The organism is Amycolatopsis sp. NPDC051758 (assembly GCF_044453095.1).
In the GTDB taxonomy this organism is placed as follows: domain Bacteria; phylum Actinomycetota; class Actinomycetes; order Mycobacteriales; family Pseudonocardiaceae; genus Amycolatopsis.
On sequence record NZ_JBITCJ010000004.1, the window covers coordinates 187,023 to 299,166 of the forward strand.

At 71.1% G+C, this 112,144-nt stretch carries 108 protein-coding genes (1 of these 108 running past the window's edge); 52 read left to right on the forward strand and 56 right to left on the reverse strand.

The features are described from left to right. Window positions 1-115 precede the first annotated feature (115 nt). Window positions 116-301, forward strand: a complete 186-nt coding sequence (locus tag ACIA5G_RS20350) for a hypothetical protein (protein ID WP_360683721.1) — start codon at window positions 116-118, stop codon at window positions 299-301. Between the two features lie 3 nt (window positions 302-304). Here ACIA5G_RS20350 and ACIA5G_RS20355 read toward each other — a convergent pair whose 3' ends face one another. Beyond that, on the reverse strand, window positions 305-940 hold the full coding sequence (locus ACIA5G_RS20355) for a DsbA family oxidoreductase (RefSeq protein ID WP_395925310.1): 636 nt from the start codon (window positions 938-940) through the stop codon (window positions 305-307). Between the two features lie 65 nt (window positions 941-1,005). Here ACIA5G_RS20355 and ACIA5G_RS20360 point away from each other — a divergent pair, with 65 nt between their 5' ends. Continuing rightward, a complete protein-coding gene (locus ACIA5G_RS20360) occupies window positions 1,006-1,605 on the forward strand; it encodes a QsdR family transcriptional regulator (RefSeq protein ID WP_395925312.1) in 600 nt (199 codons plus the stop codon). Window positions 1,606-1,823: 218 nt separating this feature from the next. Continuing rightward, window positions 1,824-2,753, forward strand: coding sequence for an alpha/beta hydrolase family protein (locus ACIA5G_RS20365; RefSeq protein ID WP_395925314.1), 930 nt, complete (start codon window positions 1,824-1,826; stop codon window positions 2,751-2,753). A gap of 36 nt (window positions 2,754-2,789) precedes the next feature. Here the strand turns inward: ACIA5G_RS20365 and ACIA5G_RS20370 are convergent, their stop codons facing one another. Continuing rightward, complete coding sequence (locus ACIA5G_RS20370; RefSeq protein WP_395925316.1) at window positions 2,790-3,767, reverse strand: NAD(P)-dependent alcohol dehydrogenase; 978 nt, start codon at window positions 3,765-3,767, stop codon at window positions 2,790-2,792. 96 nt (window positions 3,768-3,863) lie between these two features. On the opposite strand from ACIA5G_RS20370, the gene ACIA5G_RS20375 reads away from it, so the two are divergent. Beyond that, entirely contained in the window at window positions 3,864-4,526 is a 663-nt protein-coding gene (locus ACIA5G_RS20375; RefSeq protein WP_395925318.1) for a TetR/AcrR family transcriptional regulator C-terminal domain-containing protein, read from the forward strand. A gap of 61 nt (window positions 4,527-4,587) precedes the next feature. Beyond that, window positions 4,588-5,595, forward strand: a complete 1,008-nt coding sequence (locus ACIA5G_RS20380) for an LLM class flavin-dependent oxidoreductase (RefSeq protein ID WP_395925320.1) — start codon at window positions 4,588-4,590, stop codon at window positions 5,593-5,595. Between the two features lies 1 nt (window position 5,596). Here ACIA5G_RS20380 and ACIA5G_RS20385 read toward each other — a convergent pair whose 3' ends face one another. From ACIA5G_RS20385 to ACIA5G_RS20405, 5 genes are all read right to left on the reverse strand, one after another. After that, window positions 5,597-6,268: a fasciclin domain-containing protein gene (locus ACIA5G_RS20385; protein ID WP_395925322.1), complete on the reverse strand. Its 672-nt coding sequence runs from the start codon at window positions 6,266-6,268 to the stop codon at window positions 5,597-5,599. Between the two features lie 104 nt (window positions 6,269-6,372). Further along, window positions 6,373-7,917, reverse strand: a complete 1,545-nt coding sequence (locus ACIA5G_RS20390; RefSeq protein ID WP_395925324.1) for a molybdopterin-dependent oxidoreductase — start codon at window positions 7,915-7,917, stop codon at window positions 6,373-6,375. Between the two features lie 36 nt (window positions 7,918-7,953). Continuing rightward, window positions 7,954-8,664, reverse strand: a complete 711-nt coding sequence (locus tag ACIA5G_RS20395; RefSeq protein ID WP_395925326.1) for an anti-sigma factor domain-containing protein — start codon at window positions 8,662-8,664, stop codon at window positions 7,954-7,956. Further along, window positions 8,661-9,257 carry an ECF RNA polymerase sigma factor SigK gene (gene sigK, locus ACIA5G_RS20400; protein WP_395925328.1) on the reverse strand — a complete coding sequence of 199 codons (597 nt, stop codon included), beginning with the start codon at window positions 9,255-9,257 and terminating at the stop codon, window positions 8,661-8,663. Before sigK ends, ACIA5G_RS20395 begins: the two co-directional genes overlap by 4 nt. 187 nt (window positions 9,258-9,444) lie before the next feature. Next, the gene (locus ACIA5G_RS20405; protein ID WP_395925330.1) at window positions 9,445-11,292 is read right to left on the reverse strand and encodes a P-loop NTPase fold protein; all 1,848 of its coding nucleotides are present in this window, start codon (window positions 11,290-11,292) and stop codon (window positions 9,445-9,447) included. A 208-nt stretch (window positions 11,293-11,500) separates the two neighbouring features. Between ACIA5G_RS20405 and ACIA5G_RS20410 the strand changes: the two genes are divergently transcribed. Together ACIA5G_RS20410 and ACIA5G_RS20415 are read left to right on the forward strand one after the other, a co-directional pair. Continuing rightward, window positions 11,501-11,914: an SsgA family sporulation/cell division regulator gene (locus tag ACIA5G_RS20410; RefSeq protein WP_395925332.1), complete on the forward strand. Its 414-nt coding sequence runs from the start codon at window positions 11,501-11,503 to the stop codon at window positions 11,912-11,914. Window positions 11,915-11,928: 14 nt separating this feature from the next. Next, window positions 11,929-13,302 (forward strand): class I adenylate-forming enzyme family protein, encoded by a 1,374-nt coding sequence (locus ACIA5G_RS20415; RefSeq protein WP_395925334.1) that lies wholly within the window; start codon window positions 11,929-11,931, stop codon window positions 13,300-13,302. On the opposite strand, the gene ilvD is transcribed toward ACIA5G_RS20415, so the two are convergent. Continuing rightward, the gene (ilvD, locus tag ACIA5G_RS20420) at window positions 13,292-14,983 is read right to left on the reverse strand and encodes a dihydroxy-acid dehydratase (RefSeq protein WP_395925336.1); all 1,692 of its coding nucleotides are present in this window, start codon (window positions 14,981-14,983) and stop codon (window positions 13,292-13,294) included. The two genes, ACIA5G_RS20415 and ilvD, sit on opposite strands and share 11 nt — an antisense overlap. A 117-nt stretch (window positions 14,984-15,100) precedes the next feature. Here ilvD and ACIA5G_RS20425 point away from each other — a divergent pair, with 117 nt between their 5' ends. Both ACIA5G_RS20425 and ACIA5G_RS20430 read left to right on the forward strand, forming a co-directional pair. Beyond that, window positions 15,101-16,177, forward strand: a complete 1,077-nt coding sequence (locus tag ACIA5G_RS20425; RefSeq protein ID WP_395925338.1) for a dihydrodipicolinate reductase — start codon at window positions 15,101-15,103, stop codon at window positions 16,175-16,177. After that, window positions 16,174-16,659: a carboxymuconolactone decarboxylase family protein gene (locus ACIA5G_RS20430; protein ID WP_395925340.1), complete on the forward strand. Its 486-nt coding sequence runs from the start codon at window positions 16,174-16,176 to the stop codon at window positions 16,657-16,659. Before ACIA5G_RS20425 ends, ACIA5G_RS20430 begins: the two co-directional genes overlap by 4 nt. A 31-nt stretch (window positions 16,660-16,690) precedes the next feature. On the opposite strand, the gene ACIA5G_RS20435 is transcribed toward ACIA5G_RS20430, so the two are convergent. Further along, on the reverse strand, window positions 16,691-18,250 hold the full coding sequence (locus ACIA5G_RS20435; protein ID WP_395925342.1) for a GMC oxidoreductase: 1,560 nt from the start codon (window positions 18,248-18,250) through the stop codon (window positions 16,691-16,693). A gap of 208 nt (window positions 18,251-18,458) precedes the next feature. Between ACIA5G_RS20435 and ACIA5G_RS20440 the strand changes: the two genes are divergently transcribed. The 4 genes from ACIA5G_RS20440 to ACIA5G_RS20455 all read left to right on the forward strand — a co-directional run bounded on the left by ACIA5G_RS20440 (window position 18,459) and on the right by ACIA5G_RS20455 (window position 20,726). Continuing rightward, window positions 18,459-18,824: an RNA-binding S4 domain-containing protein gene (locus tag ACIA5G_RS20440; RefSeq protein WP_395925344.1), complete on the forward strand. Its 366-nt coding sequence runs from the start codon at window positions 18,459-18,461 to the stop codon at window positions 18,822-18,824. Between the two features lie 205 nt (window positions 18,825-19,029). After that, complete coding sequence (locus ACIA5G_RS20445) at window positions 19,030-19,746, forward strand: SDR family oxidoreductase (protein WP_395925346.1); 717 nt, start codon at window positions 19,030-19,032, stop codon at window positions 19,744-19,746. Window positions 19,747-19,919: 173 nt separating this feature from the next. Further along, on the forward strand, window positions 19,920-20,414 hold the full coding sequence (locus tag ACIA5G_RS20450) for a sigma-70 family RNA polymerase sigma factor (RefSeq protein WP_395925348.1): 495 nt from the start codon (window positions 19,920-19,922) through the stop codon (window positions 20,412-20,414). Window positions 20,415-20,423: 9 nt separating this feature from the next. Continuing rightward, complete coding sequence (locus ACIA5G_RS20455) at window positions 20,424-20,726, forward strand: cupin domain-containing protein (protein WP_395925350.1); 303 nt, start codon at window positions 20,424-20,426, stop codon at window positions 20,724-20,726. Between the two features lie 94 nt (window positions 20,727-20,820). On the opposite strand, the gene ACIA5G_RS20460 is transcribed toward ACIA5G_RS20455, so the two are convergent. Together ACIA5G_RS20460 and shbA are read right to left on the reverse strand one after the other, a co-directional pair. Next, the gene (locus ACIA5G_RS20460; RefSeq protein WP_395925352.1) at window positions 20,821-21,699 is read right to left on the reverse strand and encodes a 1-aminocyclopropane-1-carboxylate deaminase/D-cysteine desulfhydrase; all 879 of its coding nucleotides are present in this window, start codon (window positions 21,697-21,699) and stop codon (window positions 20,821-20,823) included. A 52-nt stretch (window positions 21,700-21,751) separates the two neighbouring features. Beyond that, window positions 21,752-22,396, reverse strand: coding sequence for an RNA polymerase sigma factor ShbA (shbA, locus tag ACIA5G_RS20465; protein ID WP_395925354.1), 645 nt, complete (start codon window positions 22,394-22,396; stop codon window positions 21,752-21,754). 315 nt (window positions 22,397-22,711) lie between these two features. On the opposite strand from shbA, the gene ACIA5G_RS20470 reads away from it, so the two are divergent. Next, window positions 22,712-25,048: an AAA family ATPase gene (locus tag ACIA5G_RS20470; RefSeq protein ID WP_395925356.1), complete on the forward strand. Its 2,337-nt coding sequence runs from the start codon at window positions 22,712-22,714 to the stop codon at window positions 25,046-25,048. Window positions 25,049-25,051: 3 nt separating this feature from the next. Here ACIA5G_RS20470 and ACIA5G_RS20475 read toward each other — a convergent pair whose 3' ends face one another. Further along, on the reverse strand, window positions 25,052-25,849 hold the full coding sequence (locus ACIA5G_RS20475) for a hypothetical protein (protein WP_395925358.1): 798 nt from the start codon (window positions 25,847-25,849) through the stop codon (window positions 25,052-25,054). 435 nt (window positions 25,850-26,284) lie between these two features. Here ACIA5G_RS20475 and ACIA5G_RS20480 point away from each other — a divergent pair, with 435 nt between their 5' ends. After that, window positions 26,285-26,446, forward strand: coding sequence for a hypothetical protein (locus tag ACIA5G_RS20480; protein WP_395925360.1), 162 nt, complete (start codon window positions 26,285-26,287; stop codon window positions 26,444-26,446). Between the two features lie 160 nt (window positions 26,447-26,606). Then, the gene (locus ACIA5G_RS20485) at window positions 26,607-26,774 is read left to right on the forward strand and encodes a hypothetical protein (RefSeq protein ID WP_395925362.1); all 168 of its coding nucleotides are present in this window, start codon (window positions 26,607-26,609) and stop codon (window positions 26,772-26,774) included. 26 nt (window positions 26,775-26,800) lie between these two features. On the opposite strand, the gene sigJ is transcribed toward ACIA5G_RS20485, so the two are convergent. Beyond that, window positions 26,801-27,682, reverse strand: a complete 882-nt coding sequence (sigJ, locus tag ACIA5G_RS20490) for an RNA polymerase sigma factor SigJ (protein ID WP_395925364.1) — start codon at window positions 27,680-27,682, stop codon at window positions 26,801-26,803. Between the two features lie 87 nt (window positions 27,683-27,769). Then, entirely contained in the window at window positions 27,770-28,819 is a 1,050-nt protein-coding gene (locus ACIA5G_RS20495) for an amidohydrolase family protein (protein ID WP_395925366.1), read from the reverse strand. Window positions 28,820-28,931: 112 nt separating this feature from the next. Here ACIA5G_RS20495 and ACIA5G_RS20500 point away from each other — a divergent pair, with 112 nt between their 5' ends. The 4 genes from ACIA5G_RS20500 to ACIA5G_RS20515 all read left to right on the forward strand — a co-directional run bounded on the left by ACIA5G_RS20500 (window position 28,932) and on the right by ACIA5G_RS20515 (window position 33,496). Beyond that, a complete protein-coding gene (locus ACIA5G_RS20500; protein ID WP_395925368.1) occupies window positions 28,932-29,474 on the forward strand; it encodes a hypothetical protein in 543 nt (180 codons plus the stop codon). Beyond that, entirely contained in the window at window positions 29,383-30,276 is an 894-nt protein-coding gene (locus ACIA5G_RS20505; RefSeq protein ID WP_395925370.1) for an ABC transporter ATP-binding protein, read from the forward strand. The genes ACIA5G_RS20500 and ACIA5G_RS20505 overlap by 92 nt, the downstream gene beginning before the upstream one ends. Beyond that, complete coding sequence (locus ACIA5G_RS20510; RefSeq protein ID WP_395925372.1) at window positions 30,266-31,084, forward strand: ABC transporter permease; 819 nt, start codon at window positions 30,266-30,268, stop codon at window positions 31,082-31,084. The genes ACIA5G_RS20505 and ACIA5G_RS20510 overlap by 11 nt, the downstream gene beginning before the upstream one ends. A 99-nt stretch (window positions 31,085-31,183) precedes the next feature. Next, window positions 31,184-33,496: a putative bifunctional diguanylate cyclase/phosphodiesterase gene (locus tag ACIA5G_RS20515; protein ID WP_395925374.1), complete on the forward strand. Its 2,313-nt coding sequence runs from the start codon at window positions 31,184-31,186 to the stop codon at window positions 33,494-33,496. A 107-nt stretch (window positions 33,497-33,603) separates the two neighbouring features. On the opposite strand, the gene ACIA5G_RS20520 is transcribed toward ACIA5G_RS20515, so the two are convergent. After that, window positions 33,604-34,428, reverse strand: coding sequence for a cyclase family protein (locus ACIA5G_RS20520; protein ID WP_395925376.1), 825 nt, complete (start codon window positions 34,426-34,428; stop codon window positions 33,604-33,606). 100 nt (window positions 34,429-34,528) lie between these two features. Between ACIA5G_RS20520 and ACIA5G_RS20525 the strand changes: the two genes are divergently transcribed. Next, entirely contained in the window at window positions 34,529-34,951 is a 423-nt protein-coding gene (locus tag ACIA5G_RS20525; protein WP_395925378.1) for a DUF5709 domain-containing protein, read from the forward strand. Window positions 34,952-35,122: 171 nt separating this feature from the next. Next, window positions 35,123-36,079, forward strand: a complete 957-nt coding sequence (locus ACIA5G_RS20530; protein ID WP_395925380.1) for a LuxR C-terminal-related transcriptional regulator — start codon at window positions 35,123-35,125, stop codon at window positions 36,077-36,079. Window positions 36,080-36,473: 394 nt separating this feature from the next. Here the strand turns inward: ACIA5G_RS20530 and ACIA5G_RS20535 are convergent, their stop codons facing one another. After that, entirely contained in the window at window positions 36,474-36,644 is a 171-nt protein-coding gene (locus tag ACIA5G_RS20535) for a hypothetical protein (protein ID WP_395925383.1), read from the reverse strand. Between the two features lie 174 nt (window positions 36,645-36,818). On the opposite strand from ACIA5G_RS20535, the gene ACIA5G_RS20540 reads away from it, so the two are divergent. Next, complete coding sequence (locus tag ACIA5G_RS20540) at window positions 36,819-36,959, forward strand: hypothetical protein (protein WP_395925385.1); 141 nt, start codon at window positions 36,819-36,821, stop codon at window positions 36,957-36,959. Here ACIA5G_RS20540 and ACIA5G_RS20545 read toward each other — a convergent pair. After that, window positions 36,956-37,324: a MerR family transcriptional regulator gene (locus tag ACIA5G_RS20545; RefSeq protein ID WP_395925387.1), complete on the reverse strand. Its 369-nt coding sequence runs from the start codon at window positions 37,322-37,324 to the stop codon at window positions 36,956-36,958. The two genes, ACIA5G_RS20540 and ACIA5G_RS20545, sit on opposite strands and share 4 nt — an antisense overlap. A 64-nt stretch (window positions 37,325-37,388) precedes the next feature. Here ACIA5G_RS20545 and ACIA5G_RS20550 point away from each other — a divergent pair, with 64 nt between their 5' ends. Beyond that, window positions 37,389-38,543, forward strand: coding sequence for an MFS transporter (locus ACIA5G_RS20550; RefSeq protein ID WP_395925389.1), 1,155 nt, complete (start codon window positions 37,389-37,391; stop codon window positions 38,541-38,543). A 45-nt stretch (window positions 38,544-38,588) separates the two neighbouring features. On the opposite strand, the gene ACIA5G_RS20555 is transcribed toward ACIA5G_RS20550, so the two are convergent. Beyond that, window positions 38,589-39,818 carry a glycoside hydrolase family 18 protein gene (locus tag ACIA5G_RS20555; protein ID WP_395925391.1) on the reverse strand — a complete coding sequence of 410 codons (1,230 nt, stop codon included), beginning with the start codon at window positions 39,816-39,818 and terminating at the stop codon, window positions 38,589-38,591. Window positions 39,819-39,966: 148 nt separating this feature from the next. On the opposite strand from ACIA5G_RS20555, the gene ACIA5G_RS20560 reads away from it, so the two are divergent. Further along, entirely contained in the window at window positions 39,967-40,359 is a 393-nt protein-coding gene (locus ACIA5G_RS20560) for a hypothetical protein (RefSeq protein ID WP_395925393.1), read from the forward strand. On the opposite strand, the gene ACIA5G_RS20565 is transcribed toward ACIA5G_RS20560, so the two are convergent. Together ACIA5G_RS20565 and ACIA5G_RS20570 are read right to left on the reverse strand one after the other, a co-directional pair. Further along, window positions 40,353-41,705, reverse strand: a complete 1,353-nt coding sequence (locus tag ACIA5G_RS20565; RefSeq protein ID WP_395926472.1) for a pyridoxal phosphate-dependent decarboxylase family protein — start codon at window positions 41,703-41,705, stop codon at window positions 40,353-40,355. The two genes, ACIA5G_RS20560 and ACIA5G_RS20565, sit on opposite strands and share 7 nt — an antisense overlap. A 153-nt stretch (window positions 41,706-41,858) precedes the next feature. Continuing rightward, entirely contained in the window at window positions 41,859-42,440 is a 582-nt protein-coding gene (locus ACIA5G_RS20570; RefSeq protein WP_395925395.1) for a YdeI family protein, read from the reverse strand. 85 nt (window positions 42,441-42,525) lie between these two features. Between ACIA5G_RS20570 and ACIA5G_RS20575 the strand changes: the two genes are divergently transcribed. After that, entirely contained in the window at window positions 42,526-43,059 is a 534-nt protein-coding gene (locus ACIA5G_RS20575) for a GNAT family N-acetyltransferase (protein ID WP_395925397.1), read from the forward strand. On the opposite strand, the gene ACIA5G_RS20580 is transcribed toward ACIA5G_RS20575, so the two are convergent. Next, a complete protein-coding gene (locus tag ACIA5G_RS20580; protein WP_395925399.1) occupies window positions 43,049-43,525 on the reverse strand; it encodes a nitroreductase family deazaflavin-dependent oxidoreductase in 477 nt (158 codons plus the stop codon). The two genes, ACIA5G_RS20575 and ACIA5G_RS20580, sit on opposite strands and share 11 nt — an antisense overlap. A 20-nt stretch (window positions 43,526-43,545) precedes the next feature. Then, a complete protein-coding gene (locus ACIA5G_RS20585; protein ID WP_395925401.1) occupies window positions 43,546-45,525 on the reverse strand; it encodes a glycosyl hydrolase family 28-related protein in 1,980 nt (659 codons plus the stop codon). Window positions 45,526-45,677: 152 nt separating this feature from the next. Here ACIA5G_RS20585 and ACIA5G_RS20590 point away from each other — a divergent pair, with 152 nt between their 5' ends. From ACIA5G_RS20590 to ACIA5G_RS20605, 4 genes are all read left to right on the forward strand, one after another. After that, window positions 45,678-46,307 (forward strand): class I SAM-dependent methyltransferase, encoded by a 630-nt coding sequence (locus ACIA5G_RS20590; RefSeq protein WP_395925403.1) that lies wholly within the window; start codon window positions 45,678-45,680, stop codon window positions 46,305-46,307. A 104-nt stretch (window positions 46,308-46,411) separates the two neighbouring features. Further along, window positions 46,412-47,584, forward strand: a complete 1,173-nt coding sequence (locus ACIA5G_RS20595; protein WP_395925405.1) for a PucR family transcriptional regulator — start codon at window positions 46,412-46,414, stop codon at window positions 47,582-47,584. A 50-nt stretch (window positions 47,585-47,634) separates the two neighbouring features. Then, the gene (locus ACIA5G_RS20600; RefSeq protein WP_395925407.1) at window positions 47,635-48,114 is read left to right on the forward strand and encodes a DUF2975 domain-containing protein; all 480 of its coding nucleotides are present in this window, start codon (window positions 47,635-47,637) and stop codon (window positions 48,112-48,114) included. Further along, entirely contained in the window at window positions 48,114-48,320 is a 207-nt protein-coding gene (locus ACIA5G_RS20605) for a helix-turn-helix domain-containing protein (RefSeq protein WP_395925409.1), read from the forward strand. The genes ACIA5G_RS20600 and ACIA5G_RS20605 overlap by 1 nt, the downstream gene beginning before the upstream one ends. Here the strand turns inward: ACIA5G_RS20605 and ACIA5G_RS20610 are convergent. Beyond that, window positions 48,317-48,784: a MarR family winged helix-turn-helix transcriptional regulator gene (locus ACIA5G_RS20610; RefSeq protein WP_395925411.1), complete on the reverse strand. Its 468-nt coding sequence runs from the start codon at window positions 48,782-48,784 to the stop codon at window positions 48,317-48,319. The genes ACIA5G_RS20605 and ACIA5G_RS20610 overlap by 4 nt on opposite strands. Window positions 48,785-48,875: 91 nt before the next feature. Here ACIA5G_RS20610 and ACIA5G_RS20615 point away from each other — a divergent pair, with 91 nt between their 5' ends. After that, complete coding sequence (locus ACIA5G_RS20615; protein ID WP_395926474.1) at window positions 48,876-49,289, forward strand: RidA family protein; 414 nt, start codon at window positions 48,876-48,878, stop codon at window positions 49,287-49,289. Here ACIA5G_RS20615 and ACIA5G_RS20620 read toward each other — a convergent pair. Then, a complete protein-coding gene (locus ACIA5G_RS20620; RefSeq protein WP_395925413.1) occupies window positions 49,286-49,783 on the reverse strand; it encodes a hypothetical protein in 498 nt (165 codons plus the stop codon). The two genes, ACIA5G_RS20615 and ACIA5G_RS20620, sit on opposite strands and share 4 nt — an antisense overlap. Before the next feature lie 272 nt (window positions 49,784-50,055). Between ACIA5G_RS20620 and ACIA5G_RS20625 the strand changes: the two genes are divergently transcribed. Continuing rightward, the gene (locus tag ACIA5G_RS20625; protein ID WP_395925415.1) at window positions 50,056-51,117 is read left to right on the forward strand and encodes a DUF3068 domain-containing protein; all 1,062 of its coding nucleotides are present in this window, start codon (window positions 50,056-50,058) and stop codon (window positions 51,115-51,117) included. On the opposite strand, the gene ACIA5G_RS20630 is transcribed toward ACIA5G_RS20625, so the two are convergent. Continuing rightward, window positions 51,118-51,813 carry a class I SAM-dependent methyltransferase gene (locus tag ACIA5G_RS20630; protein WP_395925417.1) on the reverse strand — a complete coding sequence of 232 codons (696 nt, stop codon included), beginning with the start codon at window positions 51,811-51,813 and terminating at the stop codon, window positions 51,118-51,120. Between the two features lie 160 nt (window positions 51,814-51,973). Between ACIA5G_RS20630 and ACIA5G_RS20635 the strand changes: the two genes are divergently transcribed. Beyond that, window positions 51,974-53,110: a glycosyltransferase family 4 protein gene (locus ACIA5G_RS20635; protein WP_395926476.1), complete on the forward strand. Its 1,137-nt coding sequence runs from the start codon at window positions 51,974-51,976 to the stop codon at window positions 53,108-53,110. 22 nt (window positions 53,111-53,132) lie between these two features. Here the strand turns inward: ACIA5G_RS20635 and ACIA5G_RS20640 are convergent, their stop codons facing one another. Genes ACIA5G_RS20640 through ACIA5G_RS20650 form a run of 3 tightly spaced genes read right to left on the reverse strand, consistent with a single transcriptional unit; the run spans window position 53,133 to window position 56,073 of the window. Then, complete coding sequence (locus ACIA5G_RS20640) at window positions 53,133-54,200, reverse strand: hypothetical protein (protein WP_395925419.1); 1,068 nt, start codon at window positions 54,198-54,200, stop codon at window positions 53,133-53,135. A 4-nt stretch (window positions 54,201-54,204) separates the two neighbouring features. Further along, on the reverse strand, window positions 54,205-54,387 hold the full coding sequence (locus ACIA5G_RS20645) for a hypothetical protein (protein WP_395925421.1): 183 nt from the start codon (window positions 54,385-54,387) through the stop codon (window positions 54,205-54,207). Between the two features lie 3 nt (window positions 54,388-54,390). Next, entirely contained in the window at window positions 54,391-56,073 is a 1,683-nt protein-coding gene (locus ACIA5G_RS20650) for a hypothetical protein (RefSeq protein WP_395925423.1), read from the reverse strand. A gap of 70 nt (window positions 56,074-56,143) precedes the next feature. On the opposite strand from ACIA5G_RS20650, the gene ACIA5G_RS20655 reads away from it, so the two are divergent. Beyond that, window positions 56,144-57,373: a lipopolysaccharide biosynthesis protein gene (locus tag ACIA5G_RS20655; RefSeq protein ID WP_395925425.1), complete on the forward strand. Its 1,230-nt coding sequence runs from the start codon at window positions 56,144-56,146 to the stop codon at window positions 57,371-57,373. Here ACIA5G_RS20655 and ACIA5G_RS20660 read toward each other — a convergent pair. Beyond that, on the reverse strand, window positions 57,345-61,346 hold the full coding sequence (locus tag ACIA5G_RS20660) for an alpha-(1->3)-arabinofuranosyltransferase family protein (protein ID WP_395925427.1): 4,002 nt from the start codon (window positions 61,344-61,346) through the stop codon (window positions 57,345-57,347). The genes ACIA5G_RS20655 and ACIA5G_RS20660 overlap by 29 nt on opposite strands. 103 nt (window positions 61,347-61,449) lie before the next feature. Here ACIA5G_RS20660 and ACIA5G_RS20665 point away from each other — a divergent pair, with 103 nt between their 5' ends. Then, complete coding sequence (locus tag ACIA5G_RS20665) at window positions 61,450-62,124, forward strand: class I SAM-dependent methyltransferase (protein WP_395925429.1); 675 nt, start codon at window positions 61,450-61,452, stop codon at window positions 62,122-62,124. A gap of 4 nt (window positions 62,125-62,128) precedes the next feature. On the opposite strand, the gene ACIA5G_RS20670 is transcribed toward ACIA5G_RS20665, so the two are convergent. Together ACIA5G_RS20670 and ACIA5G_RS20675 are read right to left on the reverse strand one after the other, a co-directional pair. After that, window positions 62,129-63,871 (reverse strand): hypothetical protein, encoded by a 1,743-nt coding sequence (locus ACIA5G_RS20670; protein ID WP_395926478.1) that lies wholly within the window; start codon window positions 63,869-63,871, stop codon window positions 62,129-62,131. Window positions 63,872-63,882: 11 nt separating this feature from the next. Continuing rightward, complete coding sequence (locus ACIA5G_RS20675; RefSeq protein WP_395925431.1) at window positions 63,883-65,463, reverse strand: substrate-binding domain-containing protein; 1,581 nt, start codon at window positions 65,461-65,463, stop codon at window positions 63,883-63,885. 262 nt (window positions 65,464-65,725) lie between these two features. Here ACIA5G_RS20675 and ACIA5G_RS20680 point away from each other — a divergent pair, with 262 nt between their 5' ends. Then, window positions 65,726-66,526, forward strand: coding sequence for a hypothetical protein (locus ACIA5G_RS20680; RefSeq protein WP_395925433.1), 801 nt, complete (start codon window positions 65,726-65,728; stop codon window positions 66,524-66,526). A gap of 86 nt (window positions 66,527-66,612) precedes the next feature. Here ACIA5G_RS20680 and ACIA5G_RS20685 read toward each other — a convergent pair whose 3' ends face one another. Continuing rightward, window positions 66,613-68,013 carry a PLP-dependent aminotransferase family protein gene (locus ACIA5G_RS20685; RefSeq protein ID WP_395925435.1) on the reverse strand — a complete coding sequence of 467 codons (1,401 nt, stop codon included), beginning with the start codon at window positions 68,011-68,013 and terminating at the stop codon, window positions 66,613-66,615. A gap of 47 nt (window positions 68,014-68,060) precedes the next feature. Here ACIA5G_RS20685 and ACIA5G_RS20690 point away from each other — a divergent pair, with 47 nt between their 5' ends. Continuing rightward, on the forward strand, window positions 68,061-68,516 hold the full coding sequence (locus ACIA5G_RS20690) for a carboxymuconolactone decarboxylase family protein (RefSeq protein WP_395925437.1): 456 nt from the start codon (window positions 68,061-68,063) through the stop codon (window positions 68,514-68,516). Beyond that, a complete protein-coding gene (locus ACIA5G_RS20695; RefSeq protein ID WP_395925439.1) occupies window positions 68,513-69,913 on the forward strand; it encodes an MFS transporter in 1,401 nt (466 codons plus the stop codon). The genes ACIA5G_RS20690 and ACIA5G_RS20695 overlap by 4 nt, the downstream gene beginning before the upstream one ends. 90 nt (window positions 69,914-70,003) lie before the next feature. Here the strand turns inward: ACIA5G_RS20695 and ACIA5G_RS20700 are convergent, their stop codons facing one another. Continuing rightward, window positions 70,004-71,470, reverse strand: a complete 1,467-nt coding sequence (locus ACIA5G_RS20700; protein WP_395925441.1) for an MFS transporter — start codon at window positions 71,468-71,470, stop codon at window positions 70,004-70,006. 86 nt (window positions 71,471-71,556) lie between these two features. On the opposite strand from ACIA5G_RS20700, the gene ACIA5G_RS20705 reads away from it, so the two are divergent. Next, window positions 71,557-71,931, forward strand: coding sequence for a MarR family winged helix-turn-helix transcriptional regulator (locus ACIA5G_RS20705; protein WP_395925444.1), 375 nt, complete (start codon window positions 71,557-71,559; stop codon window positions 71,929-71,931). Between the two features lie 4 nt (window positions 71,932-71,935). Here ACIA5G_RS20705 and ACIA5G_RS20710 read toward each other — a convergent pair whose 3' ends face one another. The 9 genes from ACIA5G_RS20710 to glyA all read right to left on the reverse strand — a co-directional run bounded on the left by ACIA5G_RS20710 (window position 71,936) and on the right by glyA (window position 83,125). Continuing rightward, window positions 71,936-73,330 carry a trypsin-like peptidase domain-containing protein gene (locus ACIA5G_RS20710; RefSeq protein WP_395925446.1) on the reverse strand — a complete coding sequence of 465 codons (1,395 nt, stop codon included), beginning with the start codon at window positions 73,328-73,330 and terminating at the stop codon, window positions 71,936-71,938. A gap of 163 nt (window positions 73,331-73,493) precedes the next feature. Then, the gene (locus ACIA5G_RS20715; protein WP_395925449.1) at window positions 73,494-74,051 is read right to left on the reverse strand and encodes a cyclodeaminase/cyclohydrolase family protein; all 558 of its coding nucleotides are present in this window, start codon (window positions 74,049-74,051) and stop codon (window positions 73,494-73,496) included. Window positions 74,052-74,069: 18 nt separating this feature from the next. Beyond that, entirely contained in the window at window positions 74,070-76,505 is a 2,436-nt protein-coding gene (locus ACIA5G_RS20720) for an FAD-dependent oxidoreductase (protein ID WP_395925451.1), read from the reverse strand. 10 nt (window positions 76,506-76,515) lie between these two features. Continuing rightward, a complete protein-coding gene (gene purU / locus ACIA5G_RS20725) occupies window positions 76,516-77,358 on the reverse strand; it encodes a formyltetrahydrofolate deformylase (protein WP_395925453.1) in 843 nt (280 codons plus the stop codon). Then, window positions 77,355-77,831 carry a sarcosine oxidase subunit gamma gene (locus ACIA5G_RS20730; protein WP_395925455.1) on the reverse strand — a complete coding sequence of 159 codons (477 nt, stop codon included), beginning with the start codon at window positions 77,829-77,831 and terminating at the stop codon, window positions 77,355-77,357. Before ACIA5G_RS20730 ends, purU begins: the two co-directional genes overlap by 4 nt. Beyond that, a complete protein-coding gene (locus tag ACIA5G_RS20735) occupies window positions 77,821-80,358 on the reverse strand; it encodes a 2Fe-2S iron-sulfur cluster-binding protein (RefSeq protein WP_395925457.1) in 2,538 nt (845 codons plus the stop codon). Before ACIA5G_RS20735 ends, ACIA5G_RS20730 begins: the two co-directional genes overlap by 11 nt. Further along, the gene (locus ACIA5G_RS20740; protein WP_392759275.1) at window positions 80,355-80,633 is read right to left on the reverse strand and encodes a sarcosine oxidase subunit delta; all 279 of its coding nucleotides are present in this window, start codon (window positions 80,631-80,633) and stop codon (window positions 80,355-80,357) included. The genes ACIA5G_RS20735 and ACIA5G_RS20740 overlap by 4 nt, the downstream gene beginning before the upstream one ends. 9 nt (window positions 80,634-80,642) lie before the next feature. Next, the gene (locus tag ACIA5G_RS20745) at window positions 80,643-81,857 is read right to left on the reverse strand and encodes a sarcosine oxidase subunit beta family protein (protein ID WP_395925460.1); all 1,215 of its coding nucleotides are present in this window, start codon (window positions 81,855-81,857) and stop codon (window positions 80,643-80,645) included. Further along, on the reverse strand, window positions 81,854-83,125 hold the full coding sequence (glyA, locus tag ACIA5G_RS20750) for a serine hydroxymethyltransferase (protein WP_395925462.1): 1,272 nt from the start codon (window positions 83,123-83,125) through the stop codon (window positions 81,854-81,856). Before glyA ends, ACIA5G_RS20745 begins: the two co-directional genes overlap by 4 nt. 57 nt (window positions 83,126-83,182) lie before the next feature. Between glyA and ACIA5G_RS20755 the strand changes: the two genes are divergently transcribed. Further along, window positions 83,183-83,830: a GntR family transcriptional regulator gene (locus ACIA5G_RS20755; protein WP_395925464.1), complete on the forward strand. Its 648-nt coding sequence runs from the start codon at window positions 83,183-83,185 to the stop codon at window positions 83,828-83,830. Here ACIA5G_RS20755 and ACIA5G_RS20760 read toward each other — a convergent pair. Both ACIA5G_RS20760 and ACIA5G_RS20765 read right to left on the reverse strand, forming a co-directional pair. Then, window positions 83,827-84,948 carry an aromatic ring-hydroxylating dioxygenase subunit alpha gene (locus ACIA5G_RS20760; RefSeq protein ID WP_395925466.1) on the reverse strand — a complete coding sequence of 374 codons (1,122 nt, stop codon included), beginning with the start codon at window positions 84,946-84,948 and terminating at the stop codon, window positions 83,827-83,829. The genes ACIA5G_RS20755 and ACIA5G_RS20760 overlap by 4 nt on opposite strands. Before the next feature lie 272 nt (window positions 84,949-85,220). Further along, on the reverse strand, window positions 85,221-85,799 hold the full coding sequence (locus ACIA5G_RS20765; RefSeq protein WP_395925468.1) for a TetR/AcrR family transcriptional regulator: 579 nt from the start codon (window positions 85,797-85,799) through the stop codon (window positions 85,221-85,223). A 92-nt stretch (window positions 85,800-85,891) separates the two neighbouring features. On the opposite strand from ACIA5G_RS20765, the gene ACIA5G_RS20770 reads away from it, so the two are divergent. The 6 genes from ACIA5G_RS20770 (at window position 85,892) to ACIA5G_RS20795 (ending at window position 92,796) form a co-directional block, all read left to right on the forward strand. Then, window positions 85,892-87,352: an aldehyde dehydrogenase family protein gene (locus ACIA5G_RS20770; RefSeq protein ID WP_395925470.1), complete on the forward strand. Its 1,461-nt coding sequence runs from the start codon at window positions 85,892-85,894 to the stop codon at window positions 87,350-87,352. Between the two features lie 27 nt (window positions 87,353-87,379). Further along, on the forward strand, window positions 87,380-88,948 hold the full coding sequence (locus ACIA5G_RS20775; RefSeq protein ID WP_395925472.1) for an amino acid permease: 1,569 nt from the start codon (window positions 87,380-87,382) through the stop codon (window positions 88,946-88,948). Window positions 88,949-88,957: 9 nt separating this feature from the next. Beyond that, window positions 88,958-90,616, forward strand: a complete 1,659-nt coding sequence (gene betA, locus ACIA5G_RS20780; RefSeq protein WP_395925474.1) for a choline dehydrogenase — start codon at window positions 88,958-88,960, stop codon at window positions 90,614-90,616. Window positions 90,617-90,798: 182 nt separating this feature from the next. Then, on the forward strand, window positions 90,799-91,119 hold the full coding sequence (locus ACIA5G_RS20785) for a bifunctional 3-phenylpropionate/cinnamic acid dioxygenase ferredoxin subunit (protein ID WP_395925476.1): 321 nt from the start codon (window positions 90,799-90,801) through the stop codon (window positions 91,117-91,119). Next, a complete protein-coding gene (locus ACIA5G_RS20790) occupies window positions 91,116-92,258 on the forward strand; it encodes an NAD(P)/FAD-dependent oxidoreductase (RefSeq protein ID WP_395925479.1) in 1,143 nt (380 codons plus the stop codon). The genes ACIA5G_RS20785 and ACIA5G_RS20790 overlap by 4 nt, the downstream gene beginning before the upstream one ends. Before the next feature lie 37 nt (window positions 92,259-92,295). Next, window positions 92,296-92,796, forward strand: a complete 501-nt coding sequence (locus ACIA5G_RS20795) for a putative immunity protein (RefSeq protein WP_395925481.1) — start codon at window positions 92,296-92,298, stop codon at window positions 92,794-92,796. A 5-nt stretch (window positions 92,797-92,801) separates the two neighbouring features. Here the strand turns inward: ACIA5G_RS20795 and ACIA5G_RS20800 are convergent, their stop codons facing one another. From ACIA5G_RS20800 to pdhA, 6 genes are read right to left on the reverse strand one after another with little or no spacing between them, the layout of a single operon-like run. Then, on the reverse strand, window positions 92,802-93,842 hold the full coding sequence (locus ACIA5G_RS20800; protein ID WP_395925483.1) for a class I SAM-dependent methyltransferase: 1,041 nt from the start codon (window positions 93,840-93,842) through the stop codon (window positions 92,802-92,804). Between the two features lie 45 nt (window positions 93,843-93,887). Next, window positions 93,888-94,892, reverse strand: a complete 1,005-nt coding sequence (locus tag ACIA5G_RS20805) for a hypothetical protein (protein WP_395925485.1) — start codon at window positions 94,890-94,892, stop codon at window positions 93,888-93,890. After that, complete coding sequence (locus ACIA5G_RS20810; protein ID WP_395925487.1) at window positions 94,889-95,437, reverse strand: hypothetical protein; 549 nt, start codon at window positions 95,435-95,437, stop codon at window positions 94,889-94,891. The genes ACIA5G_RS20805 and ACIA5G_RS20810 overlap by 4 nt, the downstream gene beginning before the upstream one ends. A 55-nt stretch (window positions 95,438-95,492) precedes the next feature. Next, a complete protein-coding gene (locus ACIA5G_RS20815) occupies window positions 95,493-96,677 on the reverse strand; it encodes a dihydrolipoamide acetyltransferase family protein (RefSeq protein ID WP_395925488.1) in 1,185 nt (394 codons plus the stop codon). Continuing rightward, window positions 96,670-97,665, reverse strand: coding sequence for an alpha-ketoacid dehydrogenase subunit beta (locus ACIA5G_RS20820; protein ID WP_395925489.1), 996 nt, complete (start codon window positions 97,663-97,665; stop codon window positions 96,670-96,672). Before ACIA5G_RS20820 ends, ACIA5G_RS20815 begins: the two co-directional genes overlap by 8 nt. After that, the gene (gene pdhA, locus ACIA5G_RS20825) at window positions 97,665-98,741 is read right to left on the reverse strand and encodes a pyruvate dehydrogenase (acetyl-transferring) E1 component subunit alpha (protein ID WP_395925491.1); all 1,077 of its coding nucleotides are present in this window, start codon (window positions 98,739-98,741) and stop codon (window positions 97,665-97,667) included. The genes ACIA5G_RS20820 and pdhA overlap by 1 nt, the downstream gene beginning before the upstream one ends. 77 nt (window positions 98,742-98,818) lie before the next feature. Between pdhA and ACIA5G_RS20830 the strand changes: the two genes are divergently transcribed. Further along, window positions 98,819-99,352, forward strand: a complete 534-nt coding sequence (locus tag ACIA5G_RS20830) for an Lrp/AsnC family transcriptional regulator (RefSeq protein ID WP_395925493.1) — start codon at window positions 98,819-98,821, stop codon at window positions 99,350-99,352. 342 nt (window positions 99,353-99,694) lie between these two features. Here the strand turns inward: ACIA5G_RS20830 and ACIA5G_RS20835 are convergent, their stop codons facing one another. Then, a complete protein-coding gene (locus ACIA5G_RS20835) occupies window positions 99,695-100,009 on the reverse strand; it encodes a GNAT family N-acetyltransferase (protein WP_395925496.1) in 315 nt (104 codons plus the stop codon). A gap of 362 nt (window positions 100,010-100,371) precedes the next feature. On the opposite strand from ACIA5G_RS20835, the gene ACIA5G_RS20840 reads away from it, so the two are divergent. Next, window positions 100,372-102,969: a glycoside hydrolase family 3 protein gene (locus ACIA5G_RS20840; RefSeq protein WP_395926480.1), complete on the forward strand. Its 2,598-nt coding sequence runs from the start codon at window positions 100,372-100,374 to the stop codon at window positions 102,967-102,969. Window positions 102,970-103,058: 89 nt separating this feature from the next. Here ACIA5G_RS20840 and ACIA5G_RS20845 read toward each other — a convergent pair whose 3' ends face one another. The 5 genes from ACIA5G_RS20845 to ACIA5G_RS20865 form a co-directional block, all read right to left on the reverse strand. Next, complete coding sequence (locus ACIA5G_RS20845) at window positions 103,059-103,601, reverse strand: hypothetical protein (RefSeq protein WP_395925498.1); 543 nt, start codon at window positions 103,599-103,601, stop codon at window positions 103,059-103,061. Between the two features lie 52 nt (window positions 103,602-103,653). Further along, the gene (locus tag ACIA5G_RS20850) at window positions 103,654-103,905 is read right to left on the reverse strand and encodes a hypothetical protein (protein WP_395925500.1); all 252 of its coding nucleotides are present in this window, start codon (window positions 103,903-103,905) and stop codon (window positions 103,654-103,656) included. A gap of 494 nt (window positions 103,906-104,399) precedes the next feature. Continuing rightward, a complete protein-coding gene (locus ACIA5G_RS20855) occupies window positions 104,400-105,842 on the reverse strand; it encodes a sugar ABC transporter ATP-binding protein (RefSeq protein WP_395925503.1) in 1,443 nt (480 codons plus the stop codon). A gap of 1 nt (window position 105,843) precedes the next feature. Then, window positions 105,844-106,887, reverse strand: a complete 1,044-nt coding sequence (locus ACIA5G_RS20860; protein ID WP_395925505.1) for a sugar ABC transporter substrate-binding protein — start codon at window positions 106,885-106,887, stop codon at window positions 105,844-105,846. Beyond that, a complete protein-coding gene (locus tag ACIA5G_RS20865; RefSeq protein WP_395925507.1) occupies window positions 106,829-107,905 on the reverse strand; it encodes an ABC transporter permease in 1,077 nt (358 codons plus the stop codon). Before ACIA5G_RS20865 ends, ACIA5G_RS20860 begins: the two co-directional genes overlap by 59 nt. A gap of 105 nt (window positions 107,906-108,010) precedes the next feature. On the opposite strand from ACIA5G_RS20865, the gene ACIA5G_RS20870 reads away from it, so the two are divergent. The 4 genes in view from ACIA5G_RS20870 to ACIA5G_RS20885 are tightly spaced (at most 53 nt apart) and all read left to right on the forward strand, a layout consistent with a single transcriptional unit that may run on beyond the window. Continuing rightward, window positions 108,011-108,754: an SDR family NAD(P)-dependent oxidoreductase gene (locus tag ACIA5G_RS20870; protein WP_395925509.1), complete on the forward strand. Its 744-nt coding sequence runs from the start codon at window positions 108,011-108,013 to the stop codon at window positions 108,752-108,754. 12 nt (window positions 108,755-108,766) lie between these two features. Further along, window positions 108,767-110,272, forward strand: a complete 1,506-nt coding sequence (locus tag ACIA5G_RS20875) for a GMC oxidoreductase (protein ID WP_395925511.1) — start codon at window positions 108,767-108,769, stop codon at window positions 110,270-110,272. A gap of 53 nt (window positions 110,273-110,325) precedes the next feature. Continuing rightward, a complete protein-coding gene (locus ACIA5G_RS20880) occupies window positions 110,326-111,096 on the forward strand; it encodes an IclR family transcriptional regulator (RefSeq protein WP_395925513.1) in 771 nt (256 codons plus the stop codon). 21 nt (window positions 111,097-111,117) lie between these two features. Beyond that, a protein-coding gene (locus ACIA5G_RS20885) for a DUF885 domain-containing protein (protein ID WP_395925515.1) crosses the window boundary here: on the forward strand, window positions 111,118-112,144 show its 5' portion. 602 nt of this gene lie beyond the right edge of the window; 1,027 of the gene's 1,629 nt are visible here — the first part of the coding sequence; the start codon lies at window positions 111,118-111,120; its stop codon lies beyond the right edge, outside the window.

The window sequence follows — 112,144 nt, forward strand, 5'->3', positions numbered from 1 at the left end:
CTCGTTTGACTGCGCGGGACCGGGGGAATTACTGGCCACCGAGCCGGATCCCCCGGTATCGCGAATGTCGCAGTGGTGTGGACCATTCGGCCCACCGCTGCAGAAACGAGGCGTCATGCTCGCCATCCTCGCCGCCGTGCTCTTCGGGCTGGCCCTGATCATGGAGCTGGCCGGGTTCGGGCTCGGCCCGGTCATCACGACCGGGACGCTGACCACGGCCGGGCTGCTGTGCGTCGCCCTGCACCTGGCCGGCGTCGCCACCGACCGGTCGCGGTTCTCCCGGAGCCGCCGCCGGCGCTGAGCCTCAGCCCGCCGCGGGCTCCAGCGCGCGGCGGAGCACCTGGGTGAACACCTCGGGCGTCTGGGCGCCGGCGACACCGAACCTGCTGTCGATCACGAAGAACGGCACACCGGTGGCGCCGAGCGCCCGCGCCTGTTCGCCGTCCGCCGTCACCTCGGCTTCGTAGGCGTCCGACTCGAGGACTTCGCGCGCCTCCGCGGCGTCGAGCCCGGCTTCGGCGGCCAGCTCCACGAGCGAGTCACGGTCGAACAGCGACCGCCGCTCGGTGAAGTGCGCGCGGTAGAACCGGTCGACGACGGCGTCGGCCAGCCCGCGGTCGGCGGCGAGGTGGACCAGGCGGTGGCCGTCCACGGTGTTGCCCATGTGGACACCGCCGAGGTGGTACTCGAGGCCGTCGGCGGCGGCGCGCTGTTCCATCTGCGCCTCCATCTCGTCGGCTTCTTCGAGCGTCCGGCCGTACTTCTCGGAGAGGATCTCGCGGGTCGGCCGGGACTCCCCGCGCGGGAACGCCGGGTCGAGCTGGAACGAGTGGTGCACCACCTCGACGTCGACACCGAGCTCGGCGACCGCCCGCTCGAAGCGACGCTTGCCGAGATAGCACCAGGGACAGACGAGATCGGACCAGATGTCTACGCGCACCACACCACGTTAACCCCGGTGGTGGCACGCACTTCAAGGTAACCGGCCCGGACTAGGGTGGGCCGGTGACCGTCTCGACCGACGACATCGTCCGGCACGCGGCGCGGCTGCTGTTCGCCGGGACGCGCCTCGACCTCGGCCGGATGGCGACCGAACTGGGGATCTCGCGCACGACGTTCTTCCGCCGCGTCGGCAACCGTGACGACCTGATGGGCGCCGGGCTGAGCCTGCTGTCCGTGCGGACCTGGCAGCGCGCGCTGGACCACTGGCGCGCGGAGTACGGCGAGGCGCCGCGAACCCCGGAGGGCCGGCTGCGGTCCTTGTGGGTCATGGAGGAGTACCGCCGCGAGGTCGCCGGCAGCGAGGGCATGCGCAAGCTGATCGAGGCGGAGTCGACGGTGGCGCTGCGGGTGCTGACCGACCCGCGCGGCGCGGTCCAGCCCACCCTGGTCGACGCGCACGTCGACCTGTTCCGCGCCGACGCCGAAGCGGCCGGGCTGACCCCGCTGGTCGGCCTGCCGGACCTGGCGTTCGCCGTGGTCCGGCTCGGCGAGTCGTTCCTCTACGCCGACGTCCTGGCCGCGCGCACGGTGGACCTGGCGGTCGCGACCACGTTGCTCGACACCCTGGTCCAGGGCGCTTTGGAGCCGGTCGCCGTCCACTGAACCGCGCGTCGCGGGTCACTGAACAAGCGCACAGTCGGTCAACCACTCACCCGTTCGGCCGTTGTGGAACATTTCGGCGAAGTGTTTCATAAGGCGACGGGAAAGCGGTTACCCCGCGTCCCGTCCGCGGCATGCACTTTGTTGCCGTGCAAGGCTTTTATCGGTCCGCCCGTCCGTATCCGGGCTGCTTCCACCTGCCCGGGGAAAGAGAGCGATCCATGTCCGTACTCACCAGCCCGCCGACGTCGTCTGGCCCGGGTGAGAAAATTTCCCGCCGCCGGGGGTGGCGCGCCAAGGCCGCCGGTGTTGTCCTGACCGCACTGGCGGTGACGGCCGGAGTCGCGTCGCCGGCGCCGGCCGCCGACAACCCCTACGAGCGGGGCCCCGCCCCGAGCAACTCCAGCATCGAAGCCAGCCGGGGCTCCTTCGCGACCAGCACCACCACCGTCTCGCGGCTGTCCGTCTCCGGTTTCGGTGGTGGCACCATCTACTACCCGACGTCGACGACCGCCGGCACGTTCGGCGCGGTCTCGATCGCGCCCGGCTTCACCGCCACGCAGTCGAGCATGGCCTGGCTGGGCCCGAGGCTCGCGTCGCAGGGCTTCGTGGTCTTCACCATCGACACGATCACCACGAGCGACCAGCCCGACAGCCGGGGCCGGCAGCTGCTGGCCTCGCTGGACTACCTGACGCAGCAGAGCTCGGTGCGGTCGCGGATCGACAGCAGCCGGCTCGGTGTCGTCGGGCACTCGATGGGCGGCGGCGGCACACTGGAGGCGGCGCGCTCGCGGCCGTCCCTGCAGGCCGCGGTCCCGTTGACCGGCTGGAACCTGACGAAGAGCTGGTCGACGGTGCGGGTGCCGACCCTGGTCGTCGGCGCGCAGTCGGACACCGTCGCGCCGGTGGCTTCGCACTCGATCCCGTTCTACACCAGCCTGCCGTCCTCTTTGGACAAGGCGTACCTCGAACTGCGCGGCGCCAGCCACTTCGCCCCGAACTCGTCCAACACGACGATCGCGAAGTACACACTGTCCTGGCTCAAGCGGTTCATCGACAACGACACCCGGTACGAACAGTTCCTGTGCCCGATCCCGAGCACGAGCTTGTCGATCTCCGACTACCGGGGCAACTGCCCGCACAACGGCTGACCGGGTCCCGGGAGGCGCCGTGCGCGCCTCCCGGGTTCACACCGTGACTGCCACTTTTCCCTTGGCGTGCCCGGCTTCCTGGTACGTGAACGCCGCGCGGAGGTCGTCGAACGGGTAAGTCCGGTCGACGACCGGCGTGAGCGCGCCACGCTCGGCGAGCTCGGTGAGCACCAGCAGGTTCCGCTTCTTCTCCCGGCACCCGACCACGTCCGGCAGCCGCACCCGCCGGCGCACGAACGGCCCGGCGGCCGCCGCGGCGAAGACGTGCCCGGCGGGCTGGAGCCAGCGTCCGGCCTTGCCGCCGACCGCGACGAACACCCCGTCCTTCGCCAGCACCCGGCGGCACGCGACCAGTGAGCGGCTGCCGGCGATGTCGAGCACCACGTCGTAGCGCCGCCCGCTGCGCGTGAAGTCCGCTTCGCGGTAGTCGACGACGTGCTCCGCGCCGAGCGAACGAGCCAGGTCCGCGTTGGCCGCGCTGCACACGGCGTCCACCTGCGCACCGAGCGCCTTGGCCAGCTGGACGGCGAAGGTGCCGACGCCGCCGGAGGCGCCGTTCACGAGCACCCGCTGCCCGGCCCGGACGCCCCCGGCGTCCCGCAGCGCGATCAGCGCGGTGAGCGCGGCCATCGGCAGGGTCGCGGCCTGTTCGTAGGACAGGTTGGCCGGTTTCGGCGCCAGCAGCTCCTCCGGAACGCAGACGTATTCGGCGTGACCACCCCGCGGCAGCAGCGCGTAGACGTCGTCACCCGGGCCGAAGACCTTGCCCGCCGTCTCGACCCGGCCCGCCATGTCGCAGCCGAGGATGCCGATCTCCGGGCGGCGCAGGCCGAAGCCGCCGGGCATCAGCCGGGCGAGGTACGGCTCGCCTCTCAGGTAGTGCCAGTCGTACGGGTTGACGGACGTGGCGCGCACCCGGACCAGCACTTCGCCGGCGGCGGGCACGGGATCGGGGACGTCCTCGAAGGTGAGGTTTTCCGGTGGGCCGTACGCACGCTGGACCAGGGCTTTCATGTCGCCTCCGCGATTCTTACGTCGTAAGTCGTACAACGTAAGGTACGCCGTGCACGGCAAGGCGGTCAACCGGCCTTACCTTGTACGATCTTGGGCGTGACCACGGAAGCGCGGATCCCCCTCAGCCGCGAGCGCGTGCTGCGCGCGGCGGTGGAGCTGGCCGACGAGCACGGACTGCGGGCGCTGACGATGCGGCGGCTCGCCGAGGAGCTCGGCGCCGAGGCGATGTCGCTCTACTACCACGTGGCCAAGAAGGAAGACGTGCTCGACGGGATCGTCGACGTCGTGGCCCAGGAGATCAACAACGCGGTCGCCCGGCTTTCCCCGGGCCCGGACTGGAAACAGGCCGTGCGGAGCCGGATCCTCACGGCGCGCGAGGTGTTCCTCCGCCACCGCTGGGCGCCGGAGCTGTTCGAGACGAGGTCGTCGAAGAGCCTGGCGGTCCTGCACTACTACGACGCGCTGGTCGGCCGGCTGCACGACGGCGGGTTCTCCTACGACCTGATCCACCACGCACTGCACGCCCTCGGCAGCCGCGCGCTCGGGTTCAGCCAGGAGCTGTTCGACCCGGCCGCCGGCGACTCCACGGACGTGCCGGCCGAGCTGGCCGCCCAGCTGCCGAACCTGGTGGGCATGTTGAGCGAAATCGCCCACGACGACCCGGCGTCGACACTGGGCTGGTGCGACGACCAGACGGAGTTCGAGTTCGGCCTGGACGTCATCCTCGACGGCCTGGACCGGCTGCGCGACCAGTCCTGAAGCGTCGCCCAGTAGGTGGAACACCCGCGGCCGACACCCCCGCCCCAGGCAGAATCGGGTTGTGTCCCGACCACTGCGGAAGCTCGGCTTCCTGACCATCGGCCTCTTCGACGCGGCCGACCCGCGGCGCGGGCACGAGTCGACGCTGGAGATCATCGAACTCGGGGAACAGCTCGGGTTCGACAGCGCCTGGGTGCGGCACCGGCACCTGCAGTACGGCATCTCGTCGCCGGTCGCGGTGCTGGCCGCCGCGTCGCAGCGGACCAGCCGGATCCACCTCGGGACCGCCGTGATCCCGCTGGGCTGGGAGAACCCGCTGCGGCTCGCCGAGGACCTCGCCACCGTCGACCTGCTCTCGGGCGGACGGCTCAACCCTGGGCTCAGCGTCGGGCCGCCGATGCGCTACGACGAGGTCAAGGACGCGCTCTACCCGGACACCGCGGAGGCCGAGGACTTCAGCTACGACCGCGTCCGCCGGCTGCTGGACTTCGTTCGCGGTGAACCCGCAACGGGCTTCAGCGGCACTCAAGGTTTCGAGGTGTTCTCCGACCGGGTGCAGCCGCAGGCGCCGGGACTCGGTGAGCGCCTCTGGTACGGCGGGGCGAGCCTGCGCTCGGCCGAGTGGGCGGGCAAGCACTCGATGAACTTCCTGACCAGCAGTGTGGTCAAGGCCGAAGGTGAGAGCACGGACTTCGCCGAGATCCAGCTGTCCCACATCCGGGCGTTCCGCACCGCCCACCCCGACGGTGAGAACGCGCGGGTCTCGCAGGGGCTGGTCGTCGTCCCGACCGACAGCGCCACGCCGGAGCAGCGCGCCAAGTACCAGGCGTACGCGGAGAAACGGCTGCCGCGCACCGCCGAGCCGCAGGGCCCGGCGCGGATGCTGTTCTCCCCCGACTTCGTCGGCACGTCGGCGGAGATCGCCGAACGGCTGCACGGACACGCCGGATTCCGCGAGGTCGATGAGGTGGCTTTCGCCCTGCCGTTCACCTTCGAACACGAAGACTACGTGCAGATCCTCACCGACATCGCGGAGCGGCTGGGTCCGGAACTCGGCCGGAGTTCCTGAATTACTTGTTGGTGCCCGGCGTCATGACCTTGTCGATCACGAAGACGGTGGCGTTCTTGGTGGGGATGTTGCCGCACAGGATCTTCGCGCCGTTGACGGTCATGTTCTCACCCGAGCCCTCGATCTTCAGCGGGCCACCGGCGGTGTTCAGCGACTCCAGCGTGCCGGCCGACTCGAGGCCCTTGGCGTCGTAGCGCTTGCCGACGACGTGGTACTGCAGGATCGGCGCCAGCTCGGCCGGCTTGCCCGCCAGCTCGTTGAACTTCGCGTCGCCCAGGGCGGCGAACGCCGGGTCGGCCGGCGCGAACACGGTGATCGCGGGCTGGCTGTTGAGGGTGTCGACCAGGTTGGTGGCCTTGACCGCCGCCACCAGCTTGGTCAGCAGCGGGTTGGTGGACGCGGCCGAGGCGACCGGCTGCGGGCCCATCGAGTCCAGCGAACCGGGCGCGGAGCCCTGCGGCAGCTGCGAGCAGGCCGGGCCGAAGACGTCGGCGTTGGTGGTCATGCCGTTCGAGGCGCCCGAGTCGGCGCTGGACGACGGCGCGGCCATCGAGCTGGACGGAGCCGGGGCGCTGGAGCTGCCCGAGGAAGCGGTGTCGCTGCCGCTGCACGCGGTCAGCGACAGGGCGGCGACGGCGGCAACGCCAATTCCTGCGACACGAAGCTTGGTCACGAAAATCACTCCAATAAGCGGCTTGGACAGTTCAGTGAACTGTTTCTTGTCGGGTATTCGGGGCTGCGCGGTAAACGGATTGGCACCCATTCGAGTGATCCGGGTCACTGCGCCGTGAAATTGATGTTGTGCCACCCGGTCGCGCCGTCGGGAACGGTGCCGGCGCGCTGGTCGGTCTGGGTGTAGCCGCTCCGGTCGGTCGCCCGGCAGACGACCTGGTGGCCGCCGGGCCCGGCGTCGAACTCGATCCACCACATGCGCCAGGTGTTCAGGTTGACCTCTTGGGAGAGCATGGCTTCGCGCCACGGGCCCTCGTCGATGCGCACCTCGACCTTGGTGATGCCGGTGTGCTGCGCCCACGCGATCCCGGCGACCCGCACCTTCCCCGAAGGGACGGTTTCGAAACCTCTCGGTGTGTCGATCCGCGATTCCGTCTTGATCGGCGCTTCCCGGCCCCAGCCGCGTTTCAGCCAATAGGCCTGCCGCGCCTGCCAGGTGGTCACTTCGAGGTCGGTCACCCATTTTGTGGCCGACACGTACCCGTACAACCCGGGAATCACGAGCCGCGCCGGAAAACCGTGCTCGATCGGCAGCGGTTCGCCGTTCATGCCGATGGCGAGCATGGCGCCGCGTGCGCGGTCCGCGGCCGCGGCGACCGGGCTGCCGGACGTCCAACCGTCCACGCTGGTCGAGTAGAGCTGCTCGGCACCCGGCCGCACGCCGGCTTCTTCGAGCAGGTCCGCCAGGTCGACGCCGACGAAGTTCGCGGTGGACACGTAAGTGCCGCCGACTTCGTTGGAGACGCAGGTCATCGTGATGGTGCGCTCGACGAGCGGCCGGTTGCGGATGTCGCCGTAGCTGTACCGCACTTCGCGGTCCACCATGCCGTGCAGCCGCAGGCTCCAGTCCTCGGTCCGCACCTGCGGCACCGACAACGCGGTGTCCACGCGGTAGAAGTCGGCGTTGCGGGTGACGAACGCCGGCGTCCCGAGCTTCGCGAAGTCGGCGTCCGCGGGGATCATCGGCGCGGTCCGGGCCGGGACCAGCCGCCCGACCGCGGCCCGCGACGAAGCCGCGTCCCGGCTGCCGGCGAGCAGCTGTCCCCCGGCGCCGGCGAGCCCGGCCCCGACGACCACGCCGGCCCCGGCCAGCAGCACCGTCCGGCGGGAAGAGCCTTCCGCCACCTCGGGATCCGCCTGGCGGGAAGCGAGCCGGTGCAGCACCGCGAACGTCGCGACCCCGGCGACCAGGCTCGCCAGCGGAGCGAGCAGCGCGAGGGTGTCGAGGTCCGGCCGGGCGTACACCGCGACCAGCCCGACCAGGCCGAAGCCGGTGATCACGACCAGGCCCGGCCACGGCGTGCGGCGGGAGGCCAGTCCCGCCACCGCCGAGACGAGCACCAGCACCACGGCCATCCCGGACAGCAGCACGAGCTTGTCGTAGGTGCCGAAGGTGCGGACCGCGAAGTCCTTGAGCTGCACGGGGGTCAGGTCGATGGCGCCGTTGCCGACCGCCAGGTACGGCGACGCGTTGACACCGACCAACCCGGCGACGAGGTGGCCCGCCGCCAGGGCCGCGCCGAGCGCCAGGACGCCCAGCAGCGCGGCCACCCAGCGGCGAAGCCGGGGATCGGTCGTTGACGTGCTCATCGCACTCCTGTCACAAAGACGTCGGATTTCTGGTGGTCAGGCAAGGGAAATCATGTTGACCGACGGCGTCGTCGGGCCGCGGGAACCGCCCGCGGGCTCGACGGTGATGCCGATCCGGTCGGTGCCCGCCGGGACCTGGGCCAGCATCGGCCGCATCTGGTGCGAGGCCTCCGGCTGCATCAGCCCGGCCGACCGCGCGCCGTCCCGGCCGATGAGCCAGACCTGGTAGACGTGCGCCGCGTCGAGGTCCGGCAGATCGGACGCCAGCAGGACGGCCTGGTTGCGGCTGCGGGAAACCACGAGCGTCGCGGAACCCTTGCCGACGCCCTGGATCGTCGAAGCGTCCGGCGCGGCCAGCACCGAGTCGACCCCTTGCTGCGGGATCGCCTGCTGCGGGGCGGTCGCCGTGGTGACGCCGACGGCCACCGCCACCACGGCCGCCGCGGCGGCGCCGAAGAGCGCGATGCGCAGCTGCCACGTCTTGGCCCGGCTGAGCTTGCGGACCACCGGCACCTTCGGCGGCAGCTGGCGGGTGGCGGCCACGCCGGCCAGCACGGCCGCCCGCAGCCGCGGCGGCGGGTCCACCGCGGCGGCCAGGGCCAGCCGGGCCCCGGTCGCCCGCAGCTCGGCCACCTCCTGCCGGCAGGCGGCGCACTCCCCGAGGTGCCGTTCGAATTCGGCACGCTCCACATCGGACACCGAGTCCAGGGCGTAGGCCCCGGTCAGCGTGTGCAGCTCGGCAGTCATCGGTCCACCCCCAAGCAGTCACGCAGCCGGATCAGGCCGTCGCGGATCCGGGTCTTCACGGTGCCGGGCGCCACTTTCAGCACCTCGGCGACCTCGGGATAGGTGTAGCCGTTGTAGTAGGCGAGCACGATCGACTCGCGCTGCAGGTCGGTGAGCTCGGCCAGGCACTGCCGCACCCGTTGCTGGTCGAGAGTGGCCAAAGTGGACTCGGTGACCTCGTCGAACGGCCGCCGCACGTCCATCCGGCCCGCCCGGTCCTCGCGGTCGAGCACGGCCTGGTGCGAGCGCACGCGGTCGACGGCCCGGCGGTGTGCGATCGTCAGCACCCACGACAGCGCGCTGCCGCGCTCCGGGACGAACCTCGTGGCCTTGCGCCACACCTCCACCAGAACCTCCTGAGCCACTTCCTCGGCCTGGGCGTGGTTGCGCAGCACGCGCGTCGCCAGGCCCAGCACCGGACCGGCGACGAGGTCGTACAGCGCCGCGAACGCCGGTTCGTCGCCGGCCGCCACGCGCCGCAGCAGTTCCTCGGCGCTCGGCACGGTCGCCGGTGTCTCGTCCGCATGCAGCCGTAGCCGCCCACGCTCTCCCATTGCCCGGCACCCTCCACCTCACCCACACGCCTTTCGGCCTGTACGAGGGGTTCGCGGCCGGACCGCGGGCCGGACTGGTTTGCGCGGTGATGAGGTGGCGGGTCCCACTCGGACGGGGCAACTCGAGCCGAAGGACCCATCCGCGACGGCCGCAGCTCCGAAGCAGGTCCGTAGGGAACCGCGGCGATCAGAAGGCGGGCGGCTGGACGTCCCGGCCCGGTTCGTCGCGCTTCTTCCTCGTCGCGACCTGCTCCAGCCAGCGGACGACGTCGTTCTCGTTGTTCGTCGGGCCGTCCGCGCCGAGCTCCCGGATCCGCTCCTGCAGGGCGAGTTCGGGGATCCGCCCGGAGAAGAACAGGACCGGACCGTCGTGGTGGCCGCCCTCCCGGAAGAACGCGAGGTCGTTGAGCCCGGCGTCGTCGTCCTGGCCGCGGCGGAAGTCCGAGAGCACGGCGTCCGGGGCGGACCGCGCGAGCGCCGTGACGGCTTCTCCCCGGCCGGTCACCACGTCCAGCCGCACCCCGCTGGCATCGAGGTAGCCGGCCAGCTCGGTGTTGTTCCCCGGGTGGTCGTCGATCCACAGCACGCGCAGGTCGCGCAGCGCCGGCCACGGCGCGACCCCCGGCGGGAGGGAGACGCGCAGGGCGCGCCGGCTCCGGACCGGCCGCGGCGCCGACACCTCGGGCCGCGAGGCCGGCGCCGGCGGCTCGACGGTGGCCAGCGGACGGCGGCGCAGCTGTTCCACGAGCCGGCGGCTGGGCCCGTCGACGCTGTGCAGCAGGGCCACGAAGTCACGGTCCGCGGCGAGGGCCGGGAACTCCGCGGGCAGCTCGCCCTCCAGCTCGAGGAGCGACTCCGCGCCGCTCGGCGGGCGCAGCCCCTTCGAGCCGAACAACCCCGCCCAGCGGTCCGGGTCCGGCTCGTCACCCTGCTTCACCGCCCCGCGGTACCGCTGGTAGTCGAGGAACTCGCTGATCAGGTCGTCGTGGCGCGGGTTGGCGAGCAGGCGGTAGAAGCCCGGGTAGAAGTGCTGGAGCAGGATCACCTTCACCAGGTTCTCCAGGCCGACCTCGTCCCACGACCGGTTGAGGTGGTACTCCAGCACGAAGCTGTTGATCAGCCGCTTGATCCGCCGCGGGTTCCGGCCGGACCGCGCGATGATCACGTCCTTCAGCGACTCCCCGAACAGCCCGCTGGTGTGCGAGCGCGCCAGGTACCCGTCCACCAGGCGCGTCGCCTGTTCCGCCGACGGCGCCGGGATGCGGTAGCTGATCTGGACGATCTTCTCCAGGTACTCGACCGCGGCGGCCGGCTCGGCGACCCCGGCGGACTCGCGCACGGCCCGCCACAGCGCGCTCTGGTCGCAGGCGAGCACGAACACGATGCCCGGCACGTCCAGGTAGAGCTTGATCGCCTCGCAGACCTCGACGATGCGTTCACTCGCGCACCGGTCCAGGTCGTCGACGAACACGACCAGCAGCCGCCGGTCGCCGGCCTCGCCGCCCTTCGCCAGCCACGCGCCGAACGCGTCCCGCAGCACACCCTTGATCTCGTTGCGCGCCTGGGCGTCCAGCGACATCCGCTGCCACATCTCGTCCACGACCCGGCCGGCGCCGAAGAAGCTGGCGAGCGCGAGGACCGCGCCGCGCATCGCGCCGAGCAGGTGGGCCCGCTGCGACATCGACCGCAGCGCCCGGCGCAGGACGTTGCGGTCGAAGCGCAGGAGCACCGACTTGATCAGGCCCTCCAGCGCGCTGGCGCGGCCGGACGTCCACGCGTTGAACCAGACCGCGGACACCGCGGGTTCGGCCGACAGGGTCGCCTCCAGGCGGTGCAGGAGGCTGCTCTTGCCCATGCCCCACGCGCCGTCGACGGCGAGGGTGAACGGCGCGGTGGCCCGGGAGGCGACGATCAGGTCCGCGAGACCGCGGGCCACCTGGTCGACCTCGAGCAGGTCGTCCTCGGCGCCGTCGCCGACCGGGGCGTCGTTGAGCACGACGAACCGCCGCGTGCCCCCGCCCCCGGCCGTGTCCACGGACCCTTTCTAACAGCGTTTCAGCGCGCCGAGCGGGCTCTTCACCCGCTGTCACCGAACGGACACATCGCCGCCACCAACGGTGACCTCGCCCACTTCTTGATCACCCCAGAGTGTGAAAGTTTTTCGGAAGGCTGGGCGTTGAACTCACCATGGGTTATCCCTGGAACAAGACGAAGTTAACCGACGAGTAGCAAAGGCAGCCCCCATGGCCGACCCGCACAGCGTGACCAGCGCCAGCATCGACTTCGCCCTGCGCACCTTCGGGGCGGCGCCGCGGCCGGTGCCGGCCGAGCTGGAGTACGACACCCGTGACCCGTACGCGGTCGCCGTCGTGCTGCACGCCGGCCCAGCCGCCGTCCGCTGGCTCTTCGGGCGTGACCTGCTCGCCGACGGCCTGCTCGCCCGCTGCGGCGACGGTGACGTGCGGATCGGCCCCGGTGGTGATCCCGCGCTGGTCGTCGTGGAGCTGAACTCGCCCGACGGCGCCGCCGTGCTCGAGGCGCCCGCGAAGGAGATCGCGGCCTTCCTCGACCGGACCTACGACAGCATCCCGGCCGGGAGCGAAGGCGACTGGTTCGACTTCGACGAGGAACTCGCGAAGCTCGCTTACCTGGACTGAGTACCGTCCCGCGGGTGAGCTTCTTCCTGACGACCGTGCTCGCCGCGCTCGACGACGGTGGTGACCGGGCGCTGTTCCACTCCGGTGCCGCCACAACGACGTACCACCAGGCCCGCGACCGCCTGCGCCGCTTGCACGCCGGGCTCGGCGACGTCGACGTCGTCGCGGTCGACCTGCGCAACCGGCCGGAGACGGTCCTCGTCCAGCTCGCCGCCCTCCTGCGGGGCGCGACCGTGCTGCTGGTCGCCACCTCGGCCCCCGAGCCGGACCGGCTGGCCGCGGCCGCCGCCGCGAAGGTCACCACGATCGTCACCGACCGCCCGCAGGCCTGGCCCGCGGGTGACGTCCGCACCCTCGACAACCTCGACGGCGAGCCCGGACCGCTGAGCCTGCCGGACGCCGTCCACCTCCTCTTCCCCACCGGCGGCACCACCGGCACCCCGAAGCTCATCCGCCACAGCGGCATCTACGACGGCATGGCGCACATCTTCGCGCCGTCGCCGGACGGCCCGGGGCGCACGCTGCTCGTCGCGCCGATGACCCACATGACCGGCAACGCCACCGTGCTCGGCACCCTGCTGCGGCGCGACACCCTGGTGGTGCAGGACGGCTTCGACGCGGGCGCGGTCCTCGCCGCCATCGAGGAGCACCGGATCGACACGCTCTCGCTCACCCCGCCGCGGCTGGCCGCGGTGCTCGACCACCCGGCACGCGAAAAGACCGACGTCAGCAGCGTCCGGTCGCTCTCGCTCGGCGCCGCGCCGCTGCCCCCGCACCGGCTCGCCCAGGCCCTCGACGTCTTCGGCCCGGTGGTCGGCCAGGGTTACGGCCTCACCGAGGCCCCGATGATCGCGAGCATCGCCGCCGCCGAGCTCATCGGGCACCCGGAGCGGCTCGGCTCCGTCGGCCGGATCGTGCCCGGCATGGAGGCGCGGATCACCGACGGCGAGGTCGAGGTGCGTGGACTGTCCATGATGGACGGTTACCTCGGCGGCCCGGAGGTCGGCGCCGGCTGGCTGCGCACCGGCGACCTCGGCCGTTTCGACGACGAGGGTTACCTCTACCTGCTCGACCGCGCGGACGACGTCGTGGTGGTCGGCGAGCACGGCACGAAGGTGCCTTCGACCGTCGTCGAGCACGCTCTCGCGACCCATCCGGGCGTCCGGAGCGCGGCCGTCTTCGGTGTCCCGGGCCTGGACGGCCAGCTGCTGCACGCCGTGGTGGTCGCCTCCGGCGACGTCACCGCCGACGAAGTCCGCGCGCACGCGAGAACGGCGTTCGGCCAGGAGCACTACGTCCCGGCGGGCGTGGACTTCGTCGACGCGCTGCCGCTCACCGGCGTCGGCAAGGTCGACAAGCGCGCGCTGCGGGCCGCGTTCAGCTCGTGACGGCGCCGTAGGACGACGACCGGACCAGCTTCGCGTACTTGCCGAGCACCCCTTCCGGGAACTTGTTCGGCAGCGGCTCCCAGCCTTCCCGGCGCCGCGCCAGCTCGGCGGCGTCGACCAGCAGGTCGATGCTGCGGCCCTTGATGTCGACGGCGATCCGGTCACCGGTCCGGACGAACCCGATCGGCCCGCCGTCGACGGCTTCGGGCGCGACGTGGCCGATGCACAGGCCGGTGGTGCCGCCGGAGAACCGGCCGTCGGTCAGCAGCAGGACGTCCTTGCCCAGCCCGGCGCCCTTGATCGCCGCGGTGATCGCCAGCATCTCGCGCATGCCCGGCCCGCCCTTGGGACCTTCGTAGCGGATGACGACCACGTCGCCGGCCTTGATCTGGCCCTCGTTGAGCGCGGCCATCGCCTCCTGCTCGCGTTCGAACACGCGCGCCGGGCCTTCGAAGTTGGACGTGTCGAAGCCCGCGGACTTCACGACCGCGCCTTCGGGCGCGAGCGAGCCGCGCAGGATGGTGATGCCGCCGGTCGGGTGCAGCGGGTTGTCCAGCTTGCGCAGCACCTCGCCGTCGATCGGCTCGGGGTCCAGCTCGGCCAGGTTCTCGGCCACGGTCTTGCCGGTCACCGTGAGCGCGTCACCGTGGATCAGGCCTTCGTCGAGCAGCGCCTTCATCAGCACCGGGATGCCGCCGTGGCGGTCGATGTCGTTCATGACGTACTTGCCGAACGGCTTCAGGTCGCCCAGGTGCGGGACGCGGTCGCCGACGCGGTTGAAGTCGTCCAGGTTCAGGTCGACCTTCGCCTCGTGCGCGATGGCCAGCAGGTGCAGCACGGCGTTGGTCGAGCCGCCGAGGGCCATCACCACCGTGATCGCGTTCTCGAACGCTTCCCGCGTCAAGATGTCGCGCGCGGTGATGCCCTTCTCGAGCAGCCCGACCACGGCTTCGCCCGAGAGGTGCGCGTAGTTGTCCCGGCGGCGGTCCGCGGACGGCGGCGCGGCCGACCCCGGCATGCTCATCCCCATCGCCTCGGCCGCCGACGCCATCGTGTTCGCCGTGTACATCCCGCCGCAGGCGCCTTCACCGGGGCAGATGGCACGTTCGATGCGGTCCAGGTCGGCGTTCTTCATCCGCCCCGCCCGGCACGCGCCGACCGCCTCGAAGGCGTCGATGAGCGTGACGTCCTTCTCGGTGCCGTCGGTGAGCTTCACCCAGCCGGGGGCGATCGAGCCGGCGTAGAGGAACACCGACGCCAGGTCCAGCCGCGCCGCGGCCATCAGCATCCCGGGCAGCGACTTGTCGCAGCCGGCCAGCAGGATCGAGCCGTCGAGGCGTTCGGCCTGCATCACCGTCTCGACCGAGTCGGCGATGACCTCGCGGGAAACCAGCGAGAAGTGCATGCCGTCGTGGCCCATGGAGATGCCGTCGGACACCGAGATGGTGCCGAACTGCAGCGGGTAACCGCCGGCCGCGTGCACGCCTTCCTTCGACGCCTGCGCCAGCCGGTCGAGGGACAGGTTGCACGGCGTGATCTCGTTCCACGAGCTGGCGACGCCGATGATCGGCTTGCGCCAGTCGCCGTCCCCCATGCCGACGGCGCGGAGCATACCGCGCGCGGGCGCGGCCTCGATCCCGTCGGTCACCGTGCGGCTGCGGGGCTTCGGGTCGATGGTCATCTCAGTGGGCCTCCGATACGACGTTCGGACGCACTGCATGCTACCCGGGTCCGCGCGGTCCGCTGACCGGAACGATTCGCTTCCCGGGTCCGGGCGAACCGGCGAAAACTCGGCAAAATGATCGCCACAGTGGTGTGGGGCACGGGCAACGTCGGCCGTGCGGCAATCCGGGCCGTCGACGCCCACCCGGCGCTGAAGCTCACCGCCGTGCTGGTCCACGACCCGGCGAAGGTCGGCAAGGACGCGGGCTCGCTCGCCGGCGTCGGTGACCTGGGGGTCGCCGCCACCGACAACATCGACACCGTGCTGGCCGCGAGCCCGGGAGCCGTGGTCTACGCCGCTTCGGGTGACGTCCGGTTCGACGACGCGCTCGCCGACATCGTGCGCGCGGTCCGGGCGGGCGCGGTGGTCGTGACGCCCGCGCTGTACCCGCTCTACGACCAGCGCAACGCGCCCCCGGAGCTGCGGGACCCGGTGCTGGCCGCGATCGAGGACGGCGGCGGCTCGCTGTTCGTCTCCGGTGTCGACCCCGGCTGGGGCAACGACGTGCTGCCGCTGCTGATCAGCGGGCTCGGCACCGACGTCGACGTCATCCGCTGCCAGGAGATCTTCGACTACTCGACCTACGAGCAGCCCGACTCCGTCCGGTACCTGGTCGGCATGGGCCAGCCGATGGACTACGACCCGCCGATGCTGATGACGGGGGTGCCGTCGATCGTCTGGGGCGGTCAGGTCCGGCTGATCGCGCGCGGCCTCGGCGTCGAGGTGTCCGAGCTGCGCGAAACGCTCGACCGGCGGCCGCTCGAGGAAACCGTCTCCACCAGGACCATGGGCGACTTCGAAAAGGGCACCCAAGGCGCGGTGCGGTTCGAGGTGCAGGGCATCGTCGACGGTGCACCGCGGATCGTCATCGAGCACGTCACGCGCATCCACCCGTCGTGCGCCCCGGACTGGCCGACACCGCCGAGCGGCGACGGCGCGCACCGCGTGATCATCGAAGGCCGGCCCCGCATCGAAGTCAGCATCGAGGCGAGTGACGAGGGCGAAAACCGGTCCGCGGGCGGTAATGCCACCGCGGTCGGCCGGCTCGTCGGCGCGATCGACTGGCTGGCCGCCGCGGAACCCGGTCTCTACGACGCACTCGACGTCCCGCTGCGCCCGGCAGCCGGCAAGCTCGGAAGGAGGCGCCCGTGAACATCGACATCCCCGAGGGCAAGGACCCGATCGGGTACGTGTGGGGCGAGATGGTGCCCGGCATCGGGATCGCCGCTTCGCAGTTCTCGCTGGCGGTCTACGCGCACACGACGCTGGGGCTGCGGGAGTTCGAGGCCGCGCGGCTGCGGATCGCGCAGCTCAACGGCTGTGTCTTCTGCCTGGACTGGCGGACCGAACGCGACGGCGTCAAGGTCGAGGCGGAGTTCGCCGACGCCGTGCTGGAGTGGCGCACCACCGACCGCTTCGACGAGCGGACGCGCCTGGCCGCCGAGTACGCCGAGCGGTACACAGTGGACCACCACAACCTCGACGACGAGTTCTGGAAGCGGATGGCCGAGCACTACAGCCAGCAGGAGATCGTCGAGCTGAGCATGAGCCTCGGCGCCTGGCTGGCGTTCGGCCGGCTCAACCACGTCCTCGGTCTCGACGTCGTCTGCGTGCTGCCGTCCCACCAGCTGTGAGGGGCGGGCGGCCCGCCCCTCACAGCCGGGGTCAGAAGTCCGTCGCGATGATCTTCTCGATGTTCCGTTCGGCCAGCGCCGTGATGGTGACGAACGGGTTGACACTCGTGTTGCCCGGGATCAGGGAGCCGTCGATCGCGTACAGGCCCGGGTAACCCGCCAGCCTGCCGTAGTTGTCGGTCGCCTTGCCGAGCACCGCGCCGCCGAGCGGGTGGTAGGTGAGATGGTCACCCCAGATCTTGTACACGCCGAAGAGGTCGGTCCGGTAGATCGTCCCCTCCTTCGAGTTGATCTTGTCGAAGATGGACTTCGCCATGTCGATCGACGGCTGCTTCCACGCCGTCTGCCAGTTCAGGTCCACGCTCTGCGTCGACGGGTTCCACGAGAACTGGGCGCGGTTCGGGTTCTTCGTGATGGACAGGTAGAACGACGCCCACGTCTCGATCCCGGTCGGCAGCGGCGCGACCTCCGCGAACGCGCCGCCCGCGGCCCAGTTGTCGATGCCACCGCAGGGGATGGACGACTGGAGGCTGCCGGTCGGGTCCCAGATGTGGTTGGCACGCCCGCACATCACGTTCCCGTTGTCACCCCAGTTCTTCCCGACCTCGCCGTTGAGGTTGGGCAGCGCGCCGGTGGCCTTGAGCTTCACCAGCAGCTTGCTGGTGCCGACACTGCCGGCGGCGAAGAACACCTTGTCCGCCGTCACCACCTTGGTCGCCGTCACCGCGCCCGAGGTGTTCAGCTGCTCGATGGTGACCGTGTAACCGCCACCCGACGCCGGTGTCACCGACGCCACCCGGTGCAGCGGCGAGATGGTGACGCGGCCGGTCGCCTTGATCAGCGGCAGGTAGGTCTTCTGCAGGGACTTCTTGCCGTAGTTGTTGCCGTACAGGATTTCCCCGGCCAGCGCCGAGCGCGGCACGGTGTTGGCCTGCTCCTGCTTCATGTAGTTCCAGTCGTACACGTCCGGCACGAAGACGAACGGGAACCCGGACCGCTGCGCCTGCTTCCGGCCGACCCGCGCGTACTGGTAGCACTCGGCGGTGTCGAACCAGGCCGGGTCGATGAGGCTCACCCCGAGCCCGGAGTTCGCGCGCGGGTAGTAGGTGTTGTACATCTCGTCGGCGTTGACCGTCGGGAGGATCGCGCCGAAGTTCTCCCGCTTCGGCGTGACGGCCATGCCGCCGTTGACCAGCGAGCCGCCGCCGACCCCGCGGCCCTGGTACACGGTGATCCCGCTGAACTCCTCGGCGTCGAGGATGCCGGTGTACTTCGGGATGTCCTTGTCGATGGGGAACCCGAGGAAGTTGGACAGCGGCTGCTTCGTGCGGGTGCGCAGCCAGAACGAGCGCTGGTCGGGTGTGGTCGTGTTGGCGAAGATCTTGCCGTCGGAGCCGGGCGTGTCCCAGGCCATGCCCATTTCGATCAGCTGGACGTCGACACCCGCCTGGGCGAGCCGCAGCGCGGTCACCTGGCCGCCGTACCCGGAGCCGATCACCAGCGCGGGCACGCGGGCGGCGTCCGCGATGGTGGCGCCGGCCGTCCGCGGCGCTGCGGCGGCGGCTCGGCCGGCCAGCGCGGCGCCCGCCAAGATAGAACCAGTTCCAGCAATGAAGAGACGACGGGAAACAGCGCCAGAAGTTGTTCTCCACACGGGTTCGTCGCTCATGTGATGTCCTCACCGTTGAGGTATATTAGAACAAGTTATAACCCCATTGGTGCAGACAAGTCGACATATACCCATGAGTAACCTGCGGGGACGGCGCACCATTGATGCGAATGGGCCATGATGGACGACTGTGGAGTCGACCCGAGTGGACCGCTGGCTCTGGGCGGTCCGGCTGACGAAGACCCGCCCGGACGCCGCCGCCGCGTGCCGGGGCGGTCACGTGCGCGTCAACAACAAGCCGGCCAAGCCCGCGACGACCGTGGTGCCGGGTGACGAAGTGCGCCTGCGCGTCGCCGGGACGACCAGGATCCTCGACGTGGTACGGGTGATCCAGAAACGAGTCGGCGCACCGGACGCGGCGACCTGCTTCATCGACCGGACGCCGAAGCCGCCCCCGGACGCGGTGATCCCGGTCGCCCGGCGCGATCGCGGCGCGGGCCGGCCGACCAAAAGGGAACGCCGCGTGCTGGATGCGTTCCGGTCGCCGGACTCCTGAGCCGAACTCCGCTTCGCGCTTCCTCATTCCCGTCGCCGAAGGCCAGGAATGAGCCATTCACCGTGTCCTGGTCGAGCGACCCCGGAAATGGGTCGTTCGTGACACATCCCACCGAGCGGTAATGCTGCACGCTGGCCAAGTGGACAAGTGTCCGCTATCGTCGGAAGGGCAAGCGGACACATGTCCATTTAACGAGGAGCTTCCCATGATCAAGGACAAGGTGGTTGTCATCACCGGCGCCAGCAGCGGGATCGGCGCGGCGACCGCAACCCTGCTGGCCGAGCGCGGCGCGAAGGTCGTGCTGGGCGCGCGGCGCAAGGACCGGCTGGACGAGCTGGCCACGAAGCTCGGCGCGGTCAGCCTGCCGACCGACGTCCGGCACCCCGAGGACGTCGCGAACCTCGTCCGGCTGGCCCGCGAGCAGCACGGCCGGGTCGACGTCCTGGTCGGCAACGCCGGCATCGCGCCGCTTTCGCGGTTCGACGACCTGCGAAGCGACGACTGGAACGCGATGTTCGACGTGAACGTCAAGGGGGTGCTCAACGGGATCGCGGCCGCCCTGCCGGTGTTCCGCGCACAGGGGGCCGGCCAGTTCGTGCACACGGCGTCGACCGCGGCGTACCGGACCGTGCCGGCCATGGCGGTCTACGCGGCCACCAAAACCGCCGTCCGCACGATTTCCGAAGGCCTGCGCCAGGAAGCCGGGCCGAGCCTGCGCGTCTCGCTCGTCTCCCCCGGCATCATCGCGACGGACTTCGTCGACGGCATCGCCGACCCGGCGGAGAAAGCCCGGCTGACCAGCGCGCGGGACGCCCTGGCCATCCCGCCGGAGTCGATCGCCCGGGCCATCGCGTTCGCCATCGAGCAGCCGGCCGACGTCGACGTGAACGAGATCGTCGTGCGGCCGACCGCGCAGGCCTGACCGCCCGAGAGGTTGACCCCGGGACCGCGCGGTTGCCGCCATGGGGTGATGACCTCCGAATCGACGTCCCGGAGGCGGATCTGCCCCGGAAACCGGGGAATCCGCGCGGCCGGTGACTGGGCCGGCGGGAAACGGGTAGTTCCGTCCCGGACATCCGCGCTGGGGAGGAAGTCATGACCGCTCAGGAAGCTCCGGACCGCCTGCTCGCCGCGGCGCGGCCGCTGGTGGTGCGCTACTGCCGGGCCCGCCTCGGCGCGAACACGGCCGACGACGTCGCGCAGGACGTCTGCGTCGAGCTGCTGAAGGCCCTGCCCGGCCGGCCGCCCGAACGGCCGTTCCCGGCCTTCGTCTGCGGCATCACCCGCGACCGGGTCGTGGCCGCGCGCAGGGCCGCCGCGCGCCAGCGGGCCGAGCCGGTGGCCGAGCTGCCGGACGAGGTCGACGCTTCGCCGGACCCCGAGCACCACGCGCTGCGGCGTGAGCTGGGCGAACGCATGGCGCGGCTGCTGCAGGTCCTGCCGGCGAAGCAGCGCGAGATCGTGGTCCTGCGCGTGGTGGTCGGGTTGACCGCGGAGGAAACGGCGGCGGCGGTCGGCTCGACACCGGGTGCGGTCCGCGTCGCCCAGCACCGGGCGCTGTGCCGGCTGCGGCGGGTCGTTTCGGGCTAGCCTGGCCAGGTGAGCGACAGCGAGAACTTCGAAGGACGCGACGTCGGGTCCGGAATCTCCGTCATCCGCGAAAGCACCGACGTCATCGGCTCCGGCCCGCGCCTCCACCGGCACCCGTACACCGAAACGTTCGTCATCATCCAGGGCCGCGCCCGCTTCACCATCGGCGACGACCAACGCGACGGCGGCGCGGGCGACGTCCTGGTCGTCCCGGCCGGCACGCCGCACAAGTTCGCGGTGCTCGGCCCCGGCGTTTACGAGGCCGTGCACATCCACGAAAGCGACCACTTCATCACCGAATGGCTGGAGTGACACGTCAGCCGGTGGGTCATGTCGGCCTCTCCCACCGCTGCCGATCCGGTGCCGGTCGGTGACGAGCCCGGCACCAGGCTGTCCGGCATGAGGGCTAGCCCAGCACCGCGACAACACGAGTTCCCGGCGCGAAAGCTCCGGCCTCGGCCCGTTCGAAGATCCCGTAAAGCATCTTCGCCTCGTACACCCAATCGAGCGTGACGCCGTGCCGATCGTCGAAATCGACGATGAACGCGTCAAGCGCGGTGCTGCGCTTGGCGTAGCCGCCGAAGTGGAAGTCGAGGTCGACCGCCCAGTTCGTGGTGACCTGCCCATCCGCATCCTGCTGAAGTCGGCGGACTTCGTCTTCCAGGAATCGAGCACCCTTGAGGACGGCAAAACCGAGCGCACGCCGTGGACCGGTCAGGCCGGCGGCGACACCAGCCGGCGTGCCGCCGGTTCCGGTCGCGCAGCAGATGACGTCGAAATCCGTCGTGATCTCAGCAACCAGTTCGGCGGTCCCCCGTACGGCGAGGCCGTTGCTGCCACCCTCGGGAAGGACGTAGCACGGGCCGAACCGGCGGGTCAGCGCGGTGAGGACGGCCGGTTCCGTCTTGCGGCGATAGGTCTCACGGTCCAGGTAGGTCAGTGTCATCCCGCGTTCGACGGCGTAGGCGAGGGACTCGTTGAGCGAATCGTGCTCGTCACCCCGGATGACGCCGACCGTCTCCAGCCCCAGGTGGTGGCCGGCGGCGGCGGTGGCGCGGATGTGGTTCGAGTACGCGCCACCGAAGGTCAAGAGCCTGGTGAAGCCCTGATCCCGGGCCGCCTGCAGGTTGTGGCGGAGCTTGCGCCACTTGTTGCCCGGGATCTCCGGGTTGATCAGGTCGTCCCGCTTGAGCTGCAGGTGGACACCGTGCCGCTCGATCCTGTCGTCGCGCAGCTCCACGAGCGGCGAAGGCAAGCGTGCGAGATCGGCCAGGTCAGAACCCACGATGGGCAGCTTAGTCCGGCCAGGCGCCCTGCCCGACCGGACCGGACACCGCTCAAAGCTCGCCGTCGCCGATCATGCCGCGCAGCTTGGTCAACGCGCGGTACTGGGTGATGCGGACATTGCCCGCCGAGATGCCCAGGGCCTCCGCCACTTCGTTCGCCGACAGGCCGGCGATGATGCGCAGGGACAGGATCTCGCGGTGCAGCGGGGGCAGCAGCGCCACCAGGCGGCCCAGGCGGACGCCGAGGTCCTGCTCCAGCACGCGGTTCTCCGGCTCGTTGCCGCCCAGGGGGCGGTCCGGCAGCTCCGAGACCGGCTTCGACCGGTCCCGCGCGATCGAGCGGAACGCGTCCGCGACCTTGTTCGCCGCGATCGCGCGCACCAGGTACAGGAACGAGCCGCCGCGGTCCTGGTAGTTGGGCAGCACCTTCAGCACCGCCAGGCAGACCTCCTGCGCGACGTCGTCGGCGGAGAGGTAGGACAGGTCCCGGCCGCCGATCCGGGCGCGGCAGTAGCGCACGACCGTCGGCTTGATGAGCCGCAGCAGCGCCTGGACGGCGTCCGGGTCGCCGGTGCGCGCCGCCGCCACCACCGGGTCGAGCTGCTCCTTGGTCAGCTTGCCGTCCGGCCGCGGCAGTTCCTCGAGTACGACATATCCGTCGACCGGGGCCGGCGTCTCCAAGGTCGTGGTGTCCACGGTTCCCTCCTCGCTCCGTCCACCGGACCCGCCGTCCACAATGGACCACAATGGTCCTTGGACGATCCGCGATCCGACATACGGAGTAATCGAGGCACTGACCAGCAACGTTGCAAGAGCGAACTTCTTGTCCAGCTATTGTCCGTTAACGAGAAACGACCCATTCGGCCTACCGGCCGGTCACCCGCGGCACACGGGTCAAATAGTGGACAGTTCCTGTCCACCCGGCGGAAAACGGTAGCAAAACCCCGTCCCGGGCCGATCCACCGCGGGTGACGGCAGCCGATCACCAGGGACCGAACTCATGATCACCCATTGAACGCCACCGCGGACCGCTTCGACGTGGTCCTCCGCGCCACCGGCGAAACAGCCGACCGGCTCGAAAAGGCCCTCCGGTCCGGCGGGTTGCGCGTGTTCCGCGACGTCCGTTTCGACGAATTCGACACACTCACCGCCGAACTCGTGGACGCGGCCGCCGGGGCCCGGGTATTGCTGGCCCATCGTCAACACGGCCCGGCCGAAAACTACCGTTTCTTCACCGATGCGGAAACGCTGCAGGACTTCGTCGAACGAATCCGCCGCAAAGTCGCGGCGGACCGGAGACCGGCTTTTGTCGGCCGGCATCCGATGCTCCGGGCCGTCCACCAAGCGCTGGGCTCACGGCCGGTGGTCGTGCTCCGCGGCCTGCCCGGCACCGGCAAGACCACACTGGCCGAGCAGTACGCCCGCCTCTTCCCCGGCCAGGTGCTGCGGACCGGCCCGTTCGGCCACCTCGACCCGGACGACTTCCTCCCCGGTTTCCACCTCGCGCTGGCGCGGGCCGCCGCGGACCGGCTGGACGCGGACGTCGCCGGCCTGGACCTCGACCGCCTGCGCGGGCTGCTCGCCGACCGGATCGGCGCGGCGCCCGGCCGGGTGCTGGTGCTCGTCGACGACGTCCCGGCCGGGCTGCCACCCGCCGTCCTCGACCGGCTGCTGGTGCCGGCCGAGCGAGTGCGCACCCTGGTGACCAGCCGGTTCACGCCGTCACCCTGGGCCGCGGAGACGGTGGACCTGCCCGGCCTCACCCCGGACGAAAGCCTGCGGCTGGTCACGGCGGTCCGGCCGCTCGCGGACGACGCCGAGCGCGAAGCGGTGCTGCGGTTCGCCGCCCGCTGCGACGGCCACCCGATGACCCTGCACACCACCGCGGCCGTGCCCGGCCCGATCACCGGGGCCGAGCCGGACTCGGCGCCCGAAGCCGTCCGGAACCTGCTGCGCGAGCTCGGCCCGCTGCCCCGCGACCTGCTGCGGCTGGGCGCGGTGCTCGCGCCGGCGCCGCTTCCGCCGGAGGTCGCCCGGGCGGCGCTCGGCTCCCCCGGCGCCGCGGAGTTCGACACGGCCGTCGAGGAGCTCGTCACCCACGGGTTCGCCACGCGGGACGGCGACGACCTGCGGCTCCAGGCGCTCGCCGTCGAGGTCGCCCAGGGCGAGTTCGGCGAGCTGCTCGGCCAGGCGCCCGAAGCCGTCCTCGACGGCGGCCTGCTCCAGCACGCGCGGGTGCTCGCCGACCACGCGCCGGCCCACCGGGTCCGGCTGCTGCGCCCGGTCGCGGTGGCGTTCGAGGACCACGGCGACCCGGCGACGGCGGGTGAAATCCACGCGGCGATCCTCTCGACCGGCGAAGCGACCTCGGCGGATCTCACCGCGGCGGCCCGCGTCGAAATCGCCTGCGGCCTGCACGCGGAGGCCGTCGAACACGCGCGTGCGGCACTGGCGCTGGCCGTCGACGAACCCGGGCGGCTCGCCGCCGGCTTGATCGCGGCGCAGGCCCTCGACGGTCAGGGCGACTACGCCGAAGCCGATCGGCTGTTCTGGCAGGCCGAGCCGCTGCCCGCCGCGGCGCAGGCCGCCGCGGCCCGGGCCCGGCGGCTCCGCGGCCGCCCACGGGACGCCGTCACACTCCTCGAATCGGCGGAGCCGGACGACGACCTCGACCTCGAGCGCGCGCGGAGCCTCCTGCAGGCCGGGGATCCGCGACGGGCGCGGGACGTCGCCGCCGAGGTTGTCGCGCGCCACCAGGCGGCGGGCCGCGAACGGCATCCCCGGTTCGCCGAAGCACAGCTGGTGCACGCCGATGCCGTGCTGGCGCTCGGTCCGGCCGACCGCAAGACGGACTACGCGCGGCAGTACGGCCCCGAGCACCCGCTGGCCCTTGCTGCTTCGGTGCTCGCCGACCGTGCGCGGCTGGCCCGCCACCCCGATGCGGCACTGAAGTCGCTGGCCGCGACCGAGCAGGTGGTCCTGCGGGTGTTCGGCGACAACAACCCGCTGCACCTGCGGATCCGCCACGGAATGGGCCTGGCGCACGCGCGGCTCCGCGAGTTCGACCGGCAGGCCGACCTCCTCGAAGGGGTGGTCGGGCCGCAGATCCGGCTGCTCGGCCGGAGTCACCCGGAGACCGTCGAAAGCCGCCTCGACCTCGGGCTCGCGCTCGCCCTGAGCGGCCGGGGCCCCCGCGAACGCGCGACCACCCTGGTCGACGACGCCGCCCGCGAAGCCGTCGGCAGCTTGGCGGCGAAGGCCCGCGCCGCGCGCCAGCTCGTGCGGATCCCGCAGCCGTTCATGACCGCGCTGTTCACCTTCGAACGGCTCGTCTGGCCGGGTGACTGACGCTCAGCCGGTGCCCGCGGGCTGCCACCGGATCCCGTACGCGAAGCCGGGCGCCAGGTGCCGGAACCGGACGTGCACCTCACCGGCGTCGTCGGTCTCGAGCACCGCGCCGCGCGGGGTGCGGTCGCGCGTGTCGACCTGGAAAGCCTTTTCCAGCCGGACGATCCGCTGCGGAACGTCTTCGCCGAATCGGACGTGCAGGTCGAAAAGATCACACGGGTGCCGCGGCACGCACACGTAGTGCGGCTCGCGCATCCGCGCCCGGAATCGCAGGCCGATCTCGTGCCGTTCGCCGCGGCGCAACGGTTCCGGCAGCCGCAACGACAACCCGACCCGGTCACTCGACTCCATCACGCGCCCGGCCAGCACACCGCCGTGGAACACGTCGACCTCGAGATCCGAGTCCCGCACCGATTCGGCGGATTCGCCGATCGCGGTCAGCGTCAACGCCAGGTCCAGTTCGGCGATTTCGTCCGCGTCGGCGACCACCCGCCGGAATTCGAACGCCTCCGCCACCGGCTGATCGAGCGCCAGTGACACGCGCAGTTCTTCGGTGTGCCAACTGCGGCTCGGATAGCGTGGCCCCGGGTCCGGCGCGCCCGCCGCCACGGCCATTGCCGCGACCTGCTCGATTCCCTCGTCGATCCGCCGCCGCACGGTGCGGTCGTCGCGGTCGATCGTGATCGCCGCCCAGTGCACCCGTTCCTGGTAGAAGGGTTTGCGCGCCCGCTCGTCCAGCGCGAACGCGGCGAGCAGGGCGATCTTCAGGTCGTCCGGCAACGACTCCACGAGCGGCCGCAAACGACCCGAAAGCTTACGCCGCATCTCCACTGTGTCGTCATCTTCCAAAATGCCGCACACGGCACGCAAAGCGGGACCGACGCGGTCCGCCAGTGGTGTGGTGAAAATTCCCCTCCCTTTGCGCAGGACCTTCAGTTCACCGACCACGTCCGCCGGGCTGAAGTCCACCGTTACTCCCCTCGCCGTCCACGCACGGGGATCAATATTCGTCAGTGCAACCGCTGCTGTCCAGTCGATCATGGGACGCCTTGCGGATCGTTATCCCGCGGTTTCCTGTCCCACCGGCACGGGAAACGGGAAACGCCTTGCCGCGCCGTTCCCGGCGGCCGCATTCTTGGTGGGCCGCATCGATTCCGCGGCGAAAACCCACAAGACCACCGGGTGTTCCCGGGTGGCTCGCCGCCGCCCTCGTGCGCTCGTGTCGAAGGAGTCGAAATGAAGGTCGTCTGTTCGTTTTCGCTGCTCCTGCGGCTGGCTTTCTGGCTGACGGCGGTGGCCCTCGTGGCCGGCGTCGCACTGGGGCAGCCCGGGGACACGGCACCGCCCACACCGGACACCACCCCCGTGGTCGTCGCGCACGGAGAGGAGGTGCGGTAGCGATGCAGACCCACGCCATCGGGCTCGTCCTGGCCCTGCTGACCGGCTTCTTCGGTTGAGCGCGCGGCTGTGGTGACGTTCCCCTGGGAGCCGTCACCACGGCCGGGTGATCGTGGCCCGGCCCGGTTCACGGCCGGCGCCGAGGGGGTACTTGTTGATCATGAACCCGAAGTTGTGGCGCCTGCTGATCTCGGGAACGCTGCGGCTCTTCCTGATCAGCGCCGTGCCGGCCGCGGCGCACCTCTCGTTGCTCGCCGGGCTCCTGGCGACCGTGATCGCGTTTGTCGTCCCGGCGCCCCGGACCCCGCACGAGCGGCTCGGCGGTTAGCGGGCCCGCTAACCGCCGTGCCGGATTCAGTCGATCGGGCACCCGGCCAGCCACGGGCGGAGCTTCTCGGGGTTGCGGACCGCCCAGATCCGCTTGATCCGCTCGCCGGTGAGCTCGAACGCCAGCACCGTCACCACCACCCCGGCACGCTCCATGACCAGGCCCGGCCGGCCGTTGACCGTCCGCTCCAGGAGGGTCGACGCCGGGAACCGGGACGTGAGCTCGACCGTGCGCCGCGCGATCAGCTCGCCGCCGGTCACCGGGTGCAGCACCGCGCTCACCAGGCCGCCGCCGTCCGCCGTCACGGTCGCCTGCGGGTCCAGCAACCGCACGAGCCCGTTGATGTCCTTCGCCTCCCAGGCCAGCTTGAACTCCCGCACGATCGCCGCGCTGCGGGCCCGGGACGGCTCCGGCTCCCGGGCGGCGCGGACCCGGCGGCGGGCCGACGACGCCAGCTGCCGGCACGCCGCCGGTGTCCGGCCGAGGACCCCGGCCACCTCACCGAACGGGTAGCCGAACACGTCGTGCAGGACGAACGCCACCCGCTCGGCCGGCGTCATCGCCTCCAGCACGACCAGGAACGCCATCGTGACCGACTCGTCGAGCGTGACGCGGTCGGCGGGGTCGGCGTCGCTCCCCTGCTCCGGCAGCGGCTCGGGCAGCCACTCGCCGACGTACCGCTCCCGCCGCACGCGCGCCGAACCGAGCACGTCCAGGCAGATGCGGCCGGCCACGGTCGTCAGCCAGGCGCCGGGCGACTCGATGGCCGCGCGCTGCGGTTCCGACAACGCGAACCAGCGCCCGTAGGCGTCCTGGACGACGTCCTCGGCGTCACTCAGCGAACCGAGGAGCCGGTAGGCGATGCCGATCAGCCGCGGCCGCTCGGTCAAGACGGTTGAGGTGCTCATACCGCTTCGACGAACCGGAGCGGCCGGCTGTGACAGCCGGGATCCGGCACAACCGCGAAGCACCGCCGGACGGGAGGTCCCGCGACCCTACGCGCGGCTCCGCACACAACGCCCCCGCAGCACCACCGCGACCGGGTCGGCGAGCTGGTCCAGATCCAGCCGCGGATCACGGTCGTAGACCACCGCGTCGGCCGGGGCACCGGGCTCCAGACCGCGTAGCCCCAAGTACTCACGCGCGCTCCACGACGCCGCCGCCAGCGCCGCTTCGGGCCGCATCCCGGCGGCCACCATCGCGCGGATTTCGGCGTGGATTCCGCCGTGCGGCAAGGAGTCCGTGCCCGCCAGCACCCGCACCCCGGCTTCCGCCGCGGCCGCCGTCAACGCGCCGTGTGCGCCCGCCCCGCGCAGGAACCAGGTCCGTTTGGGACTGTCCGGCGCCTTCTCCGCGTTCGGCAGGCCCGCGATCAGCGTCGACAACGTCGGTGTCAGCGCCGTTCCCTGCGAAGCCATGCGCGCCAGCAGATCCGGATCCAGGCACATCCCGTGTTCCAGGGAATCCACGCCCGCCGCGACCGCCGCCGCCCCGCCTTCCGGGTGCTGGCTGTGCACCGCGACGCGTCCGCCGGCCGCGTGCACCGCGCGCACCACGGCCCGCAGCACGTCCACCGGCACCGAGGAATCCCCGATGCGCCAGTCCGCGATGATCTTCGCCCAGCCCGTGCGGGCGGCCTGCGACGCCGCCAGCGCCGGCAGCTCGTCGTGGTCCGCGCGGCGGCCCCAGCCGTCGAAGAACTGACCGTGCTGCGCCAGCCACGGACCCGCGTGCCGGGCGCGCGGCACGTCCGGGTCCTCGCCGAACCACGGCGGCGGCTCGCCCGGCAGGCCCGGCGAGCGGATCAGCGTGACCCCGGCGTCGACGTGCTGGTGCAGCTGTTCCCGCAGCAGGTCCGCGTCCATCGGCCGGCCGACCTCGACCGCGCCCGGGTGGGTGTGCGCGTCGACCAGCCCCGGCAGCAGCCAGCCCTCGCCGACCAGCGACGCGCCGGGCACCGGGTCGGTGGTCCAGCGGTCCCCGTCGGCATACAGATCGACGTACTCGCCGCTCGGCAGCGCGTACCCCCGGATGCGAACGATCACCACACCGAACGTACCCGCGTACGCGCTCCGGCGTAGCCGCAAGAGCCGTCCGCCGCCGGACGACCGGAAGCCGCCGGAGCAAGACGATGAGAGGCGTCGAAAAGGAGACGTCATGAAGCTGAAGACCCGGGCGCGGAAGTGGTGGCTGGTGGGCCACATCGTGTCGGCCGGCGCGTGGATCGGCATCGACGCGGTGCTCGGCATCCTCGTCTGCACCGCGCTGCTCACCGACAACGCCGCCGTCCGCGCCACCAGCCTGCAGGCGCTCGGGCTGTTCGCCGTGTGGCCGATGCTGGCCGCCGCGCTGCTCGCGCTCGTCACCGGCGCCGTGCTCGGCCTCGGGTCGAAGTACGGCCTGGTCCGCTATTGGTGGGTCGCCGTGAAACTCGCGATCAACGTCCTGATGGTCGTGCTGATCCTCGTCGCGCTGCGACCCGGGATCGCCGAAGCCACCACGAACCCCGAAGGCCTGCTCTACCCCGTGGTCGTCGCCCCCGGTCTGTTGCTGTTCGCCAGCGTCCTCTCGGTCTTCAAGCCGTGGGGCCGCCTCCGGAAGGAATCCCATGACCCTGCCCGTCCACACAACGGCACTGACCAAGCGCTACGGAACGGCCGCCGCGGTCGAGGACCTGAACCTGTCGGTGCACGCCGGTGAGATCTACGGCTTCCTCGGCCCCAACGGCGCGGGCAAGACGACGACGCTGCGGATGCTGCTCGGCCTGATCCGGCCGACGTCCGGGCACGTCCGGCTGCTCGGCGCCGAACCGGGACCGGGCAGCCTCGCCCGGGTCGGCGCGCTCATCGAGGGACCCGCGTTCTACCCGTACCTCTCGGGCCGGGCCAACCTGCGGATCCTCGCCGACCACGCCGGCGTCCGCCGCACCCGGGTCGACGCCGTGCTCGACGTCGTCAGCCTCACCGACCGCGCGAAGGACCGGTACGCGACGTACTCGCTCGGCATGAAGCAGCGCCTCGGCCTCGCCGCGGCTCTGCTGAAGGAACCCGAGCTGGTGGTGCTCGACGAGCCCACCAACGGCCTCGACCCGGCGGGCATGGCCGACATGCGCGTCACCCTCCGCAAGCTCGCCGCGGACGGCTGCACCGTGCTGCTGTCGAGCCACCTGCTGGCCGAGGTCGAGCAGATCTGCGACCGCGTCGGGGTGCTCGACCACGGCCGGCTCGTTTCCGAGACGACCGTCGAGGACCTGCGGGCGGGCGGCGCGCTGCGGGTGGTCGCCGACCCGCTCGACCGGGCCCGCGACCACCTGCGACAGCTCTACAACGGTGTCCGCGTCGAGGGGAACGCCCTGGAGCTCGACGTCGACCCGGGTGAAGCCGGGCGCGTCAACGCCGAGCTGGTCGGCGCCGGGATGACCGTCACCGAGCTGCGCTGGCACGAACCCGACCTGGAACAGACCTTCCTCGCCCTGACCGGAGGTACCTCCGATGCTGCGTGACATCCGAGCCGAGCTCACCAAGCAGGCCCGCCGCCCGGCGAGCTGGCTGCTGCTGGCCGTCGCCGTCGTGCTGTCGCTGACGTTCGGCTACGCCATCCCCTACGCCGGCCTGAGCGGGGCGACGTCCGGGCCACCGGGCTCCGGCCGCGGGCTGGCGGCGATGCTGCCCGACGCGTTCGTCGGCAGTGCGCTGGGCGGGCTGCCGATCTTCGTCGGCGCGCTGGCGCTGATCTTCGGCGTGCTGGTCGCGGGCAGTGAATACGGCTACGGCACCTGGAAGACGATCCTGGTGCAGCACCCGTCGCGCGTCGCGGTCTACGGCGCGAAGCTGGTCACCGTCGCGATCGCCGCGCTGGCCGTGGTGCTCGCGCTGTTCGCCGCCACCGCCGGCGCGAGCGCACTCGTCGCGTCACTCGAAGGGCAGGCGCTGGTCTGGCCGTCGCTCACCGACGTCCTGCGCGGCCTCGGCGCCGGCTGGCTCGTCACGACGATGTGGGGCTCGCTCGGTGTGCTGCTGGCGATCGGCCTGCGCTCGGTCGCGCTGCCGATCGGGCTCGGCCTGGTCTGGCTGCTGGCGGTGCAGAACCTCCTGGCGTCGATCGCCGCGCCGCTGCTCGACTGGGTCGCGCAGCTGCAGAAGGTGCTGCCCGGGCCGAACGCCGGGGCGCTGGCCGCCGCGTTCGGGGCGAACGCGCCCGGCGTCGACCAGGTCGTCGGATCCGGGCAGGCCATGGCCGTGCTGGCGGGCTACCTGGTGGTGTTCGGCGTGCTCGGCGGGTGGCTGCTGCACCGCCGTGACATCGCCTGATGTGGGGGTGCCGGCCACCGGTGCGGTGCGCCGGCACCACCGTGCGCGCGGTGTAGTGTTTGCCGGTCCGACCGGCGGATGAACCCCACGTGAGGTGCCATGACAGTGCGGCGGTACCCGGTGGCGGTCCTGCTCGTCCTCGTCACGGTGGCCCTGGTCGTGGTGAACGGTTTTGCGTTCTGGGGCGACACCTTCGCGCTGTGGGTCGACGACGTGATGCAGCTGAGCGCCGGGGTCGGCGCGGTCGTCTGCGGTGTCCTGGTGGCCCGCCGGGTCCGCGGCCACCAGCGCTGGTGGCGGGTGCTCGTCGCGACCGGCATGGCCGGCTGGTCGCTCGGCCAGTGCGTCTGGTCCTGGTACCAGCTGGTCGACGGGCGCGGGCTGCCGTCGCCGTCATTGGCCGACGTCGGGTACCTGAGCTTCCCGGTGTTCGCGCTCGCCGCCCTGTTCGTGCTCGCCCGGGCACGGGTGCGGCCCGACCGCGAGCGCTTCCGGCCCGCGCAGTGGACGGCGCACTTCGGCGTCGCGGTGGTGCTCGACGGCCTGATCGTCACCGGCTCGCTGTTCATCCTCACCTGGACCGCGGCGCTCGGGCAGCTGGTCCGAGCCACCGCGCCGGACCAGGGGACCTGGGCCGTCGCCATCTCCTACCCGCTGTCCGACCTGGTGATCGTGGTCGTGGCGGTGCTGCTGGTGGTGTTCGACCGGGTGGACCGGCCCTACCGCACGAACCTGCTGCTGGCCGCGGTCGGGATCGTCGCGCTCGCCGCCTCCGACAGCGTGTTCGCCTACCTGGTCAGCATCGGCGCGGAGAGCATGAAGCCGTGGTCGGACGGCGGGTTCGTGCTCGGGCCGCTGTTCATCGCGTTCGCGCTGCTGGTGACGCCGGGCGCCCGGCGGTGGGACGACGCCGGCTCGCCGGGCGGGGTCGACTGGTGGCAGCTGGCGCTGCCGTACGTCCCGGTCACGGCGGTGGCGCTGCTGATCACCGTGCAGCTGATCGCCGGCGCCGGGCCGGACGCCGTCGAGATCTTCGTCGGCGTGCTGGTGGTGTTCCTGGTGCTCGCCCGGCAGCTGCTTTCGTTGCTGGACAACAGGTTGCTGCTGCGCCGGGTGTACGAGGGCCAGCAGCAGCTGACCCACCAGGCCTACCACGACCCGCTGACCGGGCTGGCCAACCGCGCGCTGTTCGCCGACCGGCTCGACCGGGCCGTCGAGCAGGGCTCCGAAGCCGCCGGCCGGCCGCTGGTGCTGCTCTTCGTCGACCTCGACGACTTCAAGGAGGTCAACGACCGGTTCGGGCACGCCGGCGGCGACGTCCTGCTGCACGCCGTCGCCCAGCGGCTGCTGAGCTGCGTGCGCTCGACCGACACCGTCGCACGCCTCGGCGGCGACGAGTTCGCGATCCTCCTGGAAGGCGAGCTGGACGCGCCGCAGGCCGTCGCCGACCGGATCCAGGGCGCGCTGCGGCGGCCGTTCGCCGTGTCCGGCACGCTGGTCCCGGTCCGCGCGAGCATGGGCCTGGTGGTGCCGGACCCGGCCGAGCCGCTCGTCACCTCCGACGTCCTGCTGGGCCGCGCGGACACCTCGATGTACGCGGGCAAGCGGCTGGGCAAGGACACGACGGTGGTGTACCGCCCGTCGCAGGACGGCCCGCCCGACTTCCCGACGGCGCTGCGCCGCGCCGCCGGCGGCATCCCGGAGGGTTTCGGGCTGGTGTTCCAGCCGATCGTCCGGCTGGCCGACGAGACGCCGGTGGCCGTGGAGGCGCTGGCCCGCTGGACCACCCGCGACGGCGCCGCGGTGTCACCCGAGACGTTCGTCCGCGCGGCCGAAGCCGCCGGGCTCGGCGCCGAGCTGGACGCGCTGGTGCTGGACCTGGCCTGCCGCGAGATCACCAAGGCCGGGCTCGACCTGACGGTGCACGTCAACGTGTGCGCGAGCCGGCTCGGCGCGGCCGCGCTGGAGGAGAGTGTCGCCGCGGCGCTGGACCGGTACACGCTGCCCGCGTCACGGCTCGTCGTGGAGATCACCGAGACGGTGCCGGTGCCGGACCTGGCCGCGGGCGCCGCGGCGATCCGCCGTCTGCAGGACCTCGGCGTCCGGGTCGCGCTCGACGACTTCGGCGCCGGGTACAGCTCCCTGACCGTGCTGCACGCGCTGCCGGTCGACCTGATCAAGCTGGACCGCGCGCTGACGACGGGTGTGCAGCCGGAACGCGACGCGGCGCTGTGCCGGTCACTGGTCGGGCTGTGCGCCGATCTCGAGCTCGAGGTGGTCGCCGAGGGCATCGAGACGGCCGAGCAGGCCGAACTGGTGATCCGGGCGGGGTGTCCCGCCGCCCAGGGGTACCGGTTCGGCCGCCCGGCGCCGTTGTCCGCGCTCCGGCTTTCGAGCGTCTCGGCGGGTTAGCCGGCGCCCCAAGGTGGCCTTGGTTGCGTCTCACGCACCCAAGGCGGCCTTCGGTGCGTCTGACGCACCGAAGGCCGCATTGGGGCGCTTGAGCCAGGCGAAGCCGGTCAGGCTTTCACGCCGGGCGGCAGCACGCCGAAGATCGTCGCCGTCGAGCCGGCGCCGTTGCGGTTGATCGGGCCGCCCGCGAGCACCCACGCTCCCGTCGTCGGCAACGCCTTCAGGTTCGCCAGGATCTCAAGGCTGATCCGGTGGCGCTGGTACACCAGCTTCGACACCGTGTACGTCTCGTCGAGGCCGACGTCCGGGCTGAACGTGTCGGTGCCGGTGCCGCCGCGGCGGCCGAGCCGTCCGGTGTCGATCAGCCACTTCACCGCGGGGATCGAAAAGCCGGGCTGGTGCAGCACGCCGTCCGCGCCGGTGTTCGGGAAGGCCGGGGTACCCCACTTGGCGTCCCAGCCGGTCCAGAGCACCACGACGGCTTCGTCGGGGATGCGGCCGTGGCGCTTCTCCCACGCCTTGAGGTCGTCGATCGTGACGGCGTAGTCGGGGTTGGCCGCGGCCTTCGCTCTTACGTCGATCTTGACGGCGGGCCGGAATAGATCCGCCGGGTCCATGTGGTCGGCGAGCGGTTCGCCGGTGGTGAAGTGGCCGGGTGCGCCCCAGTGCGTTCCGGTGTGCTCGCCTTCGCGGACGAACTGCAGGTAGTAGCCGTCGTCGGGGATGGTGGCGATGGTTTCCAGCTCGAAGGCCGGGTCGCCGGGGAACACGTTGGTCGTGGCGGGGTCGTTGACGTGCGACAGGTTGACCAGGTTGAGCTGGTCGAGCCGCACCGGCGGCGTGGCTTGCGCGGCCTGCGCCGTCCGCCCCGACAGGGCGGCGCCGAACACCCCGGCCAGCCCCGCGGCCAGCACCCTGCGTCTCATCGGCATGGGGATTCACCTTTCACCGGAACAACCGCCCGTGCGGCGGCCTGCACGGTGATATCACCCGCGCCCGCCGCGGCCAAGGAGTTGCGCGAGGATGGCAGGCATGGACGACGACATCGAAGACCACGCCGACGAAGGCATCCTCGACCCCGAGGACACCCTGGACGACCGCGACGAGCTGGCGGAGGGCTATTCACCGCCGGAACGGCCGCGAGCCACGGAGGAATGGGGCACGACCGCCCGCGAAACCGCCGAGGGTGAGGGCTGGTCGGGGCGGCTGGCTCGCGAGGTCCCGGACGTCGCGGACGAGGAGGGTGACGGCCTCGGCGACAGCGACGACACCGACGGCGAGCTCATCGACGACGAGGTCGGCGACGTCCGCGCGGGCCGCCTGGTCGCGACCGACGAGGGTTACGGCGGAGACAGCGACGAAGAGCTGTACGCCTCGGACGCGGGCATCGACGGCGGCGCGGCGTCGGCGGAGGAAGCGGCCGTCCACGTGATCGACCCGTCGCGGCGCTGGTGAGCGGCCGGGCCGGCCACCCGCCGCGGTGAGGCCGGACCCACCCCCACGACGGGTCCGGCCCCGAATTCCGCGAGCGGCCTAATCCTTTCCCCCGTCCGGCGCGTGGGGTAGGTGGCAGAGCGGTCAGCGTCCGGATCCGGCCGGGCCCGCGCCTGCCGGGGAGGGACACGGATGCTGGAAGGGCTGCTGACGGCCGGCGCGGGCGCGCTGTACGACGCCATGGTGCGCACCGGGCCGATGCCGCTGGACGACCCGCGGGCCGAGAGCCCGGAGATGCGGGAGCTGTTCGACCGGGGGTTCGTGCGCCGCGACTACCGCGACGATCCGGTGATCGCGCCGATGGAGCCGGTGCGCGCGGTCGACCACGCCATCCTGGGCGCGCAGCAGCGGCTGCTGGAGCAGCAGCGCCAGATCGTCGCGGCGCGCCAGCAGCTCGACATGCTGCAGGCGGTGTACCGCGCGGCGAACGGCGCCGGCGGCGACTCGGCCGTCGAGGTGCTGACCGACCCGCGGCGCATCGGCTCGCTGTCGCTGGAGCTCTGCTTGTCGGCGCGCGAGGAGTTCCTGACGTTCACCACCCGGCACTTCCGGCGCAAACCGGACGCGAGCACGGTGATGCGCCTGCCCGACGCGGTGACCGAACGTGGAGTGCGCCTGCGCAACGTCTACGAGCGCGCGGCCCTCGAGTTCGACGGCGCGAAGGAGGTCGTCGACGCGAGTGTGGCCGCCGGCTGGACCATGCGGGTGGCGCCGGAGCTGCCGATGAAGATGGTGGTCGCGGACCGGCATTCCGCGCTGGTGCCGCTCGACCCGAGCGGGATGGAGGGCGCGGTGTTCGTCCGCAGCCCGACGATCGTGGCGGCGTTGCGGATGCTGTTCGAGCTGGTCTGGAGCCAGTCGGTGGCGATCCACGACCCGGGCGAGCAGCCTCGCCACGGGCTGACCCCGACGCAGGCCAAGGTGCTGGACCTGCTGGCGACGGGCATGACGGACGGTGCGATCGCACGGCATCTGGACGTGAGCGAGCGGACGGTCCGGCGGCACGTCCAGGGTCTGCTCGAGGCGCTGCAGGCGGACAACCGGGTGGCCGCGGTGTTCGCGGCGACGCGACTGGGCTGGCTCGGCTGACGCCCGGACGCGGGCGGCCGCAGTGTCGCGGCCGGGTTGAGACACGCCCAGTCTCGGCGAGCACTCGGTCCGGCCGGCAAGTTCGCTGCTGCCTGCCGGGGCCGCGTGGACCCAGGCCGGGCGAGCGCCGCGGCCCGACCGGCAAAGCCACTCGCCGCATAACCGCCTGAACCCGGACGCGGGCGGCCGCAGTGTCGCGGCCGGGCTGAGACACGCCCACTCTCGGCGAGCACTCGATCCGGCCGGCAAGTTCGCTGCAGCCTGCCGGGGCCGCGTGGACCAAGGCCGGACGAGCGCCGCGGCCCGACCGGCAAGGCCACTCACCGCCTGACCGCCTGAACCCGGACGCGGGCGGCCGCAGCGTCGCGGCCACCCGCCCACCACCTGAGCCGCGCTACTCCAGCTTGCGGCACTCCGGCGGCCCGTTCGTCCAGATCCACACGCAGTCACCCGGCCCCCGGACTCCCGGGTCGCCGTTGCCCGGCGCCGCGGCCACCGCGGCCTGCGCGCCCAAGGTGCCGATCGCCGCTGCCGCGAGCAAGCCCGCCAGCACACGCTTGACCATGCGTTTTCCTCCCGCGAAGTGATCTCCCCGGCCAAACGTAAGGCCACCGCGAACGCGCAGCCAGGGGCGGCTTCGGCCACTGTCCGGTTCCGGCCACCGGCCGCCCGGCCGGAACCGGACGTTGGCCGCCCTCGACCGGTGTGCGAACCGCGGGGCGCTCCTACCGTCAGCGGCATGGGAGACGACGCTCCGCCGCGCTGGTGGGCCGAGGACGGCGGCCGTCCCCGGCCGGACCCGCCGGGGTGGTGGCCGGAGGCCGACACACTGCACTGGGTCCAGAACCCCGGGGAAAACGCCGCCGAAGAAGCCGGTTAGACGGGGTCGTACTCGCGCACCGCGGCCAGGTACTCGGAGATCGCGTCGCGGTTGCGCAGCAGGCACTCCGCGCGCCGCGCCATGCGGTCGCGCTCCGCCTCCAGGGTGGCGATCATCTCCGGGGTCGCGTCGGGGAAGTAGATCGCGCGGGGCTTGTCGAGGCAGGGCAGGATCTGTTTGATGATGCGGGTGGGCAGCCCGGCGTCGAGCAGCCCGCGCACCTGGACGACGCGGTCGACCGTCGGCTCGTCGTAGTCGCGGTAGCCGTTCGGGCCCCGCGCCGCGATGATCAGCCCCTGCTCCTCGTAGTACCGGAGCAGCCGGCGGGCCGTGCCGGTGCGCTCCGCGAGCTCGCCGATCCGCATGTGTGCCACCTCACGTCCGCCGGAGTAGACCTTCACATGTATGTGAGGGTTCGAGCATAACCGTATGACGAGCACCGAAGTCCTGCCCCGTTCCGCCCTCCTCGCCCTGACCACCGCCGCGTTCGTCACCGTGCTCACCGAGGCGCTGCCCGCGGGGGTGCTGCCCGGGATGAGCGCCGGCCTGGGGGTCGGCGAATCCGCCGCGGGCCAGGCCGTGACGATCTACGCGCTCGGCACCGCCCTCACCGCGATCCCGCTCTCCGCCGCCACCGCGACCTGGCCCCGCAAACGTTTGCTGCTGGCCGGAGTGGCCGGGTTCGCGGTCGCCAACACCGTCACGGCGCTGTCGGCGGACTACCCGCTCACGATGGTGGCCCGGTTCGTCGCCGGGGTGGCCGCGGGTGTCGTCTGGGCGCTGCTCGCCGGCTACGCACGACGGCTGGCGCCCGCGGGCCGGGAGGGCAAGGCCATCGCGGTCGTGATGGCCGGCATCCCGCTCGCGCTGTCGCTCGGCATCCCCGCCGGGACGTTCCTGGGCGGTCTGCTCGGCTGGCGCTCGGCGTTCGGCGTCATGTCGGTGCTCGCGGTCGTGCTGCTCGCCTGGATCACCGCGCGGGTCCCGGACCAGCCCGGGCAGGCGGGCGGCCGGACGCCGGTGCTGCGCACGCTCACCGTGCCGGGTGTGCTGCCCGTGCTGGCCGTGACGCTCGTGTTCGTGCTGGCCCACACCGTGCTCTACACCTACGTCGCCGCGTTCCTCGGCCACGCCGGGCTGGGTGGTTCGGTGGACGTCGTCCTGCTGGTGTTCGGTGTCGCGTCGATGGCGGGCATCGGGATCGTCGGCGCCCGGATCGACCGCGCGCTCCGCCGGCTCACCATCCTCAGCACGATCCTGGTCGCGGTGGCCGCCGCGCTCATGGTGGCGGACAGTCCCGCGCTGATCTACGTCGCCGTCGCGCTCTGGGGACTCGGCTGGGGCGGCGTCCCGACCCTGCTGCAGACGGCGGCCGGGAACGCCGGTGGTGAGGCGGCCGACAACGCGCAGGCCATGCTCGTCACGCTGTGGAACGCGGCGATGGCCGCGGGCGGGGTGGCCGGCGGGGTGCTGCTCGACGCCGCCGGGCCGGCGTCGTTCCCGTGGACGCTGCTCGTGCTCCTGCTGCCGGTGCTCGCCGTGGTCCTCGGCGCCCGGCGGCACGGCTTCCCGCACCGGTCCTGAGTGGACGAAGGGCCCGGACGCCGCAGCGCCCGGGCCCTCCAGCTTTCAGCAGCGGCCCGCGATGGCCCGCAGCAGTTCCGCGTTGGCGGTGTCACCCGAGAGCTCCCAGGCGAACACCCCGCCGAGTCCCTGCGACTTCGCGTAACCGGCCTTGGCCGACGCCGTCTCGGGGGTGTCGTAGCTCCACCACTGCGAGCCGCACTTCGCGTACGCCGTGCCGGCGATCTTGCCGTTGGCCGGGCAGGTCGTCTTGAGGACCTTGTAGTCCTCGACGCCCGCTTCGTACGTGCCCGGAGCGGGACCGGTGGCCGTGCCGCCCGGCTGCTTCTGCGTCACGCCGTCCCAGCCGCGGCCGTAGAACCCGAGGCCCAGCAGCATCTTCGACGACGGCACACCCTGGTGGCGCAGCTTCTGGATGGCCGCGTCGGCGTAGAACCCGGCGGTCGGGATGCCCGGGTAGGACCGCAGCGGCGAGTGCGGCGCGGTGGGCCCGGCCGGGCTGCCGCCGGCGACGAAGTAGTCGTAGGTCATCACGTTGTACCAGTCGAGGTAGCGGCTCGCCCCGGCGTAGTCGTTCGCGTCGATCTTGCCGTTGCGCGAGCCGTCCGCGGTGATCGCGGCGGTGACGAGCTGGCGCCCGAACTTCGCGCGCAGCGCCTTGACCAGGCCCGTGAACGCCTTGGGCCCACTGGTGTCGCAGGTCAGGCCGCAGGCGTTGGGGTACTCCCAGTCGATGTCGATGCCGTCGAAGACACCGGCCCAGCGCGGGTCGTTGACCAGGTTGTAGCAGGACTCGGCGAACGCGGCCGGGTTCTTCGCCGCCTCGGTGAAGCCGCCCGACCAGGTCCAGCCGCCGAAGGACCACAGCACCTTGAGCTTCGGGTTCAGCTTCTTGAGCTGGAGGATCTGGTTGAAGCTGCCGTGCAGCGCGCCCGGCTCGGTGCTGTCGGCCTGGCCGCTGACGCTCGTGGCGGCGTCGTAGGGCATGTCGTGGTCGGCCCACGGGTCGCCGACGGCGCACCCGCCGCCGGTCACGTTGCCGAAGGCGTAGTTGATGTGGGTCAGCTTTGCGGCCGACCCGGAGGTCTGGATGTCCTTGACGTGGTAGTTGCGCGCGTAGACGTCCCAGTCGGCGAAGTAGGCCATCACCTTGCCCTGGGCGTGGCCACCCTGGACCGGGCCGGCTTCCGCGGGCGGCGCGACGACGGCGGCGCCGGCCAGCGCCAGCACGGCGGCCCCCAGAGCGCTGGTGATGCGTTTTCTCATGCGGAGCACGCTGTTTCCCTTCGGCGAACCGGCCGGTCGGACGGGCCGAGGTTAACAGGTCCAGACCACTGCGGACAGAGCGAATCGTGTGCTGCCAACAGATTTCGTGGTAGCCACCCAGCGGGGCGCGGATTCACGGGTGTGCGAAGATCCCCGCATGACCGAGTTCGGCTGCGCGCGCTGCTACGGCGAAGACGCCCTGACCGCGCTGGCGTTCTGCACCACGCGGCTGCGGGAGACCCATCGCCTGGTGCGCCAGTCGCATTTCGGCATCTCGCTGCGCGAGTGCCCGGAATGCGGCCAGGCGTTCGTCGCGATCTTCACCGAGTTCGTCGACTGGACCGGCGGTGAGGACGCCCAGTACTTCGACATCGTCCCCCTCACCCGCACCGAGGTGACATCGTTGGCAGCACAGGGCTCCCGCGTCGACCTCGCCACCCTGGGCGCGCTCGGCAGCGTGCGCCGGCGGCTCTCGTCGGCCTGGCCGACCGGTGCGGACAAGACGATCGCCTGGCGGACGGATTCGCTTTCGGTGCGCGAAGGCTACTGAGCGGCCAGCCGGAGGATCGCCGCGGCCGAACGGTCCACATCGGCCTCCGTCGTCGACCAGTTGGACACCGAAATCCGCAGACAACGGCGGCCACGCCAGGTGGTTCCGCCGAGCCAGCACGTTCCGTCGCGTTGAACCGCGGTGACGATCGAATCGGTGCGGGCATCGTCGCCAAAGGACACCAGGACCTGGTTCAGGACGACGTCGTTGACGATTTCGGCGCCGCCGGCCGCCAAGGCGTCCGCGAACCGGCGGGCCAACCGGCAGCAGCGGTCGACGAGCTCGGCGACACCGTCGCGGCCCAGCTCGCGCAACGCCGCCCAGACCGCGAACCCGCGGGCGCGGCGCGACGACTCGAGGGTCAGGTCGCCCATGCCGGACACTTCGCCGGCGCCGGTCAGGTAGGCGGCGCGGTTGGCGAAGGCGGCGGCGTGGGCGTCCGGGCGGGCGCAGAAGACGAACCCGGAGTCGTACGGGACGTTCAGCCACTTGTGCCCGTCGCAGGCCCAGGAGTCGGCCAGCTCGACCCCGTCGACCAGCGCGGCCGTCGCGGGGTTGGCGGCGGCCCACAGCCCGAAGGCGCCGTCGACGTGGATCCAGGCGTCGCCGGCGGCGGCCCGGGCGGCGCGGAGATCGTCACACGCGCCGGTGTTCACGTTGCCCGCTTGCAGGCAGACGATGGCCGGGCCGGTGCCGGTTTCGAGGGTCCGCGCGAGGTCGGCGACGTCGATCGCGCCCTGCGGACCGGCGGCCACCTCCTCGACGGCCGCCGTGCCGAAGCCCAGCAGCCGCAGCGCGCGGTCGATCGTCGCGTGCCGTTCGGCGCTCGCGACCACGCGGACGCGCGGCGCGCCGAAGAGCCCGTCGCGCTCGACGTTCCAGCCCGCTTCGGCAAGAACGTGGTGCCGCGCGGCGGCGAGCCCGACGGTGTTCGCCGCCTGTCCACCGGTGACGAACCCGGCGGACGCGCTGGCCGGAATGCCGAGCAGCTCCTTGAGCCAGCCACCCGCGACGTCCTGCGCGGCCGCGGCGGCCGGGGACAGCACGGCGTTGAAGGCGTTCTGGTCCCAGCCCGCGGCGAGGACGTCGGCGGCGGTGGCGGCGGGCAGCGACCCGCCGATGACAAACCCGAAGAACCGCGGCCCGGCCGTCGCCGTCAGCCCGGGCTCGGCGGCCCGCGCGAGCTGTTCGAGCACTTCGGACGGCGGGCTCGGGTCCTTCGGCAGCGGCCCGCCGAAGCCCGCGCGCAAGGCGGCGGCATCAACGGCACGGGCGACCGGCCGGTCCGGCAGGCCGGCACGGTGGTCGGCGGCCAGTTCGGCGGCCCGGGCCAGGAGGTCACGCATCTCGTCCACGGCCCGACTCTAGGCCGCCTTCGGGTGCGCGGCCGAGAGCGAAGCGCCCCAAGGCGGCCTTGGTTGCGTGAGACGCACCGAAGGCCACATTGGGTGCATCCCACGCACCCAACGCCACATTGGGGCGCTCGGCTATCGACCGCGTCAAGCTGCCTTCGGGTGCGCGGCTCGCACATTTTCCCGGGCCAGCTCCACAGTCGTCGTGATCCGGCGCTGCCGGGTCTCCGGCCGCTTCGCCTTGGCGATCCACTCCAGAATCAACCGCCGCGACGACGGCGGGAACGCCGCGAAGTTCGCCGCCGCGACGGTGTCGAACGCCCGCTCCAGGTCCGCCGGGACAACTCCCTCCTGCGCCTCGGCGAGCACGTCCCAAGTCCCCGTACGCCGGGCGAGGTCGACCATCGCCTGACCCGCCGGCGTCATCAGCCCCGCCGCGGTCAGCCGCGCCACGCGGTCGCGGTTCACGCGGCTCCACGTGCTCTTCGGCTTCCGCGGTGTGAAGCAGAGGTACGTGCTCTCCGCGTCACGCCGGAGCGCCTTGCTGTCGATCCAGCCGAAGCACAGCGCCTGCTCCATCGCTTCGTGCACCAGGACGCCGGGAGCGCTGCTGTGCTTGCGCCGGATCACCAGCCACACCGACAACGCCGTGCCGTGCGCTGCCAGCCATTCCCGCCACTGCGCCACCGACGTGACCTTCAGCACCGCGATGCCTTCCAAAGTCTCCATGCCCACATCATCGAGGGTGAAGTGTTCACCTTCTGAGCACTTTTGCGCGGGAACAATCGGGACGCTCCCGGCGTAGCGTCTTGATATGGAGACTGCGCTCAGCACCGACCGGCTCGTGATCCGGGACTGGACGGTGGACGACGCCGAAGCCGCGTTCGAGATCTACGGCGCGGAAGACGTCACGCACTGGCTGACCCCCGCCATGGACCGCGTCGGCGACGTCGGCGCGATGCGTGCCGTCCTGGCCGCGTGGCAGGAGGCGCAGCCCAACCTCTGGCCCCCGCGCGGGCGCTGGGCCGTGGAACGCAAGGAGGACGGCGCCGTGATCGGCGGCCTCGGCATCCGGCTGCTCCCGCCGTTCGAAGAGGACCTCGAGCTGAGCTGGCAGCTCAGCCCCGGCGTCTGGGGCCAGGGCTACGCGTCGGAGGCGTCGCAAGCGCTGATCCAGTGGGCGTTCACGCAGGACACCGACGAGCTGTTCGCGGTCGCCCGGCCGAACAACACCCGCGCGATCGCCGTTGCCAAACGCCTCGGCATGCAGTGGGTCGGCGAGACCGACAAGTACTACAACCTGCGGCTGCAGGTGTACCGGATCCGGCACACCGACCTCATCGACTGACCGGCTCCAGCAGGAAGACGCGGATCTCGCGGTGCTCGGCCCGCACGGCGTACTGGTCGTACGCGGGCCAGTACTCCGCGACGGCGTCCCACATCGCCTTACGCTCTTCGCCGGCCAGGAGACGTCCGGTGACCTCGACGGTCCGGCCGCGGATCGCCATCGTCGCCTTCGGCTGCGCGAGCAGGTTGGCCGACCACGCCGGGTGCGCCTCGCCGCCGAAGTTCGAGCCGAGCACGACGTACCCGCCGGCGCGCTCGACGTACAGCAGCGGCACCTGGCGGGGCTCGCCGCTGCGGCGCCCGATGGTGGTGAGCAGCATCGTCCGGAGCCCGATGGCCGTGCCGACGCCGAACCGGCCGCCGCTGATCCGCAGCAGCACCCGGTCGGCCGGCGCGAGCGCCCGGCCGACCGCCGCGAACGCCCGGCTCTTGCCGATCCCTGCGAAAGCCTTCCGCAATTCCGCCATTCCGGCACCCTAGCGGCCGGTCACCACCCCGAAGGCGCGGGCGGCGGCACAACCGGCGGGCGGTCGTCGCAGGTGATCGTGTTCGGCAGCTCCCACGGCGCGAGCCAGCCGCCGTCGTTGCCGCCGAGGTCGGTCACCGAGAACTCCGACCCCGTGGGCGGGAAGTTGAACGAGCCGCAGTTGTTGACGCCGACCGCGCCGACGTTGCGCGCGTCGACGTTCCGGAACGACGCCGAGCCGGCCGAGCGGGCGCTGAGCACCGACGTCCCCGCGCCGTCGACACGCAGGTCGGCGAACTTCAGGCCGGTGATCGAGTACTTGTCCTTCACCGGGAAGTCGCTGACCAGCATGATCGCGTTGTAGGTGTTGTCGAGGAAGTGGCCGCCGGTCACCTCGATGTCCGCGGCGATGTCCTTCTCCAGGGCGTAGAACCAGATCGCGCCGAGCCCGATCCGCCAGTTCAGCTCGAAGGTGCCGGCGCGCACGGTGGTGTTGTCCGCGATCCGCAGCTTGCCGGTGAACGGCTCGGCGCCGAACCGCGAGCCCACCTGGATCGCGCTGCCCTCGCGGATCGGGTCGGCGACCAGGTTGCCGGACACGGTGGTGTCGGCGCCGCCGTAGAGCGCGATCCCGTTGGCCAGCACCGGCGTCTGGACCGTGTTGTGGCTGAACGTGTTGCGTGCGTTTTCGATCTTTTCCGACCATATCGCGAGGCCGTCGTCACCGGTGTTGCGGACGAAGTTGTTCGACACCAGAGAATCCGTGACGCCGGTGTGGAAGTTGAGGCCGTCGGCGATCTGGTCGGTGATGACGTTGTTAGTCACGCGCGTGTTCGTCATCGGCCCGTCGAACCACAGGCCCACCTTGGTGTGGTGCAGGTACAGGCCGTCCACAGTGGAATCGCTGAGCGCGCCGCCGATCCCGTTGACCTGGTCGGTGTCGATGCGCTCCCGGACGTCGCCTTCGATCGTGAAGCCGGAGAGGTGGACGTCGTGGCTGCCGCCGGCCGCCGCGTCCTTGCCGTAGAAGCCGGCTCCCGTGTGGACCGAGCCGTCCGGCGCCGGGACGTCCAGCTTCACCTCGTGCCCCTTGACGATCGTGTACCAGCTGCCGGCGCCTTCGATCGTGACGTCGTCGACGACGATGTGCCGGTTGACCTGGTAGGTGCCCGGTGGCAGGTAGACCTTCAGATGGGTGCGCTTCGCGAAGGTGATCGCGCGGTCGATCGCGTCGGCCGAGTCGCGCTTGCCGGTCGGGTCGGCGCCGAAGAACAGCGCGTTCGCGGCGAAGAGGTCGACACGAGGCGGCGCGACCAGTTCGGAGTCGAGCAGGTCGACCACCGTCCACGCGGCACTGCTGCCGGCCGGGACGGTGAGCCGCACCTTGTCCCCCGCGCGGTAGGTCTTGCCGAGCAGGAGCCGCTGCTCGTCGTAGAAGTGGCTGGGCCGGAACGGTTTGGTGATCACCGGCGGCGGTGTGGTCGCCGCGGGCACGCACGAGCACTCGGTGATCCACCAGTCCGGGTGCAGCAGGTCCGCGGCGGGGTTGTTGGTGAACGGGTACTGGTTGTACAGCCAGGAGTACTGCGAGGTCAGCGTCATCCGCTGCCGGTGCGCGCCGTTCACCGTGACGTCGAGCGGCGCGGTGATCCCGCCACCCTGCGGCGCGTCCGGGATGCTGTACCGGACGGTGATCGCGTTCGCCGCGGCCGGCAGCGTGAACTCGACGTGCTGCCCGGGCGTCAGCCGGACGGCCCGCCGTCCGGACGCTTCGGCGGGCAGCGTGTAGGCCGAGCGGTCCGGGCCGAGCACGGCGCCGTCGGTGCGGGCGTTCTCCGCCTCCTGCTCGAGGAACCCGACCGTGGCACCACGCCCGGCGACGAGGCCCGGATCGAGCGCGGCGCGCGTAACGACGGGCCGGTCGGCCGCCGACGCCGGAGCGGCCACGGAAAGCAGGGTGAGGACCGCGACCAGCACGGCTCCGAAGGTGCGTCGCGCCATCGCGGACCTCGTTTCACTCGGGAGTGCCGCGGAAGAGTAGGTCGCGCCTCGCTCTCACCACAAGGTCTTGCCGCGATTTTGCCCGAACTTACTCACTACTTGCAGGCATCAATACAGAAGTTGCGCAACCGAACGTCTGGTTAGGTGAGCCCATGACCCGTCCCGAATCCGCCGCCGAGGTCTTCGACGCGCTCGGCAAGGACTACGAAACCGCCTTCCGCGCCGCGACCGCGCAGCGGGAGGCGATCACCGACCTGCTCGCGGCCCTGCCGCCGAAGGCGAAGGTGCTCGACCTCGGCGCCGGCACCGGCCGGCCCACCGCGGAACTGCTGGCCGCGGCGGGCCACGACGTCACCGGGTACGACGTCGCGCCGAAGATGGTGGAGCTCGCGCGGGCCCAGGTGCCCGCCGCCCGCTTCGAGCTCGGCGACATGCGTGAACTGTCCTACGAGGACGGCAGCTGGGACGCGATCACGGCTTTCTTCTCGATGCTGCAGCTCCCCCGGGCCGAGCAGGAGACGATGCTCGGCCGGCTCGCGGCCTGGCTGAAGCCCGGCGGCCGGCTGGTCTTCGCCACCGTGCCCGCGGACGTCGACGGCGTCGACATCGTCTTCATGGGACACCCCGTCCGCGCGAGCAGTTTCACCGCCGAGGCGCTGGCCGGGCACCTGCGGGCCGCGGGTCTGGAGATCATCCGCGAGGTGCGGGCGGAGTTCGTCCCGGACCACCCCGGCGCGACCCCCGAGCCGCACGTCCACCTCACCGCGCGCAAGCCTTCGTGAGTCGATCGTGGCGTCAACCCCTCACCGGCACGATCACCCGACGGACATGAATTTTGCTCAAGTTCGTGCGTGTCCCCGGCCGTTGACCCGAGCTAAAGTGAGCCATGGGCACTGTGGCCGAGCCGGTACCTCGCGAACACCGCGAGCTGCTGCGCGGGATGCTGGCCAGGTTGCCGGAGTTCGCCGACCGGCTGGCCCACCTGCTCAGTGAAGAAGACGAGTTCTACCGGCAGGTCGACCACGTCGCGCCCGAGGAGCTGCGCCAGGTCTGCCGCGCCAACCTCGAACGCGCGCTGACGGCGCTGGCCGAGGGCCGCGGGCTGGCCCTCGACGCCGCCCGCAAGACCGGGCTGGTCCAGGCGCGCCAAGGCATTCCGCTGCCCGCGGTGCTGCGTGCGTTCCGGATCGGCGGCACGTTCGTCTACGAGGCCCTGCTCGAGCTCGCCGGCCCGGAGTTCCTCAACCCGACCAGGACGATCGAGATCAACTCCTACGTCTGGAAGGCGATCGACCTCTACTCGGACGCGCTGACCACGGCGTACGACGAGGTTGCGGCCGAGCCGTCCCACGCGAACCTCCGGCGGCTGGACGACCTGCTGCGCGGCCGGCTCACCGGCCAGGCCGACATGGAGGCCGCGGCCCGCGAGCTGGGCCTGCCGACCGCGGGCATGTTCGTCGTCGTGGTGACCGAACGCATCGAGCCGGACGAGCAGGACTCCGTCGAGGCCCTGCTGCGCGCCCGCCGCTGGCGCTCGGCGTGGCGGCGCGGCGGTGAGGCCGGGCTGGTGGCGATCGACCGGATCGAAGACGTCCGTCGGCTGCGCGAAGTGCTGGGCTCCCTACCGGTGGCGGCCGGCTTGAGCCGGCCCTTCACCGGGTTCCCCGACGTCCCGGACGCCCTGCACCGCGCCCGGATCGCCCGCCGTTCCCTGCCCTCGGCGACCGCGGGTGTGGTGGTGTTCGGCGATTCCCCGGTGACCACCTTGGTCGCCGCCGCCCCGGGCATGGCCCGCGACGTCGTGCGGTCGGCGCTCGCCGGAGTCCTCACCCTGCCGGGCGCGGAACGCAAGGTCCTGCTCGACACGCTGCTCGCGTGGTTCGCCGGCCACGGCTCGGCGAAGGAGGCCGCGGACCGGTTGTTCGTGCACCCCAACACGGTCCGCTACCGCCTGAGGCGTGTGCAGGACCTGACCAAGCGCGACCTGACCGACCCCGCGGACATCGGCGAGCTGTACGTCGCGCTCGAATCGGTGCGCCTGGACCCCGAGCCGGACTAGCCGCCCGCACGCCTATTGACTTTCGATAGATATCCAGCGATAGTCGGCGCATGTTGACCGAGAAGCGGGCCGTCGCCGCGCTCAGAGTGTTCCTCGTCGTGTTGTTCGGGGTGCTCGTCGTGTTCCAAACGCTGTCGCTGCCGGGCGGGATCGCCTACCAGACGCAGCAGAACCCGCACGACGCGAACCTGCGCTGGCCGCTGACCGCCATCGCGGTGTTCCTCGTGCTGTGCGTCCAGGTGGTGGTCGTCGCGACCTGGAAGCTGCTGACGCTGGTCAAGAAGGACCGGATCTTCACCACCGCGTCCCTGAAGTGGGTCGACGCGATCGTCTGGGCCGTGGCCGCCGCGTGGCTGGTCTTCGTCGGCATGCTGATCTTCGTCGGCTTCAACGCGGACGACCCGGGAATGCCGATGCTGCTGTTCCTGGTGACCGTCGGCATCACCGTGCTCGGGCTGCTGATGATCGTCATGCGCGCCCTGCTGCGGCAGGCCACCGCGCTCCGGACCGACCTGGAAGCGGTCATCTGATGTCGATCGTCGTGCGCATCGACGTCGAACTGGCCAAGCGCAAGATGAGCGTCGGGGAGTTCGCCGAGAAGGTCGGGCTGACGCCGGCCAACGTCGCCGTGCTGAAGAACGGCCGGGCCAAGGCGGTGCGGTTCAGCACCCTCGAAGCCATGTGCCGCGCGCTCGGCTGCCAGCCGGGCGACCTGCTCGAGTGGGTCGACGACTAAGCCAGGTCGGCGGGCCGCACCCGCAGCTTCGCGGCGATGCGGGCCAGCGCCTGCTGGTCGGCCGCGGTGAGCGGGTCGAGCGCCTGCCGGACGGCGCGCAGGTGCACCGGCGCGGCCGCCTCGACCACCGCAAAACCGGCGTCGGTGAGGGCGACCAGCGTGTACCGGCCGTCGTCGGGATCGGGCGAGCGCACCACCCAGCCGCGCTGCTCGAACCGCTTGACCACATTGGACAGCCGGGACAGCGAGCCGTTGGCGAGGTAAGCCAGCTCGCTCATCCGCAGGCGGCGCTCCGGCGCTTCCGAGACGTGGCTGAGCGCCAGGTACTCGAAGAGGGTCAGGCCCGCCTCCTGCTGCAACGGTGCTTCCAGCCGGCCCGGCAGCAGCAGGACGAGCGACACCAGCCCGGTCCAGGCTTCCTTTTCGGCCGGGTTGAGCCATCGGGGCTCGTCGGTGGTGGCCATGGCGAAACCATACTCGGCGTCGATCACTTCACGCTTGAAGTGAAACCGTGCTACGTTGACTTCAAGCGTGAAGTCAATCGAAGGGATTCCCATGCCGCAGTTCTCCGTCACCCCCGGCTACGGCCCCCGGCACCTCGAAGCCCTGCACTACACCCAGGCGGTCCGGATCGGCGACCGTGTCGAGATCTCGGGGCAGGGCGGCTGGGACGACAACACCGTCTTCCCCGAGTCCCTCGAGGACGAAATCGTCCAGGCCTTCGACAACGTCGAGCGCACCCTCGCCACCGCGGGCGCGAGCTGGGCCGACGTCGTCGCCGTGGACTCGTTCCACATCCCCACCGAGGCCGACACCATCGGCGACGACCACACCCGCGTCATGGTCGAGCAGTTCCGCAAGCGCATGGGCGACCGCGCGCCGATCTGGACCCAGCTCGGCGTCGCGGCGCTGGGCGCGCCGGGGATGCGCGTCGAGATCCGGGTGACCGCCGTCGTCGAGGAAGGCTAAGCCGCGTCCGCCTCGACGAGCCGGGCCAGGTCGAGCAGCGTGCCCTCGAAGCCGGCGCCGGCGGTGAGCGCCACCGTGAGCGGGCCCCCGCGGCGGGCCGTGCCCACCGGGAGCGTCACCGCCGGCTCCGTCCACTGGGGACGGTCCACACCGGCCGAAACGACCACGTCCGGGCGGGTCACCACGCTTCGCCGGCCGCCGGCGTCGAGGTCGAGCACCACGTTGCCGTGCAACGAAAGCAGCGCGGCGACGTCGGCGACGGCGTCGCGCAGCTCACGGTCGGCGATCGAGTCCGAGTGCGCGCCGATCGCCGGCCGGGGTGGTGGTTCTTCGCGGGCGAGCCGCGGGACGATCACGCCGAGGTCGCCCGGGGTGCATTCCAGCACCCGGATGCCGGGCACGCCGGCGAGCGGGTCGGTGAGGGTGATCCCCGCGCTCGCGGCCGCCGCCACGATCCGGGCCCGCCAGCGCGCGGTCGCCGCGATGGCGACCATCGATGGGTCCTGGGGCAAAAGGGGAATTCTCCTTCGTGGTCCGGCGCGGCGGAGTGAGGATCGTCCGATGGTGGGCCCGTGCCCGTTGTGCCCGGGAACAAACATGTTTGGTCGCTTGGTCCGAACGGGCGCGCACATGCCACCTTCCGGTCGCACCCGGTGTCTGTGACCGCCGGTCACACTTTGACGCGCGGCGTGGCGCGGGCCACTATTCCGTCCACTGATTACCGCCGGGTAATTTGTGCGGTGTCGAAGACGACCCAGGAGGACCGTTGCGACGTGTTTTCGGCCTGATCTTGCTGGCGCTGGGCGTCTTCGCGGTCGCGGGGGCAGTGCTCCTCCCCACCTACGTCTACCCCCGGCTCGCCAAGGTGCCGCTCGACCAGGACTCGACGTCGGTGCTGGAAGGCACCGCGAGCAAGGTCCTCGCCGTGACCGACAACGGATCCGGCCCGGTCTCGAACATCCGGGAAGACGCGAAGCTGACCGCGACCGGGCACGTGCAGGCGAACTTCGCCGCGCCGGAGATGCGCCAGGACACCGACTACGCGGTCTGGATGCTGGCGGTGCAGGTCACCGACGACGCCGACGGCACCCTGCTCTCCGCCAGCAAGCGGCAGGTCTGCTTCGACCGGCGCACCGGCGAAGGCTACGAGCCGCACGGCGAGACCGACCCGCCGTGTGCCGCCAACAGCAGCTACGTCACCGAACTGAAGGACAAGGCCGACAAGGACGGCCTGAAGCCGCCCGAGACGAACGACTACAAGGCGCAGCCCGGCCTGAACTTCAAGTTCCCGTTCGGCGCCGAGCAGAAGGACTACAAGGTCTACGACGACAACACCGGCGCGGCCGTCACCGCCCGGTTCGTCGGTCCCGAGACGGTGAACGGGATCGAGACCTACAAGTACGTCCAGGACATCCCCGACACGAAGATCGCCACCAAGGACGTGCCGGGCGCGCTCGTCGGCCGCACCGAGCCGACGGTCCAGGCCGACCTCTACTACCGCGGCATCAACACGCTGTGGGTGGAGCCGGTCACCGGGATCGAGGTCAAGCAGCAGCAACAGCAGCACCAGGAGCTGCGCTCCCTGACCAGCGCGGCGGTGGTGTTCGACGGGACGCTCGCCTACAACGGCACGACCATCGCGCAGATGGTGGACCAGGTGGACGCGAACAAGGGCAAGCTGGAGTTCCTGTCGACCACCGGCCCGCTCTGGCTCGGGATCGGCGGCGCCGTGCTGATCATCGTCGCGATCGTGCTGCTGGTCCGCCGACGCCCGGCCGAGCCGCCGGCCCCGCGGAAGCGGCGCCAGGTGGTCTTCGCCCAGACCTGATCAGCGCCTGCGCAGGACCAGAACCAGGTTCCAGGAAGCGATTTCCCGCAGGCCGGGAATCCGCACGATCCACATCGCCCAGCCCGGGTGGTAACGCGGATAACCGGCCACGACGTCGGCGAGCGGCGTCGCCTTCGCCCAGCGAAGCGCGGCGCCGACCGAAACCGGGAACAGGCTTTCCCCGAATTTGTTCTTCGGCTGTTTCCCGAGTTTCCGGAGATAACGCTGCCGGGCGTAGTCGCCGCCGAGGAAATGCCACGGCGCCGTCTCGTGGCCGCCCCACGGTGAGTACCACGGCGTGAAGGACACGAAGACCGTGCCGCCGGGCTTGGTCACCCGGCACATCTCCTCGAGCATCACCCACGGCTCGGCGACGTGCTCCAGCACGTTCGACGAGTAGCAGACGTCCACGGATCCGGTGCGCACCGGCAGTTCCGTGCCGCTGGCACGGATCATGTTCTCCCCCGGCTCACCCCGCGCGGACAGCTCGCCGACGTCCGGATCGAGACCGAGGTAGGACGCGCCCGCCGCGCGGAAGGCGTCCGAAAAGTAGCCAGGGCCGCCGCCGACGTCCAAGATCGTGCGTCCGGAAAGCGGAGTGTGAGCCGCCAACTGCCGCACCGAGTCGGCGGCCAACGCGGAATAGAAGCCGTCCGGGTCGGTCTGCTCGGTGAGGAACGTGCGGAACAGCGTCACGGAACGGCGGAGCGTGGCGCGGTGCGGCTGCGGGGTCGCGGTGAAAACCGGATTGCCTACCATTGAACCGTCGCTTTCCCGAATACGTTCCTCTACTGTGTACGCACCGGTAACCTAGCATCGTCGCTACAGTTTGGATAACCCGATGGAACGTCCTCGTGTGCTCCTCGTCAACTGGCGCGACACCGGCCACCCCGAAGGCGGCGGGTCGGAGCGGTACGTCGAGCGGATGGCGGAAGGGCTCGCGAGAGCGGGGTACCGGGTTGAAATCCAGTGTGCCGCCTACCCGGGCGCGACCGACGGCGAATGGCGTGACGGCGTCCGCTACCGGCGGCGGGGCAACAAGTTCGGCGTGTACGCGCACGCGCTGCGGGCGATCCGCCGGGCCCGCGCCGACCTCGTGGTGGACGTGCAGAACGGCATGCCGTTCTTCGCCCGGCTGGTCGCCGGCTGTCCCGTGCTGGTGCTCGTGCACCACGTCCACAAGGAACAGTGGATCAGTGCGCTCGGCGCGGTAGTGGGCCGGGCCGGCTGGTGGATCGAGTCGCGGCTGGCGCCGTGGCTGTTCCGCCGGTGCCGGTACGTCACGGTTTCCGAGGTCACCAAGGCGGAGCTGGCCGGACTGGGCGTCCAACGGGACCGCGTCACGGTGGTGCCCAACGGCCTCGACGCGCCGCCGGTGTGCGTGTCCGAACGGGACACCTCGCCGACCCTGGTCGCGGTGAGCAGGCTGGTGCCGCACAAGCGGATCGAGCACGCCATCAACGTCGTCGCGCAGCTCGCGCGGCGCTGGCCGGACCTGCGGCTCGAGGTCGTCGGCCAGGGACCGTGGGACGAGGTGCTGCGCGCGCACGCGGCGGAGCGCGGTGTCGCGGACCGCGTGATCCTGCACGGCTGGGTCGACGAGCAGGCCAAGCACGAGATCCTCGCCCGCTCGTGGCTGCACCTGTGCCCGTCGGTCAAGGAAGGCTGGGGCATCGTCATCATGGAGGCCGCGGCACACGGGGTGCCGTCGGTCGCCTACCGGGCCGCCGGCGGGGTCGCCGAATCCATTGTGGAGGGCCGCACCGGCCTGCTCGCGGAGGACTTCGAAGACTTCACCGCCCAGGTCGACGGCCTGCTCGCCGACGGGCTGCGGCGCGCGGAGATGGGCCTGGCCGGGGCCGAGCGGGCCGGGCAGTTCAGCTGGGACTCGAGTGTCGGCGAGTTCGCCGCACTGGTGCGGGACGTCTCCGGCCGGCCCGCGCCGCGGCCGCGGGTCCTGGTCCCGGCTCGGGTCCCGGAGCTCGCCGAATGACCGGAAAGAGTCGTTCAGGTCGTTACCGCGGGTCTTGCTCCCGGACCGCGTCCCGGAACGCGCCGAGCAGCCGTGCGGCGGCGAGCGCGTCGAAGTCCTTACGACGGGCGCGCACGGTCACCGTGGTGGTGCCGCCGGTGGTCGCCGCGCCGAACGCCACGCCTGAGCGGCCGCTGGCGGCCGGGTAGAAGGCCAGCGAGCGCACGGTGTCCCCGGTGGACACCACGCCGAGGTTCGACATCAGGAACGTCGAACCGAGGCGGCTCGCCAGCAAGCGGGTGCCCAGCCGGGCGAGCCGGCTGCTGCGTGCGGGGAAGTCCGGCTCGGGCGGCTGCTCGCCCAGCAGCGCCGCGACGTCGGCCACCACCGGGTGGTTTCCCAGCCGCAGCCGGAAGAACGCGCTGTCGTGCACGGGTTCCGGCGCGGCGCCGGAGCGCCAGGACGCCCCCAGCGCCGCCACCACCCGGGCGGCGCGGACGTGGTGTTCCCGGTTCCAGCGTTCGGTGGTGCGGGCCGCGGCCGCGACGAACGCCGCGGCGCCCAAACGCAGCCGCGGTTCGTACACGGCCGCGAAAACGTCACCTGCGGCCGGAGCGGCCCGATCGGGAGCGATCCGCGCCGGTGGCGCGAAAAGCGCTTCAGCGAGCCGCTGGACGGCCGAAACGAGAAAGGGCTTACCGGCGGCGCGTTCGCCGATCCCGGTCGCGCCCGAGGAAACCGGGACGTCGAGGAGGATGCCGAGCAGCGAAAGCAGGCCGAGGCCGTCGAGCGCGCCGTGGTGCGCGGCGACCAGCAGCGTGAGCTCGTCGACACAGACGGCGACACGCACGAGCGGATCGGTGCGTTCGTAAGGCTCCGAAGCGAACCGATCACGGACGGCGGGCAAGCCGGCCGCCGTGGTCTGCTCGATTTCGGGCACCGCACCGAGATGCGGGTACTGCTGACCGGCGGCGGCCAGGCGCGACCGGAGCTTTTCCGGTTCGGGCACGGCCGTGCCGAGTTCCGCTTCGAGGAGGATGCTCCAGGAAACGGTGGGGTCGCCGTAGAGCCCGACGACGCGGTGCGCGTGGTCGGAGGCGAGCCGGGTCACCGCGTCAGCGGTTCCCGTAGAGCTTGGCCGGGTGGTCGGCGGGGTTGTACTTCACCTGTGCGTTGAGCTTTTCCTGCACCTGGGTGGTGGTGTCGGGATCGGCGCTTTCGGTGAGTGCGAACCCCGCTCCCGTCGCCAGCCCGCCTCCGATGATGACGGCGGCGAACACGCCGATGACCGTGCCCACGTGTCACTCCTTCCGCGGCGGGGAACTCCTGCCGCGGCCCAATGTACGCATCGGTAACATGCGGCACAACAGTGCGACGCACAGCAACGTGAGCGCTACTCCGTTCGCCACCAAGGCGGGCGCCCACACGATCTCCTTCACCGCCGGCACACCCGGGGTCCGGTAGAGCGTCAGCCACTCACCCGACCACACCTGCGTCGCACCGGCGAGCAGCCGGGTGTCGACCTCGCCGGGCGTCCCGTGCTCGACGAGGATCCAGCCGATGCCCGCGTCGGTGAGCTGCTGCGCCGACGTCGCGGCGCGGACGTCGCCGATCCTCGGGTCCTCGCCGGTGATGCGGTCGGCGCCGACCTTCAGCGTGTCGTCCATCAGCACCGGTTTCGGCAGCACACGCGGCGCCGGGTCGAGCTGTGTGCGGCCGTCGTTCCACGCGAACCCGCGGAACGCCGAGAGCGGCAGCGCCAGCACGTCACCGGGACGGTCACCGAGCACTTCGGACACCGCCTGCCAGTCCGGCGGGTACTGCACGGTGCCGAGCCGTCCCCAGCCACCCCAGGCCAGGTCCGGCATGGTGAGCAGCGGGAAAGCGACCGCCGCGGCCACCAGCGCCCGGCCTCCGCCGACGGTCCGCAGCTTCGCCGCGGCGACCTCGATGGCGAGCGCGAACCCCATCGAGAGCGGCAATGCCCACCAGGCCACCCACTTCTGGGCGTCACGCAGCAGTCCCGCGCCGGGCACGTGCCGCGTCGCGAAGTTCAGCAGGGCCTCGCCGCCCGGCAACGTCGCCAGTGACGCCAGCAGCACACCCGCGACACCGAGGAGGACAAGAGCGCGAGTGGGCCGTGTTCCCCAGCGCGCCTTGAGCGTGCGCAGCCCGGCGACCGCGATCACGGCCGTGACGAGCACGAGCACCGGGATCAGCGGCATGGCCCGGCTGCCGGGCACCGTTTCGGCGTTCCAGATGCCGCCCAGCCCGAGCACGCTGAGCAGGGCCGGGCCCCAGCTTTCGGCGCGGGCGCTGAACGCCGTGACACCGGCCGGGTCGGAAAACGTGCTGCCGGCGTTGAGGAACGTCGGCACCAGCCACGGCAGGTTCAGCAGGATGCCGATGGCGATCGTCTGCGAGAGCCGCCGCCGGCCGGCGGCCACCACCATGACGGCGGCGGCGAGCACCCCGCCCGGCGGTGTCAGCACCGCCGGGGCGCAGGCGAGCACCAGCCTGGGCACGGCGTTCGGCTCGTGGTTCCGCGCGTCGAGCCCGGCCCGGACGATCCACGGCAGGCACGCGTAGGTGAGCAGCAACGGCCAGTGCCCGATGAACAACCGCTCGGCGACGTACGGCGTCCAGGCGTAGGCCGTCGCGGCGACGAGCCGGGTGCCGAGGTGTTCGGTCGGGACGAGCCGTCCCGCGCCTTGGGCGGCGAAGAAGATGGCCGGCAGCAAGACGATCTTCTGGACGAGGTCACCGGGGACGACGGTGGTCACGAGCGCGACGGCGGCGTCCGCGGGAACCGAACGCGGCAGCACGCTGCCGATCCCGAAGGCGTCCGGCACGAAGTACTGCCGGGGCGCGAAGACCATGTCGTAGCTCAGGACGAACCCGCGGCCGAGCAAGGGTGCGCAGACGGCGAACGCCAGGACGGCGGACAACACGGGAAGCGCGAGCCGCCTGCTCGGTGCGTCCACTGCCCTTCCTTTCCGTGCCCCGCGCGGTTAGGGTCCCTGGTCATTACCCACCGGTAATGGGAGCCCGACGTTGAGCGTAGCCACCGAAGTGCCGGCCCGGACCGGCAACCGGGTCGCGGCGATCCTCGTCTCGCTGGCGCTCGCGGGCAACAACGCGGCCAGTTACGTGCTGAGCCTGGCGGCCGCGCGGATCCTCGCGCCCGGCGCGTTCGGGGAGCTGAGCTCGCTGCTGGCGGTGCTGGTGATCGGCGTCGTCCCGGCGATGGGGCTGCAGACGGTGGTGGCGCTGCGTGTCGCCCGCGCGCCTTCGACTTCCCAGGGTTCGCTGTTCGCGTTGGGGCTGGTGACGAGCGGGATCGTCGCGACGGCGGCGTTGACGCTCAGCCCGTTGCTGGTGCTCCTGCTGCACCTGGGTTCCCTGACCCCGGCCCTCCTGGTGACGGCCGCACTCGGGCCGTTGACGCTGCTCGGGATGTTCCACGGACTGCTGCAGGGCGGCCACCGCTTCGCGACGCTGGCCGGGCTCATCGCGCTGGAGGGCGCCGGCAAGGTCGGCGGTTCCCTGGCGGGCCTGCTGATCTCGGGCACGACGACCGGCGCACTGGCGGGCACGGCGATCGGCTCACTGGCGGTGGTCGCGGCGGGCTGGCAGGTCTGTGGCCGCCCGCGCCCCCGCTGGTCCGACCGCCACGGCGCCGAGGTGCTCCACACGGCGCAGGCGATGCTGGCCCTGGTGCTGCTGGTGAACCTGGACCTGGTCCTGGCCCGGCACACGCTGCCGTCTTCGGAAGCCGGCGAGTACGCGCTGGGGGCGATCGTCACGAAGATCGCTTACTGGCTCCCGCAGGCGGTGGGGGTGCTGGTCCTCCCCCGGTTCGCGGTCTCTTCCGGACGCCGTCGCGTGCTGCCGGTGGCGTTGGCGGTGTGTGCGGCGCTGGATTCTTTGGTGTTGCTGGTTTCTCTCGTGCTGGGTCCGTCGTTGCTGGCGTTGATCGGTGGGCCGCGGTATGCCGGGAGCACGATGCCGGTGTGGCCGTTTGCGTTGGCCGGGTCGATGCTGGCGTTGGTGCAGATTCTGTTGTACGCGCGGTTGGCCGACGGGGATCGCCGGGTGACGGTGCTGATGTGGGCGGCGGTGGGCGTCGAGGCGCTGCTGATCACCGCTTGGCTGCATGCTTCCGCGGCGCAGGTCGTGACGGTGGCTGCTTGTTGCGCCGGTGGGCTGGCGGTGGCCGGGGTGGTGCTGGAACTCCGGTCCCGCCGGAAGAGCCTCAGCCCGCCGGTTTCTCCTTCCGGATGAACCAATCCACGCACGTCGACACCATCGCCGCCGCGGCCAGCAAGAGAGCCGCTTGGGTCACCGGGCCGTAAGCCCACTCCTGGCCGTGCCCCACCACCCGGCCGGACACCGACACGACCACCGCGACGACCATCCCGCCCAGCGCCAGATACCGCGGCGCCCGCTCGGAGAACTGCCGCGCCAGCAGGCACGCGATCAGCAGCACCACCGGCAGCATCCCACCCAGCGCCACCAGCAACCCGATCAGCACCACCGGAACCGCCGCCCCACCGGGAGTCACGGCGAACGACCGCCGCCGGGCCGGCCAGAAGACCCCCACCAGCAGCAGCAACACCGCCGTAGCCCCGATCAGCAAGCCCAGCCGGTACGTGGAATCCGGCGTGAACGAAAGCGAAACCACCCCGCCGGCGCCCGCCGGGACGATCCACGCCTGCTGCCAGCCGTCGACGCGGGTGCGGGTCAGCTCGCGGCCGTCCAAGGTGGCCGCCCAGCCCGCGTTCGCGTTCTCCGGCACCGCCAGCACCGCCTCCGCGCCCGGCGCCACCGTCACCGTCCGCGACGCCGCGTCCCACGATCCCACCTGGACCGCGCGGTGCACCGGCGCCGAGGCGGCGACGGCCGGGCGCAGCCACAGGTCCTGGACCACGAACGACTCCGACCGGTCCGTGCGCAGCTCGTGGCCGCCGGCCGGCAGTGCGATGCCGCCCTCCGAGTCGCGGCACATCCGCAGCTCCAGCGGCCGGTGCGCGATGATGTCCGCCAGCGTGCCCTGCACCGACGTCCGGTAGTCGAGCCCGTCGAGGTGGACGTTCGGCCCCGCGCCGCACGGCACCGTGAACGCCGGGTCCGGCCCGGGCAGCAGACCGTCCGATCCGGACAGCGAAAGGTTGCCGACACCCACCGCCGCGCGGGCCGCCGGATCGTCGTCGTCACCGGGCAGCACGATCTGCAGCTGGTCGGTGTCCAGCGGCTCGAACGACGCCGACCCGCCCGCGTCGAGCTGCACCGTGCGGTTGCCCGACCGGCCGATCAGCACCACCTGCTTCGGCACCTGAGCCCCGCTCGACGGCGAAACCCCGATCTGCAGGCCGGAAATCCGCTTCGGACCGGCCCATCCGAGGGTGAGCGTCGGCCGGAGGTCGGTGACGTCGGGGCGCCACGTCGTGCCCGCGTCGCCGTCCACCGCCGCGAATCCGCCCGCCGCCGGGTCACCGCCGAGCTGGGACGTCGACGCCACCGTGACCCCCGGCAGCTGCACCGGGTTCTTCCCGCCCCCGGCGGGCAGCACCGAGCCGCCGACCAGGAACGTCTGCTCGGCGGGTGTGCTGAACAACCGCCGGATGCCGTCCGGTTCCTCGCCGTCGCGCGCGGAAGAAGCGTCACACCGCACGGCGCCGTCGGCCGGCAGGCAGGCGTACCGCGGCTGCGCGCCGCGGGTGAAGGCGAACCCGGGCGCCGGGCCGGCCGGCAGGTCCGCGGGCACTTCCAGCGCTCGCTGCGGCTCGGTGCCCGGGATGGTCAGGTCCGCGATGCCGACGTTCCCGTCCTGCCGCCCGACCACCAGCGACAGCAACGTGATCCGCACCTTGCGCGTGACGCCGCCGGCGACGGCGTAGTTGTGCGCCCCCGCGCCGCGGATCACCTGCTGGTCGACCGAGCCGTTGTCGGTGGTGATCCGGATCCGGGTCGGCGGCCAGCCCACCCGGAGGTCGTCCACCATCTGCAGGTCCACCGAGGTCACCAGCCGCGGGGTGTCCAGCTCCACTTCGAGCCACTGGCCGATCGGGCCGGTGAACGACGACGACTGCCACGCCGTGCGCGGGTCGCCGTCGATCGCGGCGAACGGCTGGTGCCCCGGGTCCGACCCGCCGAAGGCATCGGCGAACGACGCGGCCGTCGACGCCGTCACCGCGCGGATGCCCCGGTAGGCGGCCACGGTCTGGTGCTCCTGGCCGGGGAACGGCAGCACGTCACCGGCCGCGCGCTGCTGACGGTAGGCCTCACCGGCGGTCAGGGTCTGGCTGAGGTTGTCCCGCACCCCACCGACGTTCCGCTCGGCGCGCCGCAGGCCGTCGGTCACCAGCCGCGGCCCGCCCGCCGAGCCGCCGTCGCCGGTGAGCACGGTCGGCGTCCCCGGGTCGAGCTGCCCGGAGTCGATCAGCGGGAGCAGGTTCTCCGGGCCGCCGCTCACCGTCGGTACGTCCTTTGTGGACGTCGCGGTGGCCAGCGGCACCGGCCGGCGGACCTCGTACACCTCCAGCGGCCCGAACTCCGCCGCCTTGCCGATGCCCGGCGAGCCGGCCAGCCCGGCACGCAACGTCGCGATCGGCGGGGCTGTGGTCCGCTCGCGGTCGATGTCGTTGCGCAGCAGCAGGAACCGGTACCCCGACCGCGCGAGCAGCGCGGCGAGCCCGGGGTCACCGCGGCCGTCGGCGAGGGCCGCGTCCACCGAGTCCATCAGCCGTGTGTTCCCCTCGGACCCCAGCGGCACCTGGTTGCGGACCGCCCACGGGCTCTTCGCGATCGCCTGCGCGGGCTCGTCGACCGTGCGGCCCCAGTCGTACTCGCCGAACCCGGTGGCCGGCAGCAGCAGAGTCCGCGCGTTCGGGTCGGCCTTGGCGACGTAGCCCATCGCGTCGTACCAGTAGCCGGGCACCTCGTCCCAGCCCGGCCCGGACCGCAGGTTCAGCATCCACGCCGGCGCGGCCATCACCAGCACCAGCAGCAGGCCGATCGCCGGCCGGAGGAAGCGGCGCGCGGACTTCACCCGGGCCGGGCTCGAGATGCCGTGCACGAACGCCAGCATCAGCGGCAGCCGCAGCACCGGCTCGAACTTGTGGACGTTGCGCAGCGGGGCCAGCGGCCCGTCGAGCAGGTGCCGGACCTGCTCGGCCAGCGGGCTGTCGAGCGTGCCGACGTACCCGATGGTCAGCAGGGTCAGCCCGGTGAGCACCCCCAGCACCAGGAACCGCCGCTCCGGCAGGCCCCGCCGGGTCAGCCCGAACAGGCCGACCCCGGCGACGAGCCCGGTCGCGAGCATCAGCACCGGGTTGTCGATCAGCGACCAGCCGCCGGGCCACCACGGGGTGCCCTGCACGACGTAGGCGACCCACTGGTTCGTCCCGCGCAGCACCTCGAACAGCGACATCGGCGCGGTGGTGTTCGTCGCGGACTCGATGTAGTCCAGGAACGGCAGGCTGTACTCACCGAGCAGCAGGAGCGGCAGGATCCACCACAGCGTCGCGCCGAGGACGAACACGGCCCACCAGACGACGAGCCGGACGTGCTCGCGCGTCCACTTCCGCGTCAGCAGCCACAGTCCCGGCAGGACGAGCGCCATCACCACCATCGCGCCGTTCACGCCGCCCATGCACAGCACGGCCAGCGCGGACAGCCCGGCCGCGCGCCGCGGCGAGCCGGTCACCCCGGCCCGCACCAGCGGCACCAGCACCCACGGCAGCAGCACCGCGGGCAGCATTTCCGCGGACAGACCACCGATTTCGGTCAGCATGCGCGGCGCGAGCGCGTACCCGAGCGCGCCGATCAGGCGCGTGCGCTCGGTGCCGATCTTCATCGCCCGCGCGAGCAGCAGCGCGCCGCCGAACGCCGCCGACAGCAGGACCGCGCCCCACAGCCGTTGCGCGACCCACGCGGGCACCCCGGCGGCCTGGCACAGCGCGAAGAACGGACCCATCGGGAACAGGTAGCCGTACGCCTGGTTCTGCAGCTCGCCGGCGGTGGCTTCGGGGTTCCACAGGTGCAGCGCGCGGCCGAGGAACGCGAGCGGGTCGACGGCGAGGTCGAGCTTGGTGTCGAACGTCGTCTTCCCCGGCATCTGCAGGAATGACAACGTGGTCAGCGCCAGCACGATCCACGTGCTCGGCCGGCGCACGAACGCACCCGGCGAGAACTTCCGGGCGCCCCCGGCGGGCGGGGCGTCGTCCCGGGCTCGTTCGCGGGTGGCGGTTACCATCCGGTAGATACTAGGCCGAAACCTGGCTACCATGTGCCGACGATTTTCCCCGGTCCCCCGAACTCCTGGCAGGTGCGCCATCTCGTTCGAAGACGCCTGGGCTTTGGCCGAACCGGTCAAGGGCTGGATGACGCGCGCGCAGGGCGAAGCGCTGTGGAACGCCGCGTGCCGCCTCGAGAAGGGCGACGTGATCCTGGAAATCGGCAGCCACCAGGGCAGATCCACGATCGTGCTCGGCGCCGCCGCCCGCACGGCCGGGGCCACGGTGATCGCGGTCGACCCGTTCGTCGACGGCCGGCTGTTCGGCGGATCGCCGACGCGGCAACTGTTCGAGCGCAACATCCGCCAGGCCGGGCTGGACGACGTCGTCGAGCTCGTGGCCGGTTACAGCACGGCACTGCGCCCTGACTGGGACCGGCCCTTACAGCTGCTTTACATCGACGGCAAGCACGACTACTGGACCTACACCGACGACCTGCGCTGGTCGGCCCACCTGCCGCCGGGCGCGGAAATCCTGGTCCACGACTGCTTCTCCTCGATCGGCGTCACGCTCGGCACGATCGCGAAGGTCCTTTTCGGACGCCGGTACACCTATGTGGACCGGACGACGTCCCTGGCGCGCTTCCGGCTTTCCCCACCGTCCACGGCGGACCGAGTGCGCGTGCTCGCGCAGTTGCCGTGGTTCCTGCGCAACGTCGGGATCAAGGTGCTGCTGCGCCTGCGGCTGCGGCCGGTGGCCCGGGTGTTCGGGCACGACAGCCCCTACGATCCCTACTGAGTCCTCACTGGGTGACCGGTTTCCCGATCTCGGCCTTCGCGACGCACACCGGCGCGCCCGCGCTCGACAGCCGCAGGTCGAGGTGGTCGAACAGGCCGTCCACCGGCAGGTAGAGCGAGTGCAGCCCGGCCTGGAACCAGACCGGCGTCCGGTCCACCAGGCCTTCCCCGCCGTCCGAAGTGAAGTAGTCGATCTTCAGCAGGTGCCGGCCGAGCACCGGCGCGTCCAGCGGGACGCGCACCGGCGTCTCGCCGACGGTGTACCCGCAGTTCGGCACCGGGCCCGGCACACCGCGGGAAATCGGCTCCACCCCGATGATCTTGTGCGGCGTGCCGGTCGCGTCGAACTGGTGCATCCGGCTCGTCGGCTGGTCGAAGTGCGTGCCGGGCAGCAGGCCGACCACCCGTGACGCCTGGGAGTCCACGCCGAACCACTCGTGCACCACGTCGGAGGGCACAAAGGTGTCGTAGAAGACCAGATCCGGATCTTCGGCGACGGCCGCGCGGACGTTGCCGACGTACTGTCCCGAATGCTCGAACCGCATCGGCGGTGACAACCGCGAGAACCCCACCGCCGAACTGCCGAGCAGAAGCAGGCAGACCGCTAGGGCGATCGGCCGTTCACGCTTTCCGCCGGACGGCGCAACTTCTCCGGGTGTCAGGAAGGCGAACCCTCCACAAAGGGCAGCCATCAGCACCAGATCGGCGACGTAACGAGGATCGTCCCCGGCGGCCGGGCCGACCTCACGCAGCCGGGTCAGCGCGAGCAGGGCGATGTCCACGGCGAACAGCACGCCGAGCAACGCCCACGCCCGCCAGGCGCGACGGCCGCCGCGGCGCACGCCCGCGAACAGCACGCCCAGTGCCACGGCGAACAGCGCAACCACGACCAGGAACGGTGACGGCGCCCAGGTCGCGCCCGGCCCGGGGCCGGACCACGGCCCGCCCGCGAGTCCCGGCAGCAGCGTGTCGCCGAGCATCCGGCCGGTCAGGTCGGCGACCGTGCCGGCCGACAACCGCGAATCACCGGTGCCGACCTGGCTCGACGTCAAGGTGAAGAACACGGCCACGAACGCCGCCAGCAGCCCGGCGTGGCCGAGCCAGTAGCGGAGACGCTCCCGGAAGGACTGTCCGAGCAGGACGGTGACGCCGGCCAGCAGCACCGGGATCACCGCGGCCTTCTCGTAGAACGCGAGCCCGAAGAGCGTCCAGGCGAAGGCGCCGATCCACCACCGGCCGCCGTCGGTGAGGTACCGGACGTGGGCGTGCAGCGCGCCGGCGACGGCGAGCACCACCGGCACCAGCTGGACGCCGAACGACCACCACAGCGTCGGGACCAGCAGCAGCGTCGACGCGCTGAACACGGTGAACGGCACGAGGATCGCCCACCGGTGGCCGAAACACCGCACCAGCAGGCACCAGAAGAACACCGTCGCGAGCGCCCGCATCAGCAGCAGCGGCAGCATCAGGACGGTGAAGTTCAGGGGCGCCCACCACGTCAGCACGCCGGCGAGGAAGAACCCGCCGGGCTGCAGGTGCCCGTGGTAGTCCTGGAAGAGGAACCCGGGGTCGAACGGTCCCACCACGGCCGCCCGGTAAGTGACGACGAAGTCGTCCTGGGCGAAACTCCCGTGCAATGCGGCCCAGGCGTGCAGAACGAACGGCACCACACCCGCGACGAACGCCACGAGCACCAGCGCCGACGGTCTTTCGAGTGCCCGTGATGCGGGCTTTTCTGCTTCCAGCAACACGGGTGTCCTCAATTCTTGCAGGCGGGTGGTTGGCACATCAGCTTGCTCAGTGCCTGGTAGAAGACGTCGGAGATCTTGCGCGGGTCCGGCGTGGTGAAGGACTCGCCGCCGGTCGCGGCCGAAACCTGCTTCAGCTCCCCCGCGTCGATGTCGGGGCCGATGCCGATCCCGATCACCGGCAACGGTTTCCGCGGGTCCTGCAGCCGGCCGAGCTCGGCGAGCAGGCCGGGCAGCCCGATCGAGTCGCTGTCCTCGTTGCGGCCGTCGGTGAGCACCACGACGACGTTGATCCGGCCGAGCTGCCAGCTCTGCCGGGCGTTCTGGTACGCGGCGAGGATCGAGTCGTACAGCCCGGTCGCGCCGCCGGCCTTCGGCTTCACCGCCTGCAGCGTCGCCAGGCCGCCCTTGGCGAGCTGGTCGGCGATCGAGCGCATCGGCAGCAGTTCCTTGTAGTCCTTGTCGCCGTCGAGCTTGGTGGAGAACAGCCACAGGCCGAGCTCGGTCGTCGTCTTGAACAGGCCGAGCCCCTGCGTCGCGGCTTCCAGCGTCAGCGCCATCCGGCTCCGGCCGGTGCCGGGAACGGTGGCCGCCATCGAGCCGGAGACGTCGAGCAGCACCTGGACCCGCGCGCTGAGGTTCGCGCCGGCCCAGGCCTGGAGCACGCCGTACATCGCCTCGGGCGCGGGTGGTCCGACCGGGCGCGGGGCGGCGTTCGTGCGGGTGTCGGACGGCCGGTCGCCGAGCAGCTGCCCGGCCGGCGTGCGGAACCCGGCGTCGGCGAACGACTTCGTGGCGGTCTGGTCGAGCAGCAGCCGCAGGAACCGCTCGGCGGCGGAGCGTGAGGCTTCGGACGCGCGCGGCAGCACGACGTACGGGTAGTCGAAGCTCGGCACGCCGGCCGCCGGGTACGCGGCGACGAGCTTGCGGGCCAGCACGGACTGTTCCGACGCCGGAGAAGCGGTGAACGGCTCCTTCACCGCCGACAGCTTGCGGATCTCCTCGGTGAACGCGGCGGCCGGGTCGGGCGCGTCCTTCGTCAGCTGCTGCAGGCCGAGCAGCGCGGCGATGCCGGCCGGGTCGCGGCCCGGGTCGGGCAGCCCGACCGGGCTTCCGGAGAGGACGTCCGACCAGGACGGTGACTTCCCCGGCCAGCCCGCCTTCTTCGCGACGTCGTCGGTCAGCGCCAGCACCACCGGCGAGCTCGCCACCGACTGGCCGGTCTCGGGCAGGTTCCAGGCGCCGCCGTCCCGCGCCTGCAGCAGCCAGGTGCTCGACTCCGGCACCCAGACGTCGGGACCGTTCGCGCCGTTGAGTTCCAGCGCCGCGGCCGTGGCCGTCGACGCGCTCGCGGTGACTTCGACGGTGTAGCAGTCCGGCTCCGGGATGGACCGGGCGAGCGCCGTCAGCACCGGTGCAACGTCCGGCGCGGCGGTGATGTGCACCGGGGTCGTGGTGTCACAGCCGCCCGCGGCCAGCCGGTCGCGCAGGTAGTCGACGCCGGCCCAGGCGAGCAGGGCGACCACGAGCAGCACGCTCAGGACGACGACCCGCGCGTCGATGCGCCGGGGCCGCGCCGGGTGTGCCGCCATGCAGGTGCCTTCCGTCGTGAAGTGCTGGCAGCTTGCCAGCCGGGTGAGCGGGAAGCCAGTACCGATCGCGGAAAGTGACCATCGGATCGTGAACCCGCGGTGAAGGAATTGCGTGATGCGGCCGTTTTGGTGATTGACAAGAACTGCGTAACGTTTCCCGCTTGACGCCCGTCCCACGTGGGTAACAGCACGATGGCGGATCGCGGAGACGATTTCGCCGTGCCCCGAAACGGCGATCCGGCACCGAACGGAGACGTAACCCGTGCGCACGATGTACGACGCGGTCACGGCCGCCAACATCCCCGGCGACGCGCAGATGGTCGCGGGATACATCGACAAGATCAAACTGGAACCCTGGTCGGCCGCCGACTGGGCGCGTTTCCCCCGCGCCGTCAAGGTCACCATCGTCAAGAAGGCCAGCACGAACGACGGCCACGTCCTCGACGTGGAACCCGGTGACGCCACCCCCGGCGAAGCACCGGGCTGGGTCCGGATGCGCCGCGCCGCCGGCGCGGACCCGACCATCTACTGCAACCTTTCGACCTGGCCCACTGTGCGGTCGGCGTTCTCGTCGGCCGGCGTGGCCGAACCGCACTACTGGATCGCGCACTACAACGGCGACCCGGCCATCCCCGCCGGCGCGGTCGCCAAGCAGTACCGCGGGAACGTCGCCCCGGGCTACGACGTCTCGTCCGTCGCGGACTTCTGGCCCGGAGTGGACGGCAACGGATCCGCCTCGACTGGAGTGGAGATCATGGAGCGCATCACCGTCACCCCGCCGAACGCCGAGCAGAACTCGGTGCGGGTCTTCCTGTCCGGCAGCTCCGGTGCCGCAGTGATCGTCCGGCCGCGGCTCGGCGGCGACGGCTACTCGAAGCCGATGTGGGTCGGCGACATCTTCGCCTGGGGCAACGACCGCCAGGGGGTCGGCCACAACCCGACGAAGACCCCGGGTTACAACAACCGGCTGACTTCGCACCGGCGGTACGACCTGCCGGGCGCGGTGTGGGCCGACATCAACTACAGCGCGGCCGAGCCGTTCGAGGTCGACATCGTCGGGTAGCAGGTAGCGCCCCAAGGCCACATTGGGTGCGTCTCACGCACCGAAGGCCACATTGGGGCGCTCGGCAACCGGGCTCGAGCGGCGGTTCACGCGGGCGGCAGGGCGCGGCACAGTTCGTCGACGGCTGCGGCGTAGGCGTGTTCGGGCGGGGTCGCGTAGCCGACCACCAGTCCGTCCACTGTGGACATCGTGGCGGCCGGGTGCCGGAAGGCGGCCAGGCCGTCCAGTGCGAGTCCCTGCCACGCCGCGGCCTTGACCGCCGACTTCTCCGTGCCCGGCGGCAGGCGCAGCACGGCGTGCAGGCCGGCCGCGACGCCGGTGGGCACGACGTGCGGCGCCCGCTCGGCGAGCGCCTGGACGAGCACGTCCCGGCGACGCCGGTAGCGCTGGCGCATCCGCCGGATGTGCTTGTCGTACGCGCCGGCGCCGATGAACTCGGCGAGGGTGAGCTGGTCGAGCACGCCCGCCCACGCCTCGCGCTCACCCTTCGCGGCCAGCACGGCGTCGACGAGGTGCTCCGGCAGCACCAGCCACCCGAGCCGCAGCCCGGGTGACAGGCTCTTGCTCACCGAACCGGCGTACACGACGTGCTCGGGGTCGAGGCCCTGCACCGCGCCGACCGGCTTGCGGTCGTAGCGGAACTCGCCGTCGTAGTCGTCCTCGATGAGCACCCCGCCGGACGCGCGGACGTGCCCCACCACCGCCGTGCGCCGGTCGTGGTGCAGCGGGCCGCCGGTCGGGAACTGGTGCGCGGGTGTGAGCAGCACGTTCCGCGTGGCCAGGTCCTCTACAACCGCGCCCTTTTCGTCCAGGGCAAGAGGAACCGTCTCGACGCGGGCGGTGGTGAAGATCGAGCGGTGGAACGCGAGCCCGTACGACTCGACGGCGAGCGGGCCGCTCAGCACCGCCGGGAACAGCAGCCGCAGCGCGTGCGCGAAGCCCGAGCAGACGACGATCCGCTCCGGCGACGTCCGCACCCCGCGGGCCCGGGCGAGGTACCCGGCCAGCGCCTCCCGCAGTTCGCGGCGGCCGCGCGGGTCACCGGGGCCGAAGGCGTCGTGCGGGGCCACGTTCAGCGCGCGGCGGGCGGCGGCGAGCCAGTCGGCACGCGGGAACGACGTCGCGTCCGGCTGCCCCTGCCGCAGGTTGTGCCGTGGCTCGGGCGGCCCGGGGGCCTTCTTCGGGGTCCGGGACCTGGTCAGCGGCTCGGCCCGGTCGGCGACCCGGGTGCCGGAGCCCTGGACGGCGGTGAGCCAGCCCTCGGCGACCAGCTCGGCGTAGGCGTCCGCGACGGTGTTTCGGGCCAGGCCCAAGTCGGCGGCCAGCGAGCGGTACGGCGGCAGCCGGGTGCCCGGGGTGAGCCGTCCACTGCGGACGGCGTCACGCAACGCGGTGATCAGCGCGGCCCGTTTGCCGCCGGTGCCCGCCAGCTCGAGGTGCAGGTCCGCGCCGAGCCGTTCGCCGGAATTGACCCACGAATCTGCCACGGAAATGCACCCTACACGGAGGTCAACCGGGCCCTAGATTTCTGGTCATGACGAACCGAGTGAACTTCGCCAAGACCGCCCCGAAGGCCTTCAAGGCCCTGATCGGCTTCGACGCCGCCGCCCGCGCCGGGCTCGACCCCGCGCTGGTCGAGCTGGTCCAGATCCGCGCGTCGCAGCTCAACCGCTGCGCCTACTGCCTGCACATGCACACCTCGGACGCCCGCAAGGCCGGCGAAAGCGAAGAGCGGCTGCACATGGTCGCGGTGTGGCACGAGGCCACGAGCTTCTTCAGCGAGAAGGAGCAGGCCGCGCTGGCTCTCACCGAAGCCGTCACGCTGATCTCGGGCGGTGTTCCCGACGACGTCTACACACGAGCCGCCGGCCAGTTCGGCGAGGAAGAGCTGGCCCAGCTCCTTGCCCTGATCTTCACCATCAACACGTGGAACCGCATTGCCATCACCACGGCGAAGGTGCCGGGCACGGACGAGCGGGCCGCCCGATGACCCGCCGGCCGGGCGCGGTGCTGGCGCTGCTGGCGTTCGCGCAGCTGATCATCTCCCTCGACTACAACATCGTGTACGTGGCCCTGCCGGAGATCGGCCGCGAACTCGGCTTCACGGCCCAGAGCCTGCAGTGGGTGGTGAGCGCCTACGCCGTGGCGTTCGGCGGGTTCCTCCTGCTGGGCGGCCGGGCCTGCGACCTGTTCGGGCCGCGCCGGGTGTTCGCGCTGGGCTGCGCGCTCTACGCCGGCTCGTCGCTGGCTGGCGGGCTGGCCGCCGACCCGGGCCTGCTCGTCGGCGCCCGGGCCGGGCAAGGCCTGGGCGGGGCGCTGCTCTTCCCCGCGACGTTGACGCTGGTCAGCACCAGTTTTGCGGCGGGCCGCGAGCGCAACCGCGCGTTCGCGGTGTGGGGTACTGCCGGCGGCAGCGGCATGATCCTCGGCTCCCTGCTGGGCGGGGTGCTGACGCAGGCGTTCGGCTGGGCGGCGGTGTTCTTCGTGAACGTCCCGCTGGCCGCGGCCGCCGCCGTGCTCGCCGTGGTGCTCCTGCTCGCCGACCCCGCCCGGGAGCCCGGCCGCCGGTTCGACCTCGCCGGCGCGCTGACCGCAACCCTCGGCACCACCCTGGCGGTGTTCGCCCTCGTCGAAGGCCCGGAGCTGGGCTGGACGTCGGCGGTGGTCCTTTCCTCCGCTGCCGCAGGCGTCGCGCTGCTGGCCGCTTTTGTCAGAATCGAACGCCGGGGCCCTGACCCGCTGCTGCCTCCACGGCTGCTGCGGGAGCGCAACCTCGGCACCGGCGTGGTCGTGACGTTCCTCTACATGGGCACGTTCGGGACGTTGCTGTACTTCCTGACCGGCTACTTCCAGGGTGTCCACGGTTACGGCGCGCTGGCCACCGGGCTCGCGTTCGGCGTGCCGATGGTCGCGATCGCCGCGGGTTCGCAAGCCGCGGGCCGGCTGGCCACCCGCTTCGGCAGCCGCCCGACGCTGGTCGCGAGCCTCGCTGTCGGCGGGGCGGGCGCGGTGCTGCTCGGACTGTCGATGACCACGTCGGCTTCCTACGCGGCTTTGGTGCCGGCGCTGGTCGTGCTGGGCCTGGGCCAGGGCGCGGGGTACACGCTGATGTTCGGCGCCGCGGCAGCGGGCGTGTCACCCGGGGAGCAGGGCATCGCGTCCGGCGTGGCGTCGACGGCGCAGCAGGTCGGCGGCACGGTGGGCCTGGCGGTGTTCGTCGCGGTGGCGAACGCGGGCACGCACGGTCTCTCCGGCGAGGCGTTGCGGGTGGCCACAGTGGACGGTCTCCGCACGGCGGTGCTGCTGGCCGCGGCCGGGATCGCCGTGACGGCCCTGGCCGCCCTGCGCTTCAGCGCTTCCCGGCCGGTCGCGACGGTCCCGGCTTGAGCGCCCCAAGGCGGCCTTGGTTGCGTCTGACGCACCCAAGGCGGCCTTCGGTGCGTCTGACGAACCGAAGGCCGCCTTGGGGCGCTTGGGTCAGTCCGCGAGGGCCAGCAGGTCCTCGTCGGCGACGGGCTCTTCGATGACGGGCTCCGGCTGCTTGCGGGCCACCAGGCCGCTGATCGCGATCAGCAGGCCGAGCACCGCGATGCCGGTGACCACGCTCAACGCCGGGGTCAGCCCGGTCAGCAACGCGGCGGGTGAGGCCTCACGGCCACCGTTGGCGGTCAGCACCGCCGTCACCACCGCGAGCCCGATCGCACCACCGACCTGCAGTGACGTGTTCAGCAGGCCGCCGGCCAAACCCTGCTCGTCGTCGGAGATCCCGGCGGTGCCCTGGATGTTGAGCGACGAGAACGCCAGCGTGAAGCCGATGCCGAGCAGGATCATGCTGGGCAGGACGTAAGCCGCGTAACCGGAGTGCTCGTCCACGCGCAGGAACAGCGCGTAACCCAGCACGTGCGCCACCACACCCGCGAAGATCGTGCGCGGCGTGCCGACCCGGTCGATCAGCGGCTCGATGCGCGGCGAGCCGAACGCCACGATCATCGCCGCCGGCAGGAAGCCGAGCGCCGTCTGCAGTGCGGACCAGCCGAGCACCCGCTGCAGGTAGAGCATCACGACGAACTGGAACCCGATGTACGCGCCGAAGAACAGCGCACCGCCGAGGTTGGCCCTCGCCAGCGGCCCGGACTTGAGGATTCCCAGCCGCAGCAACGGGTGGGCACTGCGCTTCTCGATGAGGACGAACGTCACCAGCAGCGCAACGGCGACGGCGAACGTGATCAGCGTGCGCGGCGCGGCCCAGCCGATCTCGGGTGCCTCGACGACGCCGAACACCAGCAACAGTGAACCGGCGGCGCCGGTGATGGCGCCCGGGAAGTCGTAGCCGCGGCCTTCTTCCCGCCGGTAGGACGGGATCAGCTTCCAGGCGGCGATGAACGCGATCAGCGCGATCGGCGCGGGGAGCAGGAACGTCCAGCGCCAGCCGACCTCGGTCAGCAGGCCGGAGAACACGAGCCCGGCGGAGTACCCGCTGGCGCCGAACACGGCGAAGATGCTGATCGCCTTGTTGCGGGCCGGCCCCTCCTGGAACGTCGTGGTGATGATGGACAGTGCGGCCGGCGCCGTGAACGCGGCGGCCAGGCCCTTGATGAAGCGGCTGGCGATGAGCAGCGCGCCGTCGTCGACGAGCCCGCCGAGCAGCGAGGCCAGCGCGAACACCGCGACGGCGACGAGGAACACGCGACGGCGGCCGAGCAGGTCGGCGGTGCGGCCGCCGAGCAGCAGCAGCCCGCCGTAACCGAGCACGTATCCGCTGACGACCCATTGCAGCGCGTTGGTGGACAGGCCGAGGTCGGCCTGGATGGCGGGGAGCGCGACCCCGACCATCGACACGTCGAGCGCGTCGAGACCGATGACGATCGAAACGGTGAGCAGGACACCCCAGAGACGTGCGTCCCACCGGGTTGAAGTGGTGGACAAGACCGCGGAAGAGCTCATGGCGGCGACAGTACATGCACGCGCATCTAATGTCGATGCATTTAATGTGTTTGCATCTGATGTACGCGCATGCTACGTTGGTCGCCGTGAGCGACGTCGCTGAGCAAGGCCTGGTGCAGGAGTGGCACGAGCTGCTGGCGCGCTATTCGGCCGTGTTCAGCACGCTCGAGTGCCGCCTGCAGGAGCGCCACGGGATCGGCGCGAACGAGTTCGAAGCCCTGGAGCGGCTCGCGACCTGCGACTTCCAGTGCCGCTCGGCCGACCTCACCGGGGCGATCCACCTCAGCCAGAGCGCGACTTCACGCCTGGTGGCCCGGCTGGAGAAGGAAGGGCTGGTCCAGCGCGCGCTGTGCGACGCGGACCGGCGCGGCATCTTCGTGACCCTCACCGACGCCGGCCGCGAGCGCTACCTCGAGGCGAAGCAGACCCACCGCGAAGTGCTGAACGAGACCCTTCGCTGACGCGTCAGCCCACCGGCCCTTCGATCGCCTTGACCTGAACCTGCTGCTGCGCGCCGCCGGCGTTCGACACCGTCAGGGTCAGCTGGTCACCCGGGTGGTGGGTGTCCATCACGTCCGTCAACGTGGTCGCCGAGTCGACCGGCTTGCCGTCGATCGCCGTGATCACGTCGCCGGCGGCCAGGCCCGCCTTCTGCGCCGGCCCGCTCGGGACGACCTCGCGGACCTGGGCGCCGCCCTGACCGTCCGACACCGAGACGCCGATGAACGCCGTCTTGCCGATGTGGATCTTGTCCGACGCGGTGCCCGCGACGATCCGGTGCGCGATATCGATCGCCTGGTTGATCGGGATGGCGAATCCCTGGCCGCCCGCGCCACTGCGGCGGCCGTTCAGCTGGTAACCGGTGGATGCGGCGGTGTCGACGCCGATCACCTGCGCGTTCGCGTTGACCAGCGGGCCGCCGGAGTCGCCGGACTCGATGTTCGCCCGGACCTGGATCAGCCCGGTGAGCTGCTCGGACGAGCCGCTGGACTCGTCCGACGCGGTGATCGACTGGTCCAGCGCGGTGACGGTGCCCGGCGCGGGCACCGGGTCGCCGCCGCGGCCGCCGGCGTTGCCGAGCCCGAGGATCTGGTCGCCGACCTTGACCGAGGACGAGTCGCCGATGGCCGCGGTGGGCAGCCCGGAGGCGTCTTCGAGCTGCAGGACGGCGATGTCCTCGCTGCGGTTGTACCCCACGACCTCGGCCTTGTAGGTGTCGCCGGTGCCGATGCTGGTGACCTTGATGCTGGTCGCGCCGGCGACGACGTGGTTGTTGGTGAGCACCTCGCCGTCCGGGGTGAGCACGATGCCGGTGCCCGCCGCGGCCGCGCCCTGCAGCCCGAGCTCGGTGTTGATGTTGACGATGGCCGGGTTGACCTTCGCGGACACGGCGTCGACGTCGAGCACGGTGGCCGCCGCGGTGGGCTGGCCGGAGAAGCCGAAGTTCTGGTTGCCGCTCGCGGTCGGGCTGTTCGCCGAGATCAGGTGCCCGATGCCGAGCCCGGCGACCACCGCGAGCGCGATGGCGACCAGGGTGAGGGTCAGCGCGCGAAGGGGGTGCCGCTTGCGCGGCGGCGGCTGGTAGGCGGGCTGCGGGTAGCCGTAGCCATGAGGGGCACCCTCCTGGCCGTAAAAGCCATGGGGGTGCCCCTCATGGCCGTAGGGCTGCTGCGGCGGGTACGGGCGGCCCCACTGGTCGCGGGGCTGCTGGCCGTAAGGCTGCTGGCCGTAAGGCTGCTGGTCGTAGGGCTGCTGGTCGTAAGGCTGCTGGTCGTAGTAGCCCTGGCCGTAGTGGCCTTGCGGGTACTCACCCCGGCCGTAACCGTACGGGTGCTCGCCGCCTCGGTCGTACTCGCTCATGCACAGCTCCAGCCCTCGACAAGCCTCCGGCCGTTCCAGGAAACGCCCCGTTCCTGAGAATTTCCTTGTCCGGTTCCATGGACTTGCTGTGGATTACCCGGCGCGGGAGCAAAGATCTGCCGACGTGACCGAAGTTACCCGTCAAGGGTGAATCTTGCCGCCGTCACACGAGGTGCCCGGCTCCCACCGCCTCCCGCATCACCGACGTCACGCGGTCCGCGCGTTCGCAGAGCGCCGCCACCCCGGCCACCGTCTCCCGCAGTGCCTCGTCCTCCGGCAACCCGGCCAGGTGCACCTCGATGCCCACCCGGGCCGTCGCCGCGGCCGCGCGAGCTGCTTCGGCTGCCGCCGCGAGGTCCGCCGCCACCTGGGGATCCGGTGGCACCCGCTCGGCCAGGTCCAGCACCACCGCCGCCGCGGCGATCACGTCCGCGGGTGGCGCGCACGCGCCTCGCCGGGCGTCGAGCAACGCACGCTGGTCACCCGAGCGCGCACGGCTGACGGTCGTGAACGCGTGCGCGTCCTTCTCCGCCAGCCGCAGCGCGTGCATGCTCAGCGCCTCCGCTTCGGCCACCACCGCACGCTCGTCGCTCGAGCGAGCGGCCAGGGCCACCAGCGCCGCGGCCTGCGCGACGTGCAGCGCCGCCGTCGCCCCACCGCCCGGTGACGTCTCGCGGGCGGCGAGGGCCTTGAGGAAGTCGCTCAGGATCTGGTCACGCATGACTCGTCCTTCCCGGAACTAACGCCGGATCCGTTCCATGCCGGGGTCGAACAGTGGCTCCGCGGCCACGGTGGCCGCGACCCGGCGGCCGAAGTACTCGATCTCGACACCGCTGCCGACGTCCGCCGACGCCGGGAGCCAGGCGTAGGCGATGGGCCGGCCGATCGTGTAGCCGTACGCCGCGCTGGTGACGTAACCGGCCGCGACACCGTCGACGAACACCGGCTCCTTGCCCAGCACCACCGTGCGGCCGTCGTCGATCGTCAGGCACCGCAACCGTCGGGACGCGGTTTCCTCACTGCGGCCTTCGATCGCGTCGCGCCCGAGGAACTCACCCTTGGCCGGACGCACCGCGAAGCCGACACCGGCCTCGTACGGGTCGTGCTCGGTGGTCATGTCGGTGCCCCACAGCCGGTAACCCTTCTCCAGCCGCAGGCTGTTGAACGCCGCCCGCCCGGCCGCGATGACGCCCAGGGACTGCCCGGCCGCCCACAGCGCGTCCCACAGCCGGAGGCCGTTGTCCGCGCCGGTGTAGATCTCCCAGCCCAGTTCGCCCACATAGGACAGTCGCATCGCGACCACCGGCACCCCGGCGATCCGCGCCCGGCGCGCCCGGAAGTACTTCAACCCGGTGTGTGAGAAGTCTTCCTTGCTCAGCGGCTGGACGAGCTCTCGCGCCAGCGGGCCCCAGACGCCGATGCAGCACGTCCCGCCGGTGATGTCCCGGATCTGCACTCCATCGGGCGCGTGCTTCACGAGGTGGTCGACGTCGATGTTCCCGTTGATCCCGGCCTGGAACAGCTCCGGCCCGAGCCGCGCCACCGTGACGTCACTGCGCACCCCACCGGCGTCGTCCAACATCAGTGTGTAGGTGACCGACCCGACAGACTTCTGCAACTGATTTGTGTTCAGTGACTGTAAGAACTCCAGTGACCCACTCCCGCTGATCTCCACCCGCTTCAGCGGCGTCATGTCGTACAGCGCCACACCGTTGCGCGTGTGCCACGCCTCGGCCGCCGCGATCGGCGAGTGGAACTGCGCCGACCACGCGTCGCGGGCCGGCGGCAGCGCGTCGTGCGGCAGCTTCTTCAGCAGCGGCGCGTTGGCCTCGAACCAGTGCGGCCGCTCCCAGCCACCTGCTTCCAGGAACACCGCCCCCAGCTCACGCTGCCGGAGGTGGAACGGCGTCACCCGCAGCTCACGCGGGGAAAGCTTGGGCTGCAACGGGTGCAGGATGTCGTAAACCTCGACGAAGTTCTGCTGCGAAGTCTCACTCACGTACGAAGGCGCGAGCTGGATCTCCTCGAAGCGGTGGACGTCCACCTCGTGCAGGTCGGTCTCGGAGTGCCCGTCGACCAGCAGCTCGGCGACGGCCTTGGCGATACCCGCGGAGTGTGTCACCCACACCGCCTCGGCGAGCCAGAACCCGCGGACATCGGCGGACTCCCCGACCAACGACTGGCCGTCCGGGGTGAACGAGAAGATCCCGTTGAAGCCCTCCTCGACCTTCGTCTGCCGCAGCGCGGGCAGGAGCAGCTTGCTCTCCTCCCACGACGGCGCGAAGTCCTCCTCGGTGAAGGGCAGCATCGACGGCATGGCCGTCTCGGTCACCGACGGGTCCAAAATGGACTCGTCGACCGGCATCGGCCGGTGCGCGTAGGAGCCGATGCCGAGCCGGTCGACGTGCTCGCGGAAGTACAGGTCCTGGTCCTGGTGCCGCAGGATCGGCAGGCTCGCCTCGACCTCTTCGGTGTTGCGCCCGACCAGCTCGTCGACCCGGCCGGTCTTGACGTACTGGTGCGCCAGCGGCAGCAGTGGGACGTCCATGCCCACCATGGCGCCGATCTCACGGCCCCAGAACCCGGCGCACGACACCACGACTTCGGCCGGGAAGTCCCCCTGGTCGGTCCGTACACCGGTGACGCGCCCGCCCTCCTGGAGGACGTCGGTCACACGTGTCGACCCGACAAACCGAGCGCCCCGCGAAGTGGCCCGCTCGGCGAGCACCGCCACCGCCTTCGCCGCCCGGGCCAGCCCGTCGCTGGGCACGTGCAACGCACCGAAGACCTGCGAGCCGTCGAGCAGCGGCCAGCGCCGGACGCACTCCTCCGCGTTGATGAGGGAACCCTGGACACCCCACGACGTCGCCCAGCCGTGCTTGCGCTTGAGGTCCTCCCAGCGCGCCGGCGTCGTCGCGACCTCCATGCCGCCGACCTGGAGGAAACAGTCCAGCTCCAGGAACTTCGAGACGGTGTACTTCGCGAACTCCGTCATCGTCTTGGACGCGTTCGTCTGGAACACCAGCCCGGGCGCGTGCGACGTCGACCCGCCGGTGCGCGGCAGCGGGCCCTGGTCGAGCACGGTGACGTCGGCCCAGCCGCGGGCGGTCAGCTCGTCGGCGAGGTTCGCGCCGACGATGCCGGCGCCGATGATCACGACTTTCGGTGCGGTCATGGCGGAACTCCTAACGGAATACAACAGTGCTGTTGCCGTTGAGCAGGACGCGGCGCTCGCAGTGCCAGCGCACCGCGCGGGAGAGGGCGAGCGCTTCGGCGTCACGCCCGACGGTCACCAGCTCGCGCGGCGAGTAGGTGTGGTCGACGCGCGCGACCTCCTGCTCGATGATCGGGCCCTCGTCGAGGTCGGGCGTGACGTAGTGCGCGGTCGCGCCGACGTACTTCACCCCGCGGTCGTAGGCCTGGTGGTACGGCTTCGCGCCCTTGAAGCCGGGCAGGAACGAGTGGTGGATGTTGATCGCGCGGCCCTCGAGCTTGAGGCACAGGTCGTTGGACAGCACCTGCATGTACCGCGCGAGCACCACGAGGTCCGCCTGGTACTCGCCGACCAGGTCGAGCAGCCGCTGCTCGGCCTCGGGCTTGGTCTCCGGTGTCACCGGCACGTGCTCGAACGGCACGCCGGCCGCTTCGGCCATCGGCCGCAGGTCCTCGTGGTTGGACACGACCACGGCGATGTCCGCGCCGAGGCTGCCCGCGCGCCAGCGGAAGAGCAGGTCGTTGAGGCAGTGCCCGAACTTCGAGACCATCACCAGGAGCCGGTCCTGGGTGCCGTCGGCGAACCCGAACTCCATCTCGAAGGTTCCCGCCACCGGCACGAAGTCGCGGCGCAGGTCGTCCACTGTGGTCGATTCCGGCGCGGTGAACGACGTGCGCAGGAACAGCGAGCCGCGGACGTCGTCGTCGAACTGCTGGTGCTCGACGATGTCGCAGCCCTGCCCGACGAGGAAGGTCGTGACGGCATGCACAATGCCCGACCGCTCGGGACACTTGAGCGTCAAGGTGAAGGTCACGAGACGTACTCCAAACTCGCGTCGGCCAGCCAGGCCGTGAAGTAGCCGGCGAACGACTGCCGCACGAGGATCGTGAAGCCGTCCTCCCGGACCAGGAGCACGATCCCGGTGCGCGCGAACAACGTCTGGACGCAGGTTCCGGGCGGCGACACCGACGGGTCGAGGTCGATCGAGCAGCCGTGAGCCAGGACGTCCCGGGCGTGCGACCCGGTGAGCCGCAGGACATTGCGCTGCGCCGAGACGTCGACCACGGCCGGCGCGCCTTCGTCCCGGAGAGCGGTTTCCAGCTCGATCTGACGGCCGGGATCGGCGAGCACAAGGTATTCGTCGGGCCCCATCCACAGGATGTCCACACCGTTGCCGCTGGTGAACGTGCACGGCTCGGGCAGACCGACGCCGAGCAGGGTGTGCCCGTCCCGGAGGCGCACGGTGAGCTGGGTACGGAACGGTTCTTCAACCGCGTCAACCGTCACGGCGGGCTCCTTCCTTGTCGAAGAGCACGGATTCGGTCACGGTCACCGGCACCACCTGGTCACCGACCGGGACGTACAGCGTTTCGCCGACGCGCTCACGTCCGGAGCGCACCAAAGCCAGCGCGAAGGTCCGGCCGAGCGCGGCGCTGTCGTAGCTGGAGGTGACGTGACCGAGCATCCGCACCGGGGGCTCGGGGACAACTTCGGACTCGATGATCTGCGCCCCTTCGGGCAGGAGCACCGCGGGATCCACCGGGAGCAAGCCAACCAGGTGCTTGCGGTCCGGCCGGTTGTTCTCGGCGCGGGCGAAGGAGCGTTTGCCGAGGAAGTCGGCCTTCTTCTTCGACACCGCCCAGGACATCCCGAGGTCCTGCGGGGTGACCGTGCCGTCGGTGTCCTGGCCGATGATCGGGTAGCCCTTCTCGGCACGTAGGACGTGCATGGTTTCGGTGCCGTACGGCGTGGCACCCTCGTCCACCATGGACTTCCACAGCGCGAGCCCGTACCACGACGGGACGTTGATCTCGTAGGCCAGCTCGCCGGAGAAGCTGATCCGGCAGACGCGGGCGGCGATCCCGGCGACCTCGGCGTCGTGCCAGGTCATGAACCCGAAAGCTTCGTTGGAGACGTCGAGGTCCGGTGCCAGGCGGCCCAGGACTTCCCGTGACTTCGGGCCGACCAGCGGAATCGTGGCCCAGTGTTCGGTGACCGACGTCGCGAAGACGTTCAGGTGTGGCCACTCCGTCTGGAGCCACTCCTCCATCCATTCCAGGACCATGGCCGCGTTGCCGGTCGTCGTGGTGACCAGGAAGCGGTCCTCGGCGATGCGGATGACCGTGCCGTCGTCGATGACCATGCCGTCGACGCCGCACATGACGCCGTAGCGGATCCGGCCGACCTTGAGGGTGCTCATCATGTTCGTGTAGAGCATGTCGAGGAACCAGCCGGCGTCCGGGCCCTGGACGTCGATCTTGCCCAAAGTGGACCCGTCCATCATGGCAACGCTCGTCCGAGCCGCGCGGCACTCGCGCAGGACGGCGTTGTGCATCGTCTCGCCGGGCTGCGGGTAGTACCAGGGCCGTTTCCACTGGCCGACGTTCTCGAACTCGGCGCCGTGCTCGACGTGCCACGGGTGGATCGCCGTGACGCGCACGGGATCGTGCAGGTCACCGCGGTTCCGCCCGGCCAGTGCGGCGAACGACACCGGCGTGTACGGCGGGCGGAACGTCGTCGGCCGCTGGGTCGCCAAGTCGACACCGAGGGCTTCCGCGGTGATGCCGGCAGCGAGCATCCCGGACGTCTTGCCCTGGTCGTGCGCGGTGCCGATCGTGGTGTAGCGCTTGATGTGCTCCAGCGACCGCAGCCCGGCGCCGGTCGCGCGCAGGACGTCGGACACGGTCGCGTCGCGCTGCTGGTCGACGAACCGGGTGTCCACTTCGGACTCCGGCGCGGGTACCTGCCAGAGCACCTTGGTCTCCGGCAGCCCCTCACCCGCGGCCGTGCCGACGACGCTCACCGTCGGCAGATCGCCGTCCGGGACGTACGCCCCCAGCTCGGGCGCGTACCGGAGTTTGCCGCGGGCTTGGCTGAACAGGTGGACCGCCGGGTTCCAGCCGCCGGACACCAGCAGCAGGTCGCAGGGGATGCGCTCCCCGGTCAGCTCGCCCAGTTTCGCCACGTGGGCGGCCGTGATGTGGGAGTCGCCGTCGGTGCCGATGACGCCGTAACCCTCGCGAGCGTCGACGATCCGCACGATCTCGGCCCCGGCCTCGGCCAGTTCGGAGGCGGCGTCGTACGCGCTGTCGTTGGTCGTGAAAACGACCACCCGCCGCCCGGCCAGGACGCCGTAGCGGTTCAGGTAGGTGCGCGCGGCACCGGCGAGCATGATGCCGGGACGGTCGTTGTCCGGGAACACGATCGGCCGCTCGTGGGCGCCGGTGGCCAGCACGATCTTTCGAGCCCGGATCCGCCACACCCGCTGCCGCGAGATCCGTTCGGGCGCGGCGGGCTCGCCTCGGCGCTCCAAAGCCAGCACGAACCCGTCGTCGTAGATGCCGAACGCCGTGGTCCGCGAGAGGAACCGGACGCCCTCCGGAGCTTCGCCATCAGGCTGGTCGTCGACCAGCAGCACGCGGCCCTCGGCTTCGGCCGCGGCAGCGCGTCCGGCGGGTCCCGCACCGACGACCAGGACATCGCAGTGGGCGTGCTTGGCGTCGTACCGCGCGGGGTCCGGTTCCGTGGCGAGCCGTCCCTGACCGCGCAGGCCACGAGCCTCCAGGCCGTCGTACAGCTCGACGGTGGTGGCCGACAGCATCGGCTCCGGGAACGGCTTCTCGATCTGCACCAGGGCGTTCGAGTCCTCGACACCCGCCGCGACGATGCCGCGCGGCCGTCCGTACTTGATGCTGGTCGCGACCTGGTGGATGCCGTTGGCCAGCAACGCGGAAGCCAGGGTGTCGCCGAGGAAACCGGTCAGCTCGCGGCCGTCGAAGGTGAACTTGAGCGGGACGCCGGACAGTCGGGTCATGAGATCACCGGCTTGGGCTCGTCGAGGCGGTAGACCGCCAGGAGGTCGTGGGTGCGGGTGTCGCGGACGGCGTTGAACCACCGGCGGCAGCCCGCGGAATGGCTCCAGCGCTCGGCGAGCGGGCCGCTCGGGTTGGCGCGGAAGAAGACGAACTTCGCCCAGTCCTCATCGGACAGTGCGGCCGGGTCTTCCGGGTAGGCGACGTGGGCTTGGCCGCCGTAGTGGAACTCGGCCTCTTCGCGCGGCCCGCACCACGGGCAGGGAATCAGTTGCATCAGAAGCTCCTAGTGCGCGACGGCGGCGGCGCCGTGCTCGTCGACGAGGGCACCGGTGGTGAACCGGTCCAAAGTGAACGGTTCGGCGTATTCGTGGGGCTTCCCGCGCGCGATGGTCGCCGCGAAGACGTCACCGACCCCCGGCGTGGCCTTGAAACCGCCGGTGCCCCAGCCGCAGTTGAGGAACAGGTTCTCCACCGGGGTGAGCCCGACGATCGGCGAGGCGTCCGGGCTGACGTCGACGATGCCCGCCCACGTCCGGAGCAGGTGCGCCCGCGCGAACACCGGGAACAGCTCCAGCGCGGCGGCCATCTGCTCCTCGATGACGTGGAACGAGCCGCGCTGCCCGTAGCCGTTGTAACTGTCGATGCCCGCGCCCATGACCAGTTCACCCTTGTGCGCCTGGGAAACGTAGACGTGTACGGCGTTCGACATGACGACCGTCGGGTGGATCGGCTCCAGCAGCTCGGACACCAAGGCCTGCAACGGGTGCGACACCAGCGGCAGGTCGAGGCCGACCATCTTCGCCAGCACCGACGAATGCCCGGCCGCGCACAGTGCGACCTTGCCCGCGGCGATCCGGCCCCTCGACGTCTCGACCGCGGTGACTCGGCCGTTCGCTGTGGAGATGCCGGTGACCTCGCAGTTCTGGATGAGGTCGACCCCCACCTCGTGCGCGGCGCGGGCGAAGCCCCAGGCGACGTAGTCGTGCTTCGCGATGCCCGCGCGCGGCTGGAAGGTCGCGCCGAGCACCGGGTAGCGGACGTCCGGTGAGGTGTTGACGATCGGGCAGATCTCCTTGACGCCGGCGGCGTCCACCCATTCGGCGTCGATGCCGTTGAGCTTGTTGGCCTCGACGCGGCGGACGCTGTCGCGGACGTCCTGCAGCGTGTGTGCGAGATTCAGCACGCCGCGCTGGCTGAACAGGATCGGGTAGCCGAGGTCCTCTTCGAGGCCTTCCCACAGCTTGAGGGAGTGCTCGTAGATGCCGGAGCTCTCGTCCCAGAGGTAGTTGGAGCGGATGATCGTGGTGTTGCGGGCCATGTTGCCGCCCGCGAGCCAGCCCTTCTCCAGCACGGCGACGTTCGTGATGCCGTGCACCTTCGCCAGGTAGTACGCGGTGGCGAGGCCGTGCCCACCGCCACCGACCACGATCACGTCGTAAGCCGGCTTCGGGTCCGGGTTGTCCCAGAGGAAGTCGGGGTGCTCGGGCAGGCCGGTCATCGGGCCTCCCCCGGGTAGAGCGGGAACGCTTCGGCGAGCGCAGTGACGCGGGCCCGCAGCTTCTCGACGTCGAAGCCGGGTTTCAAAGCCTCGGCGATGACGTCGGCGGCCTCGCGGAACTCGGCGTCGCCGAAGCCGCGGGTGGCCAGGGCCGGAGTGCCGATCCGGAGGCCGGAGGTGACCATCGGCGGTCGCGGGTCGAACGGGACGGCGTTGCGGTTCACGGTGATGCCGACTTCGTGGAGCCGGTCCTCGGCCTGCTTGCCGTCCAGTTCGGAGTCGCGCAGGTCGACGAGCACCAGGTGGACGTCGGTGCCGCCGGTCAGCACGGAGATGTCCTTCTCGCCCAGGAGCCGTTCGGCCAGGAGCTTCGCGCCGCGCAGGGTCCGCTGCTGGCGTTCGGCGAACTCGGGTTCGGACGCCATCTTGAACGCGACGGCTTTGGCCGCGATGACGTGTTCGAGCGGGCCGCCCTGCTGGCCGGGGAACACCGCAGAGTTGACCTTCTTGGCCAGGGCCGCGTCGTTCGTCAGGATCACGCCGCCGCGCGGGCCGCCGAGCGTCTTGTGCGTGGTGGTCGTCGTGACGTGCGCGTGCGGCACCGGCGAGGGGTGCAGCCCGGCGGCGACCAGGCCGGCGAAGTGGGCCATGTCGACCATGAGGTACGCGCCGACCTCGTCGGCGATCGCGCGGAAGCGGGCGAAGTCGAGCTGACGCGGGTAGGCCGACCAGCCCGCGATGATCAGCTTCGGCCGGTGTTCCTTTGCCAGACGTTCGACCTCGGCCATGTCGACCCGGAAGTCCTTTTCGGACACTTCGTACGCGGCGACGTCGTAGAGCAGGCCGGAGAAGTTGATCCGCATGCCGTGCGTCAGGTGCCCGCCGTGGGCGAGCGACAGGCCGAGGATCTTGTCACCGGGCTTGATGAGCGCGGCCATCGCGGCGGCGTTGGCCTGGGCGCCCGAGTGCGGCTGGACGTTGGCGAACCCGGCGCCGAACAGCGTCTTGACCCGGTCGATGGCGAGCTGTTCGAGGACGTCGACGTGCTCGCAGCCGCCGTAGTAGCGGCGGCCGGGGTAGCCCTCGGCGTACTTGTTGGTGAGCACCGAGCCCTGCGCCTGCAGCACGCTCAGCGGGGCGAAGTTCTCACTGGCGATCATCTCCAGCGTCGACTGCTGCCGGTGCAGCTCGGCGCCGATCGCGTCGGCCACCGCCGGGTCGTAGTCGGCCAAAGAGCGGTTGAGCACTGGGTCGATCGTCGCGGTCATCCGAAACTCCGTCTGGTCGACTTCTGATATATCAATCGTCGATGTAGGCTAAGCGGCGTGCATCCCCAGGTCAATCCCCCGTCGCTCGCGGAACAGGCTTACGTCTTCATCCGCGACCAGCTCGTCATGCTCGACATCCGCCCCGGCGGCCCCATCAACGAGGAGTGGCTGGGCACCACCCTCGGCATGGGCCGGACGCCGATCCGCGAAGCGCTGAAGCGGCTGGAGTCCGAACGGCTGGTCGTCGCCTATCCACGGCGCGGGACGTTCGCCACCGACGTCCACATCTCCGACCTCGCGCATATCTCCGAGGTGCGGCGGACGCTGGAGCCGATGGCCACGGCGGCCGCCGCCGAGCGCGCGACCGACGCCGACCGGGCGACGCTCACCGAGCTGCGCACGCAGCTCGACGCCGGGGTCCCCACCGGGGACAACGCCGACCTGCTGCGCACCGACCTCGCCCTGCACCGGGCGATCTACCGGTGTGTGCACAACCCGTTCCTCGAGGACACGCTGATCCGGTACGACAACCTCGCCACCCGGATCTGGTGCGTGTTCGTGCCCCGGCTGTCCGGGATGGCCGGCCACGTCGACGAGCACGTCCCGCTCCTCACCGCGATCATCGAGGGTGACGCCGAGAAGGCGGCCGCGTTGACGCTCGAGCACGTCGCCGGGTTCGAGGCCGCCATCCGGGCGTTGATCTAAAGACCCAGCCGGGTGCGGACCCAGTCGTGGAACTCGCCGATGTGATGCTCACTGGGCACGAGTACGCCACCGTTGGCGTAGGAGCGCGAGTCCATGGCGAGCTGGCAGCGTTCGCACGCCTCGAAGTCCTGCTGGTTGACGCGGTGGAACAGCTCGATCGAACGCGTCAGGTCGCGGCCCGACTCGACAACGCCGGGCAGGTAGAGCCAGTCGCAGCGCACCAGCGTCCGGTCCGGGGCGAGCGGGAACATCCGGTGCAGGATCACGTGGTCCGGCACCAGGTTGACAAAAACCTGCGGCCGGATGGTGATCGCGTAGTACTTGCGGTCCTGGTCCTCGGTGACGCCGGGGAGGCGGTCGACGCCCTCGCTGCCGTCGATGGTGAAGCCCTGGACGTCACCGCCGAACTCCGCGCCGTGACCGACGTAGTACTGCGCGGCGTAGCCGTCGGCGAACTCCGGGAGGACCTCGGTGAGCTCCGGGTGGATCGTCGCGCAGTGGTAGCACTCCATGAAGTTCTCGATGATCTGTTTCCAGTTCGCCTTCACGTCGTACTCGATGCGCTTCCCGAGGGCGAGGCCGTCGACGCCGTACGCCTCGATCGCGCTCTCGCCGCCGAGCCGTTCGGTGACCGCGGCGACGACGGTGCCGTCGAACGGCGGCGGCTCGTCGGCCAGGCAGACCCACGCGTAGCCGAGCCATTCCCGCAGGTGCACCTTGGTGAGGCCGAAGGCGGTGCGGTCGACGTCCGGCATGCCGGTGAGGTTCGGCGCGGCGATCAGCTTGCCGTCGAGGCCGTACGTCCAGGCGTGGTACGGGCACTGGAAAGCGCGCTTCACGGTGCCGCTTTCGGACGTGCAGAGCCGGGCGCCGCGGTGGCGGCAGACGTTGAGGAACGCGGTGAGCTTCCCGTCCCGCCCGCGCGAGACCAGGACGCTCTCCCGGCCGACCTGGACGGTCTCGAACGAGCCGGGACCGGCGAGGTCCGCGCTGCGCACGGCGCAGAACCAGTCGGCCTCGAAGATCTTCGACTGCTCCAACCCGAAGATCGCCGGGTCGGTGTAGTAGGTGCCGGGCAGCGTGGCGAGCAGGCTCGGCGGCAGATCGGTAGTGGTCACCGGCGTGGTCCTCTCCGCGGATCAGGACGGGAGTTGCGCAGAACGCGTCTTGTTGCTCACTCCGGAACAGAGTGACTGCCACCCCGAAGCGCTGTCAACCCAAGTTTTTCAACGCCCGCCAAAGATTTCCGGCACGTTTCAGCGAACTCGCGTACCCCGAGGGTCGGCTCACGTACCCAGAGAGTCGGCTCGCGTACCTGGAGGGTCGGCTCGTGAGCCGACCGTCTGGGTACGCGAGCCGACTGTCCAGGTACGCGAGCCGACCGTCTGGGTCAGGCTGCGGGGCCGTGGATGGCTCGGCGGAAGAGGGTTTCGATCTCGTCGCGGGTCGGGCGGGGGTCGGCCAGGGCCGCCTGCATCAGGAGGCCGCAGAACAGGCCGGCCAGGAGGCGGCCGGTGAGGGGGTCGGTGCGGGAGCCGAAGAACGCGATGAGTGCCTGGTCCCAGGCCGCGCTCGCCGCGCGGAGCCGGGGGCGGTGCAGGGCCGCGACGTACAGGTCGTACTCGACCACAGTGTCCCGGTACTGCTCGTTGATGTACCCCATGACGAGGTCGGCGAGGGCCGCGGCGAAGTCGGCGTCCGGCGGGAGCGCCGACTCCCACTCCTTCAGCGCGTGGACGTTCTTCTCGGCGGCCTCGTGCAGCGCCACCTCCAGCAGGTCGTCCAGGGTCGCGAAGTGGTAGGTCGTCGAGCCCAGCGGCACCCCCGCCGCGGCCGCGACCGAACGGTGCGTGACCCCGTCGATCCCCCGCTGGGCGACAACCTCGACCGCCGCCTTGGCGATCCGCGCGCGCCGCTCGGGGTCGTTCGGGCCGCGGCGCCTGCTCGCGCCGGGTTCGGTCTTCGTCATCGAAGCCCCCTTGTGGACATCTGTACACGCTTCGCGTACAAATGTACGCACTCAACGCGCGACGCAGCCACTACCGATCCGGAAGGGGCCGCATGAAGGACCTCCACATCGACGGCGTCTGGTCGGACGCCGAAAGCCACTCCGACGTGTTGAACCCCGCCACCGGCCAGGTGATCGAGCAGGTCGCCGAAGCCGGGCGCGAGGAAGTGGACGCCGCGGTCAGAGCGGCGAGGAAGGCCTTCGACGAGGGTCCATGGCGGCGGACCACCGCCACCGAACGCGGCGAACTGCTCCGGCGCACCGCCGACCTGCTGGTCCGCGACCGCGAAGAACTCGCCCGCACCGAGAGCCTCGACACCGGCAAGACGCTGGGTGAAGGCCGCATCGACATCGACGACGTCACGAACGTCTTCCGCTACTACGCCGACCTGGCCGGCAAGGACGCCGGACGCCTGGTCGACGCGGGCAGCGCGACCGTCGTGAGCCGGATCGTGCACGAGCCGGTCGGCGTCTGCGCGCTCATCGCACCGTGGAACTACCCGCTGCTGCAGATGTCCTGGAAGGTCGCGCCCGCTCTGGCCGCGGGCAACACCGTCGTGCTCAAGCCCAGCGAGGTCACGCCGCTGACCACGATCAAGCTGGTCGCCCTGCTCGAAGAGGCCGGCACCCCACCCGGCGTTGTCAACCTCCTGCTCGGGCCGGGCCACGTCGGCGCCGCAATGGTCGAGCACCCGGCCGTGGACCTCGTCTCCTTCACCGGCGGTTACGCGACCGGCGAGAAGATCATGACGGCCGCGGCGAAGGGTGTCCGCCGGGTCGCGCTCGAACTCGGCGGCAAGAACCCGAACGTGGTCTTCGACGACGCCGATTACAACACTGCCCTCGACTACGCGCTGATGGCCGCGTTCGTCCATTCGGGACAGGTCTGCTCGGCGGGCGCGCGCTTGATCATCCAGGATGGGATCCATGACCGGTTCGTGGCGGACCTCGCCGCGCGCGCCGACCGGATCCGGGTCGGCGACGGCCTCGACCCCGCGACCGAGACGGGTCCGCTCGTCTCGGCGCAGCACCGTGCCAAGGTCGAGGGGTACATCGAAAGCGCTCTCAAAGAAGGCGCGACGCTCCGGGCAGGCGGCAAACGGCCCGAAGGCGCGCAGTACGAAGGCGGTTTCTTCCTTCGCCCGACCGTGTTCAGCGACTGTACGAGGGACATGGCGATCGTCCGGGAAGAGGTTTTCGGCCCGGTCGTCACCGTGGAACGCTTCACCGAAGAGGCCGACGCGATCGCGCTGGCCAACGACACCGAGTACGGGCTCGCCGGGGCCGTGTGGACGTCGGACGCGTCCCGCGCCCAGCGGGTCGCCGGGGCCCTGCGCCACGGCACCGTGTGGATCAACGACTACCACCCCTACCTGCCGCAGGCGGAGTGGGGCGGGTTCGGCCGGTCCGGCATCGGCCGCGAGCTCGGACCGTCCGGGCTGGCGGAGTACCAGGAGAGCAAGCACGTCTACCAGAACATCAACCCCGTTCCGCAGCACTGGTTCAAAGGCTGATCCCTTCCCCCACGTGAGGACGTTGCCATGACCACGCAAGAAAAGCCGGCGGGCGGGGGGCCTGCCCCGGACGACAGCTCCGACCTCGAGAAGTTCGGCTACCGCCAGGAACTCGAACGCTCCCTGGGCTCCTTCTCCAGCTTCGCCGCCGGGTTCTCCTACATCTCGATCATGACCGGCGTGTTCCAGCTGTTCTTCTTCGGCTTCGGCTCGGGCGGGCCGGCGTTCATCTGGACCTGGCCGCTGGTGTTCATCGGCCAGCTCGCCGTCGCGCTGTGCTTCGCCGAGCTCGCCGGCCAGTTCCCGCTCGCCGGTTCGGTGTACCAGTGGGCGAAACAGATCGCGAAGCCCGCGACGTCGTGGCTCGCGGGCTGGATCATGATCATCGGCGCGATCGTAACGGCCGGTGCCGTCGCCGTGGCCTACCAGATCATCCTGCCGCAGGTCTCGACCGCGTTCCAGATCGTCGGCAGCGACTCCGACGCCGGCCTGACGTCGACGCCGGGCGGCGCGCAGAACGCCATCATCCTGGCCCTGGTGCTGGTCGTGTTCGCCACGATCGTGAACGTCATCGGCGTCAAACTGATGGCGAAGATCAACAACTTCGGCGTCGCGGTCGAGCTGTCCGCCGTCATCCTGCTGATCATCGCGCTGGCCATCCACATCAAGCGCGGCCCGCAGGTGGTCTTCGAGACGCACGCCACGGGTGACGGTCACTCGCTCGGGTACCTCGGGGCGTTCCTGGTGGCGTCGCTGATGAGCGCGTACGTCTTCTACGGCTTCGACACCGCGGGCTCGCTCGCGGAGGAAACCACCCAGCCGCGCAAGCACGCGCCGCGCGCGATCCTGCGGGCGATCACGGCTTCGTTCATCGTCGGCGGCCTGGTGATGCTCGTCGGCATGATGGCCGTCGGCGACATCAACGCCGAGGAGCTGAGCACGTCCGGCATGCCGTACCTGCTGAAGAGCACGCTGGGCACCGGGCTGGGCAACGCCTTCCTCATCTGTTCCGCGATCGCGATCACGGTGTGCTGCCTCGCCGTGCAGACCGCGGCGATCCGGATGGCCTGGGCGATGGCCCGCGACGGCAGGCTGCCGTTCAGCAAGGCGATGGCGAAGGTGTCGCCGCGGTCGAAGACGCCGATCCTGCCGGCGCTGCTCACCGGCGGCCTCACCGTCGTGGTGCTGCTGATCAACCTGGGCAACCAGCGGGCGTTCTTCATCCTGACCTCGACCGCGATCATCCTGTTCTACATCCCCTACCTGATGGTCACCGGCCCGATGCTGCTGCGCCGCCTGCGCGGGCAGTGGCCGCGCCCCGGGCACGGCCCGTACTTCAAGCTCGGCCGCTGGGGCACGCTGGTGAACCTGGTCGCGGTGCTCTACGGCGCCGCGATGACGGTCAACCTGATCTGGCCGCGCGCCGAGGTCTACGGCGACGACCACTGGTACTTCCAGTGGGGCGCGGTGATCGTCACCGGGCTGATCGTGATCATCGGTGCGATCATGCTCTACGTCCGGCGCGGCACCTGGGGTTCGTCACACACGAGCCCCGAGCACATGCCCGACAGCGCCCCGGACACCCTGCCCGGCTGAGGAGGCCCCATGAGTTCCGATACCTACGACTTCGTGATCGTCGGCGGCGGCTCGGCGGGCTGCGCGCTGGCGAACCGGCTTTCCGCGGACCCGAACAACAAGGTCCTGGTCCTGGAAGCGGGGCGGTCCGACTACAAGTGGGACGTCTTCATCCACATGCCGGCCGCGCTGACCTTCCCGATCGGGTCGAAGTTCTACGACTGGGGTTACCGCAGCGAGCCCGAGCCGCACATGAACCGCCGCCGCATCTACCACGCCCGCGGCAAGGTGCTCGGCGGGTCGTCCAGCATCAACGGGATGATCTTCCAGCGCGGCAACCCGCTGGACTACGAGCGCTGGGCCGGCGACCCCGGGATGTCCACTTGGGACTACGCGCACTGCCTGCCGTACTTCCAGCGCATGGAGAACTGCCTCGCCGACGCCCCCGACGGGCCCTGGCGCGGCCACGACGGGCCGCTTGAGCTGGAACGCGGCCCGGCCAGCAATCCCCTGTTCCAGGCCTTCTTCGACGCCGCAGAAGAGGCGGGCTACCCGCGCACCGACGACGTCAACGGCTACCGCCAGGAAGGCTTCGCAGCCTTCGACCGGAACGTCCGAAAAGGACGGCGGCTGTCCGCGGCGGGCGCGTACCTGCACCCGGTGGAGAACCGGCCCAACCTCACGGTGAAGACGCACGCGTTCGTGTCGCAGATCCTCTTCGACGGCACCCGCGCGATCGGCGTCGAGTACAGCGAAGGCCGGGGCGTGCCGGGTGAGGTGTACGGCAAGGAGATCATCCTCTGCGGCGGCGCGATCAACAGCCCGCAACTGCTGCAGCTCTCCGGCGTCGGCAACGCGGCCGACCTGGAGAAGCTCGGCATCGACGTCGTGAAGGACCTGCCGGGTGTCGGCGAGAACCTGCAGGACCACCTGGAGGTGTACATCCAGTACGCCTGCAAGGAACCGGTGTCGATGCAGCCGTCGCTGGCGAAGTGGAAGCGGCCCTACATCGGCGCGCAGTGGCTGTTCCTGCGGAACGGCCCGGCCGCGACCAACCACTTCGAGGGTGGCGGGTTCGTCCGCTCCAACGACGAGGTGAAGTACCCGAACCTGATGTTCCACTTCCTGCCGGTGGCGATCCGCTACGACGGTTCGGCGCCTACGGAAGGGCACGGTTACCAGGTGCACGTCGGCCCGATGTACGCCGACACCCGCGGCTCGGTGAAGCTCACGTCCACCGACCCGCGGCAGCACCCGGCGATCAAGTTCAACTACCTGTCGACCGAAAACGACCGCAAGGAATGGATCGAGGCCGTGCGGGTGGCGCGGAAGATCCTCAACCAGTCCGCGATGGACCGGTACAACGGCGGCGAGATCTCGCCGGGGCCGTCCGTGGAGTCCGACGAGGAGATCCTCGACTGGGTCGCCAAGGACGCCGAGACGGCGCTGCACCCGTCGTGCACCGCCAAGATGGGCGTGGACGAGGGATCCGTGATCGACCCGCAGACGATGCGGGTGCACGGCACCGAGGGCCTGCGCGTCGTCGACGCGTCGGTCATGCCCTACATCCCCAACGGCAACATCTACGCGCCGGTGATGATGACCGCCGAGAAGGCGGCCGACCTCATCCTCGGCAACACCCCGCTCGCCCCGATCAAGACGCCGTTCTACCGGCACGGGGAGAGCTAGCCCGGACGTCGTAGCGCCCGTACCGCCATCCTCGGTACGGGCCTTCGGCATGCCCGGATTATCCGTTGGCGGGGAACAAAAACTACCGGGGCGTACCCCCTTGACGACGTCCGGCATGGGACTCAGACTTTGTTGCGGATCACAGTTGATGTTCCCCTATGCGCAACAGTCTCGGAGGCGTCATGATTCGCGCGTGCACAGTGGACGAGCTGCCCCCGGGTGAGTCCGTCCGGCTCGAGGGGTCTCCCGCCATCGCGGTGTTCAACACCGAGGACGGGGAGCTGTACGCCATCGACGACACGTGCACCCACCAGGACGCCTCCCTGGCCGACGGCTGGCTCGAAGGCTGCTTCGTCGAGTGCCCGCTGCACGCGGCGCTGTTCGACCTGCGCACCGGCATGCCGAGCTGCCTGCCCGCGAAGGAGCCGGTCCGGACCTACTCCGTGGTCGTCGACGACGGTGTCATCTACGTGCAGGGTGAGGCCCGCGAGGACGCCGCGTGAAGCGCGTCGCGATCGTCGGCGCCTCACTGGCCGGGGTCCGCGCCGCGCAGGAGCTGCGCGCGCAGGGTTACGACGGCGGTGTGGTGCTGATCGGCGAAGAGGCGCACCTGCCCTACGACCGGCCGCCGCTGTCCAAGGCGTTCCTCGCGGGGACGGCCGAGCGCGCTTCGCTGGAACTGCTCGACGCCGGCGACCTCGCGTCGCTGGCGCTGGACTTCCGGCTCGGCGTGCGGGCCACGGCCCTGGAACCGGGGAACCGCCGGGTGCTCCTTTCGGACGGCGGTTCCGTGCACGCGGACGGCGTGGTCATCACCACCGGCGGCCGCGCCCGCACCTTGCCGGGCTTCGAAGGCGCCCACACCCTGCGGACGATCGACGACGCTCTCGCCTTGCGCGCGGCCTTGGTGCCCGGGGTCCGGGTGGCGATCGTCGGCGCCGGGTTCATCGGCGCCGAGGTGGCCTCGACGTGCCGTTCGCTGGGCCTCGACGTGGTCGTCCTGGAAGCGTTGCCGTTGCCGCTGACCCCGGTGCTGGGCCCGGAGCTGGCGGCCGTCTGCGCCCGGCTGCACGCCGAGCACGGCACGGAGCTGCGCTGCGGGGTGTCGGTGACCGGCATGGACGCGGCCGGCGTCCGGCTGGCCGACGGTTCGCTCGTCCCGGCCGACGTCGTCGTGACGGGCGTCGGCATGATCCCGGCGACGGACTGGCTGGCCGGGTCCGGGTTGAAGGTAGGCAACGGCGTCCACATCGACGCCGGCCTTGTCACGGACCTGCCCCAGGTGGTCGCGATCGGCGACGTCGCGCACTATCACGCCAACGGCGTCGGACGGCGGCACGAGCACTGGACGAACGCGTCGGAGCAGGCGCCGGTCGCGATCGCGAACCTCCTGGCCGGCCGCACCGAACGCACCTACACACCGAGCGGTTACGTCTGGTCGGACCAGTATTCGGGGCGGCTGCAGCTGGCCGGCCACCCGCGTCCCGGCGACACGCTTTCGTTCGTGGACGGCGACCCGGCGTCCTCGTCGTTCGTGGCCGTCTGGGCGCGCGAGGGCGCCACCGTCGGCGTGTTCGCGTTGAACAATCCGAAGCTGTTCAACCGCTTGCGACGTCCGCTTCGGGTTCCAGCGGCCGTCTGAAGTCTCAACCGGCGGTTCAAAGATACGCTTCACCCACATGGAGCTGACTCTCGACGAGCTGCGGGTGCTGACGGGCTGGGCCGCCGACTGCGCTTCGCGTGCGCTGCCTTTGTACGAGTCGCGGGTCCCCAGCGATCCTCGTCCCCGGGAAGCGATCTCGGCGGCAAGCGAGTTCGCTTCGGGCGCTCCGCGGACGAAGCTGCTTCGCACGGTGGCGTGGGCGGCGCTGGAGGCGGCCGGTTCGGCCCCCGATCCCGTGGCGGCCGCCGCGGCCCGCGCCGCTGTGGGCGCCGCGGGTGCGGCTTACCTGCACCCGCTGGAGTCGCCGCACCAGGTGAAGCACATCGTCGGCCCCGCGCAGCAGTCAACACTGGCGCACGAACTGGCCGGCGGTGACGCGGAAGCCGAGATCGGCTGGGCGCTCGGCCACGCACCACCGGCGGTCCGCGACATCCTGCGCCGCTTCCCGGAAGGCAAGCCGGGCCGAACCCGCCTGGGCGAACTGCACCGCCGGCTGGAGTCGGCCCTCCGCGCCTGAGCGGATCAGGCGCTGGTGGGGCGTTCGACCACCACGGTGGCCATCAGGGAGTGCCCGACGCCGAGGCCTTGCTGGGTTTGCTGTTCACACGCGAACAATGCCGTCGCCAGCTGCTTCGCGTGCTCGGCCGAAGGCAAGCCCTGTCCGTCGCCGGCGGCCGTGGTGATGATCCGGTTCCAGCGTTCGGCGAACGCCGCGAAGAACAGCTCGACCGGTCGCGGCGCTTGTCCGGCGGGCGGCTCGAAGCGCAGCTGCGCGGGGACGACGTCGGTGTTGCCGCGGGCGAGTTCGTTGAGGAGGGTGCGGTAGGGCGGGATCGCCGGGTTGAAGGACCGGGTGGCGGTGTGCCGGCCGGCGAGGACGGACCGGTCGGTGAACGTCGTCCCGCCCAGCCGGGCGCCGGCTCGGATCGCGGCTTCGACGAGCGCCTCGTCGAGCGACCTGCGGTCGAAGAAGCTCATCTGGTCGTGGAGGGTTTCGGTTGCGTCTTCGAAGAAGCTCATGTTGTACGACCAGCGGGTCTCCGGCCACATCGGCGTCCACTCGACCGAGTAGCGGCCGAGGACGTCGACGATGATCACCGCGCTGTCGCGGGTCTCCACGATCCGTCGCATGAGGCCGGTCAGGACCTCGACGACGTCCTCGTGGGGCAGGTGGGAGTAGGGCACACCGCAGGACAGGTAGAGGTCGAAGTCGCCCGCGGGCGGTTCGGACCGCATGTCCGCGACGGCGAACGTGGCCGGCCGGCCGGCGTGGAGCGAGCGTGCCGTGTCGACCATGTCGGGATCGAGGTCGACCCCGAGGTAGTCGAGGGTGTGCTCGTCGGTCAGCGGGGCGAGGGCGCCGTGCTGTTCGGTCAGCAGGGCCAGGCCGTCCCCGGCGCCGCACCCGACGTCGAGCACCCGCAGCGGCCGGCCGGGCTCGGGCCGGATCCGGGTGATGGCGTCTCGCAGCACCCGGTGGGTGACGATTTCTTCCAGCATCGTCTTGACCGGATCGCGCCGCTTGGGCGACGTGTAGTGGGCCGTGGCGGCGCGGTAGGACATGATCAAAACGTAGTTCATCACCGTCGCCGGCCGGGGCGGAATTCGCTAGAGGGCCAGTTCGTCGAGGTCGGACTCCAGCCTCGCCCGCCAGGTCCAGCGCCGCTCCGTGGTGTCCGTGTGGTCGCCGGCCGGCGGGCCCAGCGGCAGCGCCTGGTCCTTGATCCGGAACGTCACCCGGTAAGCCAGCACTGAAGCCGCCGTCCGGATCCACGCGTCGCCGGACGTCCCCGACGGCGGCGCGACGCCCAGCGCGTGCCCGAACCACGGCGGCAGCAACGCGTTCGAGCCCAGCACGTCGGTGATCCTGGTCCGCAGCCGCACTTGCAGGTCGTGCCACGCACGTTCGGCGCGCTCCAGCTGCGGGACCACGCGTGCCTCGACCGCGTCTGCCTCGCGCAGCGCCAGCTTCGCCTGCTCCGCGGCTTCGGAAGCCGCCGGGATCTCTTCGTCCAGCAATGTGCGGCGCCGGGTCGTCAGCGCGCGCAACCGTGACTCCGCGTCCCCGCGGGCCCGGGTCGAGCGGTCCGTCGAAGCCAGGGTCCCGATCACGTCCAGCAGGTCACGATCGCACTGCGCGTGGGCCTCGTGCGCCGAAGCGAGGCGCGCGATCTCCTGCTGGTGCCGGGCGCGCTGCTCCTTCGTGACGAGCTCCTTGTGCAGGTCGTCCCAGCGCGCGGCCTCCGCGGCGAGGGCCCGGGTCTCCGCGCCGACGTCGTCGAGGTCGGCCTGCGGCACACCGTCGGACACCCGCACCGCGCGTTCGAGGGCCTGCACCTGCTGCTGCAGCCGCTCCAGCTGCCGGCCGAGCACGTCGAGCCGGTCCTGCTGGTGGTGCGCACCGCCGCGCTCGAGGCGATCGGTCAGGTCGGCGACGTCCTGCCGCAGCCCGCGATCGCGGTCGTCGGCCTCCTCGACGGCGCTGCGCAGCCCGTCGACCGCCGCGAACAGCTCGTCGAGGTCTCGTCGCGTCGGGTCGGCGGTCTCCGGGTATTCGGCGTACTCCTGCCCGAACTCGGGATCGTCGCCGTAGGTCGCGTAACCGTGGCTCATGGGATCCGGCTTTCCCGCCACAGCACCGCGCCGGTCGCCGCGATGCCCAGCGCCGTGAGGATCGTGCAGACCACCGAGCCGGCCCACGGCACCAGCGCCATGACCAGCAAGACCGCCGTGACGCTCCCCGCCCACGCCGCCCGCGTCCGCTCGCGGATGACGTCGCCGACCCGGCGGACCGGGCCGAAGCCGATCCACAGGCCCGCGGCGAACAGCGGGACGAGCGCGAACAGCCAGAGCGGGCTCAGCACCTCGAACAGCACCAGCGCCGCGGCGACCAGCGGCACCAGCACCGGCGCGGCCGCGAAGTACACGACAGCGCGCTGGGTCGCCGCGTGCCGCGACTCGAGCTCGGCGTTGGCGAGCCGGTGCTTCGCCTCGTCGTACGCCAGCTCGGCATCGAGCAGCCGGTGCGCCGTCGCCACCAGCTCGTCCATCACCTCGACGTCACCGGGCGGGGTCACCAGCCCGTCCCGCAGGTCCTGCTTGAGCCGGCCCACGCGCGCTTCCGCCTGGTCCCGGTCGTGCTGGGCTGGAGTCGTCACGCGAACACTTTAAGTGCCAGGACCGTCACCACCGGCCAAGGACGACGGTGAGTCGCTACAGGTCGCCCAGCGCCGTGACCGGCGACTCGACGCAGTCGGCGACGAACCGGAGGAAGCCGCCCGCCGTGCCGCCGTCGCAGACGCGGTGGTCGAAGGCCAGCGTCAGCTCGCAGATCTTCCGGGCCACCAGCGCGCCGTCGACCACCCACGGCCGGTCGATGATCCGGCCGATGCCGAGGATCGCGGCCTCGGGGTGATTGATGATCGCGGCCGAGCCGTCGACACCGAAGACGCCGTAGTTGTTGACGGTGAACGTGCCGCCGGTGAGTTCGGCCGGGGCGAGCTTGCCGTCCCGTGCGGTGCGTGCGCGGTCACCGATCGCCGCCGAGAGGTCCCGCGTCGACAGCTCCCCCGCGTCCCGCACGACCGGGACGACCAGCCCGCGATCGGTCTGCGCCGCGAACCCGAGGTGGATCTCGTCCAGCAGCACGATCTCGTCGCCCTCGACGCGCGAGTTCAGCTCCGGGTACTTCTTCAGCCCCGCGACGGCGAACCGCGCGATCAGCCCGAGCAGGCTGACCGGCCGGTCCGTCTTGGCGTTCAGGGCCGCGCGGGCGGCGACCAGCCCGGACGCGTCGACGTCCACCCAGACCGTGGCCTCGGGGATCTCCCGCCGGGACGTCGTGAGCTTGTCGGCGACGGCCTTGCGGATCCCGGTCAACGGGATGCGCTTGCCCTTCGAGCCCTTCGCAGCGGGCTTCTTCAGGGCCGCCTCGACATCGGCGCGGCGAATGATGCCATCGGGGCCGGTCGCGGTGACCTTCGCGAGGTCGATCCCGTTGTCCGAAGCCAGCTTCCGGACGAACGGCGAGATGACGCCGGGCGCCTTGGCCTTCGGAACCGGCGTTTCGACGCGGCGGACGCGCTTGCGGCGGGTCGTCGGCGCGGTGCCGTAACCGATGAGGACGTTGCCGCTCCCGGAGGACGTCGTCACACCCGGCTCGGCGAACCCGCCGACGGACAGCAGCGGCGCGCCGACCGGCAGCAGCTGCCCGGGCTCGCCGTGCAGCGCGGACACCACACCGGCGAACGGCACGGGCACCTCGACCGCGGCCTTCGCCGTCTCGACCTCGACGACGATCTGGTCGATCTTGACCGTGTCGCCGATCTTGACGTGCCAGTTGAGGATCGCCGCCTCGGTCAGGCCTTCGCCGAGGTCCGGCAGCAGGAAGTCAGGCACCGGCCACCACCGGGGTGTCGGCCCACTGCAGGCGCGCGATCGTGTCGAGGATCCGGTCGACGTCGGGCAGCATGTGCCGCTCGAGCTTCGGCGCGGGGTAAGGGATGTCGAGCCCGGTCACGCGCAGCACCGGCGCGTGAAGCTGGTGAAAGCACTGCTCTGTGACGCGAGCGACGACCTCGGCACCGTAACCACCGAACCCGGCGGCTTCGTGGACCACGACGGCCCGCCCGGTACGGCGCACCGACGCCGTCACGGTCTCGTCATCGAACGGGTTCAGGGACCGCAGGTCCACCACCTCGACGTCCCAGCCCTCGTCCTTCGCGGCTTCGGCCGTCTCCAGGGCGGTGGCGACCATCGGGCCGTAGGTGATGAGCGTGACGTCCTTGCCGGTTTTGCGCACGACGGCTTTGTCCATGCCGGGACCGCTGCGCGTGAAGCTGACTTCTTCGCCGGACCAGTAACAGGCCTTCGGCTCGAGGAAGATGACCGGGTCCGGCGACTCGATGGCGTCGCGGAGCAGGTCGTAGGCGTCCTGCGCGGTGCCCGGCGTGACGACGCGCAGGCCCGGCGTGTGCGTGTAGTAGGCCTCGCTGGAGTCGCAGTGGTGCTCGACCCCGCCGATGCCGCCGGCGTAGGGAATGCGGATGACCATCGGCAGCGAGAGCGCGCCGCGGGTGCGGTTGCGCAGCTTCGCGACGTGTGAGGTGATCTGCTCGAACGCGGGGTAGGCGAAGGCGTCGAACTGCATCTCGACCACCGGGCGGAAGCCGCCCATCGCCATCCCGACCGCGAAGCCGACGATACCGGACTCGGCCAGCGGGGTGTCGAAGCAGCGGTCCTCGCCGAAGTCGGCGGTGATGCCGTCGGTGACCCGGAAGACGCCACCGAGCGGGCCGACGTCCTCGCCGAACACGAGCACCCGGTCGTCGTCCTTGAGCGCGTCCCGCAGGGCCGCGTTGAGCGCCTGCGCCATCGTGGTCGTCATCAGGCCTCCAGCTCGGCTTTGAGAGCGGCCCGCTGCGCTTCCAAGTGGCGGGTCGGCTCGGCGTAGACGTGGTCGAACAGCGACAGCGGGTCGAGCTCGGGCTCGGCGTTGAGGGTGTCGCGGACGGTCTGGGCGAAGTCCTCGGCATCGCTGCGGAACTGCTCGATTTCGTTGTCGCTGAGGGCCTTCTGGGCCTTGAGGTAGGTCTCGAGCCTGGCCACCGGGTCTGCTTCGCGCCACTTCGCGACTTCGCCGGCGTCGCGGTAGCGGGTGGCGTCGTCGGCGTTGGTGTGAGCGTCGATGCGGTAGGTGTGGGCCTCGACGAGGACCGGGCCGTGGCCTTCGCGGGCGTGGCGGACGGCGTCGTCGAGAACGCTCAGGACCGCGACGGCGTCGTTGCCGTCGACCCGCTCCGAGCGCATGCCGTAACCGATCCCCTTGTACGCCAGCGCGGGCGCGGCGCTCTGCTTCTCGAACGGCACCGAGATCGCGTAGCCGTTGTTCTGCACGAAGAACACCGCGGGCGCCTTGAAGACGGCGGCGAAGTTGAGGGCTTCGTGGAAGTCGCCTTCGCTGGTGGCGCCGTCCCCGATGAGCGCGAGCGCGACGGCGTCTTCACCGCGTCGCTGCATCGCGTGCGCGAGACCGGCGGCGTGCAGAGTCTGCGTCGCGAGCGGAGTGCACTGCGGCGCTACGCGCGTCTCGGCGGGGTTGTAGCCGCAGTGCGCGTCACCGCGAAGCAGCGTCAACACTTCGCCGGGCTTCAGGCCGCGGGCGATGAGGGCGACGGAGTCGCGGTAGGTCGGGAAGAGCCAGTCCTGCTTCTTCAGCGTGAGCGCGGCGGCGACCTGGCAGGCCTCCTGGCCGGCGCTGGAGGGGTAGACGGCGAGGCGGCCCTGCTTGGTGAGCGCGGTCGCCTGGACGTCGAACCGGCGGCCCAGGACCATCAGCCGGTAGGCGCTCTTGAGCCGGTCTTCGGCCGGCTCGGCATAGGCGCCGTGCTGGTCGGCGCGGCTCCCGTCCTCGGCGACGAACCGCACCGGCGCCGCGGACGGCAACAGGGTCTCCGGAGCCATGACGCACACCACCTCTCGCAGACATATGATGCTGAAATGGTGGTTCCTGCTGGTCGTCTGTTCAAGGTCTCGGCGAAATGAGCGACAAACGGCCTCCCGATGGTCCTTCCGCAGACCAAACGTCTTCCGACTCCCAGCCGCTGGACGGGCTCACGGGACGAACGGTCCCGGCCCTCGACGACGTCGACCGCGCGATGCTGGCGGAGCTGTCCGCGGACGGCCGCCTCGCGGTGCGCGCGCTGGCCGAGCGCCTGCACATCTCGCGCACGAACGCTTACGCGCGGTTGGAGCGCCTGATGGCCGAAGGGGTCATCACCGGCTTCGGCGCCCGCATCGACCCGCGCCGGGCCGGGCTGGGCACGTCGGCGTACATCATGGTGACGGTCGAGCAGACGTCCTGGCGCACGATGGCCACGGACCTCCACGCCATCCCGTACGTCGACCACGTAGCCCTGGTCGGCGGCGACTTCGACATCCTGCTGCTGGTGCGAACCCCGGACAACACAACGCTGCGAGACGTCGTCCTGGAGCGGCTGCAGGCGCTGGAGGGGGTCCGGTCGACCCGGACGTGGCTGATCTTCGAGGAACTACCCGGCTCGGTCCTCGGCTGACACCGTGATGCCCCTCCAATCACGCGAGATGCCTCTCCAGTCACGCGAGATGCCCGCCTGATCACACGAGATGCGCGCCGAATCACGCGAGTTCCGCCTTCGATCACGCGAGTTCCGTCCGCAGTCACGCGAGTTCCGGGTCCGATCACGCGGACCGAGGCGCCATCCGCGTACCGGGACGGACGGCTCGCGCACCCAGAGGGTCGGCTCGCGCACCCAGAGGGTCGACTCGCGTACCCGGAGGGACGGCTCGCGTACCCAGAGGGACGGCTCGCGCACCCAGAGGGTCGGCTCGCGTACCTGGACGGTCGGCTCGCGTACCTGGAGGGTCGGCTCGGGTGATCAGGAGGTCGGCCCGGGCTCCTCGAACGTCCACACCAGAACCGTCTGGCCCTCCTCCGCGACGCCACCCGCCCCGCGGTAGGTCGCCCGCGCCGCGGTGTTGTCCGCCGACGTCACCACCCACATGCCGTAACACCCGCGCTCCCGGGCCACCTCCGCCAACGCCGTCACGAGGGCCCGGCCGATCCCCCGCCCTTGAAACCCGGCGTCGACGCCCAGCTCGTACAGGAACATCTCCGTCCCCTTGTCCGGGTGCGTCATCTCGACCCCCGTCACCATCCCCGCCGGCTCGTCGTTCACATACGCGATCAGCAAGTGATGCCCCTCGGACGCGAGGAAGCGCTCAGTGGCCGAAGGTCGCGGAGGGTCGTCGAAAAGGTGCCCGGCCTGCACGACCGGCGCAGGCGAAGTGATCCGGCGGATGTCCATGGGGCAGAACCTTTGCCCCGCAGCACCCTTGACCGCAAGCACAATGCCCGCTAGACGTGCCCAGCCGCCGGGCGACTCTTATTTTATGTCGAGAATTAACTTGCCCCGCAAGCGTCCGAAACTATTGACGCCGTCCCCTTCGCCCGGTGAGGATCGGCCGGTCCGCCGTTCATCGCAGAATGGACCAGACCATGGCCAGAAGATCCCGCGCGTGGTCCCGTGCGCGCCGAAGTTCGCTCGTCACGCTGATGAGCCTGAGCCTGCTGGGCGGGATCGCGCAGGCGATCCCCCAGACGGCCCAAGCCGCGGAGCAGCCCGTCATCGGCCAGCCGGCCAAGGACAAGTACGGCTGCGCCAAGATCGAGCCGAGCCTGCCCACCCTCGCGGACTGGCCCAAGGTCGACAGCCGGTTCAAGGGCAAGGCCGGTGACGAGGCGCGCATCGCCCAGATCCTCTCCGGGATGACCCTGGAGGAGAAGGTCGGGCAGATGACGCAGCCCGAGATCACCTCGATCACCCCCGACGAGGTCCGCCAGTACGCCATCGGCACCGTCCTCAACGGCGGTGGCGCGTGGCCGGGCGCCAACAAGCACGCCACCCAGCAGGACTGGCTGAACCTCGCCGACGCCTACTGGTACGCGTCCAAGTCGAGCCGCACGAAGATCCCCGTCATCTGGGGCATCGACGCCGTACACGGCAACAACAACGTCTACGGCGCCACCGTCTTCCCGCACAACATCGGCCTCGGCGCGGCGCACGACCCGTGCCTGGCCCGCGACGTCGCCGCCGCCACCGCGCGGCAGATCCGCGCCACCGGGCAGGACTGGGCCTTCTCGCCGACGCTCGCCGTCGTCCAGGACGACCGCTGGGGCCGCACCTACGAAGGCTTCTCCGAGGACCCGCGCATCACCCGCGCGTACGGTTACGAGGCCATCGACGGTCTCCAGGACGAAGCCACCAAGCGCATCGGCCGCAGCGGCGTGATCGCCACCGCCAAGCACTTCATCGGCGACGGCGGCACGCTCAAGGGCCAGGACCAGGGGGTCAACCCGTCGTCCGAGGCCGAGATGATCAACGTCCACGGCCAGGGTTACTACGGCGCGCTCGCCGCCGGCACCCAGACCGTGATGGTGTCGTTCAACAGCTGGACCAACACCGACCTCGGCATCAACGAGGGCAAGCTGCACGGCAGCGACAAGGCACTGAACCAGATCCTCAAGGGCAAGATGGGCTTCGACGGCCTCGTCGTGTCCGACTGGAACGGCATCGGCCAGGTCCCCGGCTGCACGAACTCGTCCTGCCCGCAGGCGATCAACGCCGGCATCGACGTCGTGATGGTGCCCGCCGACTGGAAGGCGTTCATCACCAACACGGTCGCCCAGGTGCAGAGCGGCCAGATCCCGATGGCGCGGATCGACGACGCGGTGACCCGCATCCTGCGTGTCAAGCTGCGTGACGGGATCTTCGAGGCCCAGGCGCCGTCGGACCGCTCGTTCGCCGAATCGGGCGCGGCGCTGACCGACCACCAGCTCGCCCGCGCCGCCGCCCGCGAGTCGCAGGTGCTGCTGAAGAACAACGGCAACGTGCTGCCGCTCAAGCCGAAGTCCAAGGTCCTGGTGGTCGGCAAGAGCGCCGACAGCATCCAGAACCAGACCGGCGGCTGGACGCTGAGCTGGCAGGGCACCGGCAACACCAACGCCGACTTCCCGAACGCCACCTCGATCCTCGCCGGGCTCAAGCAGGACCTCGGCGACGCCAACGTCACCTTCGACGAGAAGGGCGACGTGGACCCCAAGGGCTTCGACGCCGTCATCGCCGTCATCGGTGAGACGCCGTACGCCGAGGGTGTCGGCGACCTGACCCGCAAGACGCTGGAGGCCTCGAAGCTCTACCCCGAGGACCTGGCCGTGCTGGACAAGGTCAGCGGCAAGGGCACCCCGGTCGCCACCGTGTACGTCGGCGGCCGCCCGCTGTACATGAACAAGGAGATCAACCGCTCCGACGCGTTCGTGGCCGCGTGGCTGCCGGGCTCCGAGGGCGGCGGCGTCGCGGACCTGATGGTCAAGGGCAAGGACGTCAACGGCGGGTACACGGCCAAGCTGTCCTACTCGTGGCCGAAGAGCGCGTGCCAGTCGCCGCTCAACCCGTGGTCGCCGGACTACGACCCGCTGTTCAAGCTCGGTTACGGCCTCAAGACCGGCCAGCGCGTCACCATCGGGCAGCTCGACGAGACCCCCGGGCCGGCGTCGTGCACCTCCACCGGTGGCGGCGGGACCGCGACCGAGGACCTGTCGATCTACGACCGCACCGACGTCGCGCCGTACAAGAGCTTCATCGGCTCGGCGGAGAACTGGGGCGGCACCGAGATCGGCCCGGACGGCACCGCGGCGCACAGCGAGATCAACGTCGTCCCGGCGGACGTCAACGTGCAGGCCGACGGGCTGAAGACGACCTGGACGGGCACCGGCCCGGCCCAGATCTACCTGCAGAACCCGGCGGGCACCAACGACCTGCGCAGCTACCTGAACGCCGACGCGGCCCTGGAGTTCGACACGATCGTGCACCAGGCGCCGACCAACCGGACGGTGATCAGCATGCACTGCGTCTACCCGTGCTTCTCCGAGGTGAACGCGACGAAGCTGTTCACGGACCTCGGTTCGACGGGGGTGAAGGCGTCGGTGAAGATCCCGTTGTCCTGCTTCAACAACGGGCTGGACTTCGAGAACATCAACACCCCGTTCCTGGTGTACACCGACGGCCCGTTCTCGGCCTCGTTCGCGAACGTGCGGTGGGTGCCACAGGGGGCGAAGGATCCTGACGCAAGACCCTGTTCCGATTTGACCTGACGACGACCGGGCCGGGAGCACACCGCTCCCGGCCCGGTTTCTGGTTCAGATTTGCTTCGAACGACGACAAACGCGCAGATGCTCGGTGCCTACACACCCGGTTGAGCACATTCAGCCAGCAGAGCTTCCGCCAACCGCCGCGCCCACGCCGCCGCGCCGGCGAGATCGCCCGACGCACGGGAGCGCTGAATGTGTTCCAGGCACGTGTCAGCTCCTGGGGCTCTCCTCCGAGGCGCTGACTCCGGCTTGGCCGCTCTCCCGCTCCGACGACGGCGACGATCAAAGCCCAGCCGCTTCCACGCATGCATCACCTCGTCAACTTGCTCGATCCGCAGACCACAACCACTCAGGAACAAACGCACCTGGCCGGGATCGATCGGCAGTCCCGTCCTTGTGACAGCCACCAGGTTGTACGCGGAACTCCGGGCGATCGACGTTTTCGCCGCGACTTGGCCTGCGGTCAAGCCGGACTTTTCCAACACGAGTCGCAACATCACCAGGAACTCCGGAATTGTGGCCAGCGCCAGCTCCTCCGACGTCAATACCACACGTTCGGTGGACTTGAAGGTCTCCGGGCCACGTTCGACGACCTCCTTCTGGCAACGCTGCAGTTGAAGACCACTGCGTCGCATCGGACGCCAACTCCGCAACGGCCGACTATCTACAGAAATAGTCATATGCCACTCACCGACTCGAACCCGAACCGAGAGCGACAAAACGCAGATTCACCACCACCAGTGGCCCTCCTGCATGAAAATCGATCGAAAAGCCAGCGCATGCGAGAAGCCCGGCAAGGACAAGTCTGTAGTCCTCGGCAAGCAGATGCACCCCGAGCAGGAGTGACATCATGATCACCAGGATCGCCGCGTGCCGGGCTGTCATGATCGGCAGATCGCCTGCGACAAGCGCGCACGGCCATTGCTGCTTCGGGGGCATGATCGTTGCTCCTGGGTCGCGACGCCCCGAGGTGCCGGGACGCCGGTCGAGTCGGTGAAGTCGGAGACACCGGATCTCACGCCCGACACGAGGTGGCACTCGGTGTCGGACGTTCCCCGCCTCGACTGCACCTTACGGGCAGGAACGAATTCGATACTCCCACCCGAGTTCGGCACAATGCACGCATCAGGCGAAGTTCGCGTCCAAGGCCAAGAAGTGTCCAAGGAATTCTTCTGCTGGTCAGCACCCTAGATCGCCGCCGCAGAGTGCAATTCCGGTATATACCAGTATGCCATTCAGGAGCGACTTTTGGTTAAGTGGTCAACGCGCGCGGACTAGTCCCGCGCACGGGGTTCCGAGTGTCAAGACGGTGAAGTCGGAGCACGGCCCCAGATGAGCGGCCGGTGGCACGGCACTCATCGCCTGAGGTCTCGGAGGTCCGCAACGACTCCCCGAGACCTCAGAGTGCTTCCTGCGGTGGTCATTCAGCCTGGTCAGGCGGTGAAGCCCGCGTTCATCGCCACGCTCAACGCCCGTTCCGACAGTTCCGCCCGCGTCAGCCGCGCCACGACTCGGCCGCGCTGGAACACCAAGACCCGGTCGCACAGCTCGCACAGCTCCGCCAGGTCGGTCGACGCCAGCAGGACCGGCTTGCCCTCCGCCGCCATCGCCGCGATCACGCCGTGCATCTCCGCTCGGACGCCGACGTCGACGCCGCGGGTCGGGTCGTCCAGCAGCAGCAACGCCGGATCCGACAAAAGCCACTTGGCGACCACCACCTTCTGCTGGTTGCCGCCGGACAGGCTCGACACGAGGTCGTCCGGGGTGCCGCTGATGCGCAGCCGGGTCACCAGCGAACGTGCGGCCGAGACGTGGGCGCGACGGCGCAGCCACCGGCCGCCGCGGCCGAGGGCCAGCCAGGCCACCACGCTCGTGTTCTGCCACACCGGCTTGTCGAGCATCAGGCCGTAGCGCTTGCGGTCACTCGGCACGAACGCCGTCCCGGCCCGGACCGCGGCCCGCGGTGAGCGCGGCGCCGCAGCGCCGTTCACCCGGCCCCGCGCCCGGCCGGACAGCATCGCCAGCACCGTCAGGTGCCCGGCGCCCTGCAGCCCGGCCAGCCCGACGATCTCCCCCGGCGCCACGGCGACCGCCAGGTCGTCGACGACCACGGCGGGCGGCCGGTCCGGGTCGACCGGCCGGCGCTCGTAGGACGTCAGCTTCCGGTCACCCAGCATCGCCGTGACGACGCCGTCGAGGTCCACCGACGCCGTGTCGACGCCGGCGAGCACGGCCCGGCCGTCGCGCAGCACGGTGACACGTCCGGCGATCCGCAGCACCTCCTCGATGAAGTGCGATACGTACAGCACCGCGACCCCGCGTGAGACCAGCTTGCGCAGCACCACCATCAGCCGGTCGACGGCCTCGCTGGGCAGGGCCGACGTCGGCTCGTCGAGGATCAGCACCGCCGGGTCGCGCAGCAGCGCCCGGCCGATCTCCAGCAGCTGCTGGTCGGCCAGCGACAGCGAGCCGGCGCGGGCGTCGAGCGGCACGTCGAGGCCCAGCTCCGCCAGCACCGGCGCCGCACGCGCGGCCATCCGGCGGAAGCTGAGCAGCGGGCCGCGGCGGGGCGCGTCGAGCGGGAACAGGTTCTCCACCACGGTGAGGTCGGGGAACACCGCGAGCTCCTGGGCCACCAGCGAGACGCCGCGGCCGACCGCGTCCCCCGCACTGGAGAACGTCACGGGAGCGCCATTCAGGGAAAGCGCTCCCGCGTCCGGCCGGAGTACGCCGGAGAGGATCTTCACCAGCGTCGACTTGCCCGCGCCGTTCTCCCCCACCACCGCGTGCACCTCGCCCGGCGCCAGCACGATGTCCACTTCGGACAGTGCGGTGACCCCGCCGTAGCGCCGGGTCAGGCCGGTGGCGCGCAGCACGTCAGCGGGCCTCGGCCAGCGGCCGGACCAGGGCCTGCGGGTTCGCCAGGATGCGGTCGATCTCCGGCTTGTAAAAGTCGTAGGCGGCCTGCGTGGACGTCTGGCGCTTGATCACCGAGTCGATGTTCGACGAGTCGACGACCAGCCCGGGCATCCGCAGCCAGCCCTGCGGCAGCGGCTTCTTCTCCTTGACCGAGCGGATGAGCAGCGCGGTCACGACGTACCCCTTGAGGAAGTGCTCGGGGTCGATGGTGACGAAGTCGAGGCCGTCCTCGACCCCCTGCAACGTCTTCGCGTCGACGTCGGCGCCCGCGACGAGGTACTTGCCGTTCTCGGTCTGCTTGATCTTCGCGAGGTCGTAGCTGTCCGCGTCGCCGACCCCGAGGAACGCCAGCGCCGTGGGGTTCGCGTGCACCAGCGCGGACCACGCGCCGTAGTTCTGGTTGGGGTCGCTGTAGGTCTGGAACGGGCCGAGCACCTTGATCCCGGGCGCCTTGGCGTTCAACGTCTCCTTGATCCCGCGAGCACGGCTGTCCAGCACCGGCGTCCCCGGGTTCGGCACCCCGACGACCACCATGCCGGACGGGGTGGCGGGCAGCCGCTTCAGCAGCTCCTGCGCGAGCTGCACCCCGAGGTCGTAGTTGTCGTTGCCGACGTAGAAAGTGATCTTGCTGCCGTCGGTGGGCGCGGTGTCGAGCGCGACCACCGGGACCCCGCGGTCGATCGCCGTCGCGGCGGGCCGGGTGAAGATCGGCGGGTCGAGGTTCTCCAGCACCACGCCGTCCGGGTTGGTCTGCGTGAGGTTGGTGAACAGCTGCTGCTCGGCGGGGCCGTCGGTGTTGGGCGGCCCGACCGCCTTGAAGTCGACGCCACCTTCGTGCTGCGCCGCGGTTTCCGCGCCTTCGACCATCTCGTGGGCGAAGTTGAGGCTGATGTTGGCCACCGCGATGCCCATCTTCAACCGACCGCCACCGGAGTCCCCCGAACTACCGCAGGCGCTCGCGGTCAGGCACACGACCAGGGCCAGGATCGGGATGCTTTTCACGGTTCCTCCTCGAACGCGGGAACAAGCCTCGGCCGCGCGTGCGGCGCAGCACGCTGTCGAAGGCGACGGCGACCAGGATCACCGCGCCGGTGGCGAACGTCGTCCAGTTGATCGGCACCTGCAGGAACACCAGGCTGGCCGCGACGGTGGTGAGGATGAGGTTGCCGAGCACCGCGCCCGGCACCGAGCCGCGCCCGCCGGCGAGCGGGGTGCCGCCGATGATGCAGGCCGCGATCGCGGTCAGCTCGTACCCGTTGCCGACGGTCGGGTCGCCCGCGGTGAAGAACGCCAGCCCGAGCACGGCGGCGACCCCGCCCATGAAGCCGGACAGGCCGAGCGCGGCGATCCGGGTCCGGGCGATCGGCAGGCCGCTGAACTCGGCGGCGTCCGGGTTGGACCCGACGGCCCGCACCCGCGCCCCGAACCGGGTCCGGGTGAACACCACCGTGAGCACCACCGTCGCGGCCAGCAGCACCCAGACCGACGTCGGCACGCCGGCCAGCTCACCGCCGAGCACGCTGAAGAACGCGTGGTCCAGCGGCATGCCGCTGATCTGCTTGCCGTCGGCCAGCGCCAGTGCGGCGCCGCGGAAGAGCAGCGCCGCGGCCAGCGTGACGATGAACGACGGCAGCTGCAGGTAGGTGGTGAGCACGCCGTTGAGGCAGCCGAGCGCGGTCGCGGCCAGCAGGATCGCCGGCAGCGCGAGCCACGGCGACCAGCCGTCGCGGATCAGCACCGCGCCGAGCACGATGCCGAGCGCGTACTGCCCGCCAAGGGACAGGTCGACCTCGCGCATGGCCAGCGGGAACACCATCCCGCAGGCCATCAGGCCGACGTAGACCGAGCTCTGCGCGGTGGAGAGCAGGTTGAGCGGCCGCAGGAAGTCCGGGTGTGCCAGCCCGACGACGCCCACCAGTACGACCAGGACCAGCACCACACCGAGCTCGTCGCGCACGAGGTGGCGGTACCAAGGGCGCGCGGCGGTCCCGCCGGAGGTGTCGACGAGCCGGGTGGACATAGCCGCGAAGGTGACCAGCCGTCCGCGAGTTCGGCAAGACGCGCGTTTCGGTGGGTGAAACGGTGACCTTGCCGCGACCCGGCTGCCGCCGTCACGCTGCCCGCCATGCCGTCCAGCAGCCGGGTCGCCGTGGTCACCGGAGCCGCCCGCGGGCTCGGCCGGGAGTTCGCCGTCACCCTCGCCGGGCTCGGTCACCGGGTGGCCGGCTGGGACGTGGTGGACCAGGCCGAAACGTCCGCGCGGGTGGTCGCCGCCGGCGGGGAGTTCCTCCCGATGCCGGTCGACGTGACCGACCCGGTCGCCGTCGAGGCCGCGGTGGAACAGGTCGTGGACATCTTCGGCGCCCTGCACATCGTGGTGAACAACGCCGGGATCTACCCGCCGATCGCCTTCGAAGAGACCACTGTGGACGACTGGCGGCAGGTGATGCGGCTGAACCTGGAGGGGCCGTTCCTGGTCACCCGGGCCGCGCTGCCGCACCTGCGGGCCGCCGGCTGGGGCCGGGTGGTGAACATCGTGTCCGCGGTCGTCTTCCTCGGCCCGCCGGACCTGGTCGCCTACACGACGTCGAAGTCCGGGCTCGTCGGGTTCACGCGCGCGCTGGCGAACGCGCTCGGCCCGGAGGGCATCACGGTGAACGCCATCTCGCCCGGGCTGACGTCGACCGAAACCGCCGCACAGACAACCGGCGCCGGCGGCGGCTTCGAACGGGTCCGCGCCCGGCAGGCGGTGCCGCGCACGGAAAGCCCCGCGGACCTGGTGTCCACCCTGCGTTACGTCGTCGACGAGGGCAGCGGCTTCCTCACCGGCCAGACCTTGAACGTCGACGGCGGCTCGGCTTTCCATTGAGGGGGACGCGAGGTGGTCGAGCTGCTGGGCGCCGGCGAAGCGGCCGTGGTGACTCGGGTGTGCGAACTGCTCGTCCCCGGCTCGGCCGCCGGCCGGCCGGACCGCTACCTCGCCGCAACTTTGGCCGGCCTGAGCGCGGGCGAGGAGGACGCCGTGCACGCCGCGATCGGCGTCCTGGCGGGGGTCACCGACGCGCGCGAGCTGTCGCGGCTGGCCGGCAGCGCCGCCTTCGAGCGGTTCCGCCGGCTGGCGATCGAGGCGGGTTACGGCGACCACGCCCCGCCGGGGCGGCGCGGCCCCGACGGGGCGGACGTGCTGGTCGTCGGCCTCGGCGGCGCGCCGATCGCCGCGGACCTGGCCGGGCGCGGCGCCGACGTGCTGCTGCTCGACGTCGTCCCCGCCCCGGCCCGGTTCGTGTCCACAGTGGACGAGGTAGTGCTGGCCGGCGGACCCGGGCCGGTGGCCGCCGAGCGCGCGCCCGCGGCCGACGTCGCGAAGTTCCACCAGAGCACCGGGCTGCTCGGCGCGACGGGTCCGTTCGGCCCCGAGGACCTCGAGCCGTGGTACTCGCGGGTGGAAGCGCGGCTGGGGCCGCCGGACAGCTCAGACCGTTCCCCGGCCGTCGTCGAGCCCGGCTTCGTGGCCCTCGGCACTCCCCTGCGGCCGCGGCTGAGCTGGCCGTCGATCCCGGCGCCGGGCGGGGCGCGGGTGCGGACCCGGCACGGCGTCCGGCACGTCCTCCTCGACACGGCGGGCCGGCGGCCGAAGGTCACCGGCGTCGCCTACACCCGCGACGGCTGCGACGGTGAGCTGCGCGCCCCGGTCGTCGTGCTCGCCGCCGGGCCGCTGGAGACCCCGCGGATCCTGGTCCGCACCGGTGAGCAGGCCGGGCTCGACACACCGTCGGCGCGGCTGGCCGGCCGCACGCTCGGCCTGCACCCGGCCCGGCTGGTCTACGGCTGGTTCCCCGAGCCCGCCGGCTGCGCCACCACCGCGTGCTGCGACTCCCACGACGGGATCGCGGTCGAGGCGACCGTGCGGCCCGAGCCGGTGGCGTTCGCCGAAGGCCTGGTCGACCCCCGCGACCGGCCGCTGTGGGGCGGGCGGCTCGCCGAAGTCGTCCGCGGCTATCCGCACTGGCTCGGGCTGCGGGTCCTCGTGGCCGACGACAACACCGCCGTCGCCGACCTCGGCCTCGGCGGCGAAGTCGTCGTGGGCAAACGGTTTTCGACGGCCGAGCGGCGGCGGCTGGCCGCGGCGCTCGAGTTCGGCGTCGCCGTCCTGCGCGCGGCGGGGGCCCGTGACGTCGTCTGGAGCGGGCTGACCGCGGCCCACCCGCAGGGCGGCGCGCCGATGGGGGACGATCCGGCACGGTCGGTGGTCGGCCCGGACGGCCGCTCCCACGACGTCGACGGCCTGTACGTCGGGGACGGATCCGTGCTGCCCGCGGTGCTTTCGGTGCCGCCGGCGCTGACCGTGCTGGCGCTGGCCGCCAAGGTCGCCGGGGCGATCCGGTGACCGCTCGGCTCAGCGGCGTTGCCCCCGGGGCGGCACCGGATCATCATCACGGGATGAGCGGCCCGCCGAAGTCCGTGCTCGCCCGCGGCCTGATGCTGCTGGACGCGTTCTCCTCGGCCGACACCACGCTGTCGCTGGCCGAGCTGACCGCGCGGACGGGCCTGCCGAAACCGACCGTGCACCGGCTGGCCGCGGAGCTCGTGAACTGGGGCGGGCTGGAACGCAGCGACGGCCGCTACCGGCTCAGCATGAAGCTGTTCGAGCTGGGCCAGCGCGTCCCGCGGCGGCGCGACCTGCGCGAGGCCGCGCTGCCGTACCTAGAAGACCTGTACGAGGCTACGCACGAGAACATCCACCTCGCCGTGCAGGACGGCCCGCACACGCTGTTCCTGGAGAAGGTGAGCGGACGGCGGTCGATGCCGATCGAGTCGGAGGTCGGCGGGAAGCTGCCGCTGCACTGCACCGCGACCGGGAAGGTGTTCCTCGCGCTCGGCTCGCCGGAGTACTTCCGCCGGGTCGCCGTCGCCGGGCTGGCGCGCTGGACACCCCGCACGATCGTCGCGCCCGGGCGGCTGCGGCAGGAGCTGGCCCGCGCGGCCGAAAGCGGTTACGGCGTCAACCACGAGGAGTACGAAGTCGGGGTGTCGGCGGTCGCCGCGCCGGTGTTCGACGCGCGGCGCCGGGTGCTCGCGGCGCTGTCCATCACGGGCAACGCGGCGAAGCTGGACCTCGACCGGCTGGCCCCCGCGGTGCGGACCGCGGCGCTGGCGCTGTCCCGCGAACTCGCGCTCGCCCCGGTGCGAAATCCGCTGGATCGCGGGTGAGCACGCCGACACAATGACGGGATGACCTCCGCCGCCGCGCTCGCGGACGAGCTCCTGGACGTGCTGGCCACCTGGACCCCGCTCGAAGCGACCTTCGTCGGCATCCCCGGGCACGACGCCGAACTGGGCGACCCGAGCGAGGCCGGGCAGGCGCGGCTGCGGGCCCGCGCCGCCGACGTCCTGGCACGGGCGCGGGTCTCGCCGGACGCCGACCGCGTGACGCTCGGCGTGGTCGTCCAGCAGGCGGAGGCGGTGCTGGCCCGCCTCGCTGCGCGGGACGTCGAGTTCACCCTGGCCAACCCGATGTTCGCGATCGGGGTCAGCCACCTGACGTTCCTGCCGCAGCTGACGGCGTCCGGCGAGCAGGCCGAGGAAGACTTCCTGGCCCGGCTGGCCGCGTTCCCGGCGTTCTACGCCGCCCTGGCCCAGCGCCAGCGCGACAGCTCGCACCGGCACGTCGAGCGGATGGCGCACACCACGATCGGGTTCCTGGACCGGTTCCTGGCGCAGGAAAAACCGTTCCCCCTGCCGCTGACCGGCGACCGCGCCGAGCGCCGCGACCGGCTGGTGGCCGAGGTGGTGCGGCCCGCGCTCGCCCGCTACCGCGAGTTCGTCACGACCGAGCTGGCCGGGCGCGGCCGTCCCGACCACGAGCCGGGGATCTGCTGGCTCGAAGACGGCGAAGCGCACTACGCAGCGTTGGCGCGCATGCACACGACCACCGATCACACGCCCGCGGAGCTGCACCAGCTGGGCCTCGACGTCCTCGCCGGGCTCGAAGCCGAGTACACCGAGCTCGGCGGCCGCGTGTTCGGGCTGACCGACCCGGCCGAGGTGCGCCGCCGGCTGCGCACCGACGAAAGCCTTCGCTGGCGTGACGCCGAGGAGATGCTCGAAATCGCACGCGCGGCCATCACCCGCGCGACCGCCGCCGCGCCGGGCTGGTTTCCCCGCGTGCCGGCCGCCGAGTGCGTCGTGCGGGCCGTCCCGGAGGCGGAAGCGCCGGTCGCCCCGCCGGCGTACTACATGCCGCCCGCCCTCGACGGCT

Coding starts and splice junctions, on each gene's coding strand:
- ACIA5G_RS20350 (WP_360683721.1), top strand. CDS start 116: ATGCTCGCCATCCTCGCCGCCGTGCTCTTCGGGCTGGCCCTGATCATG.
- ACIA5G_RS20365 (WP_395925314.1), top strand. CDS start 1,824: ATGTCCGTACTCACCAGCCCGCCGACGTCGTCTGGCCCGGGTGAGAAA.
- ACIA5G_RS20370 (WP_395925316.1), bottom strand. CDS start 3,767: ATGAAAGCCCTGGTCCAGCGTGCGTACGGCCCACCGGAAAACCTCACC.
- ACIA5G_RS20390 (WP_395925324.1), bottom strand. CDS start 7,917: ATGAGCACGTCAACGACCGATCCCCGGCTTCGCCGCTGGGTGGCCGCG.
- ACIA5G_RS20395 (WP_395925326.1), bottom strand. CDS start 8,664: ATGACTGCCGAGCTGCACACGCTGACCGGGGCCTACGCCCTGGACTCG.
- sigK (WP_395925328.1), bottom strand. CDS start 9,257: ATGGGAGAGCGTGGGCGGCTACGGCTGCATGCGGACGAGACACCGGCG.
- ACIA5G_RS20410 (WP_395925332.1), top strand. CDS start 11,501: ATGGCCGACCCGCACAGCGTGACCAGCGCCAGCATCGACTTCGCCCTG.
- ilvD (WP_395925336.1), bottom strand. CDS start 14,983: ATGACCATCGACCCGAAGCCCCGCAGCCGCACGGTGACCGACGGGATC.
- ACIA5G_RS20425 (WP_395925338.1), top strand. CDS start 15,101: ATGATCGCCACAGTGGTGTGGGGCACGGGCAACGTCGGCCGTGCGGCA.
- ACIA5G_RS20445 (WP_395925346.1), top strand. CDS start 19,030: ATGATCAAGGACAAGGTGGTTGTCATCACCGGCGCCAGCAGCGGGATC.
- ACIA5G_RS20450 (WP_395925348.1), top strand. CDS start 19,920: ATGACCGCTCAGGAAGCTCCGGACCGCCTGCTCGCCGCGGCGCGGCCG.
- ACIA5G_RS20480 (WP_395925360.1), top strand. CDS start 26,285: ATGAAGGTCGTCTGTTCGTTTTCGCTGCTCCTGCGGCTGGCTTTCTGG.
- ACIA5G_RS20485 (WP_395925362.1), top strand. CDS start 26,607: ATGAACCCGAAGTTGTGGCGCCTGCTGATCTCGGGAACGCTGCGGCTC.
- sigJ (WP_395925364.1), bottom strand. CDS start 27,682: ATGAGCACCTCAACCGTCTTGACCGAGCGGCCGCGGCTGATCGGCATC.
- ACIA5G_RS20500 (WP_395925368.1), top strand. CDS start 28,932: ATGAAGCTGAAGACCCGGGCGCGGAAGTGGTGGCTGGTGGGCCACATC.
- ACIA5G_RS20505 (WP_395925370.1), top strand. CDS start 29,383: ATGACCCTGCCCGTCCACACAACGGCACTGACCAAGCGCTACGGAACG.
- ACIA5G_RS20510 (WP_395925372.1), top strand. CDS start 30,266: ATGCTGCGTGACATCCGAGCCGAGCTCACCAAGCAGGCCCGCCGCCCG.
- ACIA5G_RS20515 (WP_395925374.1), top strand. CDS start 31,184: ATGACAGTGCGGCGGTACCCGGTGGCGGTCCTGCTCGTCCTCGTCACG.
- ACIA5G_RS20520 (WP_395925376.1), bottom strand. CDS start 34,428: ATGCCGATGAGACGCAGGGTGCTGGCCGCGGGGCTGGCCGGGGTGTTC.
- ACIA5G_RS20525 (WP_395925378.1), top strand. CDS start 34,529: ATGGACGACGACATCGAAGACCACGCCGACGAAGGCATCCTCGACCCC.
- ACIA5G_RS20530 (WP_395925380.1), top strand. CDS start 35,123: ATGCTGGAAGGGCTGCTGACGGCCGGCGCGGGCGCGCTGTACGACGCC.
- ACIA5G_RS20535 (WP_395925383.1), bottom strand. CDS start 36,644: ATGGTCAAGCGTGTGCTGGCGGGCTTGCTCGCGGCAGCGGCGATCGGC.
- ACIA5G_RS20540 (WP_395925385.1), top strand. CDS start 36,819: ATGGGAGACGACGCTCCGCCGCGCTGGTGGGCCGAGGACGGCGGCCGT.
- ACIA5G_RS20545 (WP_395925387.1), bottom strand. CDS start 37,324: ATGCGGATCGGCGAGCTCGCGGAGCGCACCGGCACGGCCCGCCGGCTG.
- ACIA5G_RS20550 (WP_395925389.1), top strand. CDS start 37,389: ATGACGAGCACCGAAGTCCTGCCCCGTTCCGCCCTCCTCGCCCTGACC.
- ACIA5G_RS20560 (WP_395925393.1), top strand. CDS start 39,967: ATGACCGAGTTCGGCTGCGCGCGCTGCTACGGCGAAGACGCCCTGACC.
- ACIA5G_RS20565 (WP_395926472.1), bottom strand. CDS start 41,705: ATGCGTGACCTCCTGGCCCGGGCCGCCGAACTGGCCGCCGACCACCGT.
- ACIA5G_RS20570 (WP_395925395.1), bottom strand. CDS start 42,440: ATGGAGACTTTGGAAGGCATCGCGGTGCTGAAGGTCACGTCGGTGGCG.
- ACIA5G_RS20575 (WP_395925397.1), top strand. CDS start 42,526: ATGGAGACTGCGCTCAGCACCGACCGGCTCGTGATCCGGGACTGGACG.
- ACIA5G_RS20580 (WP_395925399.1), bottom strand. CDS start 43,525: ATGGCGGAATTGCGGAAGGCTTTCGCAGGGATCGGCAAGAGCCGGGCG.
- ACIA5G_RS20585 (WP_395925401.1), bottom strand. CDS start 45,525: ATGGCGCGACGCACCTTCGGAGCCGTGCTGGTCGCGGTCCTCACCCTG.
- ACIA5G_RS20590 (WP_395925403.1), top strand. CDS start 45,678: ATGACCCGTCCCGAATCCGCCGCCGAGGTCTTCGACGCGCTCGGCAAG.
- ACIA5G_RS20595 (WP_395925405.1), top strand. CDS start 46,412: ATGGGCACTGTGGCCGAGCCGGTACCTCGCGAACACCGCGAGCTGCTG.
- ACIA5G_RS20600 (WP_395925407.1), top strand. CDS start 47,635: ATGTTGACCGAGAAGCGGGCCGTCGCCGCGCTCAGAGTGTTCCTCGTC.
- ACIA5G_RS20605 (WP_395925409.1), top strand. CDS start 48,114: ATGTCGATCGTCGTGCGCATCGACGTCGAACTGGCCAAGCGCAAGATG.
- ACIA5G_RS20610 (WP_395925411.1), bottom strand. CDS start 48,784: ATGGCCACCACCGACGAGCCCCGATGGCTCAACCCGGCCGAAAAGGAA.
- ACIA5G_RS20615 (WP_395926474.1), top strand. CDS start 48,876: ATGCCGCAGTTCTCCGTCACCCCCGGCTACGGCCCCCGGCACCTCGAA.
- ACIA5G_RS20620 (WP_395925413.1), bottom strand. CDS start 49,783: ATGGTCGCCATCGCGGCGACCGCGCGCTGGCGGGCCCGGATCGTGGCG.
- ACIA5G_RS20660 (WP_395925427.1), bottom strand. CDS start 61,346: ATGGTAACCGCCACCCGCGAACGAGCCCGGGACGACGCCCCGCCCGCC.
- ACIA5G_RS20675 (WP_395925431.1), bottom strand. CDS start 65,463: ATGGCGGCACACCCGGCGCGGCCCCGGCGCATCGACGCGCGGGTCGTC.
- ACIA5G_RS20690 (WP_395925437.1), top strand. CDS start 68,061: ATGACGAACCGAGTGAACTTCGCCAAGACCGCCCCGAAGGCCTTCAAG.
- ACIA5G_RS20695 (WP_395925439.1), top strand. CDS start 68,513: ATGACCCGCCGGCCGGGCGCGGTGCTGGCGCTGCTGGCGTTCGCGCAG.
- ACIA5G_RS20700 (WP_395925441.1), bottom strand. CDS start 71,470: ATGAGCTCTTCCGCGGTCTTGTCCACCACTTCAACCCGGTGGGACGCA.
- ACIA5G_RS20710 (WP_395925446.1), bottom strand. CDS start 73,330: ATGAGCGAGTACGACCGAGGCGGCGAGCACCCGTACGGTTACGGCCGG.
- ACIA5G_RS20715 (WP_395925449.1), bottom strand. CDS start 74,051: ATGCGTGACCAGATCCTGAGCGACTTCCTCAAGGCCCTCGCCGCCCGC.
- ACIA5G_RS20720 (WP_395925451.1), bottom strand. CDS start 76,505: ATGACCGCACCGAAAGTCGTGATCATCGGCGCCGGCATCGTCGGCGCG.
- ACIA5G_RS20735 (WP_395925457.1), bottom strand. CDS start 80,358: ATGACCCGACTGTCCGGCGTCCCGCTCAAGTTCACCTTCGACGGCCGC.
- ACIA5G_RS20740 (WP_392759275.1), bottom strand. CDS start 80,633: ATGCAACTGATTCCCTGCCCGTGGTGCGGGCCGCGCGAAGAGGCCGAG.
- ACIA5G_RS20745 (WP_395925460.1), bottom strand. CDS start 81,857: ATGACCGGCCTGCCCGAGCACCCCGACTTCCTCTGGGACAACCCGGAC.
- glyA (WP_395925462.1), bottom strand. CDS start 83,125: ATGACCGCGACGATCGACCCAGTGCTCAACCGCTCTTTGGCCGACTAC.
- ACIA5G_RS20765 (WP_395925468.1), bottom strand. CDS start 85,799: ATGACGAAGACCGAACCCGGCGCGAGCAGGCGCCGCGGCCCGAACGAC.
- ACIA5G_RS20770 (WP_395925470.1), top strand. CDS start 85,892: ATGAAGGACCTCCACATCGACGGCGTCTGGTCGGACGCCGAAAGCCAC.
- ACIA5G_RS20775 (WP_395925472.1), top strand. CDS start 87,380: ATGACCACGCAAGAAAAGCCGGCGGGCGGGGGGCCTGCCCCGGACGAC.
- betA (WP_395925474.1), top strand. CDS start 88,958: ATGAGTTCCGATACCTACGACTTCGTGATCGTCGGCGGCGGCTCGGCG.
- ACIA5G_RS20785 (WP_395925476.1), top strand. CDS start 90,799: ATGATTCGCGCGTGCACAGTGGACGAGCTGCCCCCGGGTGAGTCCGTC.
- ACIA5G_RS20795 (WP_395925481.1), top strand. CDS start 92,296: ATGGAGCTGACTCTCGACGAGCTGCGGGTGCTGACGGGCTGGGCCGCC.
- ACIA5G_RS20800 (WP_395925483.1), bottom strand. CDS start 93,842: ATGTCCTACCGCGCCGCCACGGCCCACTACACGTCGCCCAAGCGGCGC.
- ACIA5G_RS20805 (WP_395925485.1), bottom strand. CDS start 94,892: ATGAGCCACGGTTACGCGACCTACGGCGACGATCCCGAGTTCGGGCAG.
- ACIA5G_RS20820 (WP_395925489.1), bottom strand. CDS start 97,665: ATGACGACCACGATGGCGCAGGCGCTCAACGCGGCCCTGCGGGACGCG.
- pdhA (WP_395925491.1), bottom strand. CDS start 98,741: ATGGCTCCGGAGACCCTGTTGCCGTCCGCGGCGCCGGTGCGGTTCGTC.
- ACIA5G_RS20830 (WP_395925493.1), top strand. CDS start 98,819: ATGAGCGACAAACGGCCTCCCGATGGTCCTTCCGCAGACCAAACGTCT.
- ACIA5G_RS20840 (WP_395926480.1), top strand. CDS start 100,372: ATGAGCCTGAGCCTGCTGGGCGGGATCGCGCAGGCGATCCCCCAGACG.
- ACIA5G_RS20845 (WP_395925498.1), bottom strand. CDS start 103,601: ATGCGACGCAGTGGTCTTCAACTGCAGCGTTGCCAGAAGGAGGTCGTC.
- ACIA5G_RS20850 (WP_395925500.1), bottom strand. CDS start 103,905: ATGCCCCCGAAGCAGCAATGGCCGTGCGCGCTTGTCGCAGGCGATCTG.
- ACIA5G_RS20865 (WP_395925507.1), bottom strand. CDS start 107,905: ATGTCCACCCGGCTCGTCGACACCTCCGGCGGGACCGCCGCGCGCCCT.
- ACIA5G_RS20870 (WP_395925509.1), top strand. CDS start 108,011: ATGCCGTCCAGCAGCCGGGTCGCCGTGGTCACCGGAGCCGCCCGCGGG.
- ACIA5G_RS20880 (WP_395925513.1), top strand. CDS start 110,326: ATGAGCGGCCCGCCGAAGTCCGTGCTCGCCCGCGGCCTGATGCTGCTG.